Below are 109795 nucleotides of genomic sequence, written 5' to 3'. Positions count from 1 at the left end.
CGGCCTGGTGGAAAGATCGATCACCGCCGGTGACCTTCGAGGGGCGACACTCACCGCATCGCCGAAAGCTGTGAAGCTCCTCGCCGAATACGACGCGGCGAGCTCCCGAGTACTCGCGGACGCACTGGACGAACTGAGTCGACACAACCGCGAAGCCATCGCGGCAGCTCTGCCGGCCTTGGCGGAAATCACGAGCATCCTCTCCCGCCGCAGCTCCTGATTCTCGGCGGTGCGCCCGCACCCATGCAGTCCACTCGATGTGCCATTGACCCCCGAGAAGGCCACCGAATGTCACATTGAGTACCGGGATGTCGTGCTAATGCTCCCTGTTTCGATCAGCGACGCGTGTTGATGTCGAGGACAAGCCGAGGAGTGCGCATCTGACCGACTGTCGACCACCAGCGGTGTGCGGGATACGACAGTCGAACCACGAAGTAGTTGACGAATTCGACAACGGCGAACAGCCACACGACGAGCAGTGCGACGCCAATTCCGGCGCTCGACGGGAACCATACGACGACACCGATGAGCCCAACCGCCAACAGTGGGACGTTTGCGACTCGACATACGCGATAGAACGCGCGAATGACCGGTGGCATCGGGTTGAGTTCGACCCAGGATCGCGCCATCAACCAGTAGATTCCCGCCTGCACGAGGACGGCGAGCAACGGGGTGAGAGCAGACCACATGGCCAGTGAGTCCTTTCTGCCGTCGAGCCGTGGTTCTGCCATGGTGAGCGCAATCGAAGCAAACACCGCTGAGGCGCATAGCTCACCCAGGCCGAGCGACAGATACCGTCGCCGCAACTCGTTCCGGCGACTACTGGACATCACGCCAGATTAGTCATGAGTTGGCACCGACACCCGCCCCCACAGTCCACTGGATGTGCCATTGACCCCCAAAAAGGCCACTCAATGTCACATTGAGTGACCAGGGCGGGCGGGAAGTCATTGGTTGCGGGCAACCGGGATCCAGAGTTCTCCGGCTCCCGATGACCAGTCGGGGGTGTTCTCGGTGACGGTCAGAATTTCCGGGCCGGGGGTGATGTGGAAGGGGTGGGAGGGGAACCACTCGCTGAATGCGTCGGCCCAGAGTTGTTGTAGTGCTGGGGCGAGTGCGGTGTCGCTGCGTGTTTCGAAGACCGCCCATGTCGATGCGGGGACGCTGAGGGAGTTCAGGTCGGCCGGTATGGGGGCTGTGGTGGCGACGGCGAAGTAGTAGTCGAAGAGACTGCCGTCGGTTCGGTCGGCCTCGAAGCCATCGCTGACGAAGAGGATGTGGGGGAGTTCGGGCAGGTCGGCGTGTCGGCGGAGTTGTTCGCCGAATCCGGTGGGCAAGGTCTGGTGGAACTGGGTCATGGCGGTGTTCTCGCCGTGGAATGTGAGGGGGATTCGCGTCGATTTGCCGATGATGTGGAATGCGGGCAGTTCGGTGATGCGGTAGTCCATGGTGCTCTTTCCTTCGATGGTCAGGTGAAATGCCAGTGGTGGTCTGGAGCGGAGGGTGGTCCCTGGCTTGCGGGCGTGGGATGGTGTGACCCCGTGCATGTCTCGGAATGCGCGAGTGAATGCGTCGCCGCTGTAGCCGTATTTGGTCGCGACGTCGAGCACCCCGACGCCGGCGAGAATGTCTGTGGCTGCCAACGACATTCGTCGTTGTCGGATGTACGCCGACAGTGGGATTCCGGCCAGTGCGGAGAACACGCGTCGAAAGTGATAATCGGACGTGAGGGTGATGCGAGCGAGCTGTGCCGGGTCGATGTCGTGATCGAGGTTGTCCTCGATGTAATCGAGTGCTGCATTCCATCGTTCGAGCATGTGCCGGTGGCCTTTCCTTCGTTCTGGTGACAACGATAGGGAGGCGCAGGCACGGTTGGCTCGACTTTTCGAGCCCGGCTGGGTCGGGTTCAGATGGTGCGCAGATGCCGTCCGCGTCGCCGAGCACGGAGGCGACCGAGTTCGGCCAACGCGGCATGCGATTGTGCGTCGGCCGGGCGATAGACGATCAATCGAAGATCCGGGTCGCCGAGTGGAGTGAGGACGTCGAACGTCACGGTCACCGGGCCGACGAGCGGGTGCCGCATCGGCTTGTCTCCCCGGCTTCGTATCGATACTTCTCGTGATTGCCAGTATCGCGAGAATTCGGCACTGCCGTGTTGGAGTTCGTCGATCAGCAGGGCAAGGTGAGTGTCGTGCGAGTGGTCGACCCACGCGGCACGCAAATCGGCGACGGCACCGCGGACGACGTCGTCGCGTGACTCGTAGAAGCCATCGAATGATGTGTCCAAGAAGCACATTCGGAGGACATTACGACTCTCGGCGGGCCGTTCGTCTATGTCGAGCAGCAGGGCGGCCATGGTTTCGTTGATGGCCAGGATGTCGAGTCTGTAATCGAGGACCATGGCAGGCAGGGGCTCGACGTCGTGTACCAACTGGGCGATTCCGTCGGGAATCTTTCGGTCGGTGGGCCGTTCGGGTGCACGATGCCCCGCCAACGTGAACAGGTAGCCCGTCTGGTCGCCGGACAACTTCAAGGCCCTCGACAGTGACCCCACCACCTGGGCGGACGGTCGGATATCACGGGCCTGCTCGAGCCGCACGAGATAGTCGACGCTGACACCGGCGAGCGCGGCGACCTCCTCGCGCCTGAGTCCGGGGGTCCGGGAGGCCCCGATCCGTGGCGGCAGACCGACGTCGGACGGAACGAGCGCTTCACGTCGAGACCGCAGGAAGGCCGCCAGTTCTCGGCGGGCCATCTCCGGTGGCGTCGTGGTCATTCCACACAGCGTAGGTCAATTCGGACCACTCAGCCTGGTATCGCGCGTCCCAGGATGACCATGACCTTCCCGCTTCTCGACCGGACCGGCACTGTGAGCCGGACGGATCGATCGAGAAGGAGACACACGATGACACGGATGGACGACTATCGACTCCTGGGACGCTCGGGACTGCGCGTGGCACCGTTTTCGTTGGGGGCCATGACATTCGGGGACGCCTGGGGGTGGGGAGCCGACAAGCAGGAGTCGAAACGCATCTTCGACGCTTATCTGGACCTCGGAGGCAACATGATCGATACCGCGAACATCTACACCGACGGTCAATCGGAGCGGTATCTGGGGGAATTTCTCGATGGTCGTCGAGACTCGGTTGTCGTATCGACCAAATATGCGGCGACGCGCGATCCGGCGGACCCGAATGCGGGCGGCGGCGGGAGAAAGAGCCTGCGCGGTTCGGTCGAGGCCAGTTTGCAGAACCTGGGCACCGACTACATCGATCTGATGTACCTGCACGCATGGGACGGTGTGACGCCGAGCGACGAGATCATGGCCGCCCTAGGTGACTTGGTGCAATCGGGAAAAGTTCTCTACCTCGGCATTTCGGATACCCCGGCCTGGGAGGTCGCGCGAATGCAGACCCTTGCGCAGCTACGCGGATGGCCACCGCTGTCCGCACTTCAGGTCGAGTACAGCCTGATCGAGCGCACTACCGAACGCGAGTTGTTACCGATGGCAGCAGATCTGGGTCTCGGTGTGGTTCCGTGGTCACCCCTCGGCGGGGGTGTGTTGACGGGTAAGTACACCGCTGCCGACCTCGAAGGGGCGAGCTCGAATTCACCGGCGGGCAGTCGGCGCGATCACGCGAGGTCGAACCAAACACTGACCGAACGTGGTTTGCGCACAGCCGACGTCGTCGTCGAGGTGGCAGAAGAGTTGGGTGCGACTCCGGCCCAGGTGGCGTTGGCATGGACGCTGCTGCATCCCGCCGTCGTCAGTTCGTTGGTCGGTGTGCGGACGGCAGAACAGTTGCGGCACAACATCGGTGCCCTCGATGTCGTCTTCGACGAGTCGCAGTTGATGCGGCTGCATTCGGTCAGCGCCATCGACATGGGGTTTCCGCACGAATTCCTGGCGCGTCCGATGGTCCGCGGGGTCACGAGCGGGCGGACGTCGGTGCGCCCACGCCCACTGCGGACCTGGTGATCGGACCTGGTGAGCAGTCGAATCAGGACGACGGTGATCGACGATAGGTCAACGGATCACCGTCGTGCACGACCGTGAAACGTGCCTTCTCCAGCACTCGTTGCGACGCGGCATTGCCGCGTGCGACTGTCGCAACCGACGCGAGGTTGCCCACGGTCTCGCGGGCCTGGCCCAGCATCCGTCCTGCGCAGCCGCGTCCCCAGTGCTCTGGATGCACCCAGTAGCCCACCTCGACGTGATCGGCGCGACGGATGAGGCTCAGCAGTCCGACCGGTACCGCGTCTTCGACGCCGATCGACCACATCGGCAGGTCGGGTGTATCGAGGTCCGTCGTCGCCAGTGCGCGGTTGAATCGACCATCGAAACAGGTTCTTGTCCAGGGTTTTCCGTCGCCCACCCACCGCATGACTGTGGCGTCCGAGGCCATCGAGTACAGGAATTCGGCATCCGTGGCGGCTGCCGGCCGTAGCCGGGTCGACGTCACAACCGCCGACCATCGATCGGTCGAGGGTCGGCCAACCGCAGTACGATGCACATGACCTGCAGACGATAGAGGCATCCGGATCCGACCGCCACCGAATACCCAAGGGAGCCCGATGAACCTGGCCGACTACGACGTCTTGAGCTTCGATTGCTATGGAACGTTGATCGATTGGGAGTCGGGGATCGGCGACGTGCTCGGCGCATGGGCTGCGGATGCAGGATCGCCGATGTCCGAAGACGAATTGCTCGCCGCCTATGCCCCCAACGAAGCACAGGCGCAGCAGGATTCACCGTCGATGCTCTATCCCGACATCCTGGCCGACGCATTCGGACGAACAGGCGACGCGCTCGGTATTCCGGTCACCCCGGAATGGTCAGGCAGACTCGCCGGTTCCGTTCCGGACTGGCCGGCCTTTCCGGACTCGGCGGACGCACTGGTATCACTCGCCGAGCACTACAAGCTGGTGATTCTGTCCAACGTGCACCGCGCGGGTTTTGCCGGTAGCAACCGTCGGCTCGGCGTTGAATTCGATGCCATCGTCACAGCCGAGGATGTGCACGCATACAAGCCGGCGGACAACCATTTCGATGCGCTCGACGCGATCCTCGACGACTTCGGTGTGCCCAAATCACGTCTCCTGCACGTGGCACAGAGTCTGTTCCACGATCACGTCCCGGCGCGGCGTCACGGCCTTGCGTCGGTGTGGATCGATCGCAGACACGATCGGCCAGGGTGGGGCGCAACACCGGAGCCGAACGGCGACTACGGTTTTGCGGTGCAGTTCCCGAGCATGGCAGAGTTCGCCGACGCAGCCCGCGGGACGCACGGCAATGCGTAGGTTGAGCACCCTGGTCGGGTTGTGTCTCGGATTGATCGGTTCGCTCGGATACTTGCTGTGGGAGATCAGGCCGCGACGGGTCAACTACGCGTTCGTCGTGGACAGTTCGAGTTACATCCGCTCGTTGGGAATCACCTACACAACGGCGTTCGTTGTCTTCGGCCTACCCATCCTCGGCGCTGTTCTCGGCCTCGTTGTCGGTGTTCTGTTCACCAGAAAGCGACGCTGACGCTGTCGTTTCCGGGCGACTGCCCTACCAGTGCCATGCGTCGCCGCCGACGTTCTCGATGGTTCGTTGCAGGACGCGGATGGTGGTCGCGAAGTCGTCCTGACTGATTCCCTGCATGCGTTCGTCCTGCAGCATTCGTTGAATGTCCACGCCGCGGGCAAATCGTTTCTGACCTTCTGGTGTGAACTTCAGGCGTGAATCGGATTCGATGATCAAACCCTTGTCGGTAGCGGAGCCGATTGCCTCGACGATCGCGGCAGGGGTGTCGTTGTGTCCGATCGTGTCGATCGTCCTCGCTCGATCGGCACCAGCGGGATGCAGTGAAATCTGATGCAGGAGCCACCATTCGGCCTGGGTGATGCCGATGTCGCGGAGCGCTCCGCGTGTTCGAGCGCGGACGGCCTCCCCGGCGCGGACGGTCCAGAAGCCGATGGGTTGCTTCTCGGGTGGTTGCATGGGGCGCTGTGTCGTCATGCATCGAACGGTAGAACCTGAACAATGCTCAAGGTCAAGAGACCGACTGGCCGGTAGAGTCTCGCGCGTGGACAGACCATCCGGCAAAGAGCTCGTCGCAGTGCTCGGGGGCGTCGGCGCGGCCACAGGGGCTGCGGCCGCAGTGGTGTGGCACGTTGCGATCACCGAACCGCCGGACACTCCTGGGACGGCACATCTGCGACCGAGCTGGTTCCCCGTGTCGCTGTACCTCGTTGCCGCCGGAGTGGCTCTGGCTCTGGTGGTGGCGTGGTTTCTCGTCGATTCCGGAATGCGCGTCGTCAGAGACCGTCAGTACAGTTCCGCCCACCTGTTCACGTTGCTGATCGTCGTCGGTGCCGCGCTGGGAGCGGGCAGCGCCTTCGCGTGGACCCACTGGCCGCCGCAGCGGTCGGAGGCGGACACCGCGGCTCCATTGCTCCCCACGTTGATGTTCGTGGACTCGGGTGACGAGCCAACGACTCCAGCATCCGACTACGGCTGGACTTCGATGGACATTCACACTGCAGACACGTACTTCTCGGACACGTATGTATCGGACCTGTACAGCACCGATACGTCGTACATCTCTCGCGGTGAGCCGGAGTCGACCTTCACCCCGATCATCGGCAGTCCGTGGACGGTGTTTCCCGTCGGCGGTGTTGTCCTTGCAGCGGTTGCAGCATGGACGTTGTCGCTGAGGGATTTTCGGTTGACTGCGGTGTCGCGATCGGACCCGGATGCGCTCTAGCGAGCCCTACTCGTCCGTGCGCAGTTCGTCGACCAACGTGAACAGCCTGCCCAGGTAGTCGCTGTGAAAGACCTCGGTGGCGCGGATCTTTGCGTTTCCGTCGAGTCCGAACTGAAGGTTGACGAGTTCGACTCCGATGGCGACGCGTCGAGCATCGAGGGTCTCGAGTTCGGCGGCGAGAGCATCGACCTTGGCCAGCGGAGACAGTTCGTCGGTCATATCGGAATCGTAGAGGTCAGCCGACGGCTGCGAGGAACTCGCTGTAGAACAATCCGAGCCCCAGCGCCGACGCGATGGCCGCGAACAGCCACAGTCGGATGATGACCGTTGTTTCCGCCCAGCCACCCAACTCGAAGTGATGGTGGATCGGTGCCATCCGGAACGGCCGCTTGCCGGTGGACTTGAAGGACGCGACCTGGATGACCACCGACGCGCTCTCGGCGACGAAAAGGGCTCCGAAGACAACCGCGATCAGCTCGGTCTTGCTGACGACGGACAGGCCGGCGAGCAGACCACCGAGTGCCAGGGAGCCGGTGTCGCCCATGAAGATCTTGGCCGGTGCCGCGTTCCACCACAGGAATCCGATGCACGCTCCCGCGGCCGCCGCGCACACGACAGCGAGGTCGAGGGGATCACGCACTTGGTAGCACCCGGCCACCGAATTGGTGGCGCACGATTGCCGGTACTGCCAGAACGTCATCACCGTGTAGGCGCCGAGGACGAGGGTCATCGAGCCCGCCGCCAACCCGTCGAGCCCGTCGGTGAGGTTGACGGCATTGGACCAGGCAACGACGAGAAACACACAGAACAGCACGAAGACGATCGGAGCCATCGTGAAGAACGTCGACTGACGCACCAGTGACAGTTCGACGTTGCCCGGCGTCAGCCCGTTGCCGTTGCGAAACTGCAGAGCCAGAACCGCGAAGATCACCGCGGCACTGATCTGCCCGACGTATTTTCCGGTGGCTTTGAGGCCGAGGCTTCGCTTCATCCGGAGCTTGATGTAGTCGTCGAGGAAACCGACGATGCCGAGGGCGGTCGCGAGACCGAGGATCAACAGCGCCGATGCCGACGGCCCGTCGCCTCCCATCGCCACGAGGTGGGAACCGAGGTAACCGGCCCACAGACCCACGATGATCGCGACGCCGCCCATCGTCGGCGTTCCTCGCTTGGCTTGGTGGCTCGCCGGGCCTTCGACGCGAATCTCCTGGCCGAAGCCCTGCCGGGTGAACAGCGCGATGAGAAATGGCGTCAACAGAATCGAGACCGCCAATGCGATTCCACCGGCGACGAGAATGTTGATCATGCGTTGAAGCCCACTCTTCCTCTGTGCTGCGGTTGCCCACCGGGTGCTACCGAGCACCGCGGGATACTGTGCCAAACGAATCGGCAAAAGTCGCATTGCGTGACGAAGGTGTTACTCACAGTTGATACGTACCGGGAGACACACCGACCAGTTCGGTGAACTCGCGGGTGAAATGCGCCTGGTCGAACCATCCGTACCGCGCGGCCAGTTCCGCCAGCGACCCGCTGTATCCGTTGTCGAGATCACTGAGGGCGTCGTGAATCCGATATCGGCCCAGAACCCACTTGGGCGTCGCACCGACATAACGCTCGAACAACCGCTGTAGCCGACGAGTCCCGATGCCACATCTGTCCTCCACCTGGCCGACGCGTATCAGCGTCCGATCACCGAGCATCGTGCCGATGACATCCAAGACGATCTCGTACTCCGGCTCGACATCGTGGGCGTAGGGCTCGAGAACCGCGTCGACGACGGTTCGGCAGTGGTCGGCATCGTGCTGTGAGTCCAGTCGCGTCAACGCGGCGACGGTCTCCAGCCGGAACGGGGTGGGCGGAGCTACTGGGACGTCTCGCAGAGTTCGGGCCACGGTTCCGGTGAAGCTCGCGTAGCCGCCGGGTCGGAACTTGACGCCGAACACCCACCCGGAATCGGCGAGTTCGACGTCGAACCGTCGGGTCAGCACTCCGGTCACGACCACCGGCTCGGTGACGCCGGCGCGGGTCCAGCCGTGCTCGACGCTGAGCGTGCATGCCGGGTGGGGCAGGGTCGAGCTGCGATACGAGATGCCCGACGGCAGATCCCACCGAAGTTGCCAGTAGTTCTCGACCCACGGTTCCAACGACGCCGCACACGGCAGCCGGACCAGGTCGACATACTGCGCCAGCTGATCCGGCCGCAGGACACCGGCGTGGGTGGCTGTCGCATTTTTCCTATCCGGCACGGGCGTCAGTGTAGGAGTCTGGTCCGACACCTTCGAGAAACGATCGACGCTGTCGAGGAGAAACACCATGAACGATGCACCCGTGGCAACCCTGAAGATGGTCACGCTGGACTGCGGAGATCCCGAGGCCAGCGCGACGTTCTGGTCTGCGCTACTCGGCTGGACCGTCGTCCACGCGGAGAAGGATTACGCGATGCTGCAGGGGCCCTCCAGCGCGCTCGGATTCGGACGCGTGGAGAATTATCAGCGGCCGGAGTGGCCGAACACGAAGGGCAGCAAACAGTTTCACTTCGATCTCGCGGTCGACGATCTGGATGCGGCCGCGAAAGCCGCAGTGCAGTTGGGGGCAACTGTGCCCGACGAGCAACCGGGTGAGACCTGGCGTGTGCTGTTGGATCCGGCCGGGCATCCGTTCTGCCTGACAAATGCCGCGAACTGGGGCTGACGTGGCTACCCTTGTCCGGGTGAAACCACGTCTGGCAGGAATCGAAATCGTCGTCGCCGATATGGCAGTTGCATTGGCGTTCTACCGCGTTCTGGGACTGGACATTCCGGCCGAGGCCGATGCCGAGCAACATGTGGAGGTCGACCTCGGTGGGGTTCGGTTGTTGTTCGACCTACCCTCGACGATCACCTCGTTCGATCCGACGTGGACCGCGCCCAGCGGAGGCCACCGCGTCGCGCTGGCATTCGACTGCGGCACGGCCGCCGGAGTCGATGCCGCGTGGGCCGCAGTGACCGACGCGGGGTACACAGGGCACCTGCAGCCGTGGGATGCGTTCTGGGGGCAGCGTTATGCCGTCGTGCACGATCCCGACGGCACCACCGTCGATCTGTACGCGAACGTGTGACCGGTCAGCTCACCGGAGCGATGATCTGAATCAGGTTGCCGCAGGTGTCGTCGAACACGGCGGTGATCACCGGGCCCATCTCGGTGGGCTCCTGAGTGAACCTGACACCCAGTCCGACAAGCCGATCGTGTTCGGCTGCAACGTCTTCGACGGCGAACTGGGTGAACGGAATGCCGTCGGTGAACAGTGCCGTCTTGAACGGGCCGGTTGCCGGATGGCCGCTGGGCTCGAGCAGTAGCTCGGTGCCCTCCGGCTCCTGAGGAGATACGACCGTGAGCCAGCGATCTGTTCCGCCCATGGGAATGTCGTGCTTGACCACGAAGCCCAGTACGTCGGTGTAGAACGCCAGTGCCTTGTCTTGATCGTCGACGAACACACTGGTGATGTTGATTCTCATTGCGGCCCCTCGCCTGTGGGCCCGCCGGTCAGTTCGACGGCGACGTCGAGGTGGCCGAGATGGCGGGCGTATTCCTGCAGTACATGAAAGCAGATCCAGATCAGGGTGGGCTGTTCTTCGGTGAATCGTCCACCCAGGGTGGCCACGTCGTCCATGCGATGAGACCGCAGCACCTGCTCGGTCAGTCGAGCGCCGTCGTCGAGGCGCGCGAGCAATGCCGCCGCCGGCACGTCGGTCGGCACATGCCAGGATCCGTCCTTCTTGTCCCCCCACGGATCGTCGACGGCGCGCCCGAGGAACCCCCAGACGAACCAGCGCTGTTCCATGTACACAAGATGGATGAGCATCTCGAGGGGAGTCCACTGCGACGGCACAGCCGACGTGGCCAGCGCGTCGTCACTCAACGCGGCGATCCGCCGGGCGAGCTCACCGCGGTAGAAGCGGAGGTACTCGACGAACAGGTCGGCGGGATCGGACAAGGAGGACTCGGGCTCCGGGAACGTCGTCAGCTGTGCCATGGGTCCTTCGTATCGGGTGGTGGGCTGCGTGTCCATTCTGTGGATGCGAAATCGGGATGAGGGCCGCGATCGAGAATTGTGGACACTCAGCTCACTGCTCGCGCTCCGTCGGTGCGGCAGACTCAGCCGAACAACAGCAGCGCGGCCAGGGTGAGCATCATGATTCCGATACCGAGATCGAGGACCCGCCACGCCGTCGGCCGCGCGAACAGGGGCCTGAGCACGCGCGATCCGTATCCGAGAGCGGTGAACCAGAGCACGCTGCCCAGCACGGCACCGAGGGCGAACCACCACCGAAGCTCGCCCGGCTGCCGGTTACCGATGGACCCGAGAAATACGACGGTATCGAGGTAGACGTGCGGGTTGAGCCACGTCAACGCGAGACACGTTGCGACAGCGGCGATCAGCGAGCCCCCACCGCCGCCGTCGGTGGTCATCGCCGCTGGGGTGCGGGCGCGGTTCAGCGCCATCACTCCGTAGACGAAGAGGAACAGCGCTCCGAGCACGGTGACGACGCGTAACGCCAGCGGAAACCGGTCCACGAGGACGCCGATGCCCGCCACCCCGGCGACGATCAGCACGGCGTCGGACAGCGCGCACACCGCAACCACCGGGAACACATGGGTGCGTTGCAGGCCCTTGCGCAGGACGAACGCGTTCTGCGCACCGATGGCGACGATAAGGGACAGGCCGACTCCCAATCCGGTCAACGTCGATTGTGCTGCGGCAAGCGAGGTCATGCTGTTCACGCTAGGAGGCGACCAGCATTAGAGCCAGCGAATGTTTTTCACCATCGGTAAGTGTAACTTCATATTGTGGAGATCGAGCAGCTCAGAGCGCTGACAGCAGTAGTCGACGGTGGAACTTTCGAGGCTGCCGCACGTGCATTGCATGTGACCCCGTCGGCAGTAAGCCAGAGAATCAAGTCGCTCGAAGCGTCGTTGGGGCGCACCCTGGTGCAGCGGACGAAACCGGTGGTGGCCACCCAGTCGGGTGCCGCGGTACTACGCCTGGCTCGTCAGATCGATACGCTCACGGATCAGACGAGGGCCGAGCTCAACGACGACGGCGTCTCGGCCCCCATTTCGATTGCCGTCAATGCCGATTCGATGGCGACGTGGGTGCTGCCTGCGCTCGCGCCACTCGCCGGTACGACGACCTTCGATCTGCATCGTCAGGACCAGGACCGCACGGCCCAGCTCCTGCACGACGGAATCGTCTCTGCTGCAATCACATCGGTGTCCGAACCGGTCCGTGGGTGTACCGTCCGATCCCTCGGCGCCATGCGCTACCGGCCGTCGGCAACCGAAAAGTTCATCGAGCGATGGTTCGGTGCCGGCACGACGATCGAGGCACTGAGCACCGCACCGGTGGTGGTGTTCGATGCCGACGACCGATTGCAGGACAACTACTTACGGCACCGAGGCGTCGATTCGCATACTCCGCCCCGTCACCTCGTCCCGGCGTCCTCGGACTACGCCCGGGCGGTGGAACTCGGCTTCGGCTGGGGAATGATCCCGGACCTCCAGGACTGTGACTCGCTGACGTGCTTCGACGCCGACGGCATCGAAGACGTTCAGCTGTACTGGCAGCAGTGGTCGCTGTCGTCGCCTGCACTGCAGCGAGCGGCCGACGCCGTCGCAGCCGCGGCAGCGACCGTGCTGCGGTGAGTCACGCCGGACTGTCGTTCGGAACGATGTCGGGCTGCCCATCGCCGACGGGATCGAGAATCGCCGCCGCGCGGGCACCCCACCGCTCGTGCGCCGATTGACGAGACATGCCGACCGCCTGGCCGATGATCGCCCACGTCGCACCCTGAACGCGCAGCACCACAACGGTTTCGATGCCGTCGAGCCCCGCCGCCAGTTGCACACGAAGACTCAACAGATGCCACGCGAGGCTCCGTCGTGCAGGCAGGTCGGTCGACTGCTCTGCCTCCCATTCCGGTGTGCCCGGCAGTGGGCCGGTGCCGATGATCTCGTCGGCAATGCGACCGGCCTCGGTGGCTGCGGCCGTCACGACCGCCCGTGTTGCCGCAGTGATGTCGGCCTCGGCGGCCAGCTCGATCGGATCCATGATCCACCTCCTGTGTCAGGTTTATCCTGACAGAAGGCTGCGGCTGATGTCAAGGATTACCTGACGCGGTGGGTCAGAGCCGATTCAACACCCGATCGATGGACTCGATTGCCTGTGTCAGTTCGGCTTCGGTGACCGTCAGTGCCGGCCGGAATCGCACTGCCGCGTCGCCGCAGCCCAACGCGAGTACGTGCTCCTCGGTGCGCAACAGTTCGATCACTCGGTCGCGGGTCGTAGCGTCGGGCAGGGAGAAGGCGCACATGAGTCCGCGTCCACGAACCTCGGTGACCATCGCATGTCGAGTTGCCAACTCCTGCAACTGCTTCAGCAGCACTGTTCCGAGTCGGCCGGCGCGTTCGATGAGGTTCTCGGCTTCGACGACCTCCAATATTTTACGCGACCGCACCATGTCGGTGAGGCTGCCACCCCACGTCGAGTTGATTCTGGAGCTGACCGCGAACACGTGGTCGTCGATGTCGTCGACGCGACCGCCCGCCATCACGCCGCAGACCTGGACCTTCTTACCGAAGGCGACCACATCCGGGACGACGTCGAGCTGCTGGAAAGCCCATGCGGTGCCGGTCATTCCGGCTCCGGTCTGCACCTCGTCCATGACGAACAGTGCGTCGAACTCGTGGCAGAGTGCGCGCAGCTTCTGCAGGAAGCGGGGGCGGAAGTGGTGATCCCCGCCCTCGCCCTGGATGGGTTCGATGATGGCGCAGGCGATGTCGTGCGGATTGGCTTCGAAGGCCAGCCGCGCGGCCGTCAACGATGCGTCTTCGAGCTCGTCCATGTTCGCGTCGGATCTGATGAACGGGGACGGAATTCGGGGCCAGTCGAATTTCGGGAAGCGTGCGACCTTGTTCGGGTCGGTGTTGGTGAGGGACATCGTGTACCCGGAGCGCCCGTGGAATGCGTGCTCGAAGTGCATCACCTGCGAGCCCAGGGACGGATCGATGCCCTTGCGCTCGTTCCACCGGGACTTCCAGTCGAATGCCACCTTCAATGCGTTCTCCACTGCCAATGCACCGCCCTCGACGAAGAACAGGTGCGGTAGCCGAGCATCGCCCAGCACCCGGGCGAACGTGTCGACGAAGCGTGCCATCGGCACGGTGTAGATGTCGGAGTTGCTGGGTTTGTTCATCGCCGCCTGCAGCAGGTCGGCCCGGAAATCCGGATCGTCGGTCAGGGCGGGGTGGTTCATACCCAGGGCATTGGACGCGAAGAAGGTGAACAGATCCAGGTAGCGGGTGCCGTCTCGGGCGTCGACCAGGGTGGACCCGGTGGAGGCGTCCAGGTCCAGGACCAGCTCGAAACCGTCGGCCAATAGGTGTTCACCGATCACGCCGCGGGCGGTCGAGGCGTCGATGGGCACTCCGGTGCGCTGTAATACTTGCGTCATGATGACGAACATACGCGTTAATATTCCGTAAGCAAGACATTTAGACAGGAAATAATACGGTTGTAACCTCCGTCGGTAGGCTTATCTCCGACGGTTCGATTCTCTCCACGGAAGGTGTACGCGCATGTCTGCATCCATCACCCACGACGAGCTGAGTGTGCGTACGCGCGCCATTCTCGACCGGCTGGGTGCGACGATCGCGCTCGACGTGCCGGCCGGTCCCGACGCGATCACCGCGAGATCGCCGATCACCGGCGGAAATCTGGCGTCGCTGGCATCGACCTCTGCCGCAGACGTCGACGGTGTCATCGCGGACGCAGCTGCGGCGTTCGTCTCGTGGTCGCAGGTGCCGGCACCGGCGCGGGGTCAGGTGATCCGAGAACTCGGGGAACTGCTGCGTACGCACAAGGAGGACCTCGGCGCCCTGGTCTCCATCGAGGCCGGAAAGATCGTCTCCGAGGGGCTCGGGGAAGTGCAGGAGATGATCGACATCTGCGACTTCGCCGTCGGCCTGTCACGTCAGCTGTACGGCAACACCATTGCCACCGAACGCCCCGGGCATCGCATGATGGAGCAGTGGCATCCGCTCGGTGTCGTCGGCGTCATCACGGCGTTCAATTTCCCTGTCGCGGTGTGGAGTTGGAACACGGCGTTGGCGTTGGTGGCGGGCGACACCGTCATCTGGAAGCCGTCGGAGAAGACCCCGCTGACTGCCGTCGGCGTGCAGGCTCTGTTCGAGCGTGCTGCTGCCGCTGCAGGTGTCGATCCCAAGATCGCTCAGTTGGTGATCGGGGACCGAGCGTCCGGTGAAGCGCTGGTGGATGATTCGCGTGTTGCTCTGGTGTCGGCAACCGGTTCGACCAGGATGGGCAAGGCTGTTGCGCCGCGGGTTGCGCAGCGATTCGGGCGCGTGCTGCTCGAACTCGGCGGCAACAACGCGGCGATCGTGACGCCGTCGGCAGACCTCGATCTCACGACGCGCGGGCTGGTGTTCTCGGCTGCGGGTACGGCCGGTCAGCGGTGCACCTCGCTCCGACGCGTCATCGCGCATTCCTCGGTTGCGGACGAACTGGTGGCCAAGTTGGTCTCGGCGTACGAGACTCTGTCCATCGGATCTCCCTTGGAGAGCGACACTTTGGTGGGACCGCTCATCGACGCGGGCGCGTTCGCCGGCTATCAGAAGGCGCTCGAGGCCGCCAAGTCCGACGGTGGAACGGTGGTGGTCGGCGGTGAGCGCGTGAATGTCGTCGACGAGTATTCGTACTACGTGCAGCCCGCGATCGTGACGATGCTCGCCCAGACCGACATCGTCAGGCACGAGACGTTCGCGCCCATCCTGTACGTGCTCACCTACGACACCCTCGACGAGGCCATAGCCCTGCACAACGATGTGCCGCAGGGACTTTCGTCGTCGATCTTCACTACCGACCTGCGTGAAGCGGAACGTTTTCTGTCGGCTGCGGGATCGGACTGCGGCATCGCGAACGTCAACATCGGTCCCTCCGGTGCCGAGATCGGCGGTGCTTTCGGCGGCGAGAAGGAAACCGGTGGCGGACGCGAATCAGGTTCGGACGCATGGAAGGCCTACATGCGTCGGGCGACGAACACGGTCAACTATTCCAACGAACTGCCCCTGGCGCAGGGAGTGAAATTCGGCTGACGGCATGATCGGCAGTATGAAAGTACTGTCGATGCTCGTGGCCGGCTTCGTTCTCGGCTATGCCATCAGTGACATCGGCCCCATCGAGTCGCTGGTGAACAGCACTGCGGAATTCGGGTCGTTCTGGTCGGTTGTCAACGGGCTCACAGTCGTTGCCGTCGCTGCCTGTGGGACGGCGGTCTCCGCGGCCCGGGCCAGTGCGCCAACTGCGACCATTGTGGCGATGGCAGCGCTGCTCGTCGTGGTGTTCCAGACCGTCGGAATGGTGCCCGGGATGCTCGGGCACTGGGCCGCTGCAGTGGGCACCGGTGTGCTGCTGGGTGCGGCCGCGGTTTTGTCGGGACACCACCGTGGTGCACAGGCCGCCCTGGGTGTCTCGGTTGTGGGCGCCGGGCTGCTGGGTTGTTGGCTCGATGCGCTGTTGCAGGCGAACGACGGTCCCGTCTTCGTCTGGGATGTGGTCGGTGCCGAGGACGATGTGGCGCCCGAGCGCGCGATCGTCATGGTGATCGCTGCAGTGGCCGCGGCAGTCACGTTGTTCCTGGCACGCCATCACGAGGTGGTGCAGCCACCCGAGACCCCGCGGATTCTGCTCGTCGGCCTGTCGCTGCCCGTCGTGGCAAGCGTCCTGAGCTGGATTGCGGCAGATGCCGATACGCGGAGCGTCGAGTGGCTCGTTGCTCTCGTCGGTATGGCGGCTTCCGCGCTGCTGGCGTCGTTCCTACTTCCGGGGCGGGACGGACGGCTGCTGCTGGTGTTGTTCGCAGTGTCGGCGACGGCCCTGGGCACCTCCGGCTTCGCCGCAGGAGATGCCGTTCGGTTGTGCGCGAGCGCAGCACTGTTGGTCGTGGGAGCCGGGATCGGTTACCGGTGGCCGCAGCTGTACATCGGGCTGGGCGGCCTGTTCGTCATCGCTGCTACGAGCCTGACGGAAAACTACGTCGAGATTCCGATCGTCTCGCAGTTCGCTCTGCCGCTCGTTGCGGCCTATGTTCTGGTCTCCGCGCTGGCGACGTCGCCCGGATCTCTGGCGATCTCACTGCCGGCGGTGTTCGTCATGGCGCTGCCCGTGACCGTGGTGTCCGCCGGCTACACACCGTCGTTGTCCATGGATGAATCGGTCATCTCACGCACAAGCGAGCCCGACCACCTGGTGCTGTCGGTGGCCGTGCTCGTGGTTCTTGCTGTGGTGACGGGTGCCGCTGTTCTGCTGGCGCGTCGCTCACCCGTCGTGCGTGGAAACTCGTAGTGGGCTACGAGTTTCCACACACCTACGGGGTCGGTGCGACAGTCGTCGTCGGAGCTGCGGCCTCGGGGGTGACCGGCGTTTCCGTGGCGGGCGCGGTGACGCATACCGGCGGTGCGCCCTCGACGGGTGTCTCGCCCTCGACCGGAGTCGTGCAGGCCGGTTCTGCAGGCTCGGCAGCGGGAGCCGGTGCCGGTGCGGGTGCCGGCACCTCGGCCGCGGGGGCGGGAGCAGGCGCAACGGGGGCGGCCGGCGCAGCGGGGCTGGTGGTGACCGGTGCCGGCGTCGTTGCCGTCGGAGTTGCCGTTGCCGAGGTGGTGGTCTCGGGTGTGGCGGCGATGGCCTGGATTGCTGCGCGGCCTGCTTTCTCCTGTACTTCCTTGGTCTTCACCGGCTCGCCCCGGTTGGCCTGCTCGGCCAGCTGGGTCAGCCAGGCTGCGGCGTACTGGACCGAGGTCAGTGGCTTGCCGTTGGCGGCGTCGGCGTCGCGCCAGTAGTCGAAGTGGTGTCCCGAGCCGGGCCCGAGGGTCAGGCCGTAGGGATCGTTCATGATGACCGGGATCGTGTTCTGGTTGGACGAGATGAACCCGGTGATCTCCTTGAAGATCTTCTGCGGCAGGTACACCATGTCGACCATCTGGCCGGTCTCGATCGGCTCTTCACCGTCGACCTTGGCCGAGACGGGGGTCGTTGCGGTGCCGGGCTTGTAGTTGGGCTCGGACACCTTGATCAGTACGTCGAGGAAGGTCTCGTCGCTCTGCATCCAATTGGGCTGCGACGCAATGTCGTTGAAGGCGTTGACTGCGATGCGTCCCAGTGCCAGAGCCAGGTCGGCTCCGGTGGCCGGGGTGAGGTTCTCGTTCTGCAGCGCATCGGCGTTGACCTGTCGACCGACGTTGGCGGCCAGGTGAATCAGCGACGTGTTGGCGGGCAGTGCGCAGGTCAGGTCACCGTCGGAGCAGAAGGACGCGACGCGTCCGTCGAGTGCGCCGAAGCCGCCCGACGTTCCCGGCAATGCACCCTGTCCGGGGATAGCGTTGTTGCCGTTCTGGTACTTGGTGTCGAAACCGTCCGGGTTACTGAACGGGTTCTCGGCACCGGGGAACGGTCCCTCTCCTGCGACGCGTCCCGCGTCGGCGAAGATGACGACGCCGACGACCTGCGAGGGGTCGATGATGCCGTACTTGCCGTCCTCGGGAACGGCCTGATTGCCGATTTCCATGGCGGTGCGGCGAGCAACGTCTGCGCCTTCGCTGTAGCCGACGATGGCGAAGCGAGTCTTGGGGCAGGACGCGGAGATTTCCTTCATGATGGTCTGCGAGTTGGTGACGCCCGTCTGCACGGCGTTCTCGTAGCTCGCCAGGTCGGCCGGGTACTCGACGTAGACCGCGGCGTAGGAGTCGGGAACCACGTTGCCGTTGTTCGGAGCTCGCACGGCCTGGTCGATCCAGTCGCTCGAGTAGTCACCGGACATCGCTGCGGGGAGGCGGGTGCCGTCGGGCTTGGTCAGCCACTTGACGCCCTCGCGTGGGGTGTCGCCGCGTCCGCCGATGGCGATGCTCACCATGTCGTAGCAGGTCGATGTCGAGACCAGCTCGACGGAGGCCTCGACACTCGTTTCCGACGCAGACCAGGGTGCTGCTACCAGCACTCCGGCACCGAGTGCGCCGATCGCAAACGCGCTGAGCGCGATGCGCACACGCTTCGACTTGCCACCATTCATGTTTTCGATCCCCATCATCCACGCCCGAACCGATCCCGACTGCAATTGCCAGTGGGTTACCCGGCATTTCGTCGCTCGGATGGTTCGCGTTACAAAACGCTTCGTTTACCGTCGTGGACATGTCTTTTCACGACCGAATGACACCGATGGAATTAGCTCTGACCGATGGATCGACCTGCGTCGTGCGTGAGGCGGTGGCGTCGGACCTCGAGTCGATCGTGGCGCTGCTGGCGGACGACCAGTTGGGCGCGACGTGCGAATCCGCCGAGAACATGGACGGATATCGCACCGCTTTCGAGGACATTTCCTTCGATCCACGGAACGTGCTGGTCGTCGTCGTGCACGGTGACGAGGTGGTGGGAACTCTGCAGTCGACGGTCATTCCGGGACTGGCGCGAGGTGGTGCGTTGCGCGCTCAGATCGAAGCCGTACGGGTGGCCGCTACGTGGCGCAGCCGCGGGCTCGGTGGCGCGTTGATCGAGTGGGCGATCGAGGAGGCCACGCGGCGAGGGTGCGCTCTGGTGCAGCTGACGTCCGACTCGCGTCGAGTGGATGCCCACCGGTTCTACACCCGTCTGGGCTTCACTGCCTCACACGTCGGCTTCAAGAAGGCGATCGGCACTACCCACTAGATACCCTGGGGGGGTAGGGTAGGGATGTGAACTCCACACGACAGGAACTCGGCACCCCGACCAAGCTTGTCGGATTCGTCGTCGGCATAGCCCTCGTCTTCTTTCTCGCCCTGTTCGTCGGCCATGCGATCGGACCCGACGCGTCGCCCAGCGAACCGACGCATTCCGACCACGAGTCGCACGACGGAACATCTGCGCTCCATCCGGACTTCCAGCATCAGGGTGTCGTCCGCACGGCCACATTCGTCATCGAGGCAGAAGGGAATCGGGGATGAGTACGGAAACAGAACTGATTCTGGGCGGCATGACCTGTGCGTCGTGCGCCAACCGCATCGAGCGCAAGCTCAACAAGCTCGACGGGGTATCGGCGACGGTCAACTACGCCACCGAGAAGGCGCGCGTCACCAGTGACGGCGTGGCCACCGAGGATCTGATCGCCGCTGTCGAAGCCGCCGGTTACACCGCGAGCCTTCCGGTGGCCGAGCCGGTCGACGCCGACACACCGGTCGATCCGTTGAAGCAGCGTCTGATCGTTTCGGCGGTGCTCAGCATTCCGGTCATCGCGATGGCCATGATTCCGGCTTTTCAGTTCACCAACTGGCAGTGGCTGTCGTTGACTCTCGCCGCGCCGGTCGTCGTTTGGGGAGCGCTGCCGTTCCACCGCGCCGCGTGGACCAACCTGAAGCACGGGACGTCGACGATGGACACCCTCGTGAGCATGGGAACCCTTGCTGCACTGGGCTGGTCGCTGTATGCGCTGTTCTTCGGTACGGCCGGTGAGCCCGGCATGACGCATCCGTTCGAGTTCACGATCGCGCGGATGGACGGGGCGAGCAATATCTATCTCGAGGCGGCTGCGGGTGTCACCACCTTCATCCTGGCCGGCCGGTGGTTCGAGAGCAGGTCCAAGAGGCAGGCCGGTGCGGCGTTGCGCGCACTGATGGACCTCGGTGCCAAGACCGTCGCTGTGCTGAAAGACGATGAGGAACAGCAGATTCCGATCGATCAGCTCGCCGTCGGCGATCTGTTCGTCGTTCGTCCGGGTGAGAAGATCGCCACGGACGGAACCGTCGAGAGTGGATCCTCGGCCGTCGATCGGTCGATGCTGACCGGCGAGTCGGTGCCGGTGGAGGTCGGGGCCGGCGACGCGGTGACCGGAGCGACGGTGAACGTCGGTGGTCGAATCACCTTGCGCGCCAGCAGAGTCGGTGCAGACACCCAGCTCGCGCAGATGGCGAAGGTGGTGGAAGATGCGCAGACCGGCAAGGCTCAGGCCCAGCGTCTGGCCGATCGCATCTCGGGAATCTTCGTGCCGATCGTCATCGCCATCTCGGTGGCAACGCTCGGATTCTGGCTCGGCACCGGCAATTCGGTGGCCGCTGCCTTCACGGCGGCGGTCGCCGTCCTGATCATCGCGTGCCCCTGCGCACTCGGGCTGGCCACCCCCACAGCACTGATGGTCGGCACCGGTCGGGCGGCGCAGCTGGGGATTCTGATCAAGGGCCCCGAAATGCTCGAATCGACCCGCCGCATCGATACCGTCGTGCTGGACAAGACCGGCACCGTCACCACCGGTGAGATGACACTGCATTCGGTGCACGTGGCCGACGGTGAGGACGAGGACGTGGTCCGTGCCGTGGCGGCAGCGTTGGAATCGGGTTCGGAGCATCCCATCGCCCGGGCCATCGCAGGTTCGACCCAGTCCACGGCTGTCGAGGAGTTCGCCAGCCTCGAGGGTCTCGGTGTCCAGGGCGTTGTCGAGGGTCGCGCCGCGGTCATCGGCCGTCGCAGCCTGCTGGCCGACTGGTCGATGCCCCTGCCACCGGAACTGGCCGATGCCTTCGACGACGCCGAACGCCAGGGACGCACCGCCGTCGCGATCGGGTGGGACGGGAAGGCCCGCGGGGTTCTGGTGGTCTCCGACTCGGTCAAGCCGACGTCGAAGCAGGCCGTCGCAGAACTGCGCGAGCTGGGCCTGACGCCGGTCATGCTCACCGGCGACAACGAGGCCGCCGCCCGAACGATCGCCGCGGAGGTAGGCATCGAGCAGGTCGTTGCCGGTGTGCTGCCGTCGGGCAAGGTCGCTGCCGTTCGCGAACTGCAGGCCGCAGGCAAGGTCGTGGCGATGGTCGGCGACGGCATCAACGACGCGGCAGCGCTGGCCACCGCCGACCTGGGGCTCGCGATGGGAACCGGAACCGATGTCGCGATCGAGGCGAGCGACCTGACGTTGGTCCGCGGCGACCTACGGGCCGTCGGCGATGCGATCCGGCTCTCGCGTCGCACACTGAGCACCATCAAGGGCAATCTGTTCTGGGCGTTCGCCTACAACGTCGCAGCGATTCCGCTCGCGGCCGCGGGCCTGCTCAACCCGATGCTCGCCGGGGCTGCGATGGCGCTGTCCTCGGTGTTCGTGGTGAGCAACAGCCTGCGGTTGCGCCGCTTCCGCGCCGCGATGTGACTCGTTGGTAGCAGCGAGCGGCCCGCTAGTACAGGATGGAGACATGTCCGATGCACACGATGTCCCCATCCGCGACGAATCGATCCGGCTGGGCCAATTCCTCAAGCTCGCCAACCTGATCGAATCCGGTGCCGAAGCCAAGGGCATCATCGCCGACGGCCTGGTCAGCGTCAACGGGGACGTGGACATCCGCCGCGGACGGCAGTTGCAGCACGGAGATGTCGTGTCGGTCCAGGGTGGGCCAGCTGCCCGCGTGAGCAAGGAAGAGGCACTGTGAAGGTCGGTAAGCGCGGTCTGCCGCGAAACGAAGTTCCCGGCGCATTCGACGTCGGTGCCAAAGCGTACGACCGACTCGTCGGAGCGAACCCCGGTTACCACGAGCACCTCGTCAAGTCCGCGCAGCGCCTCCGCATTCCCGATCTCGGAAGCGGATTGCGCCTGCTCGATATCGGTTGCGGTACGGGTGCGTCCACCGCAGCGCTGCTCGAAGCGGCACCGCACGCCGAGATCGTCGCCGCCGACGCGTCCGCCGAGATGCTCGAGGTCGCCCGGAGCAAGGACTGGCCGTCGAACGTCACGTTCGTGCACTCGCGGGTGGAGGATCTGGCCGTGAACGGAGTCGACGGACCGTTCGACGCCATCCTGGCCGCTTATCTGATCAGGAACGTCGACGACCCCGACACCGAACTCAAATCGCTACTGGCGCTGCTGCGTCCGGGTTCGACGATCGCGTTCCACGAGTATTCGGTGCACGATTCACTGCGTGCTCGCATCTCCTGGAACGTCGTGAGCTGGGGCATCATCATCCCGCTCGGCTGGCTCGCGACGCGAGACGCCACGTTGTACCGGCACCTGTGGCGGAGCGTTGTGACGTTCGACGGCGCATCGGCGTTCATGCGACGGATGCAGCGTGCGGGCTACAGCGGTGTCGCCCGAGAAACGATGACCGGATGGCAGAACGGTGTGGTGCACACATTCCTGGGCTCTCGACCCGCGAAGGAAGAGCGTTGACCGATTCCAAGAAGGTCACCCATGCTGCGGTGCAAGGCTATTCGGACGCAGGTCAGCTGGCCGACGTCCCGCATGTGGTGGTGGTGGGCGGCGGTATCGCGGGGCTGAGCGCCGCGACCGCGTTGGCCGAACGCGGCGTCAAGGTTCATCTGGTCGAACGCGAAAGCTACCTCGGTGGCCGCGTCGGTGGCTGGGACACGACGCTGGAGGACGGCTCGCCCGCGACGATGAGCCGCGGCTTCCACGCGTTCTTCCGGCAGTACTACAACCTGCGAAACCTGCTGCGCCGCACCGACCCAGACCTGGCGCGTCTACGCCCGGTCGACGACTACCCGCTGATCGACGGCGACGGTCGTATCGACGGATTCAAGGGGCTGCCCGAGACGCCACCGCTCAATGCGTTCGCGTTCGTCAAGCGCAGTCCGACGTTCCGGTGGAAGGACCTCACCGACCTCAACGGAATCGCCGCCCTGCCACTCATGACGGTGAGCGTGCCGAAGACCTTCGACGAACTCGACACCACTCCCGCGGCGGAGTTCCTGCGCAACATCAACTTTCCCGAAGCGGCACGCCATCTGGCGTTCGGGGTGTTCTCACGCAGCTTCTTCGCCGACCCGGAGGAGATGTCGGCTGCCGAACTGGCGATGATGTTCCACATCTACTTCCTCGGCTCCTCCGAGGGTTTGATCTTCGATGTCCCCCGCGATCCCTACCCACAGGCACTGTGGAACCCGTTGGGGGAGTACCTCAGCGGTCTCGGTGTCGAGATCAGAACGTCCACTCCGTGTGGCGAGATCACCCGCGGTGGCCTGCGCAAGTTCCGCGTCGACGCCGGCGGAATCATCGACGCCGACGCGGTGGTCCTCGCTACCGACATCGCCGGATTGCAGCGGGTGCTCGAGCAATCCCCCGAGCTCGGGACGCCGGCGTGGCGCAAGCAGATCGGCGCGCTGCAGAACACCCCGCCTTTCATGGTCCACCGCGTGTGGCTGAGCAAGGCGGTGAATGCCGATCGTCCCGCGTTCATCGGCACCGGCGGTATGCCTCCCATCGACAACATCAGTGTGCTCGAGCGGTTCGAGGACGAGGCCGCGGAGTGGGCAGCGAGGACCGGAGGTTCCGTGGTCGAACTGCATGCCTACGCCGCCGAGGAATCCGAGGAGGTCACCCGCGCGCAGCTGATGGCTCGCATGCGCGAGATCTACCCGGAAACCGCTGCGGCAGAGGTGATCGCCGAACGATCCGAATGGCGAGACGACTGCCCGATGTTCGGCCTCGGAGCATTCGCCGAGCGGCCCACCGTGCGCACCCCCGAGCCCTCGCTGGTACTCGCGGGTGACGGCATTCGGATCGATCTGCCCGTTGCTCTCATGGAACGTGCCGCCACCACCGGACTGCAGGCAGCGAACACCCTGTTGGCGGGCTGGGGCGTCACCGGCCACGACATCGAAACCGTGCCCACGAGTGGACGATTCAAGATGTTCGATGCTTTGGAGCGGCTTCGCCGCAGGTGAGTGGTATTTCGTAGCAGGGGTCGAACTTCCACTCACGACAGGAGGTTGCATGCGTCTCGAGGTCGATGATCTGTCGCGGCCGGAGGTCGGTGCGTTGCTCGTCGAGCACCTTGCGGACATGCACGCGACGTCACCGGCAGAGAGTGTTCACGCACTGGATCTGTCGGGTCTGCGCGGGCCGGACATGCGGGTGTGGACGGCGTGGGAGGCCGGGGCACTGCTCGGCATTGCCGCGCTGAAGACACTCACTCCTGAACACGGAGAACTGAAATCGATGCGCACCTCGAGTTTCGCGCGAGGCCGCGGGGTGGCGTCCGGACTGCTCGAGCACGTTCTGACGGAGGCGCGGCGGTCGGGGTTCGAGCGCGTCAGCCTGGAGACGGGTACCCAGGACTACTTCGCCGCAGCTCGACGCCTCTACGAGCGACACGGATTCGTCGCAGTGCCCCCGTTCGGCGACTACGTCGTGGACCCGTCGAGCACGTTCTACTCGTTGGTCCTGTGATGTCTGGCCTCGTGACCAGTTACTCGGTGCGGCAATGACGCAGGCCGGCACCGAATGTCGGTGCCGGCCTTGCGGTCGTTGGGATCACGCAGCGACGGGCTGTCGCGGTACGTGCGGGTAGAGGTCGTCGTCGACCGGCTCTGCTCGCTGCTGATCCAGTAGATCGGCCGCGGCGCATTCACGGATCTCGGTCCCGACCCCGAGAACCGTGCGCCACCATTGGTCACGATCGGGAGATTCCGGCCAGACCACGGTATCCGTTTCCATATGCATCACCCTCCCTGAGTAGTTCGACAGTGCTCGATGTGCTTGTGCGCGTGACGGATCAGGTCGATTGGTGTTCGATGGATCTCTGCTCGCCGGTCAGCTCGGCACGAGCGATGTCGACCTTGCGCGGCTTCGCTCGCTCGGCAAGCGGAATGGTGATCGACAGGACGCCGTTGTCGTACGACGCCGAGATGCCCTCGGTGTCGACGCCGTCACCCAGAGATATCTGTCGACGGAACGTCCCGGCGAACCGTTCCGATGAAATCCACTGCACGCCGGAGCTTTCCGGCACTGTTCGTTGCGCGGTGAGCGTCAATGTGCCGCGATCGACGTCGACGTCGATGGATCCCGGGTCGACGCCGGGAAGGTCGGCACTGAGTACGTAGTGATCGTCGACCTTGTACAGATCCATGGGCATGAATCGCGGTGCGCGGTCCGAACCGGTAGACGCACCCAACAATGCCGAGGTGAGCGAATCGACGTCACGGAACGGATCGAAACGAAGCACAGCAACCACCTCCTGTACCCAGATGCGCTCGCCCCTGTGGCGAGGCGCTCCTCAACTGTGCAACACAAAAATTAGCACTCGAATGCAGCGAGTGCCAAGACCTTTACGGCACATTTTCGGAAGTTTTTTCGCCCCAATAGTGCTGCGGCGCAATGGGGGTGGCGTGCAGCAGTCGGTGTGACGGTCGAACGGCCGCCTCGCTCGAATGCTGCAACCTACACTCGGTCCGATGGTCACCATCGTGCCGTACGTCCCCCGGTATCGGGCCGAGTTGCTCGCGCTGTCGCTTCGCGCGTGGGAACCGGTGTTTCCGCTCGTGCAGGAGGCGGTTCCGTGGTTCGTGTACGACTGCTTCTATCCCCAGGGGTGGCAGGCGCGTCAGTACGACGATCTCGCATCCGTCGTCGACGACGAACCCGAGAGCGTGGACGTGGCCGTGGACGGTGACACGCCGGTCGGCTGGGTCTGTACCCGCCTGCACCCGAACGACGACATGGGTGAGGTGTACGTCCTGGTGGTCGACCCAGCTCAGCAGCGAGCCGGCGTCGGAAGGGCGCTCCTCGATCGGTCTTTCGCGCGAGTGAGATCCGCCGGAATGCGCATGGTAATGGTCGAGACCGGTGACAATCCCGGTCATGCGCCGGCGCGGTCGGTCTACGAGAAGAGTGGTTTCGAGCGGTGGCCTGTCGCCCGGTATTTCAAGGACCTCGCCGACGACTGATGGTTCCGGCGAGTCCGCACCGAATCGCCGATACTGTGCCCTTGCGCTAAGTGTTGTTGCAGAGATACTGTGCCATATGGCTCAGTATTTCGAGGTGCTCGACGACGTGTTCCAGGCGTTGGCCGATCCCACGCGGCGTGCAGTACTGGGCCGACTGGGGTCCGGGCCTGCGACCGTGGGGGAACTGGCCGAACCGTTCGACATGACTCTGCCGTCGTTCATGAAACACATTCATGTACTCGAGCGCAGCGGATGGATTCGCACCCACAAGACCGGACGTGTACGCGCATGCACGATCGAGCGAACCAACCTGGACGCGGCCTCCGCGTGGCTGGAGCAGCAACGGTCCGTGTGGGAATCCAGAACCGACCGCCTCGAACAGTTCGTCACCCGATCCTCGAAAGAGAGTGAACAACAATGACTTCCTTCGATCCCGAACTCGACCTGAGTATCTCCCGCATCATCGCGGCTCCGCGCGAGACGGTGTGGGATGCGTGGGCCGACCCGTCGAAGTTCGAGAAATGGTGGATTCCGGCACCTACTCTGTGCCGAGTCGACGCGTGGGATCTGCAGCCCGGAGGCGCATTCCGAACGCTGATGAGTGAACCCGGAGGAGACTTCGAACCGCACATCGACGGATGCTTCCTCGCCGTCGACCATCAGGAACGCATCGTGTTCACCAACTCCCTCGTCGAAGGTTGGCGACCTGCCCTACAGCTGTTCATGACCGCGGTGATCACGTTCGCCGACCATCCCGACGGGACGCAGTACCGGGCGCACGTGATGCACCGCAACGTAGAAGACCGAAAGATGCACGAGGAGTTGGGCTTCCATGACGGTTGGGGAACCGTCATCGGCCAACTCGCCGCGTTCGTCGAAGGCTAGATCACGCGCGACCCGTCGAGCGCAGTTCGTAACGGCGTTCGGCGTAATCGAGGTCGTCCTTCCACAGACGTGCTGCGGTGAAGTTCATCGCCGGACGCAGCAGTCCCGAGACCTTGCGCGCCATCTGGAAGCCGGGTCGATCCGAGCTCGCGATCGTCGCCTCGATGACCGCCGTCCGCGGGGTGCCGTCGGACGCAGGAGCCAGGGGAGTCGCGTGTGTCTCGACGACGCTTCCCGCCCCCTCACCGTCGAGGATGCGCATGACGATGGTGCGTGGGCCGGGGCAGACGAACTCGGCTCGAACCGGAACACCGATGCCGCGACTGACGCGGAACGTGACATCGACCAGGAAGCGATCGTCCTCCTCGGGCACATCGATGTCGGTGGGCGCGCTCACCACTTTCAACCTCGCGAACGAGTACGGATGGAACCATGCGCCGTGCCACGGATCGAGGCGATTGGCGATGATGTCGTCCGGTTCGCACTTCCCGATCAACGTGACGACACCAGGAATGGACGTCGACGCAGGGGGCCTGATCGGAACCACCGGCACCGGCGTCGGCTCCTCGCCGCCCAGCTCGTCGAGCCGAACCCACACCAGAACACCGTCGTCGAACGCAGGAACCGGCCGCCAGCCAGCCTTACCCTTCGGACTCAACGCCAGCCCATGCCACCGGCACACCAACGCGTCGCACTCGATCTTCGCGGTATCGAGTGCCGCCCCGAGATGCGGACACGCACCCGGACCGATATGCACCTTGCCCGCCGAATCCCGCCACGCAACCAACTCGGTGGTACCGACATAGCGACCGAACGGCTTGTCGGCCTTCACGTCACGACTCGCAGCGAAAACGAACCAATTACCCGACGTCCGAGTCTTCGCACGCTTCAACGCCGACTCGATGACCTGGGGATTCGCACCCTTCCACGTCGGCTCCTGCTTGGCCCACGACTCCGACGGAAGCGGCTGAAGTGGCATCGTCTTCGGCCAGCGTCGTCGTACTGCATCCAGCGCGGTCATTGCTGCTCCCCACATCGAGACATTGTGTTCATTCTCCATTGTCCCCGCCCGGGGGTACTCAATGTGACGTCGAGTGGACTTTTCGGGGGTCAATGTCACATCTAGTGGACCCGGGGTGCCGGTGAACGGGGAGCGGTGCGCGAGGCAGGTGGGTCCAGTGGGGGCCGGCGGTCCGAGCTGCGCCGGCCAACTGATGTCAGCGCCCACAATTCGGCTCGAAACGCGGGATCCCGTGGATGCAGAGAAATAGTGGGCGCTCAGGTCAGTAAGCGAGGTGGCCCGGGTGGCAACGGGCTTGTTGCCGAGTCGGTAGTCCGCGAAGGGGCGATGGCTGTCACCCGTGTTCCCCATCCGATGCACTCAATGTGACATTTGGTGGACTTTTCGGGGGTCAATGTCACATCTAGTGGACTCGGGGTGCCGCGGTTCGGTCAGGCGACGCCGATCCAGCGGAGGGAAGCGGTGGTTGCGGCAGCCGCGATCACGATCACGACGAAGGGTGCTTTGCGCCAAGCGAGGACTCCGGCCACGGTCACGCCGATGGGGGCCGCGAAGCCCGCGAAGTCCTTGCCCACGAGCAGGGTGGAAGTGGCGATGAGGGCCACGAACACGACGGCGACCGAGGTGGACATGACGCGGTCGATGCGGGGCGAGATGGTCATGCGCGAGCGTAGGGCCGGGCCGATGAGGCGGAGAGCGAAGGTGCCGACGACCATGGCGATCAGCGGAATCGTGAGGTTCATGCGGATTCCTTGCGTGCGGCGGGCGTGGTCGACAGCAGTGTGGGGACCACGGCGATCAGCGAGAGGAGCACCGGCAGTCCGCTCGGTAGGAACATCGACGCTGCCAGGGCGATCCCTGCTCCGACGAGTGCGGCATTGCGCGTGCCCCGATCTCGGAGCGCAGGCATGATCAGTCCGAGCAGGATTGCCGGAAATGCGGCGTCGAGTCCGAGCGCGGCGGTATCGGTGATTGCGCCACCACCGAGAGTGCCGATCACCACCCCGATGTTCCAGGTGACGAACAGTCCGATTCCGCACAGCCAGAACGCGGTTCGACGCCGTCCTTCGTCTTCTTCGGCGACGCTGAATGCGACCGCTTCGTCGGTGATCAGGTGGGTGCCGAGCAGTCGCTTCCATGGCGAGACGTTCTCGAAAACGGATCCTATGGAGAATCCGAGCGGTACGAGCCGTGTGTTTGCGAGCAACGCGCTCGCCACGGCGGCGACGGGGTTGCCGCCGACGGCCAGGATGCCGACGAAGATGAATTGGGAGGAGCCCGCGAAGACCACCAGGGACATCACCACCGGTAGCCACACTGGCAGGTCGGCGGCTACGGCGATGGCACCGAACGAGGCCCCGACCAAGGCGTCGGCCAGACAGACCAACGCGATGTCGCGGATGTTGACCCCCTGCAGGGTTCGCCATGTCGAACGCATGGTCGTTATAGTGGACGATGTTAGGCTGTTCGTCAAATCAAACGAACGTACTGATGGAGTGAACGAATGGCGGACGCCGGACCACCGATCGCGGCCATCGCTGCTGCTCTGCAGCAGGAACGACGACGCGTCGGCCTCTCGCTGGCTGAGGTGGCGCGTCGTGCGGGTATCGCTAAATCGACTCTGTCGCAACTGGAATCGGGGACGGGGAACCCGAGTCTGGAAACTCTGTGGGCCCTCAGCGTCACCCTGGACGTGCCGTTCTCCAGGCTGGTCGAGCCCGCGAAGCAGTCGGTCCGCCTGATCCGTGCGGGCGAGGGACCAAGATTTGCGTCGGACCGGGCGGACTACTCCGCGACGCTGCTGGCGTCGTCTCCGCCGAACGCGCGACGAGACATCTATCTGGTCAGCGCGGACGTCGGCGAGCCGAGGCGCTCGGACCCTCATTCGCCCGGTGTGGTCGAGCACGTTGTGCTCAGCGCTGGACGAGCCCTGGTGGGGCCGGTGGGCGAGGCAGTCGAGCTGATGCCCGGCGACTACGTCGCCTACCCCGGCGACGCGCTGCACATCTTCGAGGCGCTGGAGCCGAACACCATGGCGGTGATGATCACCGAACACAGCTGACGTGCGGGGAATAGTCGGCGTACCCACCTCGTTGGACTCTTTCGACGGCGTTCGCTTGGCAAGCCCCGGGCCTCACCCCATTTGTCGCTACGAGCGACCACTCGCCGAGAGGCGTTTGCAGCGGACGTCGTCCTTACTTTTGTCCGTGTAGCGAAGGGGCGAGATTCATGGCAGCCAAGACGTGGTTCATCACCGGCACTTCCAAGGGATTCGGACGCGAGTGGGCTATTGCAGCCCTCGACCGCGGCGATCGAGTCGCAGCCACGGCTCGCAACACGGCGACACTGCACGATCTCGTGGAAAAATACGGCGACGCGATTCTGCCGATCGAGCTGGATGTGAACGACCGCGCTGCCGACTTCGCAGCAGTCGCCCTGGCGCACAAGACCTTCGGATCGCTCGACATCGTCGTCAACAACGCCGGCTACGGCCAGTTCGGGATGATCGAAGAGATCTCCGAGGAGGACGCCCGCGCGCAGATCGAGACCAATGTCTTCGGAGCGCTGTGGGTGACTCAGGCCGCGTTGCCGTTCATGCGTGAGCAGGGCAGCGGCCACATCTTGCAGGTGTCGTCCATCGGCGGAATCTCAGCATTCCCCAATGTCGGTGCGTACCACGCGTCCAAGTGGGCCCTCGAAGGATTCAGTCAGGCCCTGGCGCAGGAGGTCGAGGACTTCGGTATCCATGTGACGCTGATCGAACCGGGTGGTTTCTCCACCGATTGGGCCGGTCCGTCTGCCAAGAAGTCCACCGACATCGCCGCGTACGACCCGATTCGGAAGAAGGCCGCCGAACTGCGGAGTGCAAGGCAGGCGACTCCTGGCGATCCGGTAGCTACGCGTTCGGCGCTGCTCAAGGTCGTCGACGCCGAAAAGCCGCCGCTGCGAGTCTTTTTCGGCGAGGCACCGCTCCAGATCGCGACGACGGACTACGAATCACGCCTGGCGAACTGGCGCGAATGGCAGCCCGTGGCCGTCGAGGCGCACGGAGGCTGATCTACAACCACCCGTTTTCACGTGCGGACTTTGTCGCTTCGAGACGACTGCTTGCGTCCAACTTGGTGATAATGCTCGAGAGGTAGTTGCGCACGGTTCCGGGGCTGAGAAACAAGCGTTCGCCGATCTGCTTGGTGGACAACCCTTGATCGACGAGCCTTAGGACGTCGAGTTCGCGATCACGCAAAGGATTGGGTCCGGCGCGCAGTGCTTCGGCGGCAAGTGCGGGATCGATGACGGTGTGCTTTGAGTGCACAGCTTTGATGCCGGCGAAAAGGTGCACCGCGTCCGTGCTCTTGAGGAGATACCCGTTCGCTCCCGCGGCCAAAGCGTCGTGCACATGCCCGCTGCCGGGTAGGGCAGTCAGCAGCAGGACGGGGGTGCGGTCATTCATTGCTCGAAGGGTGCCCGTGGCCGCGATGCCTGTCATACCGGGCATGTCGATGTCCATCAGGATCAGGTCCGGTCGCAGGCGAGATACGGCACCGCACACCTCGTCGCCTCGGGACACTCGTCCGACCACCTCGATGTCCGGATCGGTGGACAACAACACCTCGAATGCCCCAGCTACGCGCCTGATGCTGGGATTGTCGCCCTTCGTGGGGGATCCACACCCCGTCGACGGGGTGTGCTCGACAATCCCGGGCGTGGATCGAAGGCCCGGCCATCGTAGGCACAGCGCACGCCGCCATCGGTAGGGCTGACCCCCGAATATTGTGTGGTGCGTGCGGCACTGTGCCGCTACGGCGAAACAGATTCAATGACTGCATGATTCGACACGAAATACCTGCAGTCCGGCTTGCCGATGTTCGGAAGGTGCACGGTGAGGGCCATCGTGCAGTCACTGCTCTCGGCGGGGTCTCGATGGACTTTCGGCGGGGTAGTTTCACTGCGATTTTGGGCCCCTCGGGTTCGGGTAAGTCGACGCTGCTGCACTGCGCCGCAGGTCTGGATCGTCCGACCAGTGGCACCGTCACGATTGCGGGCACCGACATCGCCCAGCTCAACGAGAAGGCGCGGACCGAATTACGGCGTCGCCGTCTGGGTTTCGTATTTCAGGCGTTCAATCTTGTGGGTTCACTCACTGCAGCACAAAACGTCGAACTACCAATGCGATTCGCCGGCAATCGTGTCCCGGCGAGTGAAGTGACGGCGGCGCTCACGTCAGTGGGGCTCGAGGATCGCGCGTCGCATCGTCCTGCCGAATTGTCTGGTGGTCAGCAGCAACGTGTGGCATTGGCGCGCGCGCTCATTACCCGGCCGGACGTCCTCTTTGCGGATGAACCGACCGGCGCATTGGACTCCCGCGCGTCGAAAGATGTTCTGTCGCTGATACGTAGGCTCGTCGACGATCACGAGCAGACCATTCTGATGGTCACCCACGACCCACTTGCCGCTTCTTACGCCGACGTAGCGATCTTTCTCGAGGACGGGCTCATAGTCGATTCCTTGGAGATCGAACGGGAGCGACCGGACAATGCCGCCGCGATCGCCGCTCGAATGGCCGGGCTGGACGGATGATGTTGGCATCGGCGAACCTACGCACTCACTGGAGAAGTTTCCTGGCCACCCTGCTGGCTACGACTTTCGGGGTCGCCCTGATGACCGCTACGTTCATCATCTACGACTCCTCACGACCGGTGGTGCAGCCGCGGCTGGAGGGTGCGGCACTACTCGCATTGCCCGCGCAGGCCGTGAACGAGTTCGGCAACACGGCGGACTTCATTCCGTGGAGTGCAGAGGAAGCACGTGGGATCGCCGCCGATCTCGGCGCAGTGCCCGGAGCGGAGGCCGTCGTCACTGATAGGTCTTTCTATGCCCAGCCGTTCATCGACGGCGCACCGGTCGAGGACGAGGGAGCTCAGGACGCCGGACACGGTTGGGCAAGTGCGCAATTGACGCCTTCACGACTGACGTCCGGTGCGGCACCGATGAACCCAGACCAAATTATCGTCTCAGGCTCATTGGGTCTCGCCGTAGGCGACTCGGTCTCGATCAATCTTGCGGCGGGGCTCGAGACGTTCGCAGTGGCGGGAACGCACGACGGGCCGGGCATCTACTTCACGGACGAGCGTGCTGCGCAGTTGTCCCCCGGTGTCCGGGCGATCGGCATCGTACCGAAGCTCGACGCGCGGATCGATGAACTCGTGACAGGGGCGGAAGAACGGGTGGGTGACCGTGGACGGGTTGTGACCGGCACCGATCGCGCGGCCCTGGAACCCGAGTTCGTCTCTCATCGGCGAATTCTGGGCAATCAACTGATCGTCGCGATGGCTACCATCGGCCTGTTCACCACCATCTTCGTTGTGGGATCGACCTTCGCTCTCGCGACATCCGAACGCCGACGGGAGATCGCACTGCTGCGAACCATCGGTGCTGCAACGGGACAAGTGCGACGCTTGGTGCTCGGAGAGGCCGCGCTGATCGGCCTAGTGGGCGGTCTCGTTGGTGCAGGACTCGGCATTGCAGCATCTCCTGTTCTGCGTATGTTGCTGCTGAAACTCGACGTTCAACCACCGGACTTACAGGTTGGGATATCAGCGTGGCCGCTACTGGTGGCGGTGAGCATCGGCATCGCCGTGGCGTTGATCGGTGCCTGGATTCCCGCTCGATCGGCGGCCACAGTGGCTCCGATCGAGGCGCTACTCGACGCCGCCGTCGAACGACGTCCCATGACGACGCTGCGTTGGCTCACCGGCCTTGCCTCGCTCATCGGTGGTCTGGGCGTGACGGTGTCGACAGCAACAGCGGCTACGGACAGCAGAGTGAATACCGCGGTCGCTGCGGCCATGCTGCTGATCCTGGCTGCGGCGCTACTTACGCCGATCTTCGTCGGTCCGATCGCAGGCCTCGTGACATGGCCGTTCACGCGGCGATCACGATCGGCAGCATCGATGTTGATCAGAGCGGAGCTGACCACAGGGACACGCCGTGCGGCCGCGACCGTGGCTCCGGTCATTGCCGCCGTCGGCTTCGCGGTGCTGCTGAGCGGAATGGTGCAGACGATGGCTGTGGCGTATCCGGCCGAGCAGACCGAGCAACTGCGCGGACTGGCAGCCGTGACCCCCGATGGAACCGCTGGCCTGAGCGATCAGGTGGTAGCCGAAACAGCGGCGGGACCGATAGGAACAACTGCCGGACTACCGTCACGCGTATTCGTACCGGGAGCGGACGGCACCGTAACCGTCGTCGACGCCGTCGGCAGCCTCGACGAACGGTACGCCGCATCGGGTCGGGCAGTGCTGGACGAGGCAACAGCGAGTCTGTTCGATGTGCGGGCCGGCGAGGAGATGTCGGTGACCTTTGCAGACGGTCGTTCCGAGAGTGTGGTGGTGTCGCAGGTGCTCCCGCTCGACCCCGCTCGTGGTGCATTGGTGCTGCCCCGCGAACTGGTACGCGATCATGATCCGTCGGCATTGACCGAGGTTGTGTTCGTTCCGCAAGACATGGCGCCGACACAGTTGACCGCAGGTGCGAGGGTCGAAGACGCACACAGTTTCGCGTTGCAGGACTACATGGTCGATGCGCGACTCACCAATTGGCTTGCGGCCGTGCTTATCACGATGGGTGTCGGCTACAGCGGTCTCGCGGTGGCGAACAGCACGGCTATGTCGGCGTACCGACGTAAGGACGATTACGCCGTCCTGAGAGCGTCCGGTGGAACCGACCGGCAACTGCTGACGACAGCCGTGGGCGAAACTGCTGTGATTGTTCTGGTCGGCTCTGCGCTCGGGGTGATGGTCACCGTGCCTCCGCTGTTGGCGATGGCGGTCGGCTTGTCTCAGGTGACCGAAACCGACGTGGGTCTGCAGATGTCGTGGTCGACGGTGCTGTGGGTGGTCTCGGCATGTTGGTCTCTGGCGACGGCCGCAACCGGTTTGGTGACCCGACGGGGACTCCGGGTAAGTACGGAATAGCCGTGGGCGGCCGAGAAGGGTTGTCCGCATTCAGTTATGCGGAATGAGCGCGGTGATGTTCGCAGACGTCTGGGTGTCGGTAGCCTCGGTCTCGTCGAAGTAGCGGCGGAAGAGCATGCGCATCGATTCGATGACGTCGATGTGCTGCTGAAGAATCACGTCGAGAGAACGATCGGTGCCGGTGGCCAGGCGTCCGAATCTGGCTTGCAGATCCTGGGCGGACTTCAAGTCGCCCCATGGAGTGGCTATGTCGATGGAGAGAGCATCGCGTTGCATCCTCCCCAGATGAGCGAGATATGCAACGCAGGCTGCGTCGCACTTCGCGGCCACATCGCCGGGAATGGTGATCGTGCCCGCGTCGGCCTGGGCGTTGAGGCCTTGCCAATGAGCAAGAACGTTCTGCTGGAAATCGGCCATGGGTTAGGTGTCCTTGGGTTCGGTGTAGTTCAGCTGGGGAGTTCGGAACCGAGCGCCGCGATCAACGTGTTCAGCTCGGTGCACGGATCGTATTGCGGTGTATCGACAAGCACGTCCGAGTTGATCGTTGCCATGATCAGTTCTCTACCGGCCGTGTAGGCGACGCCGCAATTCAGTGATTTGCTCACGGAAACCTGCTCGAACTGAGTAGCGGCGTGAGTGCCCACCTGGACAGGGCGCAGTCCATCGAAACGACTGGTGTCGCTGATCCAGTCGATGGTTTGAAACCCCACGAAGATCCGCACGTAGTACTTGCTCGCCGGCGGCCGGTTCTCCCAGCCGCAGATCTTGAATCCGAATTGATCTCTGCCGAACACCCCCGACTCCTTGGTGGCCGTGTTCAATCCCGCCTGCTCGATGGCGTCGTCGGGGATGGTGCATGGATCCCAGGGCGTCGGTGCTGCGACGGCCGTGCTGGTTGTTGCGATGACTTCTGGGACCGCAGTACCATTTTGGCCCGTCGAACATGCGGTGAGCAGGAGCAGACCTACTGCGATTGCCGCCCATCGACTGTTTCGATGCATGTGCACTGTCCTTTCCCAAGACCCCATCTAAGGGTTGGACGCAACGGAGTCGGCGCTGGTTCCGTTCACCTGCTCCGGACTCGAGAGCTCCGGCTCGTAATCGAGCAACTCACGAGAACTTCAAAACCCGACCGGTCGGTCGAACTAGTGAGTCATCCCGCTGACAGATCCGCGTCGATTTGGCATGGTGGACGGATGCAGCGGCGCGTGGGCGAGAGTTGGTCCGCGGGACCGGTCTCAGGGGTAACCCCTGGGTACATATTGAGAATCGAGCACTGCGTCCGAAGCTGGTCTGCACGCTACGCGTGCTTGGCAGCTCCGAGGACGAAAGATTTCGGTCGCCGCGCGCCGCTGCATTTTCTCGCTCGAGACCCGTTGGAGCGATCGACGTGAACGACCGCGAACTGTCTCCGCGCGCCGCCGCAACCCTGGCTCGTTTGGCTGCAGACGCAGAGTGGACGCAATCGGGGCTCGAGGAGGCGTTCTCTCGGTTCATGCCGGCCAAGGCCTCGCGGTTGGCCGATCGAATCATCGACCTGTACCCGAGTCCGCCGTTCGACGAGGCGTCGATATTCGTTCTACTGCGGGATCTTCCGTTGATTACGCAGCCGTCGAAGTCGTCACAGCGATCGCCGATACGTGGCCGTGTCGTACCCTGGCGGTTCGAGGTGCCTCGCTACGAGACGACGGGCCAGCTCGCGCAATCACTGGATCTGACCATTTCCGAAATCGAGTGGTTTGCCGACCTGCAGGGGAGGCTGCGTACTGCGCCGTTCCCGTTGCAGCACTATCGATCTGCTCGTCTCGACAAACGTCAGGGCATTCGACTGCTGGAGGTGCCCAAACCGCGCCTGCGCGAGATTCAGCGAAAGATACTGCACCGCATCCTGGATCGAATTCCGCCACATCCCGCCGCGCACGGTTTTCGTAAAGGGCGCAGCCCCCGCACGTTCGCGACGCCCCACGCCGAGCGTGAGGTGGTGGTCTCGGTCGACTTACGTCGCTTTTTTCCGTCCATCGGGTTCGATCGCGTGGTTGCGATCTTCGAGGCCGTCGGCTACCGCAGAAAGGTCGCGGCCAATCTTGCCGCGCTGTGCACAACGGTCACCCCGGCCGGCGAATTGACGGGCATGGACCGCGCAACGGCGGCAAGGCTTCGCGCCACTCACTTGCCGCAGGGCGCACCGACGTCGCCCGCCTTGGCCAACCTGGCTGCCCGCCAACTCGATATTCGAGTTGCCGGGCTCGCCCGCACCATGGGTGCCCGCTACACCCGCTACGCCGATGACCTGGCGTTCTCCGGTTCGGCCGAGCTCGACGTCTACAAGTTGCTGTGGGTGCTGTCCCAGATTGTGCACGACGAGGGCTTCACGATTCATCCCGACAAAACCCGAGTACGGCGCGCGCATCAACGGCAACAGCTCACGGGGCTGGTGGTCAATGCGTGGCCCGCAGTTCCGCGAGAGGAGTACGACAACCTCCGCGCGTTACTGAACAACTGCATCGGTAGCGGTGCAGCCCAACAGAATCGGGACGATCTGACCGACTTCCGCGCCCATGTGTACGGACGTATCGCGCGGATCGGCGAGACCAGCGAGACACGTCGTCGGAAACTGCTCGAGATGGCAGCCCGGGTCGATTGGGAGGGATCCGGGTAGTCGGACTGGGTACACCGACGTTTTACGAAGGAGCCGCTATGAACGACCTGACCTTCACTATCGGGCACGAGGAACTGGTGATTCGCCAGCGGTGGGAAGTTGTCAGCATCATCAACGACATTCTCGTTGCGGTCTGGTTCATCGTCGGCAGCATCCTCTTCTTTCGGGAGAGCACGACGGTGATCGGTACGTGGTTCTTCCTGCTGGGGAGTATCGAACTGCTCATCCGTCCCGTGATTCGACTGGCGCGACGGGTGCATCTGACACGGATCGGTCGTGCACGAACCGCGTCCGAGAGCGACGACGACTTCTGACCACATCGCCGCACCCTGTTCGCTTTTGTTGACATTTGTTGCTATCTGGTGAATGTTGTGTGCATGGAATCAGGTCTGGTGATGGTGTGATGCTCGCCCATCAACGTCAGCAGAAGATTCTGGACCGGGTGCGGTCCGAGGGAGCCGTCACGGTGGCCGCGTTGGGCACTGCTCTGTCGGTGTCCGACATGACCATTCGACGAGACGTCAATGAACTGGTCGCCCAGGGCCTGGTCGAGCGAGTGCATGGCGGCATCACCGCGCCGAGTTCCGCGAGCGCGTTCGAGCCGGGCTTTCCGGTGAAGTCCGAGCAGAGCCGTGACGCCAAGGCCGCCATTGCCCGCGCCACCGCACGATTGATCCGGCCAGGAACGACCATCGGCATCTCCGGAGGTACGACGACACACGCGCTGGCGCGGGAACTGCTTCGTGTACCCGACATCACCGTGGTGACCAACTCCCTGCCCGTCGCCGACGTCCTTCATGCCGGCGGCAGAGCAGACCACACCGTGTTGCTCACCGGAGGCCAACGCACCCCGTCGTACGCACTCGTCGGCCCGTTGGCGGTCGGCGCGTTGCAGACGCTGCACGTCGACATTCTGTTTCTCGGCACGCATGGAGTGGATATCGATGCGGGCCTCACCTGCCCCAATCTGCTGGAGGCACAGACCAATCAGGCCTTCGTCGCCTCGGCTCGACGCGTCGCGGTCCTCGCTGATCACACCAAGTGGGGTGTTCGCGCCCTCGCAACCACCGCTGCGTTGTCGGAGGTGGATGTGATCGTCACCGATGTCGATGTGCCCGAACGTATTCGCGACGCGCTGACCGACATCGTCCATGACGTGGTCGTCGCAACCGGCCCCGCCGAACCCCGGCCGACCACCCAGGAAGCGAACAGTCGATGACCACGCAGGACACCACCCATCCCATGCGCAAGACCTCGACCACGTTGGCCGACGGTCGAGAATTGATCTATTACGACGACACAGAGCCCTACCTTTCCGGTGGTGCCACCCGGGAGCTCGTGGACTCACGGCCGCTGCCGCCGTCGATGTCGCTCTCGCAGATGAGATTCGACGTTCTCACCGGCGAGTGGATCGTCATGGCTGCCCAGCGAATGGACCGCACGTTCTTGCCTCCCGCCGACCTGTCCCCGTTGGCCCCCAGCCGTCCGGGCCGGCCGGCGACCGAGATTCCGGCCTCGGATTACGACGTCGTGGTGTTCGAGAACCGTTTCCCATCATTGGCGGGAAGTGCTGCAGAACAGACTCTTCCGGATGAGGTCGACGGTGAGCCGCTGTGGCCGCTGTTGTCGGGTACCGGTCGGTGCGAGGTCGTCTGTTTCGCCAGTGATCCCGACGCGTCTTTCGTCTCGCTGGAACTGTCGAGGGTCCGAACGATCATCGACGTGTGGGCAGACCGGACCACGGAGCTCTCGGCGATCGATGGAGTGAAACAGGTGTTCTGCTTCGAGAATCGTGGCAAGGAGATCGGTGTCACCTTGACGCACCCGCACGGCCAAATTTACGCCTACCCCTACCTTCCTCCTCGTACCGATGCTTTGATCAGGCAGTCGCGCAAGCACTTCGAGAACACTGGTCGAGTTCTGTTGGCCGATGTACTCGCCGCCGAATTGCGCTCGGGTCGACGGATAGTCGTGGATGTCGAGCATTGGGTGGCGTACGTCCCCGCGGCGTCACGGTGGCCGCTCGAGGTGCATCTTGCTCCGCGCCGCGACGTCGCAGATCTTGCCGAACTGAACGACGCGGAGCGCGACGAGCTGGCCGGCGTCTACCGCGCATTGCTGCGGGGCGTCGACGCATTCTTCGAGGGCGTGGACGAGGTGCCGTACATCTCGGCGTGGCATCAGGCTCCCGTCGGATCCGATCGAGAGCTGGGACGTCTTCACCTACAGCTGTTCTCGATGATGCGGTCACCGGGCCGGATGAAGTTTCTCGCCGGATCCGAGTCGGCAATGGGCGCATGGATCAACGACACGACTCCCGAGAGAATCGCAGACAGATTGCGTGAGGTGCTGGTGTGAACTGGTTGAGCGTCGTGTCCGAGCAGAGCCTCGCCGACGCTGCTTCGGAGCTGTTCGAGGCCGCGTTCGGCGGTGAACCGGACGGCGTCTGGTTGGCACCGGGGCGAGTCAACCTGATCGGCGAACACATCGACTACGCAGGTGGTCTGGTGCTGCCGTTCGCGCTGCCCTTCGCCACTGCAGTCGCTGTTCGGCGGCGCGAGGATGCCACGATGCGGGCGGTCTCCACGCACACGGACCGGACGTGGACGGGGCAACTCGGTGACATCGGACCGGGGAGTCCGTCGGGATGGGCCGCGTACGTGGCGGGCGTTGCCTGGGCGCTGCAGGATCACGGGATAGGCGGAGTCGATGTTGCCGTGCACTCCTCGGTACCGGTGGGCTCGGGCCTGTCGAGTTCGGCGGCCCTCGAGTGTTCGTTCGCCTTGGCCCTGAGCGATCTGTTCGATCTGAACGTCGATCGAAAGGTGCTGATCGACGCCAGCATTCGGGCCGAGAACGATGTGGCCGGCGCGTCGACCGGGGGAATGGATCAAGCCATCGCGATGCTTTCCGAACGAGGACACGCCCTGCTTCTGGACTGCCTCGACGGGTCGACCCGCCAGATCCCACTGGACGTCGCGTCGTCGGGTGCTCGCATCATGGTGATCGACACCAACGCTCCGCACCGTCTGGTCGACGGCCAGTACGGTGCCCGCCGGGCCGCCCTCGACCGGGCCTACCTGGAGCTGGGTGTGCCGACGCTGCGCGGACTCGACCCCGAGCGGGCGGTATCGGGGCTCGTCGATCAGGCTCTCGTTCCCCGAGTTCGTCACGTCACCAGCGAGATACGACGAGTCGAGCGGGCAGTAGCGTTGCTGGACGGCGGTGACATCGGTACCGAACTCGGCGACCTGATGACGGCGTCGCACGTCTCGCTTCGAGACGACTACGAGGTCAGTTCCCCCGAGCTGGACAGCGCTGTCGATGCTGCGCTGCGAGCCGGGGCATACGGGGCCCGTATGACGGGTGGGGGGTTCGGGGGTTCTGCCATTGCGTTGGTTCCGATAGCTCGGGTCGATGCAGTCGCTGAGGAAATCTATACGAGCGCACAGCAATCCGGGCTACCGGAACCGACTTTTCTATCCGCAGAACCATCGGGGCCCGCGCACCGATTTTGGTGAGTCGATTCAGCTCCGTACCTGAGCGGCCGCGAACGAGGCACCCTGCGTCGTAGAGCCGTTGGTGCCGTAGGTCAGGTGAGCGAAGGTGTTGAAGCCGCCGATCTGGCACACCGGGTCGCCGAAGTTGCAGAAGCTGTTGGTGCGTGAACCGTATGTGCTGCTGGCTGTTTCGATCTTCCTGCCGGTAAGCCCGAATGGGTTGCCGAACACCACAACGGCCTCGATACGGTCGGCGATCGCGGCCGGGATGACGGCACCGGTGAAGCTGCTGGGAGTGCGCAGACCGACTGCGTTGGTCACCACGGTCGCCCCCTGCGAGTAACCGCCGATCACGAATTTCGTCGACGGGCACGATGCCGCAACGGAATTGAGATGAGCCACGAGGTCGCGAGATCCGGGTCCCGCGCTGGCCTGGGTGAAGTCGGCGGCGTAGTTCACGGCGTACGTGCTGACCGAGCGATCCGAGAGTTGCGATTTGACGGTGCTCACAAAAGGAGTACCCGTGATGCCGAGGCCGGGAAGTTCCCCGGTGCCGCGAGCGAACGAGACGTCCACATCCGAACACGGCGCGGCCGACGCCACTCCGGTGGGAAGCGCCACTGCGGTGGCGGAGATAGTAAGTGCAGCAATGGAATAGGCGATCAGGCGTCTCTTCATGGCGAGTCCTTGTGCGTTCGGGGGAGGAGCATCGAAACGAACCATAACCGCTGCGACGTCGCATTCACAGGGTCGTTCAACATTTGATTACAGACGCCCGGTCGGTTATCGAGGCGGGTCCGGGAGGCCGTATCGGGATGTGTCGGGAATTCACTGCCAAGCCTGGTTTCTCAACGCCTGTTGCGCTACGGTGACCGCTGGGGTGCCGTAGACCTGGCGAATGGCCTGGTCCGAATTTTTCGTGACTATCAGGGAGCGCACTCGATCGATGCGACGACCGGCGAAATCGGTTGATCGGTGCGCGCAGAACGGGTCGAGCCACCGCACGGCGCGCGATACTTGACCCTCACACAGTGTGAGACGGCAGTCTCGGAGGGTCATGTTCAGTATCGGAGAGTTCGCATCGATCGGCCGGGTTTCGGTTCGCATGCTTCGGCATTACGACGAGATCGGGCTGTTGACGCCGGCACGGGTGGATCCGTTCACCGGATATCGGTCGTACGACGGTAGACAGTTCGAGGAGTTGGGCCGCATCCTGATGTTCAAGGACCTGGGATTTCGGCTCGACGAGGTGAAGCAGATCGTGCATGCGCAGGTCAGCGCCGACCGATTGCGTCGGATGCTCGTCGCCAAACGTGAAGACGTCGCCCATCGACTCGATCTCGACGCCGCCCGACTGCGTCGGATCGATGCGCGCCTCCGCGCCGTAGAGGGAGAAGATTCGATGATCATTGTGGACACCAAGTCGCTGCCGGCCACCCGCGTCGCCGTCGTCACCGAGAATGCTGCCGGTTACGGGCCACAGAACATCGGCCCGGTGATCGGTCCGATGTACGCCCGGCTCGCGTCGTCTCTGGCACGAGACGGAGTCGAATTCGGACCGTCGTCGATCGCCCTGTACGAGGCCGTCGACGACGGTGACGGCACCGGCATCACGGTGCATGCCGCGTTCGAGATCACCCCCGACGTTGATGCAGGCGAGGACTACGACGTCACCGAGCTACCCGCGATCGACCTCGCGCTGACGACCGTGCACCACGGCTCGATGGCGACGATCGGGGAAACCTGGGAGCAGTTCATGGCCTGGATCGACGCCAACGGTTACGAGCTCTCCGGCATCTGCCGCGAGTACTACCTGGTCTCCGAGCCTGCGCCGCAGGAGAACTGGGTGACGGAGCTGCAGCAGCCGGTCGTCCGGCGTCAGGACGCCTGAGCGAGCTCAACCAGCGCTGTGCACTGGCAGCCGCCGGTGATCTCCTCGCACTCGAGCACCAGGAAGTGGCGAACGTACTCGAGATCCACGCAATCGGGTTCCGTGCATTCCGCACTACCGACTGCGTGGATCACGAGCGTTCCGTGGCAGGTATCGACACTGGCGGACATGGGAACCCTTTCTGTAGTCGTGTACTTCCTTGATATCACCGGCTACCGACAAGTTCGGGAAGCAAAGGGCGTGTTCGACGCCTGAGCTGGGCGAACTCACATGGACCTGCGCGCCGAGGGTAGGGCTGGCCCTACCTCACCTCGTGGGTTCGCAGTGAGGACGCCCCGGCGACTGCCCACTTAGGCTCATCCGCATGAACCAGGCATTACCGATTCCCCTCAATCCGCTCAGAGCGTGGATTTCGCAGCAGTGGTGGTTGGCAATGGCGTCGCTGTTGGCGACGACGTTCGCCGGACTGGGCGGATGGCTGATCGTAGGTCTGCTCCTGCTCGCGGTGTTCGCGTTGCCGTTCGCCCTCAGCGGTGTGCTCGTCTTCGTGTTCACGATCGTGGTCCTTCGTTGGCTGGACATCGCGGCGCGAGCGGGCATCGACCTGACCAGTGGCATCGAGATCACGAAACCGGACACCATCGTCTATCCGACCAGTTGGCGAAAGTTGGTGTGGTGTGTTCGTGACGTCGGGCTGTGGAAGTCGCTCGTCTACTGGATCATTCGTATTCCGATCTCGGCTGCGCTGCTGTTCTTGCTGCCTGCGCTCTTCCTGGCGCTTCCGGTTCTGGCGGCCGCCCCGGTCGCGTGGTTGGTCACCGATCCCGAGGGCACCGGGTTGGAGATAGCCGAACGAGTGGACTTTCCGCTGGTTGCGGTGATCGGAGTGGCAGCTCTGGTAGTCCTGGTTGCAGGCGTTCCGCCACTGACGACCCTGATTGCCAAGCTCGATTGGTGGAGCGCTGCAGCACTTCTCGGGCAGTCGGAGTCGAGCAAGCGGGTGAACGAGCTGACCATGAGCCGTGCTCGCGTCGTCGACGCCGCCGATGCCGAGCGGCGACGCATCGAACGGGACCTGCACGACGGTGCCCAGCAACGGCTGGTCTCGGTGGCAATGTCAGTGGGACAAGCGAAGTCTCGCGCGTCGGCTACGGACGACGTGGTCTTGAAGGGTTTGCTCGACGATGCACATCGGGAGGCGAAGAACGCGATCGGTGAGATCCGAACGTTGACGCGCGGACTGCATCCCCCGATCCTGACCGATCGCGGACTCGACGCAGCGCTGTCGTCGGTCGCGGCGTTGTCGACAGTTCCGGTGACGATCGACATCGACCCGGCCCTCACCGGCGAGCGACGTCTGAACGCCACCGCCGAGTCGACGGTGTACTTCGTGGTGTCCGAGGCCTTGACCAATGTCGGCAAGCACGCCCACGCCGGAAACGTGCAGGTCGATGTCGCTCGCGGCGAGTCCTCCGTCGCCGTCACCGTGGTCGACGACGGTTGCGGCGGTGCGCATTTCGAGCCCGGCGGCGGATTGGCCGGATTGGCCGACAGGCTCAGCGGAATCGACGGAACCCTGACGGTGACTTCGCCGTCGGGCGGCCCGACACGAGTGGAGGTGACCATCCCGTGCGAGTGATCATTGCCGACGACTCGGTACTGCTACGTGAGGGTGTTGCGCGTTTGTTGGTCGACTCCGGTGCCGAGGTGATCGGAAAAGTTGGTGACGCGGCGCAGCTGTTGACGCTGATGTCGTCCACCGAGCCGCTGCCCGACGTCTGCGTCATCGACGTGCGGATGCCTCCGACATTTCTCGACGAGGGTCTGCGAGCGGCACTGGTCATTCGTGAGCGTTGGCCCGATGTCGGAGTACTGGTGCTCTCGCAGTACGTGGAGGAAAGGTATGCGGCAGAACTGATTCGGCAGAGCACGGACGGCGTAGGATATCTGCTGAAGGATCGCGTCGCCGATGTGGACGAATTCTCCGACGCGGTGAAAACGGTCGCCGACGGCGGAACCGTCATCGATCCAGAAGTTGTGCAACAGATTTTGGCGCGCGCACCACGATCGGATCCACTCGACTCGCTGACACCGCGAGAGCGAGATGTGCTGACGGCGATGGCCGAAGGTAAGTCCAATGCCGGCATCGCCTCCACTCTGGTCGTAGGCCAAGCAGCCGTCGAGAAGCACATCGGAAACATCTTCGCCAAACTCGGATTGCTCGGCGACAGTGCGGATCACCGCCGGGTCATGGCAGTCCTACGATACCTGGGAGCTATTCGATGAATCGAATTCCATTGTTGCGCTACACGTTGGCGATCACCACAGCGGCCGTCGTGGTCGGTGCGGCCGGAGCAGGCACCACTGCGGCGATCGCGCTCGGTTTCTCCGTTCCGAAGACTCAGAACTACGACTACTCGGTAGATCACGCGATCGACGGCTCGCAGCTGACTGTGACGACCGGGTTCGCGCACCTGAAGTTCGTGCCCAGTCCCGATGATTCGCTGCATGTTCGAGCGCACGGGATCTACCGAGGGGACGCCCCCACGGTCGACGTCGGTGCGGACGGGTCGAGCGTGGCTGTGGAATGTTCCTACGGCAGGTACAAGACGTGTGACGCCGACGTCGAATTGCAGATACCCGCAGGCCTGACCCTCGCGGTGAACGGTGCGGGCGGTGATGTCGTGCTGTCGGATGTCGGTGCAGACGTATCCGTCTCGACAGCGTCGGGATCGGTGTTCGCTCGTGGATCGGCGGGAGCCATCCGGGTCGACACACGGTTCGGTGACGTGAAGATCAGTGATGCAACTGCGTCCATCGTGGATGTGAGCACGACGTTCGGCGAGATCAGCGTCGAATCGCGTACTGCACCGGAATCGGTCAAGGCGCGCAACGTGATCGGCGACACGACGATCGGGCTTCCGCCCGCCGACTTCTATGCCGTCGACGCGGCATCCGACAAAGGCGACGTCGTCGTCGACGTGATCAACGACCCCAGATCGCCGAAGACGGTCTCCGCCACCAGCGAGGAAGGGCAGATCACGGTGCGGGCACGTCAGTGACTGCGCCGCCACGCACTGAACGACCGGACCGAGGATGTGGTGGGACGCGTCAGCCAGGGCCATGGATGCAATTCGACCGGGGCGATGGCGTCGGCGATGCGAGAGAAGCCGGGAACAGGTGCCCAGGTGGCGGCCAGAGACCGTCCGGAAAGTTCCTCCGATACTCGGCCGCGACGTACCTCCAACGGCCGGGTCGACGCGATCTCGCCGAGAGTCTCGGCGAGAAACACCAGTCGCTTTCCGGACAGCCGCAGCTTGTGGAGGAGCGGTTCGTCGAACACGAAGACGGCGGGTCGCTCGAGATTCGCAGCCATGGCGGGGTCTGTGGTGCCGAGCGATTCGGCGGTCAGCCAGACCTGTTCTGCACCATCACCTTCCATGCTCGCAGGGCCCGCGGGTACCGGTGCCTTGTTGAGATCGGGTCCGTCGACTGCCGGTCCGAGATCATCGTCGGGCCAATTCTCGATGGGGCAGGCGTCTTTCAGCGCGCAGTTGCGGCACAGGGATGGTGCGCGCTTGTTCACCTGCCACCGACTGAAGCCGTACACCTTGCCGCTTCCGGTACCGACCGTCCATTGCCAACCCAGTCGATTGGCCGCCCGTGAGCCGTCGAGCAAGTGGGTGAACATCTCGTCCTCGCCGTCGCGCCATGTCGCGCCGGCACGCACAGCCCATTGGGACGCCAGCCACATGCGTGTTTGGTTGACGAGCCAACCGTCACTGTGCAATTCGCCCACCACCGTGGACATGCAGTTCATCTCGTCGGGCCAGGGTTCGGAAGTCCAATTGTGCGGTCGTGGTTGTTCACGACGAAGGGATCTCCCCAGATCGGTTCCGACGCGGGCATAGAGGTGGCGGGCGTATTCCTGCCACATGAGTTCGTCCCGGTACCGCGTGCGATCGCGCGCCGGGGCGTCCGCTACGGCGTCCCACACCTCACGGAGAGTGAGCAGACCGTGCCGGATGTACGGCGACATTCGACTGGCTCCACGACGATTCGCAGGAAGGACAGTGCTGCGGTCGCGGGCGTAGCCGGTGATGTACAAGCTCGCCAGCGCGGCATCGGCCGCCGATTGTCCGCCGCGAATGCCACCCGGAGCTAGGTCGTCCGGCCGCTCGAGCGTCAGGTCGCCCAGATGCTCGGCAACCCAGGAAACGACGTCGTCGGTGGTGAAGCCGTCGGCGATCGACGGGGGAGCGGGGAGCTGGGACATGCACCCGGACTTCCCCGTCGGCACGAAAGAGAAACGCCGAGATCAGGGACGTGGCAGGCGACGGTGGAGCGGGTTCGACGTCGTCGGGCTAGCCGCCCGCCCTTGCCGTGGGATGGAGGTGACTACCGTCGGTGAGTCGGCGGTGGCCCGCGAGGCGTCGTGTGCCTTCATCGCAGCGCTGTTCCCCCTGCCGAGGGCAGGAGACGAAATTCGGCGTGCAGCGCTCTCGCCGCACTCCGGGCACGTCACCTGGGAGGGGACATCGGCCATGGAGAATCTCTGCTCAACGGGTTCGCAACGCTGTGTGCAGCGAAAGCTGTAGGTGGGCACGCACACGAGGGTAGCGCGAGGTGTCGTGTCAGTGGCGTTCCGGCGCAACGTCATACAACATTTACACGTCATACTGGGCCGAATACACCACGACGGTGCAATGATCGAGGCAGGAGAATCCGCGCAACCGGAGGTGCCTCGTGCCCGAACTGCTGTTTCCGCTCGACTCGACGAAGAGTTTCACCGAACAGGAGATCGTCGGTCACAACCGATGGCATCCCGATATCCCGGCGGCGGTTAGGGTCAAACCCGGCACGTCCTTTCGAGCTCATTGTCGCGAATGGTTCGACGGGGCCATCCGCAACGACGACTCCGCCGAGGACATTCTGAATGCGCCGCTCAACAACGTGCACACGTTGTCCGGGCCGTTCCATATCGAGGGAGCCGAGCCCGGGGACCTGCTGATCGTCGATATCCTCGACGTCGGTCCGATCCCGCAGGAAGATTCGGGCCCACTGGCCGGTCAGGGCTGGGGATACACGGGGATCTTCGCCAAGCAGAACGGCGGCGGATTCCTCACTGATCGATTCCCCGACGCGTACAAGGCGATCTGGGACTTTTCCGGCCAGACCACCACATCTCGCCACGTTCCGCAGGTGAAGTACACCGGCATCACTCATCCCGGCCTGATGGGGACCGCGCCGTCGGCTGCACTGCTGGCCAAGTGGAACGCCCGTGAAGGTGCGCTGATTGCCACGGATCCTCAGCGTGTTCCGCCGCTGGCTTTAGCACCCGAACTCGACGGGGCAATTCTGGGATCGTTGAGCGACGACGAGTTCTCGCGTGTCGCAGGCGAAGCCGCACGTACGGCACCGCCACGAGAGAACGGTGGCAATCAGGACATCAAGAATCTCACCAAGGGCACTCGCGTCTTCTATCCGGTGTTCGTACCAGGGGCGAAGTTGTCGTTCGGCGACTTGCACTTCTCGCAGGGTGACGGCGAGATCACCTTCTGTGGTGCCATCGAAATGGGCGGTTTCATGGACCTGCACGTCGACCTGATCAAGGGCGGCATGGACACGTACGGGGTCAGTGAAAACGCGATCTTCATGCCCGGAAACACCGCACCCCAGTACTCGGAATGGATTGCCTTCTCGGGCATTTCGGTCACCGTCGACGGCGAGCAGAAGTATCTGGACTCCGACCTGTCCTACCAAAACGCCTGCATGCATGCGATCGACTACCTCACCAAATTCGGATACAGCCCCGAGCAGGCGTACCTGCTGCTGGGCTCGGCCCCGATCGAGGGACGCCTGTCCGGAGTGGTCGACATCCCCAACTCCTGTGCCACCGTGTACATCCCCACCGCAATCTTCGATTTCCCGATAGCGCCTTCGGCAAGCGGTCCGTTCCAAATCGACCCGGGAATGGGAGCGCCGAGGGCGCAGTTCTGACGTTGCGTCGGTTGTCGAGATTTGTTGGCGGGGGCTAATCGGTCTCGTCGTAGGCTGCAGTGATGATCTGGTCGACGCGGACCGGCGACGAATCGATATCTGTGAGCGCGAGAAGGTCCGCAACGGCATCCCTGCTGCCCCCGATATAGGCACAGGGGAAGTCGAAGTGCTGCGCTAAACGCCACGCGTGGTCGTTGGGCCAACACAGATTCGGTGACAACCCACCGAGGGTGTCCGTTGCACGTGAGACCGGCCCCCTCAGCAGGAAGTAGTCGTAGCCGGCGATGTTCGTGGTCGGTGCCGAATCGCGAATGTAGTCGAGTGCGGTGTTGCCTTCCCAGACGGCGAACCAGCAGTCATTGGGTGTTGTCGTATTTCGAGTGAGTACTTCGATGGTGGACATCAGCTGAACATGCCAGGCTGCAACGGGTTTCGCCGGCGTTGTACGGTGTGGCATGCCGTTGCGAGCGGGATACGCGATGCGGGCATAGGCGTCGAACACAGTGGGAACCAGCGAGCCCACTGTGTTTGTGGCGACGCCGTCGAGGTTGTAGTCCACCCACTCGGCTTCCGAGACATCCTGTTGCAGATCAGTGTTCGACCACTTCGCGCGTGCGGCGTTCAATGGCTGTACCAGGGTTGTGGACGGTCAGGATCGTCGATGACCGTGTCGACTCGACGGTCGGCAAGAACATCGTTGATTGCTGCTGAACTGGCACCGATGGTGGCGAAGTGGGGATCGATGTCGTTGGCGATGCACCAGGCTCGGTCGGCGGGCCAGACGAACGAGGGGATCGGCAGACCCTCGGGACCAGGGGGATCGAGTGCCTGCTCCCAGCGCAGTAGGTCCAGGGCAGGTCCCCGGAACAAGAATGCTTCCCGTTCCGGGAGGTGGATTCGCGCGGCACCGTGCACCTCGAGACCACCCCACCCCTCCCACACGCAAAAGTAGCAGTCCGCTGGTGTCGTTGTGTGTTTGGCCAGCGTCGCAACGACCATCGCCAATTGGTCTGTCTCCGAACGCTCGTCGTACGGAATGTCGGCCTCGCCCTCACGCTGATCCGCGTGCGTCGGATCCGGGATGAACCGGAGACGCGCGTAGCTCTCGTACCCCAGTGGACCTCTGGTGGCGAGGTCCCACCAATCTCGATCAGCGTGGACGAGCCAGTCGGCGGCAGTGGGATCGCTGGATGGTCGCGCGGTCATGGTGCGCCCTTTCTGGGTCGATACCGGGCTTGCGCTAGTGCGACGTTACCGATCCATGAGGTGGACCGGGACTACCGGAGCTGGCCCTACGAAGTGGTGCCCGTCGTCACCGCGGCCTGAGGCGACAGAGTTGGATAAGAACGTGTGTTCGAAAACTTGTCGGTGGGTCGCGGTAGATTCTGTTCATGCTTTCGGGGGACGGCGGATCAGGGGCGGACGGCATCGAAACGGTGCCGCCTGCCCCCGTCGTGTCCGACCCCGAACTGTCGGTGCTGGTGGACCGTGTCGAGTCCGCGGTCGCCGAGTTGGCGGGGCAGGCGTCGGTGGCATGGTCGAATGCCGACCGGCGTGCGGTGATCCAACGCATGGAAACTGTGTCGCGCTCTGTGGCTGCGTATTCGCACACCTGGCTCAACGAACTGATCGCACAGCACGGCCTCGATGTCTATCCGGGTTCGGTGCCGTGCTCGGTGGCGTGGATGCTGCGGATAACCCCACGAGCGGCCGGGGCGCGGGTGCGTCTGGCCGCGGAGTTGGGTGATCGCACCGCACTGTCCGGCGAAGTGCTGCCTCCGTTGTTGCCGCACACCGCTGCAGCGGTGCGGGCAGGGTTGCTCGATGCCCAGCACGTGCAGATGATCCGCGAATTCTTCAAGCATCTGCCGTCGACTGTGGATCCGCAAACCCGCGATCGCGCCGAACAGCAGTTGGTCGGTCTCGCCTCGACGAGGCGGCCCGACGACTTCGCACCGTTGGTCGCGCATCTGGACTCGATCCTCGATCCCGACGGCGACTTCGACGAGGACGAAGACGAGGACAAGGACGCGAAGCCGAGGCCACGGAAACGGGATGCGTTCTTCTACCTCGGTGAGCAGGGTTCCGACGGGATGTCCGAAGGGAAGTTCTGCGTCGACTCGGAGCTACGGGCCTACCTCGAAGCCCTGTTCTCGAAAGCCGCGAAGCCGGGAGTGAACAACCCTGCCGACCCGACATCGATCGTCCACGAGGATGAGACCACCGGCGACGAGGACGGCGGCGGGGACGGCGGCGGGGACAGGGACGACGGCGAGGACGGCAGTGCGGCTACGCCAAAGCCCGGGCCGATGCCCGACGAGGCAGGATCCGGCGATGCTGGATCGGGTGACGAGTACCTGTGGGATGGGACCGACGGCAACGGTGCCGACTTCTACGGTGACGACGACCGCAGTGGAGACGACCGCAGTGGCGACGGCCGCGGTGAGGGTGAGTGCACCGACAGCAGCGACTGTGGTTGCGGCACAACGCCACACAGCACGCCCAACACCAACGACGATGCCGGCTCCGACAGCACTGCTGAACCCGGCGGCCACGCCGACGCCGACGCATCGGACACCGCTGCTCGTGATGCTGCCGCCGCGCGGGATCTACGCACCCAGAACGAACGCCGTCATGATGCCCTGAAGATGGCGCTCCGGCACACCCTCGCCTCCGGCACCCTCGGCACCCACCGCGGGCTGCCCGTCACCGCCATCGTCACCATGAGTTCGAAAGACCTCGAATCAGGTTGCGGCTACGCCATGACCGCCACCGGATCCCGCGTCTCGATCCGCGACGCCATCCGCATGGCTTCGCACGCCCACCACTACCTCACCATCTTCGACGACAACGGCAGAGCCCTCTACCTCGGCCGATCCAAACGCATCGCCTCCGCCGACCAACGCATCGTCCTCATCGCCCGCGACCGCGGCTGCAGCTTCCCCTCCTGCACCCGACCCGCAACCTGGTGCCAAGCGCACCACCTCGACGACTGGGTCGAGGGCGGACCCACCGACATCGACTCCCTCACCTTCGGATGCGACATGCACCACGCACTCGTCGGCACCGGCCCCGGAAAGTGGGCCACCACCAAAACCACAGCAGGACATCGCTATCCGGGCCGAACCCTGTGGCATCCACCAACAGGGATGGACCCCACACGCCGTGGGCTGATCAATCACGCACACCACCCCGAGGAGGTGCTCTACCCACCCGACCACCACTGCGACAACACCCGCGACACCGGCGACGAAGAACCACGACAACCCGCCTGACGACCCACACAAGCGTCAGGGCACAGCTCTGTCTGTTGTCAGTACATCGCGACCGACCGCACCGGCGTGCGCGAAAAATAGGAGGGCTCCCGAGTCGGCGCCCGCGTACGGTGACCCCATGATGGTTCTCGCCAGCAGGACTGCGGAGTTGTCGCCGCCGGTCTTCTTCGTCTGGAAGGCACTGATGCGCCCAGATGTGCATCCGAAGAATCAAGGGTTCGCCTGGCCGGTGATGTTCGAGGGTGCCGCTCTGCCGCGCATCGTCGAGAGTAGTGAGTTCGACCGCGTGGTGTGGAGCTCGCCGTGGCCGAGTCTTCCCGACATCCTGGTGCAGTTCGATCTGACCGCAGCAACCCGACTGCGCTGGACGCTGTTGGCCCACACACCCGCCCCCAACCCGCAGACGGTTGAATGGCTCCGCGACCAGGTAAGCCATCTGATCAACATCGACCTACGCAATGCGACTGGACACTGAACTCTCAGCTGTTGCCGCCGTTCACCCCATACGGATAGCGCTTCCCGACTGCGAACCACAGGATCGGGCCGACGATGGGCAGGATCAGTGTCACCACTACCCATGCCAGCTTGATGAGCCAGTTGGAGCCTGTGTCACGGACGATCGACACGAGAGCAATGCCGAAGAGAGCCAATGCAATCGCGCCGCCGGCAGAAGTCATGGTCGCACCTTATGCCTGCGTCGTGGCTAGTCTTGCCCTGAGGTGAAAGGAGTCGGAAGACCATGGATGCTGACGGTAACCCGGCTCTGCCGTTATGGTTCGATCTCGCATGGATGGCTGGGATCGTGTTGTGGCTGCTACTCGTCGGTGTCGCATGGGTGTCGATACTTCGGAGCAATCAGGCTCGTCGGGGATCCGCGTTCTGGTGGTGTCTGCTCGTGTTGCTGATGCCCATCTCAGGCGCACTGATATGGTTCGTCGCTCGCCCGCGTAAGCCCGATACAGATCAACGGTTGAGTTCGTAGCGGGCCAGCCACAGTCCCGGCAACACCTCTTGATTCTGGCTGTGCACGAAGCCGAGTGACTCGTACAGCCGTCGCGCCGGCGCATTGTCGCGTCCCGTTGCGACTCGCAGTCGCTGTCCTGCAATTGAATTCAGTATCGACTCGATCAACGCTCGACCGATGCCCTGGCGATGTGCGTGTGGAGCCACCACCAGACGGTCGATCTCGGAACCGGACCACGCAGCGGCACCGAGGATTTCGTCCAGATCACGCGCGACGAGCCAGTGGACCTGTGCTGCACACAGATCGTCCACCGACTCGTGCAGTAGTGGGATGCGGTCATCGCCGATGAGCTCGGCCTCGACAGCGTACGCACTCTTCTGTACGGCCAGGATTTTCTCGGCCGACAACCGATCCGTCGACGGATCGACCTGCGCTATCTCAATACCGGCCACCAGCGGGCTCGGGCAACGTGTCGAGTGCGGCGAGGTGCTCGGAGCTCAACGTGAGCGAGGCGGCACCGGCGTTCTCGTCCAGACGTGAAGTGCGGCGAGTGCCGGGAATCGGCACCACGTGCTCTCCCTGCGACAGCACCCATGCCAGGGCCACCTGCGCAGGCGTCGCACCGAGCTCGTCGGCGATGGCCGCGATGGCGTCGACGATGACGAGGTTCGCATCGAGGTTGTCGTGACTGAAACGCGGCAGTCGAGAGCGGAAATCATCTGCAGCGGGAGCGGTTCCGCGGAAGTTTCCCGTCAGAAACCCTCGGCCCAGCGGCGAGAACGGCACAAAGGCGGCACCGTTGTCCTTCGTCCATGTCAACGAGGTTGCCAGGTGGTCGCGTGTCCACAACGACAACTCCGACTGCACAGCAGATATCGGATGCACCCGCTGAGCCCGATCGAGCTGCTCGACGGTGAACTCCGAAACACCCAGTGCGCGAACCTTTCCGGCCTGCACGGCCTCGGCCATCGCGCCGATGCTGTCTTCGACGTCGACCTCGGGATCGGGACGGTGCAGGTAATACAGATCGATGTGGTCGACGCCCAACCGTCGGAGCGAATCGTCGATGGCAGACCGCAGATGCTCGGGCTTGCCGTTGGGGCCGGAAATGACCGGCTCTCCGGCGTCGCCGATGTGGGAGGTCAATCCGCCCTTGGTTGCGAGCACCACCTCGTCGCGTCGACTGCCGATGGCTGCGCCGACGACTTCCTCGTTGGTGAACGGTCCGTACACATCGGCGGTGTCGATGAAGTTCACACCCAGGTCCAAGGCGTGCCCGATGACGCGATCGGGGGACTCCGTTTGGTCGTCTGCCTTGTATGCCCAGGTCATTCCCATGCAGCCCAAGCCGATGGCACCCACCTCGGGGCCGTCGTTCCAGAGTGTGCGGGCGGGAGTGGAGCCTGCGGAACGACCAAGGGGTGGCCAGAATACTGTGCGTTCGCTCATGTACTCGACCATAGAGAAGTAAAAGCGTTGTCGCTTGGACTCACCGGGCGACTAGCATCGCCGCATGGCACTCCCGCACTCGAAGGTGTATTTCGGCGACAGACTGGTGGACGCGCAGGACGCGACACTCGGAGTCGCGACCTCGGCCGTCCTCTACGGCCTGAGTGTTTACACCGTGTTTCCGGTGCAGGTGGACGGAGATCGGCGCACCGCATTTCGGTTACTCGATCACTACCAGCGACTCGTCGAGTCCTGCAAGATCATCGGTATCGACACGTTCGCGTCACAGTGGAGTTTCGAGCGGTTCGTACAGGCGACACGCGACGTGATCGCCGCCAACGTCCCGACCGACGAGGTGTACGTGCGGGCAACCGTCCACGTCGACGAGTCCATTCCCGGAACACGGGTCCGTGGCCTGCACACGACAGTGTCGATCTTCCTCTATGACGCCAATCCCATTGTGCCGCAAAACGGTATGAGGTTGAAGACCAGTGTGTGGCGTCGCATCCCCGACTATGCGATCCCGTCGCGCGCGAAGGTCAACGGAGCATACGTCAATTCCGTTCTGGCGAAACAGGATGCGATCGACAGCGGTTTCGACGACTGCATTTTCCTCGACATCAACGGACACGTCTGCGAGCTCAGTGCCGCCAACATCTTCCTCGTCCGAAACGGAGTGCTCATCACGCCTGACGTCACCAGCGACATTCTCGATGGCATCAACCGTCGAACCATCCTGACCCTTGCGCGCGAAGAAGGAATGACGGTTCAGGAACGCACCGTCGACCTCACCGAGCTGTACATCGCCGACGAGGTCTTCGTGTGTGGCACGTCGGCCGGGGTTGCCCCGGTATACGAAATCGACGGCCGCGCAATAGGAACCAAGGAAACCGGACCGACGACGCTCACTCTGCGGAAGCGTCACCAGGCTGCACTCACGAGCGACGAAGTGCACGGCTGGGTGAGTGTGCTGTAGCCGCTAGGCGGGGCAGGTCGACTCGAGTCCGGCAATGAGCGCGGCGCTGGCGTACTGGAACAGGGGATCGGTTGCGGGGTCAGGTGCCGCGGAGGTCCACGACAGTGCGACTTGGCGCTCCCCGTCCGGACTCGCGAACGCGAGAGTGCTGTAGCCGAAGCCGTTGCCGCGCTGACCGAATACCAGTTCCCCGGAACCGGGATTGCAGGCATCGCCGCCGAGCAGCAGTCCGAGTCCATACGCGGACGGCGTGAGGACCTGCATCTCGTCGATCAGATTCTGCGGGATGAGCATGCCGTCGAACAGCGCTCTGAAGAAGGTGTTCAGATCGCCGACCGTGGACACCACAGCAGCACCCGAGGACCAGATACTCGCGTCGTATTCGGTGACGTCGGTGTAGATCCCGTTCTCCAGCACGTAGCCGTGCAGTGCATCGCCGGCGATATCGGCGTCGGTGGGGTAAGTGGTGTCGGTCATCTGCAGAGGTTCGAAGATCCTGTCCTGCAACGACTGTCCGACGGGCTTCCCATCGAGATCGGCCACGATCCGCCCGAGTAGAACGTAGTTGGTGTTCGAGTAGCTGAACTCCTGGCCCGGTTCACTTCTCCACGGCATGGCCGATGCCTTCGAGATCAGCTCATCGTCGGAGACGGAATCATCGGCGCGAGAAGCGATCTGCTGCGCCGTATCGAGTCCGGTGAGGTAGTCGGGTATTCCGCTCGTATGGTCGAGCAGTTGTCGGACGGTGACGGACTTGGACAGCAGGCCCGGAAGGAGTTCGTCGACCCGCTGATCGAGCTGTAGTTTTCCCTCGTCGACGAGCTGCAGCACCACCGCCGCGACCATCGACTTGGTGACGCTTGCAATGCGCACCGGATCATCGGCACCCGCCGGCTCGGTGCCATCACGCTCGACGAGTCCTGCCGCTCCCGACCAGGAATCCTCGCCGTCGCGCACCTGCGCGACGGCGGCGATGGACCCTGCATCGACCAGGGCGTCCAGAGCCGCCTGGACGTCGTCGGTCCTGATGCTCCCACTCGACGTCGTCGTAGAGGTCGTCTGCACGGCTGAGGGCTCGTCGGACGACGTGCATCCACTGACCAGCAAGGACGTCGAGACGGTGAGGGCGGCGAGGACTCGGAGCTTGCTCATGGATTCGACACTAACGTCCCGAAACGGACAATTTCAGTGTCAAATGTCAGTGATTCGCGATGCCCGTCACTTCGCGCTCGAATTCAACAGAACCTCGGCCGCAGTCTTTGCTGCAGAGGCGGATTCGGCCAGTTCGGTGATGGCGGCGGTGGTTTGAGCACCCTCGGCGAGCAGAGCGATCTGCAGACCGACGGTCGGCTCGCATCCGTCTTCGACGGCCAAGGCGGTGACGTACTCGATGAAACGTTTCTTGTGCTGATGCGCGGCGTCGGCGACCTCGGGCATGGTTGCGCCCAGTTCGCCGAAGGAGTTGATGAACGCGCACCCGCGAAAGTCGTCCTCTCGGAACCATCGATCCAGGAAGTCGAAGATGGACAACAGCTTTCCGCGCGGCGTGTCGTGTCGGTCCGCCTCGGCGCGGATCCCGTCGTTCCACTGGGCAGTGCGGCCACGGAGGACCTCGGCCACGATGGCCGTCTTGGACGGAAACAGTGTGTACATGCGTTTGAGGGAGATTCCCGCTGCGGTGCGCAGCTCATCCATGCCGACGGCCTGGATGCCGCGCGCATAGAACAGTTCGTCCGCGGCGTTCACCACCTGTGCCCGTCCGATTTCCGTACTGGTCATCGCTTACCCCTTGCAGAGAGAACCAACGTTCTCTACAGTAGTCCACACACGGAGAGAACGACCGTTCTCCCGTTCGATGCTCAGGACGCAGGAAGGCAGGATCATGGCGTACATCAACGTCGGAACCGAGAACTCCACCCCCGTCGAGGTCTACTACGAGGATCACGGCTCAGGCCAGCCGGTCGTGCTCATCCACGGCTACCCGCTCGACGGCAACTCCTGGGAGCGCCAGTCGCGTGCGCTGCTCGATGCCGGCTACCGCGTCATCACGTACGACCGCCGTGGATTCGGGCAGTCGAGCAAGCCCACCGTCGGCTACGACTACGACACCTTCGCTGCAGACCTGGACAAGGTGCTCACCGAGCTCGACCTGAACGACGTCATCCTCGTCGGATTCTCCATGGGCACAGGAGAACTGGCTCGGTATGCCGCGAAGTACGGCACCGATCGCGTCGCCAAGTTCGCGTTTCTCGCCTCGCTCGAGCCGTTCCTGCTACAGACCGACGACAACCCCACCGGCGTTCCGCAGTCGGTGTTCGACGGCATCGAGACCGCAGCGCGCGAGGATCGTTTCACCTGGTTCGAGAACTTCTACAAGGACTTCTACAACCTCGACGAGAACCTCGGCAGCCGCATCAGCGAGGCCACCGTGCGCGCCAGCTGGAACACCGCCACCACCAGCGCGCCCGTCGCGGCCTATGCCGTCGTGCCCACCTGGCTCGAAGACTTTCGCGGAGACGTCGAGAAGGTCCGCGCATCGGGCAAGCCGACGCTGATCCTGCACGGCACGGCCGACAACATCCTGCCGATCGACTCCACCGGCCGCCCGTTCCACGAGGCGTTCCCGGAGGCAACGTACGTCGAGGTCGACGGCGCACCCCACGGGCTGCTGTGGACACACTTCCAGGAAGTGAACGACGCGCTTCTCGCATTCGTGAAGTAGCACCGACGTCGTACAAGACGCAACAGAAAGGGACGGCACCGCGGCCGTCCCTTTCGCGTCGGATCAGACCGCGACCACTCCATCGTGATCGCTGTAGACGATCTCGCCGGGGGTGAAGGTGACGCCGCCGAAGGTCACCGGCACGTTCTTCTCGCCTGATCCCGTCTGCGTGCTCTTGCGTGGGTTCGTCCCCAATGCCTTGACGCCGATGTCGAGGGTGCGCAGAATCGCCGAGTCCCGCACAGCGCCGTTGACGATGACGCCTGCCCAGCCGTTGTCGACACCCCGCCCGGCGATGATGTCGCCGACCAGCGCGGTGTAAATGCTGGCGTCGCCGTCGACCACGAGAACGCCGCCGTTGCCGGGCTCGCTCAACGTCTGCTTGACCAGCAAGTTGTCCTGGAAGCAGCGGATGGTGGTGATGGGTCCGGCGAACTCGGTGTGCTTGCCGAACTGGATGAACTGGGTGTCGCAGCTGCGGATGTCGGGACCGATCTCGTCGGCCAGATCAGCGGTTGCTTTGAATTCCACAGGTGAAGTCATGCGCAGAAGACTAACGTCCGATCGTCAGCCGCGGCCGTGACGTCGCTCGTAGTCGTCCCGGGTGCGGTCGACGCGGGTCTGCGCCTTGGCGTTGATCAACTGGGGATCGAGGCCGTGAATGAGCAACCGGTGCCGCCGATAGACGTTCATCAGCGCTATCGCGAAGTACACCAGCGGAATGAACAGCAACGCCATCATCGCCAGCGACATCCACAGTGGGCCGGGAATCAGCAGGAACAGCAGCAGCAACGGGATGACGGGGACCGTGAATCGGGCCAGGTAGCGCACCTGGGCACCGTTGCCGACGAGGTCGTTTCGGACCCAATCCTGCATCGACGGGGGCAGGACCCGACCGAACGAGTACCCCAAAAATTGCGCAGGACTGGGCTTCGTACGTTCGGTCGTCATCGCGCCATGCTAGTCCTACATCAGTTGGTACAAGTAACCGTTGACTGCGAATATTCTCATATGTGACGATAGCGTCAGTTCGGACCGGGTGGTGTCGACGACAAGGACGTAGACCGTGATCGACCGCAGAACCTTGCTCGGCGCGCTCGGTGCAGCCACGCTCTCGGGCGTCGCCCTGTCCGCAGCGACCGCGTCGGCGTCACCGACGCCTGCCGCCGGGGGAGTAGTGGACGTCCACTCGCACATGGTCCCCGACTTCTACCTGCGCGAAGCACTCGCGTCCGGCATCGTCTTTCCCGACGGCATGCCGAAGTGGCCGTCCTGGTCGGTGACCGAGCATCTGCAGATGATGGACCGGTGTGGGATCGACAGTGCGATCCTGTCCGTGTCGAGCCCTGGGGTGCACTTCGGGGACGACGGTAAGGCTGCCGATCTGGCCCGACGGGTCAATGACTTCGGAGTCGGAGTTGTCCAGGGTCAGCCACGCCTCGGATTCTTTGCGTCGCTGCCCCTTCCGAACGTCGTCGACTCGACGGTCGAGGCCATTCGGGCTCTCGATCAGCTCGGTGCCGACGGGGTCACCGTGATGTCGAACGCCGGCGGCATGTATCTCGGCAACGCCATGCTTACGCCGTTGCTCGCGGCGCTCGATGCACGTTCGGCGGTGGTCTTCGTGCATCCCACCTCACCGCCGAATGCAGCTGCGGTAGAGCTCGGTAGGCCCGCTCCGATGGTCGAATTCCTTTTCGACACAGCACGAACCGTCGTCGACCTGATTCTGCTGGGCGTGGTCGATCGGTTCCCTCGCATCCGTTGGGTGTTCACTCATGGCGGCGGAGTACTGCCGCTGTTGGCGGATCGGGTCGACTTCTTCCGGACGCAGGTCGGTCTCGGTACCCCGTCGACGCCGAATGTATTGCAGCGCATGTGGTTCGACCTCGCCGGTACGCCGGTTCCGAGGCAGTTGCCGGCATTGCTGTCGGCGGTCGGGCCCGATCGTCTGGTGTACGGCAGCGACTACTGCTTCACGCCGATCGCCGCTGTGCAAGAACAACTGCGATCGCTCGACGCGGGAGCCGCGGACGGTGGGCTGGAGAACTGGCGCGCCGTCACATCCGACAATGCCCGCAGTCTGTTGAGTGTCTGATCCGTACGGGAGTTCGATGAAAGCGAAAGCACTACAACCGTTCTCAGAGCACTGGGATTGGCAGATGAATGCCGCCTGCCGCTCGCGTCAGCCCTGAAGAGCAGCGTTCGCCCGGACATCTACGCCCCGGGTCGGAATCCGCACCCCCTGCAGGAGGCGCGGATTCCGAAAAGGGGTGCAGATCGAGACGCGTCAGCCCTGACGAGCGGCGTTCGCGACGATAACGTCGCGAAGGTACTGCGCCAAACCGTCGGCGATATCGTTGTAGTGCTTGGCAAATCGCTCGTCGGCGATGTACATCTCCGCCAGGTTCACCTGCATCTCGTAACCGCAGTCGTAGTACCGCTCGATCGACGCCCGATGACGTTCGGCCAGTACCCCGGCTTCGGGGGAATCCGGCGACACACCCCGCTGCATCGCGGCAGCGAGATTGGCTTCGAGGAGGTCCGTCTCTTCCTTGACGGCCTTCCAATCGTCCTTGGTGAACGACGCCGTCCGCTGCTGAGACTGCTTCCACTCGTCGGTTTCGCCCCAGCGCTGCTCGGCCTCCTCGGCGTATTCCTCGCCGGGCCAGTTGTCGCCGAAGATCTCTCGCTGCTCCTCGGGAGTCAATTGCATACCCATCTTCTTCGCCTCCATCATCTTGTCCACGGCCGCAGCCATTGCGTGCAAGTGATCGATCCGCTCGCCGAGCAGGTCGCGCTGCCGCCGTAGATGCGCCATCGCGTCGACGGCCGGGTCGTCGAGCAACGCTGCAATGACCTCGAGCGGGAACCCGAGCTCGCGGTAGGTCAATACCTGATGCAGCCGTTCGACATCGGCCGATGAATACGTCCGATAGCCCTTGGGAGTTCTCCCCGACGGCACCACCAACGCGATCTCGTCGTAGTGATGCAGCGTTCTGACGCTGACACCCACCAACTTCGAGACCGCGCCGACCTGCATGCCGACCTGGACGTCAACCGAACTGTTCGCGGACGAATCACTCACGAAGGACACTGTGCTGCCTCCCGTGGCGTGAGGGTCAAGACGAAAAAACGATTCGTTGTGGACCTCTAGCGAATCACACGTTCGCAACCCGAGGTCGGCACACCGGCCAGGCGTTGCGCCAACCAATCGTAGGCACCGGGACGGCCGTTGGTCTGGGCCAGTGAATGGTCGCCGGGCACCTCTTCCAGATGTACCGACGCTCCTGCTGCACACCACTGATCCTGCACGGCCTCGGCACCTTCTTTGGGAATGAGGAAGTCCTGCAGGCCCTGGTAGATGTACACCGGCGCGTCCGGCTTCGTCTGGCCCATGCGGTTTTCCTCGACGACGGCCGTGGTGATCGGATGCGCGAAGACGTCCGGGACGTTGGAGAGATTTCGCTGGTCCAACAGCAGTAGTCCGCTGTAGGACAACACATCCACGCATTGATCCTTCTGTGCCAGCGCCAGTCGCTTGCCGTTGTCGTTGGCGAGCTGCCGCATCTCCGGGTACTCCCGGGACAGCCCGATCGTCGCCGCAGTGAACAAGCCCGATCCGATCTGGCCGTTGAGCGACGTCTGCAGAATCTTGTAATCGGTCGGCGGGCCGCCGAACGCGACTCCGGCGATGTTCAGCTCGGGTGCGTACTCGGGGGCCAACTGGGCCGCCCAGCCCGAGGCGATCGCACCGCCGGAATATCCGGTGATGCCGATGGGTGCATCCGCGCTCACGCCTGCAGTCCGGGAGGCACGCAGACCGTCGAGCACGGTGTGCCCCGACACGAGACCGGCCGAATATGCCTGACGCGGCCCCTGATAGTCCGTCATCACCACGGTGTAACCGCGGCCGAGGAGGATCCGGACCTGATCGACCTCTTTGTTGTTGCCCCGCGGGAGGGTGTACGACGGCGCGCATTTGTTGCCGAGTGAATCCGTCGCCTCGTTGTATGCGATGACGGGGCGATCTCCACCCCCGGTCCACGGCGCAGTGGGAGTCAGCACCGTCGTCGCCGCTGCGATGGGACGATTCTTCGAATCGGTGGAGCGGAAGAGCAATTGGACGGACGAGGCCTCGGGCGTCACCGCGACATCGCGTCGAGCGAGGACAGTGCCGGGCACGAGATTCTCGTATCCCGCCGGCGGATCGAACCACGGATCGCCGAGTGACGTGGGGAGATACGCAGCCGGATCGCTCGGTGGAGCAATGAAATCTTGTACCGGATCTGCCTGCGCAGACCCCGCGAATGCCACCATCAGTGCTGCTGCTCCGGCCAGAACTAGTGCCTTGCGCATGGATTCCCCACCCTGTTGCTTCCGAACGCCCCGACGTCGGAGTAGACCACCGCCCATCGTGCCACAGGGCCAGGGAACATCGGCCCTGTGAACTGAGCCGAAGACCAGGTAGGTTGTCTGTTACTCCGAACACTACTCATCAGTAGGGATGCAAAAATGCCTGCTCCGTCCACTGCGACCTTTTCCCGGCTCGCTGATCTCATCGCCATTCCCGACGCGGACTCGCGTCCCACCAAGACGATCACCGAGGTGTTCACCGGTAAGGAGCTGGCGACCATTCCGGTCGGTACGGCTGTAGATGCTCTGGCTGCGATCGCGCGCGTCCGTACCGCTCAGGCGGCCTGGGCCAAGCGCCCGGTCTCCGAGCGCGCAGAGATCTTCCACCGCTACCGCGACCTGGTGCTCGCGCACCGCGACGAGCTCATGGACATGGCGCAGGCCGAGACGGGCAAGTCCCGCGCCGCCGCCCTCGAGGAAGTCCTCGACATCTCGATGACCTCGCGGCACTACGCACGCACGGCGGCCAAGCTGCTGGCCCCGAAGAAGGTCACCGGCATGCTTCCCGTGCTGACCAAGACTCGCGTTCGGTACCAGCCGAAGGGAGTCGTCGGAATCATCTCGCCGTGGAACTACCCGATGACTCTCGCGGTGTCCGACGCCATTCCGGCGCTGCTGGCCGGCAACGGCGTCGTGCTCAAGCCCGACAGCCAGACGCCGTACTGCGCATTGGCCTGCGTCGAGCTGCTCTACAAGGCCGGTCTGCCCCGCGACCTGTTCGCCGTGGTCCCCGGCCCCGGCTCGGTGGTGGGCACCGCGATCGTCGAGAACACCGAATACGTCATGTTCACCGGCTCCACGGCCACCGGTCAGCTCCTGGCCGAGCAGGCGGGGCGTCGACTCATCGGTTTCTCCGCCGAGCTCGGCGGCAAGAACGCCATGATCGTCGCGAAGGGCGCGAACCTGCGGGAAGTATCCGACGCGGCAGTGCGCGCCTGCTTCTCCAACTCCGGTCAGCTCTGCATCTCCATCGAGCGCATCTACGTCGAGAAGTCGATCGCCGCCGAGTTCACCGAGAAGTTCGGCCAGCGGGTACGCAACATGACCGTGGGTGCCGATTACGAGTTCGGCATCGAAATGGGCAGCCTCATCTCCGAGGACCAGATCAAGACGGTCTCGGCGCACGTCGACGACGCCAAGGTCAAGGGCGCGACGGTCGTCGCGGGCGGCAAGGCGCGTCCCGACATCGGCCCGCTGTTCTACGAGCCGACGTTGCTGACGAACGTCACCGAGGACATGGAGTGTGCGGCGACCGAGACCTTCGGGCCGCTGGTGTCGATCTACCCCGTCGCCGACGTCGACGAGGCCATTGCGAAGGCCAACGACACCGACTACGGATTGAACGCAAGTGTCTGGGCCAAGACGAAGGCTCAGGGCGAGGCCATTGCCGCACGTCTGCATGCGGGCACGGTGAACGTCGACGAGGGTTACGCGCCGACGTGGGGCACCACCGGTGCGCCGATGGGCGGAATGGGCGTCTCCGGCATGGGCCGTAGGCACGGAAACGAGGGACTGCTCAAGTACACCGAGCCGCAGACCATCGCGACGACCCGCCTGCTCAATCTCGGTGGACCGCGCGGACTTCCGCCGAAGCTGTGGGCAAAGATCATGCCTCCCTTCGTCAAAGCGCTGAAGTACATACCCGGCCGGTAGTAGTCGGTAGACGGACGAGGAAAGGCCCCGCACTCCCTTTCGGGTGTGCGGGGCCTTTCGCTGTTCTGTGGCAGATCAGTTGACGCTGTGGCCGTTCAGTCCGGCGTTGGCGTAGTGATTGTGGCTGTCGGGAATGTGGTTGTCTCCCAACACCCGAGCCACCTGCTGCTCGCTGAGTCCGAGTCGGCGGAGTCGCTCGCACACTGCATCGAAGTCGAGCATCTTGGCGTCGAGCTCCTGTTGCAGCTCGATCACCTCGGCGCGAATGGCCTCGGCCTCGTCGAGAGCGGTCAACGTGTCCTCGGGCTGGGGCAGCAGCAGCGTGAGCAGTCGATCACGGGCATCGGTGCTCAGTCCATCGAAGGGACGCTGACCCGGCTGAGCCTCGTGGCGACCTTCGTTGCGACGCTCGAAGCGCCGTTCGTTGCCGTACTGCGCTCCGACGTAATCCTGAGTCGCCCCGAAGGACGGGATCTCGGCGAGCTGTTCCCGACGCTCGGGCTGTGCCTGAGCATCAGCGTCGAGATTGTTCTGGTCCAGATCGGTAACGGGTCCCTGCGCCGGTGCCGACGCGATGTCGATCGTCTTGCGCAGCGGGCGATTCGGGATGAAGACCACTGCGATGAGCGTGACGATCGCAACGAAGCCGGCGATCATGAAGATGCGTCCGGTCGCGTCGCCGTATGCGGTGCGGATGACGCTGACGATCGGAGCAGGCAGTGCCGTGAGGTCGAGCGATCCGCCGCCTCCGGCCGAACCGTCCACACCGAGCTGCGCCAGACCGGCTGCCGACTTCTCGGCGACACGGGTTGCCAGCAGCGAACCGAGAACCGAGACGCCGATCGCTCCGCCGAAGGTTCGGAAGAAGGCAACCGTCGACGATGCTGCACCGACGTTCTGCACACTGACCGTGTTCTGCACTGCGAGAACGAGATTCTGCATCAGCATGCCGGTACCGAGACCGACGATGGTGATGAAGATGCCGACCGTCACCAGGCTGGTGGCGTGGTCGATGGTGCCCAGCAGCAGGAATCCGATGACCAGCAAGATGGAGCCGGTGACGATGAACGGCTTCCACTGACCGAACTTGGTGATCAGCTGACCGGAGCCCACGGAGGCGACGAGCATGCCGAACACCAGTGGGATGGAGAGCAATCCAGCTTCGGTGGGGGTGTAGCCGCGAGCAGTCTGGAAGTACTGGCCGAGGAACGTGGTGGCTCCGAAGAGGCCGACGCCGACCGCGATGGACGCGATGATGGCCAGGCCGGTGGTGCGCTCGGTGACGATCTTGAGCGGGATGATCGGCGACTTGTGTCGAGCCTCGACGATGATCGTCAGGACGAGCAGCGCAACTCCGCCGCCGACGAGGTACGCGGTCTCACGAGAGATCCAGGCGTAGTAGTCGGCCTTGCCTGCGAACGAAACCCACACGAGGAGAACGGACACGCCTGCGGTCAGCAGAAGTGCGCCGAGCCAGTCGATGGAGACGTTGTCCTTGCGGACGGTCTTGATGTGCAGCGTCTTCTGCAGCAGGCCGAGGGCGATGACAGCCAACGGGACGCAGACGAAGAAGCACCAGCGCCACCCGAGGGGGCTGTCGACGATGACGCCGCCGAGGATGGGGCCACCGGACATCGACACGGCCATGACGGCACCGGTGTAACCCGAGTAGCGGCCACGATCACGCGGGGAGACGATGGTTCCGATGATGGCGATGACGAGTGCCGTCAGGCCACCCATGCCGATGCCCTGCACCACACGTGCGGCGAGCAGCACCGGAACGTTGTGCGCGAAGCCGGCGATGAGCGAGCCCGCGACGAAGATCAGAATCGAGCTCTGGACCAGGACCTTCTTGTTGAACAGGTCGGCGAGCTTGCCCCAGATGGGCGTCGACGCGGCGTTGGCCAACAGGGCGGTGGTGATGACCCAGGCGTACGCGGTCTGCGAACCCTTCAGGTCACCGATGATGGTCGGCAATGCGGTCGAGACGATGGTGGTGCTCAGCAGCGCGGTGAACAGCGCGGCCAGCAGACCGGTGAGGGCTTCGAGGATCTGGCGATGCGTCATCGCATCGGGATCGGCGACTGCCTGATTCGGCGGATTCTCCGCGGATGTGGTGGTCATGTCTTATCTCGCAATCAATTCAATGCGGGCCACGTCCTGGTGCTGGGCGTGGGCGTCTTCGGTGAACGTGTCGTTGAGCTTGCGGATGGAATCGAGGGCATCGAGAGCCTCGGTTTCACTCCATTCGCTCAACATCTCTGCCAGGCGACGAGCTCGCCTGTCCCAAATCTGTTTCAGTCGAGCCTGGCCTTCGTCCGACACGCAGACCCGGGACGCTCTTCTGTCGTCCGGATCGGGATGCCGATCGATGTAGCCGAGTTCGACGAGGTCCGCGATCTGCCGGCTGAGGGCGGACTGGCTGACGCAGAGCCTGCTGGCGAGGTCGGTCTGTCTGCATTCACCCTCTGTTGCGAGGATGGCCAGAACTCCGGTCAGCGCCTGCGGCAACGGTGAATCCTCGACTCCGGTGGTCACGGCCCGCTTCAGCGTGCGCCCGAAGAGGAATACCTCTTCGACGAGCGATTCCGCTGTCGTGGATTGAACTGCCATGAGTACTCCAACGCTGAGTTCGATTTACTTGCTGTCTGCAACCATATATATACATACATGCGCTAAGCAAACAATATTCCTGTCTGGTGGGTCACAGGGTTGGAGCGAGGTGGGTCCGAGTGGGGGGTCGGCTCCCCTGATCTGGATTCCAGCCTGCGATCGGCGGCACAAATCCGAAACTGGGGAGCCGATCCCGAGCTCAGGGGTGGGCGATACAGTCCGAAGATGGACGTTGTGCGCGCGATGCCCCTGCTCACGGTCACCGATCTCGATGCGGCGCTGGACGCGTATGTCCAGGTCACCGGCATGGAGGTGGTGATGAACCACGGTTGGATCGCCACACTTGCGTCACCGGGGGACAGCACCGCGCAACTGAGTCTGATCACCGTCGACCCCACCGGCCCGGTGAATCCGTCGGCGTCTCTCGAAGTGGACGACGTCGACGCGGCTTACCGCGCCGCGGTGGATGCGAATTTCGAGATCGTGTACGAGATCACCAACGAGGAGTGGGGCGTGCGCCGATTCTTCTTCCGAGACGCGGGCGGCAACGTGGTGAACGTGCTCGCGCACATGTGAGATCAGCTGGGCTGCAGCAGGTTTCCTCGCCACACGCCTCGGACAGTTCGAGTGGCGACAGTGATCCAGGCCGTCACGAGCACGACGTACAGCAGTACGGCAAGGGCACGGACCGCGCCGAAATCGAGGGCATTGCCGATCGCGGTCGCTCCGGTGACGCAGGTGCCGATCGGGAACGTGAACGACCACCACGTCAGTGAAAAGCTCATCTTCCTCCGTGCCGCATGGACGGTCAGCGCAGTGGCCAGTGCGAACATCAGCGCGCCGAATCCGCCCATGATCAGTCCGTAGCCGATCCCGACGACGTGCAGCCCGACGGCGATCGACGATTGTGCCGCGGTGAACACCGTCGCTGCATCGGTGCCCAGCAGATTGGCCGCCGTGACCGACTGGCCGATCAACCCGAGCGTGATCCAGACCGTCGGAGCCGCGTCGACGGACGGCAGACCGCCGTGCAGCAGGCGTCCGTAGATCAACGTCATGGTGAGCATTCCGACGATCAGCGACAGCCCGAACATCGCGTAGCACGCGCACAGCAGCGCCAACCGCCACTGGCCGTCGGGCAGGTGGGGAAGCAACAATGCGCCGGTCGACGCCGAGACCATCGGCGGAACGACGGGCATCAACCACGCCGGCAATGCCGTGACCTGCTCTCGGGGACCGGCCGTAATCATGCGAAACGGCACCGCGACGCTGGTGAGCAGGCCGGTGATCGTGCCGACGACCCAAAGGACTGCGAACAGTGCCGTGGCCGCCGTGGGACCGACGAGGTCTCCGCCGAGCAGGCCGGCCCCGGCACCGACGGTCAGCATGGCCATGGGCGGTGCGCCGTAGAACTGCATCATCACCGGGTGCTGCGCGTAGTCGACTGCGCGTGCGCGGTAACCGATCCAGTGCCGCGCGAAGGCTGCGCCGATCACTACGAGCGCACCCGCAGCGAGTACCCAGACGATGACGGCGAAGACGCGCAACGCAGGAAGGTCGACGGGCAGTGTGGCGGCCGCGGTGGCGACGATGCCGGTTCCCATGACGGCGGCGAACCAGTTGGGGGTGATGTGCTCGACGGTCCGCCTGCGCGTCAGCCGGGGTGCGTACGAGACGGACTCGAGGACGGTCATGACTTCACTGTGCGCGACGCGGCCCGCGTCCGGTAGGCAGCAATTCGCGATCCAGTCATAACTGGAGGTTATGGCTGGATGGACGTCGCTACCGTCAGAAGTTCTGCGGCCGGGCCGCTGGGCTCACGGCCCGATCGCCAGATGGCGCGCAAGTCTCTGTGCAGGGACAGATCGGGGAGCGGCACTCCGATCAGACTGCCCGCCGCCAGCTCCGTCGCGACGGCCAGTGAACTGAGGACGGCACCGCCGATCCCCGCCGCCACAGCGGACTTGATGGCCGTCGTCGACGACACTTCCAGCAGAGGAGTCGTGGGCGGGCCGAAACCTGCTGCAGCAACCGCACTCTCGTACACGGACCTGGTTCCCGACCCGGCTTCGCGGGTGACCAGCGCCGTCTCGACTACCTGCGCGGTCGACGGTGCAGTGTGTGCCCACGGATGTCCGGGTGCCACGACGAGAACCAGTTCGTCGGTTGCGACGGTGCGGTACGTGAGTTCGGCCTGGACACTGGGGTTTTCGATGAACCCCAGGTCTGCGTCTCCGGCGAGCACCGTCGCGGCGACCACAGCCGAATTGCCCGAGCTCAGCGTGGGCACGATCTGGGGCAGCGTCGTGTGCAGTGTGACCAGCCATCTCGGCAGAAGATATTCGGCGACAGTCTGACTGGCCGCGATCTGCAGGTGGCCGATGCGCTCGGCGTGCAGCGTGGCGATCGCCGTCGCCAAGTCCTCGGCCGACCGGACTACCGGCGCTGCCCAACTCGCGACGAGCTCGCCGAACTCGGTCAGCACCGTTCCGCGTGCGCCCCGCTTCAACAACGGCGCTCCGACGCGACGCTCCAGCGCCCGAATGCGAGAACTTGCCGCCGGCTGCGACATGCCGTGGGCGTGTCCGGCACGGCCGATGCTGCCGAGCTCTGCCACCGACAGCAACAGATCGATGCTGGTGAGATCGGCAACGTGAGGGGGAAGCGGCACAGGTCGAGCCTACGGCGACGGGAGTCAGTAGTCGCTGAACAGGTCCAGCTCGGCGTCGGGCTCGGGTAGGTCCTCTGGGTCTCCGGGGTCGTCCGGATCCTCGGGATCGCTACGTTCGTGCAGCACCGAACCCACCAGGGCGGTGACGTCGATGGCCGCGGGATCGGGAATGGGGTGACCCTCGACGAATGCGAGTCGCTCCGCAGACAAATACGCCAGCCGCACCGCCTGCACCACCAGGACGCGTCGCAGACCCTCGGACACCTCACCGCGCTCGCGAGTGACCGCAGCCAATCGGGAGATGGTCTCCGCGCGTCGCGCGATCCGAATGTCGGGGTGCCCGCGCTCTATTCGGGTCTGCTCGGAGATCAGTGACCGCCGCAGTGACGCAGGCAGAGTGATGGGCTCGGAGACCGGCGGGATCTTCTCGTTCAGAATTGCCTTGTGACGCGACCTGTCGATGGCCTCGAGGTACGCCGTGTACTCGTGGGCGTTCAAATCGCGTTCGGCTGCGCGGAATTGTTCTGCGCCGTCGGACTTCTTGAGGTCCTCGTACTGCCAGAGCGGCCAGATCTCGATCTCCGCGACCTCGAACACGTCCAGCACTCGCATCGCGACGGCGTCGGTCCGCTGATTGGTCAGATGCCGCTGCACCCGAACGCTGAGCTTCTCCTTGGTCTGCCCCACGTAGATCGGCTCGCCGTCGTAGTCGTAGAACGCATACACGCCCCACTTGGCCGCCGACCAGACGCGCCCTCGATCGTCCTTCTCGCTCAGCACTTCTCGCAGTGCAGCTCGAAAGGACTGCACATCGTCCGCAGGCAGACTGCTCTTGCGCGGCGCGACCGCCGACGCCCGCAGCGAGGACTTACCGTGACTGGACATGCGCAGCAGTCGCATTCGGCGCGATGGAACCGAGTGTCCCGTTCACCAGGGGCATCAGGTAGTGCTCCGCCAGCCACGCGACCACCGGAACGCACACCGCATCACCGAAACCGAAGAGCGCCTGGTTGTTCCGCAGACCGCCGAGCGTGTAGTCGCCGGCGCCCATCAAGCGGGCGTACTCGAGAGGCGTCATCCAGCGCACCTGCAACCGGCCGTGGCCGATCTTGACCACCGCCTGCTTCGACGACCCGCCGCGCGCAGTACGCAGGCAGCCGGAGATGTCGTCGGGGCGGGCCTCCCACACCGCGACGCCATTGCGGGTACGACGGTAGGCGGTACGGTAACTGACCTTGCGCGCCTTCTTCAGAATCTCGATGCGCTGCAACTGAATCGGGGACAACGAGCGTACGAACGCCTCGGTGCGATCTGCATCCCACCAGCGCTCGTCGCGGTAATCCATTCGCTCGACCAGATCGCCGAGACCACTGGTCAACGGGATCGGCGGGCTGGGCAGCGGAGCCCGATGCGTCGACAGCGTCGAATCGCCGTAGACCGCCTGCAACCAATCCGGACGTAGTTCACTGTTGGGATCGCGGGCATCCTCCGGCGGATGTTGCGCACCGATCAGGAACAGACGAGGACGGGACTGCGGGACGAACCGTCGAGCATCGATGGTGAGGACGTCCACCGAATAGCCGAGTTCGTTGAGCTCACGGACCGCGGCCGCCAGATCGTCGCCCCCATGACTGGTGGCCAGGCCGACGACGTTCTCCAGCGCGACCACCTCGGGACGGCCGTCACCCATTTCGTCCAACACTCGAGTGAAGTGCCGAAATGTCGAGGAGTTCTTGCCCGCGAGACCGGCCCGGCCCCCGGCCAGAGACAAATCCGTGCACGGAAACGACGCCCATGCCAACGACAGACCGTCCGGCAGATCGTCGCCGCGCGTGCCGGCAACATCCCCGAGCTGAAAATGGGCCGCGTCGTCACCGAAGTGTTGGCGATACATGTGGTGCTTGTCGCGCTCGATGTCGTTGGCCCAGCACACCTCGAAACCGGCCTGCTCCAAGCCCATTCGCACCAAACCGATACCGGCGAAGAACTCGGCGACCGTGGGAATCCGATCGCGCGCGGACACCGAGGAACCACCCGGCACCACAGTCAACTTCGGCATGCACTCAGGCTAGTACAGAGCCCCGACAGACTCGCTTGTCTGGTCATTCCGCAGGCTGCACTCCGGCTCTTCCTGGTCATTCCGCAGGCTGCACTCCGGCCTTACGCCGTGGTTGCCAACGCCGCCGCCAATCCGAACGCCACCGCCAGCAGACAGACATGAGCGGCAGCTCGTCCCACCGAGTAGTCCGCCGTGGAGCGGTGCGCAGTGGCGGTCGGCAACCACGTGCGGCGGATCCGAGATGCCACGGCCACCAGGATCACGGTCATCACGACTTTGGCGAGAACGATTCGGCCGTAACCGGTCTCGATCGCAGCAGCCGGGCTCTCCAACTTCAGGACCGCGTCGAATACGCCGGTCACGGCCACCCCGACGACGCACCACAGCGCGATCCGGGAATAGGCCGGCAAAAGCGTCGCCCACGCTGTCTTGGTCCGCAGACTCAGCGCCATCGCGCCCAGCACACCGAGCCACACCGAGGCGCACACCACATGCACGGCAACGGCAATGGACCCGAATGCGAATTGCGACATGTGTCCGGTGATCGGTCGCGCGACCAGGGCCAGCGCCGCCAGCGTGACCACGGGAACCGGGGACCAGGATGCGTCTCGTCGATATCCGAGTACGCCCATGGCGCACAGAACGAGCGCGAGGAGCACCGTCGTCGCGCCGAGTCGACCGACGGAGATCGACGCGACGAAGGCCGCAAATGCACTCGGCGACAGCGCCGTGACTGCTCGGCCCTCGGCCTCGGCTGCGGCCGCTGCCAACAGGACGAACTCGGCCACCGCCCACAGACCCGACAGGAACCCGATCGACCGCCACATCACCAGCGAGTCGAGGGCGGGGCGTCGAGATGCGGAATTACCGTCCAGGACAGCGAGAATTCCGAACCCCAACACCACCGAACCCGACGCGACAGCGATGACGCGGAGCCACGACGACCCGCTGGGAAAGGTGGGGTACGCCAGCGCGAACGCTGCCGCGACCCCCACCACCGCCGAGGCTGCGGCGGCGAGCACGAGCCGAAGGCTCCTCTCGCTCACCGCAGCCACGTCGGATCTACTTCTCGCTCTTCGGCTTACGCTGGTCTTCTGGCTTACGCTGGTCTTTCGGCTTACGCTGGTCTTTTGGCTTACGCAGTGCGAATGCCAACGCTCCGCCGAAGGCGAGGACCGCAATCACGACCAGCACGATAGGTCCGTAGCCGCCGAGGAACCCGTCCTCGGACTCTTCCGAGGTGCCCGACGCATCGGCCGGTGCCCCGGGTGTTCCGGACCCTTCCTGCGTCAGCGTGAACGTGGCCGTGCCGCTTACCGGATGACCGTCTGCCGAGGTGATGCGGTAGGCGAGGGTGTACTCGCCGGCAGGGCCCAGATCACCGACGTCGACGACCACGCTCTGGCCCTCGATGCGAGCATCGCCCTTCGACCAGATGTTGCCGTCGGGGCCGACGACGTTGAGCGTTGCGAACTGCGACTGCGGCACCTCGTTGAAGGTCACCGATGCCGTCGCCGGAGATGCGTCGAGCGAGGAGCCGTCGGCCGGGCTGTACCCGGTGACCTGCGAATGAGCCGAGGCAATCGGAGCCGCGACCAGCAGTGCCAGCAAGGCCACCGCCGATACGACCACCGCTTTGGCGGACACGGTCAGCGCCCTCACGAGCGTCGGCTCCGTACGGTTGCACCGATTCCGAGGCCGGCGCCGACGGCACCGAGAACGAGCCCGGCACCGGCAATCCACCGGGCGGTGGTGTCCGAGGAGGACGTGGACGTCTGCTCGGCTGCGTCCGTCGTCTCGGCGTGGGCTCCGCCGTGCGCGTCACCGCTCGATGCTGCGAGGGTCAGTGTGGGAGCGGGCAACTCGGGCTCGCTGCCGTCCTCGGTCATCGGCTCGTTCCACTGTACGACCTCACCGTCGGTGTAGGTCTGGGTGGCCGGGAACGACACGGTTTCCTGCTCGGGCAGCGGCCCCGCGGAGAGCAGGAACTGCTGGAACTGGCCCGGACCGACCTCGGCACCGGGATTGGCCGTCCAGGTCACCGACACGGCGAGATCGGCGGAGTCCTTCTCGACGGTGGACGTCCACCCCGGAATGGGTTGGGTGCGAGCGGAATTGAGGCCGGGCAAGGTGACCTTGACCGAGTTGGTCGATGCGGTGTCGGACTCGGTGGGGACGCGGAACGTCAGGACCGAGTAGCCGCCCTGCGCGGCGTCGGGCGCGGAGACGACCACATGGGCGGAGGCTGCGCCTGCGCCGATCAGCAGTGCGCCGACGGTGGCACCCGATACGAACAAGGCACGCGGAATGGAACTCTTCATGAGTGTTGGGTCATTTCTGTGCGGAGGTGGAAAGAGGATGTCGGATCAGAGTTACGAGCTGATCGACATCGGAGGCCCACGACGAGAAATGGCCCAGTCCAGGGCAATACCGTGCACCGACGGCATCGCGACGGAGAACCGGACGCGACCGACAGCAGAACCGTCGGGCAGGGGAGTGAGGAGCGCGAGAACGGCACGAACGATCGATGTGATCGGGCCGTAGAGACGTTCGGCTGCGGCGATCAACAGCGCGGCGACCAGCGACGCGGCCGCGTGAAAGCCGATCATCGCGGCACTGGGCAGCAGCGAATGGCTGTGTGACGAGCCCGACATGCCGGCCATGTCGCTCAGGCTCAGTGCGGTATGAGCGAGGAGTTGGCCACCCATCAGGGCGGGCAACAGAACAGTCGAGCGACGCGGAACGGCAGTCATGGCACCGACGCCGAGGCTGACCACGATCAGCAGAGCCAGGCCCGATCCGCTGAGATAGCCGCCGCCCGCCATTCCGTGCGCAGCAACCGCCAGCGCGGCGGTGACCGTACCGACAGCTCCGCCGCGAAGCGGTGCAGCAGAGCCGTCGGTCATCGGATGGTCGGTGAGATCAGCGCACGCCGAGGCGAGCGAGCACGTCCGCTTCGATGCCGTCGAGCTCAGCGGAAATGGCGGCGTGGGCAGTCTTGCGGCGCGCAGGCGGCATCTGCTCGGCGGCGCGCACAGCGGTGGTCAGATCGTCGAGACGCTCGCTGATCGCGGCACCGAAACTCTTGGTCTCCGGATCCGAATGACGCGATCCGATGGTGCTCAGCGACTTCTCGGCACCGGCGATCCGGGCGCTGAGCTTGCCGCCGTGGCCCGAGTACTCGCTCAGCTGATCGGGTGCGACACCCAGCTGCTGCGCCTTACGGTTGTCGAGCTGCCCGCGAACGACGGTGGCAGCGCGGTAGGCAATCGGAGCCAGCACCGGCAGCAGAAGCCGAGCAATACCGAGATACTTACGAATCTGAGCCACGTTCAGCGTGCCGGCCGCAGCCGCCTTCTGCTGCGCCCGCAACGCCGAGACCTGCGCCTTCTCGACATTCTTCTGCGACTTCGCCTCCACCGCGCTGAGCTTGCGCTGCGCCTTGGCGATCGACTTCAGCTGCTTGCGCTCGTTCTTCGCGCCGAGCTTCGCCTCCAGAGTGGCCTTGTGCTTGAGGGCCTTCGCCTCCGCCTTGCGAGTGGCACGACCTTTGCGCTTACGGAACAGACCCATCGACAAGGCTCCTGACATGTGCTGCTAGGCGGTAACGGTGCGTTCCACACAGCCTAATAGGCAGCTGTTCTTCTTCGGCTGTCGGAGGGCTCACCTAATGTCTAGCGGTGTGAACGGTCAACGAGATGCGGCAGCGTCGCACGTACCTGTGCTGCTCGACGCCGGATCGTTGACGCGATGTCGGCACCGGCTCTATCTCGACACCGCCTACGGGGCGCTCCTGCGCGGTGAACCCGAGAATCCCGGGGTGCGGCAACGCCGAGAGGCGGCTCAGGCGCATCGCGAGAACATTCGCGCGCAGTTGGCAGCGGCCGACCCCATGCAGTGGACCGAGATCGACGAGCCCACGGCCCGTGCTGCGGCCGATGCGACCGTCGCGGCCTGCCGCGCAGGCGTCGAACGTATCTGGAATGCAGTTCTGCCACTCGAACGCGATACCGGCCGCCGCGGACGGAGCGAGCTTCTCGTGCGTGACGCGTCGGGCGGCTACATTCCGGTGATCGTCGTCAATCACAAGGTGACCGACCCCGGGCGCGGTGCGCGCACCACGCCGCTCACGCACTGGGCTCCGGCCGTCGACGAGACCCGCAAGGTGCGCAGCCAGCTGCGCGATCAGCTCCGCCTCGCGCACCTGTACCGCATGCTCGCCCACGAGGGCTTGGCCACGGCTACCCCGGTCGGGGGCGCAGTGGGTTATCGCGGAGAGTGCGTGTTGGTACACGACCTGACTGCCGCGCTCGACGAATACGACATTCGCTTCGCGGACCGGCTTGCTGTCGCGAGCGGTGACGCGGTGACCGTTCCCTCGCAGATCAGCGAATGCCGTTCGTGTGCTTGGTGGTTCGACTGCAAGCCGCAGTTGGTGGCGGCCCGCGACGTCTCACTCGTCGCATCGGGATCTCGAGCGGACGTGCTGCGCAGCGCTGGAGTGCGGACGATCGACGAACTGGCGCAATGGACCGGTCCGGCTCCCGAGGAGTGGCCCTTCGGCAACTTCGACGACGCGGTGTCTGCGGCGCTGGCCTGGCGCGCCGACGTGCCGCTTCTGCGTCGATCGGAGACCGTGACGGTCCACCGCGCCGACGTGGAGGTGGACGTCGACATGGAGAGCTATCAGGAGCACGGCGCGTACCTGTGGGGCACGCTCCTCACCGAGGCAGGCGGACCGCCGCCGGAGTATCGCGGCTTCGTCACGTGGGATCCGCTGCCCACCGTCGACGAGGGACGCTCGTTCGCGGTGTTCTGGAACTGGTTGATGGACACGCGAGCCGATGCCGCGGCTCGCGGCAAAACCTTTGCAGCGTATTGCTATTCGAGACAAGCCGAGGACAAGTGGTTACTCGACTCGGCCCGACGCTTCGCCGACGTCCCCGGAGTGCCCACCGAGGCGCAGATACGCGAATTCATCGACAGCGAGCAGTGGGTGGATATCTATCAGGCCGTCAGTGACCAGTTCATCTGCCCGAACGGCAAGGGGCTGAAGAAGATTGCCCCGGTGGCCGGATTCTCCTGGCGCGACGAGGAAGCCGGTGGCGAGGCGTCGATGGGCTGGTACCGCGAGGCTGTCGGATACGACGCCGATCCCGATCACACCCAGCGAGAACGGCTACTCGTCTACAACGAGGACGATGTGCTCGCCACTAAAGTGTTGCGCGAGTGGATGTCCGACCGCGCCGAGCACGAGATCCCGACCGTGGCGGACCTGCGCGCTCGCGTGTGACCCCGCGCCCGAGAAGTCGGGGCCACACGCGAAAGGACTTCTAGCGCGGTGCCATCCGGATCGCGCCGTCCATGCGGATCGTTTCGCCGTTGAGATAGTCGTGCTCGGCGATCATCTGCACCAGCTGGGCGTACTCGCTGGGCTGCGCGAGACGCGACGGGAAGGGCACGGACGCCTCGAGGCCCTGACGGTATTCCTCGGTGACACCGGCGAGCATCGGGGTGTCGACGATGCCGGGGGCGATGGTGTTCACGCGGATGCCGACCTGGGCCAGGTCACGGGCCGCGGTGATGGTCATCGCGTGCACGCCGCCCTTGGAGGCGGTGTAGGCGATCTGGCCGATCTGACCCTCGAATGCGGCGACCGATGCGGTGTTGATGACAACGCCGCGCTGGCCGGCGTCGTCGACGGTGGACTGCGACTGAATGCGGTTGGCGGCCAGCCGCATCACGTTGAACGTGCCGAGCAGGTTGATGGTGATGACCGTGCGGAACAGCTCGAGATCGTGCGGTCCCTTCTTGGACAGGATGCGACCCGCCCAGCCCACGCCTGCACAGTTGACGACGATGCGCAGCGGCACACCGGACTCGACGATGGTGTCCAGCGCCGCCTCGACCTCGGCCTCACTGGTGACGTCGGCGGGAATGAGGGTCACGCCGTCCGGGACACTGTCTCCGGCGCGCTCGATGGACTGCGGCAGATCGAGACCGAACACCGTGACGCCCGCGCCTGCCAGACGTGCTGCGGTTGCTGCTCCGAGGCCCGACGCGCCACCGGTGACGAGCGCTGCTGTTCCTGAAATCTCCACGTCGTACGATCCCCTTCGTTAGCGGTGTCGGGTCGCGGCACAGGCAGCGACCACGCTGTGTTCTGCACCATAACCGGCGGGGGACCTCACCCCACTCCCAGGCACCCCGCTCTCCCGCACCCGACTCTCCCGCATCGAGGGGTCGGTCGGCCTACCGCCCTTCGAGTGACGGTGATACTCCCTACGGATTCGTGAGTCCATGCTCGTCGTCACTTCTGCGGCGAAATGTACGAAGCCCGGTCAGGATTGCGGCCGCAGCAAACAAACAAGTAGCCACCCAGGACCAGATCGAAAACTCACCGTCCTGAGTTCGACTCACGGACACAACGGCCCACAGCAGCGTCAGTGCCGACCAGAAGAAGACCCACCTTGTCCCGATCGGAACATTGATCGCCAACTCCTTGCATCCCGACGGGAGCCCGTGCCCCGTTGACACTGAATCTTGGTCGTTCCATCACATGCAGCCAACGTTATCGCCTCGGTCGGCTGCGACGGGCCTGCCTCGACGAAACCGCATCCGGCCAGGAGTAGTAGGACGGCGGCCGATGATGGTCGGCTCCGGCCCCACACCAGGCAGGACGGAACCTCCCTCCCGTGCCCGCCGATCAGGGCAGAATGCGGCCGGAGTCGTCGTATTCGACTCGCTGAGCGCCGTCACCGAGGTCGTCGAGCAGGATCGTCGCCGCGGCCGGTCTGCCCGGAGGCAGCAAGCGAACCGTCACCGATCCCGTCACGGCACCGTCCAGACTGCTCGACGCCCCCGCCGCGATGTCGTTGCGGACCTTCTCGCTCAATGCTGTGGGGCTTCGGTCGTCGAGCATCGTGACCTCGACGCCGCGGGCGCGAGCCGAGCGTGCCGCCCTGGCCAACTCGGGCAGTACGAGCCCGCGGGCCCGCAGGGTGTCGCGGAGCTCGGCTTCGAGGAGTCGGCACGCCAGGACTTCCTCGTCGGTGAGATCGGGGCCGTCCGCGATGCGCTGCAGGAGCGGACGGGCGAGCGTATCGAGACTGGCCAGGCGGGCGTCACGTTCTTCGAGTACCGCCGCAGCGGCGGCCTGGGCGGCGATGCGGATGGTGGATTGTTCACGGAGCTCGAAGATCGCTGCACCGAGGGGTCGGATGGTGAAGGCGAAGAACGTCGCCATCAACAACGGAGCAATATTGATGGCGCTGAACGACAATCCGAACAGTGCGCCTTGACCCGTCCAGGCTGCCCAACCGACGACGACAGACATGGTGAGCGCGAGTCCGAACCACGCGGCCGGCGTGCGGCCACGGACACACATGAACGTGTAGATCACGACGGACATACCCAGAGGCCAGGACTGCAGACTGCCGGTCAGCGGCACCGGCACCACGGCGAAGACGAACGACGCGGCCACCGGCCCGGACACCGTGAGCAACGCCGTGGACCGTGGGCTCAGTGGATCCCCCGGCGCTCTGAGCAGCAGGATAACCGCGGCCGAGAACACCAGCACCGAGACGAACGGCGGCCACACCGCGGACATACCCTTCAGCGTCGCCGACGCACACACGGCGCACGCGAGGATGTAGAAGCCGGCGACGGCGTACGCGGCCCCCGACTTCATCGACAGCAGGTCGCGAACATCCTCGCCGTTCATCGCGCCCAGCTCAATCGCACAGTGGTTCCGCGGCGGGAGGTGTCGATCTCGGCCGAACCACCGTCGAGCTGACGCATCCGCCCCTCGATGCTGACGGCGACGCCGAGTCGGTGCGGAGGCACCGAGCGTCGATCGAAGCCGATACCGTTGTCTCGCACGATGACTCGCATTGCCGACGGGGCCAGCGAGACCGTCACCGATCTGGTCGACGCCTGAGCGTGAACGACGCTGTTGCGCAGTGCTTCTGCTAGTGCGCCCGCGATCGACCGGACCGCATCGGCAGGGTAGTTCGCCGAGGAATCGGCGGGGTCCTCGCGGACCCTGAAATCGATCGACTCGTCGACTGTCGATGCGGAGGCCCGCATCAGAGCGATCGTGTCGTCGGCGGTGAAATCGTGTGTCGCAGTGTCGGTGTGTAGTCCGTCCAGATGGGCCAATGCCGAACGTGCTTGACGGGCCAGGCTGGCAGTGCGGCCCTGGCGAGCGACCGCCAGCAGTGACGACATGACCTCGTCGTGGATGAGGGCGTCGAACCGTTCCCGTTCGACTTCGCGTGCATTCGCCGCAGCCGCCCGTGCGGCATCGCCGTGGGTGGCGCTGATGGTGGCGTCGAGAATGCGACCGGTACGCAGTGCGGCCAGAGTCGCCGCGACGAACACCGTGCAGAACATCAGCCCGAAGAATATTTCGGCGATGATGTTGCTGCGAGGAAACGGCTCTCGCACAGCTTGATTGATCAGTTGCACGATCACCACCGAGACGGCCGTGTGCACGAATGCCGGGATGGGTCGCCATACGGTCGCGGCCGCGAGTGAGGCCAGGCCGGGGAATGCGGACAGGAACATTCCGCTCCGATCGAAGGTGGTCCCGTCCCAGGCCACCCACCACAGCAGGGCCATGACCGGGAACGCCAACGCTGCGATCGAACCCGCAACCTGGCTGACCCTGATGCTCGGGTGAAAGGTGAAGGCTCCGAACGCGAGACCGGTACCGAACACGACGATCACGGCGGCCGGGGTCCACCACCCGGGGACCGTGACGCTGCTGCGCGCGATGTCGGGAACGAGCAGCAGTAGATACGCCGCGTAGCCGGTACCGACGAACCGGCCGAAGATCCTGATGAGCCGATCGGTCGAACGGTGTGCCGCGTCGCTACCCGTCGCCTGCAGGTTGTCGTTCATTCACCCCTCCGCGAGGAGTGTAAACCAAGGTCAGACGTCTTCGGTGGTGCTGCGCTTCTCCACTTCCTGCGGTGCGTCGCTGCGGGAGCGTCGGACGAACGCAGCGGCGACGACGAGGGCCGAGATCGCCACCACGACTGCGGCCGCCACGTACGGTGCCGACGTACCCGGCATCAGTCCCTCGAAGAACAGGACCGCGCCGAAGACGAAGAACAGAATGGCCGCACCGTACTGAATTATGCGTTCCGGCAAGTGCTTTCCGAGAACGGCACCCAGCACGATAGCGAGGGCGTCGGCGGCGACCATGCCCACCGTCGAGCCGATCCACACTCCGACCCAGTCGTTGTCGGCGGCCAGAGTGACGGTGGCCAGCATCGTCTTGTCGCCCAGTTCGGCGAGGAAGAACGCGGACGCGATGGCCAGGAAGGCCGACTTGGTGACTCGCGACGCCTTGGCACCCTCGTCGTCGGACAACGAATCTCCGCGCAGGGTCCACAGACCGAACACGACGAACGCGAGCCCGCCGACGATCGAGATGGCTTCGGTGGGGATGGACACACCGAGGAAATGGCCGACGGCGACCGAGACCAGATGCACGACGGTCGTGGCCACGGTGATTCCGCCGATGACGACGTACCACTTGTAGCGCAAGGCGAACGTCATGGCCATCAGCTGGGATTTGTCACCCAGCTCGGCCACGAAAATGACAGCGAAACTCAACAGTAGAGCGGACAGCACAGCAGACTCCTCGGTCGTCGAACGGACCGAAGGTCTCGCCCACCGGAAGTACCGGTTCAGGTGCCGGGTCGTGGAAAACGACCAGTATGTCGACACGTTGATTGGGGGCTACTCCCCTTCGCTGCAGACGACTTTAAGTGCCGTTTCTCCAATTGTCCAATGCGCCAATAAGTTTGGGGACCCGAAAAATCGTGTACGGGGAGCGGTCAGGATGCGAGGAGCATCGCCAAAACTGCGGTGTCGGGATCGCTGATCGGATCGAGGCCGACCCGACTGATCATCGACGTCACGGTGCCGTCGGATTCTGCCTCCACCCACGCGGCCCGGTGATCGAGGCCCAGATGCGGAAGACCGGGCAGCAGAACACAACCCGACGCCGCGCCCGCGCACTCCGGCAGAGAGGGCGTCGTCTCCGACGGTGGATGCAGCATCAGCAACGCGGCCGGCTGATGGTCCGAGAACCGCCCGGGAGCCAACGCGAAATCTCCGATCACCGGTCCCTCGGCCAACACCAGGCCGACCGTCCCCGGCTCCGGATCCTCGGGCAGCTCCTCCCGCACCCCGAACACCGTCGACGTCGCCAACAGACCCGGCATCGACGCGACCCGGACGGCCAGCGCCAGGAATTGAGCCCACTCCTTGGTGGTGTCCGGCCAACGACCGGAGATCACGAACCCGCGCAGTAGACCGGCGGCGTGAAAAGGTGAGACACCGATGAGATCTCGATCGTCCATTGCGCATCCCTCCCAGACAGGTACGAGGCAGAAGCCGGGTACACGACGTTGGGTAAGGAGAAGAATGACCCGAAAACGGCTGGCACACAAGATGGGGAGAGTGCCAGCCGAAAACGTAGCCGGCCCACTGCGGCTCGGCAGCCGATACGCTGCTGCGGTGAAAAACAGAGGATCCGCCCGGCGAACCGTCGTCTCGTTGCTGTCCGTTGCGCTATTCCTGAGTGTCGCCGCATGCAGTCGGGAAGAATCGACCCCGGGCGAGACCGGCGGCGAGGTTCGCACCGTGCAGCATGCGTTCGATGAGACGAGTGTTCCCGTCGATCCACAGCGCGTGGCCGTGCTCGACGGCGACCGCACGTTGGAAGCCGTCGTCGCGTTGGGCATCCAACCCGTCGCGGCAGTGAAGCCGCCGCTCACCGGTGACTACGCACCCGTCGTCCGGGATCGGCTCACCACCGAACCGATCGACATCGGATCCGTCGACGCCGACGTCGACATCGAGGCTCTGACGGCCGCCGCACCGGACCTGATCGTCATGCGAACGACGGGTGAGGACAACCGAGCGCTGTACGAGCGGGTCGCCCCGATCGCGCCGACCGTCGTCGTGGAATACACCCCGGCCTCGTGGCAGAACACCTTGCAGCAGCTGGCGGGAATCTTCGATCGGCAGGAGATCGCCGACGGTTTGCTGGCCGACTATCGGCAGGCGGTCGACGAATCCGAGTCACGCTCACCTCGGGAAAACAGCACGTTGACCGTCGCGCGAGTGCGCACCGACTCGTTGCGGTACATGACGCAGGACGGATCGTTTCCTTACGCCGTCCTGGCCGATCTCGGCTACCGCGCGCCCGCACAGCAGGATCGCGGATCCGACGCGGTGCAGACGGTCGACGTCAGCCCGGAACTGATCGACGTGCTGGCGGCCGACGACATCCTTCTGCTCACCGATGCCGGGACGGAGGACGCCGTGGCGCAACTGCGGCAGAACCCGCTCTTCACCGGTCTCGGAGCTCGGGTGACCGAGCTTCCGTCCAAGGATTTTCTCTTCGGCAACGTGCTGACCGCCCAGGCCCTGGTCGAGACCGCGACCGAAATCGGGGGCTGACGTGCCGGCATCCGAACGTTGGGTCGGCTGCGCTGCAGTGGCGCGCGAGAACGACGAATCGCTTCGCGGGACAGCTGCACGGGCACACGGCTGGGTGTTGATCGAGCACCGAGGCCCGTGGGGGCGCGAACCGTGGGGGCCGGACGGGCCGCTGGGTCGAATCGGCACCGAACTCTCGCGTCGCTGCAAGGCCGTCGGGATACGCCCGCAACTGGTGCGAGAAACGCACGGCAGGCGTGAACCCACCGAGACGCGACAGGTGTTTCTCGCGCACTCGGGTCGCCGCGGCCCATGGCTGGAGAAATACACGGTCGACACCGTCGAGCAGATACTCGAACTACCGCTCGAAGCCGCTGCGGCGGGCACCCCACCTGGTATCGGGACTCGCGTCGACCAGCGGCTCTACCTCGTCTGCACGCACGGAAAGAAGGATCCGTGCTGCGCGGTGCTCGGTCGGCCGGTGGCGGCGGCCCTCGCCGGACGCAGCGGGCGGGTATGGGAATCGACGCACCTGGGCGGGGATCGATACGCAGCGGGCATGGTGGCCCTGCCGGACGGCAGCTACTACGGCAACCTCGAACCGACCAACGCGCAGGCCGTCGTGGGCGACCACGATCGCGGGCATCTCACGCTGCGCCACTACCGAGGCCGCTGCACCGACGACACCGTCGCCCAGATCGCCGAACACGCAGTACGAACCGAATACGGGCTCACCGGAATCGACGACGTCCACCCGTCCGATGTCACGTCGTCCGGCGTCGCGTCGGATGTTGTGGTGGTGACGACGTCGGGAAGCGTGCAGGTACACGTGACACCCGATCCCGAGCCCCCGCGCCGAACGACCTGCCGTTCCGAGGACGTCGCGAGACCGGACCACGGCGTCGCAACCATCGGGTCGGTGCCCGCCGCCGGGAGGGCGTGACCTTCGAAATGCGACAGGGCCACCGCGTCGAACGCGGTGGCCCTGTCTGCGATTGCGCGTCGTGCGGCAATCTCGAAACCTACGGGAAGATCAGGCCCGGGGTCTTCGACGTGGCGGCCTCGAAACGAGCCTGGACGTCGGCCCAGTTGACGACGTTCCAGAACGCCTTCACGTAATCGGCCTTGACGTTCTTGTACTGCAGGTAGAACGCGTGCTCCCACATGTCGACCTGCAGCAGCGGAATGATGCCCAGCGGCACGTTGGCCTGCTGATCGTAGAGCTGGAAGGTGAGGAGCTTCTTGCCCAGCGAGTCGTAGCCGAGCACTGCCCAGCCGGAGCCCTGCAGGCCGTTGGCAGCAGCGGTGAACTGTGCGCGGAACTTGTCGAACGAACCGAACTGGTCGTCGATCGCGGCACCGAGTTCGCCTTCGGGCTTGTCGCCACCGTTGGGCGAGAGGTTCTTCCACCAGATGGAGTGGTTGACGTGTCCACCGAGGTGGAACGCGAGGTTCTTCTCCAGCAGGAAGATGCTGCCGTGATCCTCGGCCTCGCGGGCTGCAGCCAGCTTCTCGAGCGCGGTGTTGGCACCGGCGACGTAGGTGGCGTGATGCTTGGAGTGGTGGAGCTCGTTGATCTCGCCCGAGATGTGCGGCTCGAGGGCGGAGTAATCGAAATCAAGGTCGGGCAAGGTGTACTCGGACACGTGGTTCCCTTCTCTAACGACGCCGTGCCCATCGCGTGATGCGGGCACGTTCGTCCTACTGCGGATCTTTCGTAGGGTTCAACCCAATCTCATTCCTACCCCTTGTGCAACCGTTGTAACCGAGATGCTTTTCTCGGAATAAATCCACGTGAACAAGACAGTCGAATTCCTGGGCTGCGAAAACCTGCGATTGTCACGAAATAGTTGCGTAACAGCGCCGAATTGGTCCACACCATGAACGGAACCTAAACTCGAGGGTGTGAAAGGGGACCGTCCGAACCGAAATTCGGTCGACGAGTCCGCCCCCGCACCGGCCGTGACCGCGCCCCGCGTCCAGATGAACGGTGCCGATCTCCTGCGCGTCATCGCCGTCTGCGCCGTCCTCTACTCGCACATCTCGTTCTACCTGCTCGACGACGTCGGCGGCGACTGGTGGATGCTCGACATCGTCAACCTCGTCCTCATCGACGACGTAGGCCTCAACCTCCACCTCTCCTTCGTGGGCGTGAGCATGTTCATGCTGCTCACCGGGTTGCTCATCACCCGATCCGCCATGCGGCAATCGCGTCGGGACTTCATGGTCGCGCGCCTCGCCCGACTCGTGCCCGCCCTCTGGTTCGCCATCGCCCTGGCCGTCGTACTCGTCAAACTCGGCGTCAACGGCATGTTCAGCGGACAACCCGGAATCAGCAACGGAGAGGCCGTACTCAGCTTCTTCCTCGGCGGCTTCTTCCTCCGACCCGAGGTCGCCGTACTGGGCGTCACCTGGACACTCGTCGTACAGATCGTGTTCTACCTCTACTGCGTCGCAATGCGCTCGGCGCTCCGAGCAAGCCCGATCACCGTGCCCCTCATCGGAGCTGCACTCTGCACACTGGTGATCCTCTGGAACCTTTACCTGCCGCAGCCGTACACCATCCCGTTCCTCACCAAAGTCGCCGGAGTACTGCCCACCCTGTTCCTCGGCCAGATCTTCTACCTCGGCTGGGCGAAACTCGTCACCTGGCGCTGGATCGTCATCGGCGTCGTCGCACAAATCGAAGTGATCCGCCTCGCCATCGACGTCCACACCTTCTGGATGGGCGAGACCTACCTGTGGTCACTGCTCGTCGTCACCGGCACCGTGCTGATCCTCGCCCGATACGACGGACCCATCACCCGCTGGCCCATCATCGGCTGGATCGGCACCCGCAGCTACGCCATCTACCTGATCCACACACTTGTGCTCTACCGCATCTACGCAGCCGTGGAACCGCACTTCGGACCCACCGCCGCCGTCCTGGCCTTCTTGACCGGCACCGCCGCACTCGCCGAAATCCTCTACCGCTGGATCGAACTGCCCGCAGCACGACATATCAGCACGCGATACCGACAACTACGCACCCGATCTGCCGCTTGACCCCAGCCCGCTGGGTAGTGACCCCCGCTGGGTAGTCACCCCCGCTGGGTAGTCAATGTGACATTTGGTGGCCTTTTCGGGGGTGAATGTCACGTTGAGTGGACTGGGGTGGCACGACTGCGCTCGATCTCCCGCCGACCCGACATCTGCGGTCGACCGACATCACCCGGGTGTCGGCCTCGCCGGCTACTCGCCCCTGCTGGGTAGTCAATGTGACATTTGGTGGCCTTTTCGGGGGTCAATGTCACGTTGAGTGGACTGGGGCGGATGGGGGGGCGGGGGAGATCAGAGCTGCGGGATGACCTCGGAGGCGACCAGTTCGAGGTGATCGAGATCGGTGAGGTCGAGGGTCTGCAGGTACACGCGAGTCGCGCCGATGGCCCCGAAGCGGCCGATTTTGTCGACCAGTTCGGCGGGACTTCCCGCGGCCCCGTTCTCGCGGAGTTCGGATACGTCGCGGCCGATGGCGGCCGCGCGTCGGGCGATGTCCTCTTCGGTGCGGCCGCAGCACAGGACGAGTGCGTTGGAGTAGACGAGGGAATCGGGGTCACGGTCGGCGGCAGTGCAGGCGGCGCGGACGCGTCCGAACTGCGTTTCGGTGTCGGCCAGCGAGGCGAAGGGGATGTTGAATTCATCCGCGTATTTCGCGGCCAGGGCCGGGGTGCGCTTCTTGCCTCCGCCGCCGATGAGGATGGGTGGACGCGGCGATTGGACGGGCTTGGGGAGGGCGGGGGAATCGGTGACGGGGTAGTGGGTTCCCGGGTGCGAGAACGTCTCGCCGGTCGGTGTTTCCCACAACCCGGTGATGACGGCGAGGGACTCTTCCAGTCGGTCGAAGCGTTCACCGAGCGCCGGGAACGGCAGGCCGTACGCCTTGTGCTCGTCCTCGAACCAGCCGGCACCCAACCCCAGGTCGACGCGGCCACCGCTCATGGCGTCGACCTGCGCGACGCTGATGGCGAGTGGGCCGGGGTAGCGGAATGTGGCGGAGGTGACGAGCGTGCCGAGCCGGATGGTCGACGTCTCACGGGCCAGGCCGGCCAGGGTGATCCACGCGTCGGTGGGGCCGGGCAACCCGTCGCCGCTCATCGCGAGGTAATGGTCGGATCGGAAGAAGGCACCGTAGCCGAATTCCTCCGCGGCTGTGGCGACCCGGAGGAGGTCGTCGTAGGTTGCGCCCTGTTGCGGTTCGGTGAAGACGCGTAGCTCGACCGAGGAGTGAGAAGTCATGTTTGCCAGGGTAATCAGCTTGGATAAACGACCGCAGACAACAGCTGTGTCAAATCACGATCGATCCACAGCCTTCGTTGGTACTCGATACACCGGCAATCAGTTGTGAGGCCGTGACCTGTGGATAGAAACCGGCACGGGCCCCGATTCTGTGCATCAACCTGTGGATATTGTGGATAACTTTGTTGAGCCAAAGTGACGTAGGTCATAGCTGGGGCCATCCATCGTCAGGCGGGCACGAGTGGCAGTCGCGATCGCACCCGTGACAAGATCGAGAGGTGTCTCACCCCGAGCAGTCACCCGCCGTCACCGTAGACCGCCTTCCGGTGCCGTTCCCGGAAGCGGCAGTGCTGCTCGACGTCCGAGAAGACGACGAGTGGCAGGCCGGACATGCACCCGGTGCCGTGCACATCCCGATGGGCGACATTCCGTCCAGAGCAGGCGAAATCGACAACCAGTCCGAGATCTACGTCGTCTGCAAAGCCGGCGGGCGCTCGGCTCGGGTCGTCGAATACCTCAATCGCGTGGGCTACGAGGCCATCAACGTCGAGGGCGGGATGCTCGACTGGCATGCCGCCGGTAGGCCGATCCAGCGCGACGACGATTCGGACGAAGCGAGAATCATCTAGATGTCGGCACCGCAGGGGCGCGCACAGGCGTTCCAGGTCTGCGCCCGCTGCAGCACTCGCTGGGCGGTCGGCGCACGGCCGGGTACGTGGTGCCCCCGCTGCCACGGCGTGCTGCTCTCGCCGGTGTCCGCTCGGGCACCGGCACAGGGCCGCCGCAATTTTCGTTGGATTGCGCGGCCTGCGTCGTCGAAGAACAAGGCCGTCGGTCTCGCCCGGGTCGCGGCACCGACCCCCACTCCGCGTTACGACTCGACGCCCACCTGGGGGCTGCGCGACACCCCACGCGACCCCGCAGCACTCAAGCCCGCCGGGCGCGTCGAGCAGTACGCAGCCAACGCGCAGACGTTCGTCTGGATCACGGCGCTGCTGCTCGGGCTGGCGGCGTTCGCCGAGTTGTTTCGCTACGGAATTCTGCTGTACAACCGCACCCGATTGCTGTCGCCGATCACGCTGGCAATTTCCGATGCGCTGGTCTATTTCGCACAGGTCGGCGCGCTCATCGTCGGTCTGCTCGCGCTGATCACGACGTCCTGCTGGCTGATTCGGCAACGCCGGCTGGCCTACGCATCGGTCGGTGCGACCGAGCCGCGGTCGGTGCGATGGATGCTGCTGCTCTCGATGCTGCCTCTTGTTCGGATCGTCATGCCCGGGGTGTACCTGACGGAGATCGTCCGCCTCCGAGCCGAAGCCGACGGCGACGTCTACCGCCAGCTCACCTTGATCCGGATCTGGTGGGCCGTCTGGGCGACGAGCAACGCGCTGGTCGTCGTGCAGGTGCTGTGGAGTCTGCGCAACACACTGCAAGCCCGCGCCGACGGCGTTCTGCTCGCCGCCGTCGTGGCGCTCGTGGCCGCAGTTTCCGCGGTGCTGACCCTGGCCGTCATGCGCCGACTCGAGGGCCGCACCCTGCGCGGTTCGGCGCTGTCTCGTCCCACCCGCTGGGTCATCGCACCCAGCGTCGAGCGAAAGACCACGCAGTCCGAGGCCACGCAGTCCGAGACCGAGCAGGCCGAGACCGAGACCGAGCCGGCCGACGCAGCTCGTGCGGACTCCGGGGCCGAGAAGGACGACCGGGCGGTGACGGTCTCGTGAGCCCGGACCGACGCGGCCCTTTGGTCGTCGCGCACCGAGGAGCATCTGCGGCGAAGAAGGAACACACGCTCGCCGCCTACGATCTCGCGTTGCGGGAGGGAGCGGACGGCGTCGAATGCGACGTCCGGCTCACGAAGGACGGCCGCATCGTGTGCGTGCACGACCGCCGCGTCGACCGAACCTCGAACGGCACCGGAATCGTCAGCGAGATGACCTTCGACGAGCTCGCCCGGTTGAACTACGGCGATGCTGACGAACCCGCCGAACTTCTGACGCTGCACGACCTGATCGCGCTGATTCTGGATTGGACCAGCAAGCCGGTCAAGCTCTTCATCGAAACCAAGCATCCGGTGCGCTTCGGCTCGCTGATCGAGGCCTCGGTGCTGGCCGAGCTGCACCACTTCGGCATCGGAGCGCCTGCCTCGGCGGATCATTCGCGGGCGGTCATCATGTCTTTCGCGCCCTCGGCCGTGTGGCGAGTGCGCCGCTCGGCACCGATGCTTCCGACGGTCCTCCTCGGCGACAGCTCGCACTATCTGGGCGGCGGAGCAGCGACGACCGTCGGTGCCACCGCGGTCGGTCCGTCGATCCGGGCGTTGCGTGAGCACCCGACGCTCGTCGATCGAGCAGCCGCGTCGGGCCGTGCCAGTTACGTGTGGACGGTCGACGAGAAAGAGGACGTGGACCTGTGCCGCGAACTCGGTGTCGGGTGGATCGCGACCAACCATCCCGGACGAACGCGCGCCTGGCTGGAATCGAAGAACGTGTAGGTTTTCTGGCGTGGGTAAGAGCAAAAGAAACAGCGGACCGAAGCAGGACAGCAACCGGGCGGCCAAGCTCGCGCAGCGTGAGGCCGAGCGCGCCAGCCTCGAGTCGGGGACGACGCGGCCGTTCGAGGGCCTGGCCGCAGAATGCGACCTGGTGGCGCTGCGCGAATTCGTGCCTTCGGCCACCGCCACCGCGCCGATCACGTCCGGCGGCCGCACCGTCACTCTGGCAACGGTATTGCCGGGAGCCGTCGCCGCTCTGGTACGCGAAGAGGCGGGCACTGTAGAAGGATTCGTCGGCCTGCAGGTGCAGTTGCAGTCGAAAGACGTTGCAGCAGATATCAGTAGCGCGTTGGGCTGGGTCGCCGCCGCTCCCGCAGGTGAGTCGCTCGAAGCTTCGAAGGTGGACGAGAACACCCCCGCATTGACCGATGTCCTCGACCCGTCCGCACTCCTCGAGATCACCGTGCATCAGGATTTCAATTGGTGGATCCCGGAAAGTGCCACTCCCGCAGCCGATGTGGCCGCAACCGTGGAGCGCGCGAATCAGGCGATCATGCCCTCGGCGCGGATCGAGGCGGACGGCGTCGTTGCAGCATGGTGGGTCGATGCCGGCGACAAGGCGCACATCCGGTGGGTTCGCCCGGAGAGCGAGGACGACGTCATGCTCGCCCTCGCACGGTTGCACGCTGCCGGAGACCTGAATCTCGGTGAGGGCTCGCGGTACGCAGGCTCGTTCCGTACGCACGGGTTGCTGGTGCCGGTGTTCGATCTCGATCCGGAGATGCATCCCACCGAATGGGCTGCTCCGACAAAGGAATTCGGGGAGAAGCTGAACGAGGCTCTTGCCGTCGACGCCCCGCTCACGGGAGCGCAGCTGCGTTCGCGGGACGGCCTTCGTGGCCGTCAGGTCACCCTGCGCTGAGCAGTCGAGCCCAACCGAGAGGTGCGGCGGCCCGAAAGTTGGTGCACCGAAACGCACGTCGGGTGGCCGTCGGACAAGGGCTGCTTGTCCGACGACCACCCGTATGAGCGCGAGATCTCTCGCGTTACTCGTCGATGCGTGTCGCGTGGAGCGAAATTACAGCGATCCGCCGGCGACGGTGGGTGCGCCTGCATCGGCGACGACGCTGGTGTTCATCTCGCGGGCAACGAACTGCTCGAGGTCGAACAGGTTGTGGCCGGCGCGGTCTGCGATGTTGAGCAAGGTCTTCATGCTGGCAACTTCCTCGACCTGCTCCTTGAGGAACCACTGCATGAACTGCTCGCCGAGGTAGTCGCCCTCTTCGCGGGCGGTGCTCGCCAGAGCGATGATCTGCTCGGTGACCGTCTCCTCCTGTGCCAATGCGAGGGCGATGGCCTCACGCGGGTCGGTGAACACGGACTTCGACGCGTCGACACCGGTCAGTTCGACGGTGATGTCGCGATCGAGGAAGTACTGGACGATCATCATCGCGTGGTTACGCTCTTCGACCGACTGCGCGTAGAAGTGCTTGGCCAGCTGCGGCAGGTCGACATTCGCGAAGTAGACGGCGGTGGCGATGTACTGCTGCGAGGCATTGAACTCGTTGCGGATCTGGTCGCGAAGAAGTGCGTGGAACTTGGTGTGGTTCGTTTCTTTGATGTCTGCGCTCATGGTGAGGACAATATGCCTGGTCAGAGGGCATTGTCATCCAAGTCGAGCCTTATTGAGGCGAACGTAGCCTAATACAGTGAATCCTAAATGTCCCCTCTGAGCAGGGCGTTAGTTACGCGCTTCCGGCCTCTTTGGGTGCGTTGGTGGCGCGGGTCACCGAGCCGAGCTCGCGAGCCACGTACTGCTCGATGTCGAACAGATCCGAACCTGCTCGCCGCACGATGTTGAGCAGGCTCTGCATCGCGGCTACTTCCTCGACCTGTTCGGTGAGGAACCAGTGCATGAATTGCTCCCCGATGTAATCGCCCTCGGCTCTGGCCGCCTGTGCGAGCGCGGTGACCCGATCGGTGACCGCCACCTCCTGCGCCAACGCCAACTCCACCGGTTCGGCGACCGAATCGAACGCGGTCACCACGTCGTCGATGCCCGACGCGTCCACCTCGAGTCGGTTGTCGATGAGGAACCGAATCATCATCATGGCGTGCCGACGCTCTTCGGCCGACTGGGCGTAGAAGCGGTGCGCCAACTGCGGAAGATCGTTGCGGTCGAACCAGATCGCGATCGCGACGTACTGCTGCGAGGCGGTGAACTCGTACCGAACCTGGGCGCGCAGTAGATCGTGAAACGAGGTGGCGGACTCATGCGACGGCAATGTCATGATCCACAACGTACCGGCCGCACGCCCCCGTCAGGGGCCGCCGGTCAGCAGATCTGCCGGAATTTCCCGATCCTGAGCGATGGCGTCGAAGAATGCCGGTGCCCTGGTGTCGTCCCACACGAGGACGTTGCCGACATCGGAGTCCTGGAAGCCGCCGACCGGCACGGTCGTCGTCACCGGCCCACCTCGCATCGCCCAGGCCAACCCGGCCAGGTTCCAGATGTGGTCTCCGTCGTCGACACTCAACGACGACGCGGTATCGGACACCAACGGCCAGAGTTTCAAAGGATTGAGGAAAGTGGAAGCGCTGGTTGCCTTGTCGAGCAGAGCGGACATGAAGGCCCGCTGGTTGTTCATCCGGTCGAGGTCGGCCAATGCGGTCGCGCGGGATCGCACGAAGCCGAGTGCCTCGGAACCGTCGAGATCCTGACAGCCCGCGGGAATGTTGATGCCCGCCAACGGATCGTCGATCGCGTTCTGCACACACACGTTGACCCCGCCGACGGCGTCGACGATTCCGGCGAAACCACCGAAGCCGATCTCGGCGTAGTGATCGATGTGTACACCCGTCGCGCCCTCGACCGTCTGCACCAACAGGGACGGCCCGCCGAATGCGAACGCCGCGTTCAGCTTGTCCTCGCCGTTACCCGGAATCGGCACGTACGAATCGCGGGGCAGGCTGACCATCGTCGTCGCCCCGCCGCCCTCGGGGATGTGGATCATGATGATGGTGTCGGTGCGGCTGGGGCCCACTTCGCCGCCGGTCGCGAGAGATGCTTCCTGCTCCGGCGTCAGGCCGGCTCGTGAATCCGATCCGACGAGAAGCCAATTGGTGCCCGGGGTGTCGCCGATCCTGCCGGGGTACGAGGTCAGGGCGTCGACTCGCGTGAGCGAACTGTCGACGTAGTAGACGATGCCGCCGATGCCCAGAACGAGGACGAGCAGGACGATCAGGAAGCGACGGCCCCAGCGCCGACGCTTGCGCGGCTTCGCAACCTTGGGGGGACGTGAATCGCGTTGTGGCCGAGCTGGTTCCGGTCGTCGTAAGGCGCGCTGCGGAGAAGCCGGTGGCTGCCTGCGCTCGTCGACGTACGGTTCCGGCTGTTGGCGCGGTGCGTACCCGGTGCGCCCGGCCTCGTCCTCGGCAGCGCGGGAGTACTGGCGCGTCGAGTTCGGTGGAATGGAACCGGCAGGGCCGGGTTCGGGTGCCTGCGACCACGCCTGTTGCGGTGGGACCGGGGCACCGTGGCGGGGAGCGGCCGGGCGGCCGTCGCGCCTGATGAATTCGGTGCCCTCGGGTGCGGGCCCCGGACGGCGAGGGGTCCCTCGCTCCGCGGGAGGTTCCGGGTTGTACCGACGGGGGTTCGGAACCGGCGGCGGACCGGGTCGGTACTGACGTGGTGGCGGCGGTGGCTGTCCAGGGGCCCCACCGGCGCGCCGAGGCGGGGGAGGGGGCTGCTGGCCGGGTGGTCGACGCGGTGGCGGCGGCTGGCTCGGCGGCGGGGTACGCCGATTCGGCGCGCCGTGCCGTCCGTAGCGATCGTCGTCGTTCACGAATCGACTGTACCCATCAGGGCAACCACGCCAGGTGTTCGCGCAGCAGGGCGTAACCGACGAACGCGACGATGTCGATGAGTGCGTGCGCGATCAGTAGTGGCCACAGCCTCCCGGTGCGCTGCCAGTATCGGCCGAACACCAGACCCATCAGGAAGTTGCCGACGCCGCCGCCCACCCCCTGATAGAAGTGATAACTCCCGCGCAGCAGCGAGGAGCACAGCAAGGACTTGTTCTCGCTCAAGCCGAGTCGGCGGAGTCGAGAGATCAGGTAGGCGACGACGATGATCTCCTCGGCACCGGAGTTGGCCAGCGCATACAGAATCAGGGCGGGCACTCGCCACCAGTGGTCGTCGAGCGCGCTGGGGACGACGTTCAGATTGAATCCCAGGGCGTTGCCGACCAGGTAGAGCGCGAGACCCGGCAGCCCGATGAGTGCCGCGAGCCCGACGCCGTGGCCGAGATCGATCTTCAGGCGCGGTTTCGCCAGTCCGATCGCACGCGGTGCCAGATCTGCTCGCCACAGCAGGTACAGCCCCAATGCTCCCCACGCGCACAGGCGCAGGATGCTCAGCAGCTGGAACAGCAGGTCGATGACGCTGAAGCTCGATCGCGAGGAGTTCAGGGCGACCGTCTGATCGGACAGCGCTGCGGTCTGCAGGGCATCCTCGACCAGCGAGAGAATGCTGCTCATGCCACTGAGGCCGAACGTCACCAGCAGCACGATCGCGATCTCGACCTTGATGGTCGTGCGTTCGCGAGCATCAGGCGGTGGAGCGGCGCTCTCCGGCGGCGGTGGCGTCAACCAATTCCTGAAGTCGATCACGGCACGAGTGTGCCCTGTTGTGCCTCGCGGCGGCGTCAGCCCCGGGCGCGCAGACCGTTGAGGAACGGGCAACCGGCGAGGACCCGGAGGGCCCGGCTCAGGGAGATCGTGTCGTCGACGGGCGCGGCGAAGCCCAACCGGACGTCGTTGTCGCCGCACTCGCCCTCGATACGCAGACGAATGCCGTAGCGGTCGATGCCCAGCGGACGCACGCGTCCCTGCCGCAGCGACGGTGGGAGGCGTCGGGACAGTTGCGCGAGGAGGTCGGGATGATCGGAGTCGAGGTGCTCGAGCCAGCTCGTTTCCATCTCCCAGAACGGATCGGGCTCGGCTGCCAGCAGCGAGTCGACGTCGACCGGCTCGGCTCCGGTGCTGTCCGCCACCACTGCGGAGCCGACGATCAGACGCACCAGGGAGGTGGTGTGGCCGACGTCGAGCAGTGCCGCGTGGGGATGCTCGGCGGCCACCGCGCCGGCCATCGGGCGCATCAGCGATTCCGGCACCGGGCGCAATTCTCCGCGCAGCCACACCAGTGACCGCACCGGTTCGCGCAATGCGAGAGGTGCGTGATCGGTGAGCTCGACGACGGCAGGAACGCCGGCGCGGGAGGACTGCCACCTGATCGCGTCGTCGAGGGAATCGGTGGGGACCGCCAGAATCATCTCGCCGTTGGGGCGCAGGTGGTGCAGGGACGTCACGACGGGGTCGCTGCCGTCGATCACGAGAGCTGCACCCTCGGCGCGCATGCAGGCGCTGCGTACGCGCTCGGCGGTGGACGGTCCGGTGGTGGTGGTTGCGCCGAGCATGGGCTCCTCCGATGCGATCGGTACAGTTGAATGGCCAGTAGGTGAGGCATACCTAAGTAACGTGCCCCTAAGTTAGCCGGATGTGGCGGGTATCGCAAGGGCAAGCTGGGACTACCGTGAAGACGTGCCGATTCCGTTGACCCTCGGTGTGCCGCACCGACCAGATCCGAACGCGCTCGTCGCCGGACTGCTGCAGCCGTTCTGCGCCGATGCCCCTGCCGTGCAGGCTGCTCCACGCGCCGCCGAGTACGGCCCGCCCGTCGTGCTGGCCTCGACCCTGCTGACGCTGCCGCCCACCGAGAACCTCGGGCGCATCGTCGTGCGACTCGACATCGACCCGGACGAGCTCCGGGCCTCGAGCGCAGGCAACTACGAAGCCGTTCGATTCGAGGTCGACGCGGTCCCCGAGCATCTCGCCGACGCGCTCGGGTTACGGCTGCCCTCGCCCCTCGTCGTCTTCCCGGTGTTCGACGCGATCGACGTGGCCGAGACCGCGGAGACCATCGTTGCCGCTCATCGGACCCCCGGCATCGGTGTCGGCGACACGGCGCGGCGTATCGCCGACGTGCTCGCCGTCGTCTCGCATGCCGATGTCGGTCTGGTCGCCCGCGCCGACACCGGAGACGAGGTGATCGCGATCCTCGCGGCGACGGTGGCATCGCTGCGCGGAGACGACATCGCGTCGGCTCTGGCCGCGCCGAATGTCGACGCTCTGCGCAAGCTCATACCCGAGGCCGCCGAGGCCGTGCGGGAGGTACTGCTGGGGGTCGAGATCGCCGACGCCGTCGCCGCCCGCGCCCGGCTGGTCGACGTCGGTTTGATCGCTTCGGGGACGTCGACAACGTAACCTCGAGACGTGCCTCGCATCGCTTACTTCGGCCCATCGGGAACGTTCACGGAGATGGCGCTGGCGCAATTCGAAACGCTCGGCGCATTCGATGGGGTCGGCCTGAGCGGGGACGTCCAGAGGGTGTCGGCCGCGAGCCCGCCCGCGGCGCTCGAGGCCGTTCGATCCGGTGCCGCCGACGCCGCAGTGGTTCCCATCGAAAGTTCCATCGAGGGGGCCGTGCCGCCGACGCTCGACGCATTGTCCGAAGGACGGCGATTGCAGATCGTCGCCGAGACGGAGATCGAGGTCGCGTTCACCATCGTCGGCGGACCCGGTGTCACTCTCGACTCGGCCCGCACGATCAGCGCGTACCCCATCGCCCTCAGCCAGGTCCGGCAGTGGTTGCAGGCCACGATGCCCGACGCCGTCGTGCAGTCCGCGACCTCGAATGCCGGTGCAGCAGAAGATGTTGCCGCCGGCGTGGTCGACGCCGCCGTCTCGACACGCTTGGCCGGGGAGCGGCTCTCATTGCCGACGTTGGCCGACGGCATCATCGACGTCGAGGGTGCGCGCACCCGCTTCGTGCTGGTGACTCCGCCGCAGCCGGTGCCCGCCCGCACCGGTGCCGACCGCACCTCGGTGGTGCTGAAGCCGCCGAACGACCCGGGTACGCTGCCGGCAGCGTTGGCGGAGTTCGGAATTCGCAACATCGATCTGACGTTCATCGAATCACGCCCTACCCGTTCGCAATTGGGCACCTACATGTTCTTCGTCGATTGCGCCGGGCATGTGGACGATCCCCTCGTCGCCGAGGCGCTGACCGCGTTCCACCGGAAGATGCCACTACGTTTCCTCGGATCATGGCCCACAGCAACGACATCGGGAGGTTCGGTGCCGCAACCGATCGACGAGCACGTGCAGTGGTTGTCCGAAATCCGTTTCGGTCGGGGTGATCTGTGATGGGCAAGCTCATTCTCGTTCGGCACGGGCAGACCGTCTCCAACGTCGCGAAGAAGCTGGACACAGCGCCGCCGGGAGCCGAACTCACCGAGCTGGGTCACCGGCAAGCCGAGGCGTACGCGCAGACACGGTTGGGTAATCCTCCCGCCGTGTTGGTCTCGTCGATTGCTCTGCGCGCCAAGCAGACTGCGGGCTACGTCGAGCGCGGCACCGGAGTGCCCCTCGTCGTGACCGACGGTATCCAGGAGACGTCCGCCGGAGAACTGGAAGATCGAGACGATCCCGAGGCGCACCGACTGTTCACCGAAATCTTCTACCGGTGGCATACCGGAGATCTGGATGCAGCCGCGCCGGGCGGCGAGAGCGGGCGCGCAGTGTTGGCGCGCTACGTCCCGGTGCTCGACGAGCTGCGTGGACAGTACCTGGGTGACGACACCGCCGGAGACGTCGTCGTCGTGAGCCACGGGGCCGCAATTCGACTGGTCGCGGCGGCCCTCACCGGTGTCGACGGCACCTTCGCCGCAGACAACCATCTCGACAACACCCAGACAATCGAGCTGTTGCCGCTACCCGACGGTGGCTGGGCATGCGCCAAGTGGGGCACGTTCCTGCCGCCGTTCGAGGGCAAGGGCAGCGACAAGGCAGACAACCCGATCAGCTGATCGCTGGATTGCCGATCGCTGGGTTCGTGGTCGCTGGGTCCTTGGCCGACGAGATCAGCTCTGTCAGAGCCGCGGTCACCCGGTGATCCGACGCGCCGGTCAACGAGCTCCACGAACGACCGTCCGCGGCGACAGTGGAGGTGGCGACGATTCGTCCGGCGCGGGTGTCGAACAGGGCCACCGGACGCCCGGCCCCGCGCCGAGTCCCGTGCCTGCGGGTCACGGCCGTGATCTCGGTCCTGCCCGCGCACGTGGCCATCGCCGAGGCCAGAGTGAGGGCCCGGTCGTCGGCGATTCCGATGCTACGCAGACGGGAAGCGGTGCCGCCCACGTCGGACGGTGCCGCGTCCAGTGCCTCGGCCAGCAGGTCGGTGGGCGCGTTGATGCTGCCGGGATCGAACGGCGGTGCCGATCCCAGCGACGAGACGAGGTCGCGAGCCGGATCCCCGGCGATGACGCGCAGGGTGACGATGTTCTCTCGCCGTACCGCCGACACCGCGATGGTGTCGTCGGATGCGATGCAGATCCGAGTCACAGGAACGGTGTCGCCCTCGAATTGTCGCGCCGAGACGTACCAGCGGGGTTGTTCCATGACCCGCAGCCAGTGGCGAACGTCCTCGTGGACCGCGGAGCCATCCCACAGCCCTGCCGCCGCGAGGGCCTGACGGCCGCGGTCGACAGCACGGTCGCGGGCTGTCGCGTCGTCGAAGCGTGGAAAGACGTCGAGCACGACGGGTAGTTCGGCAATCGAGAGTTCGTCGACCAGGAAATCCATCTCGTCGACACCGAGTGCGGCACTCGGCAGTGTGTGGCCCACCGGCACGGTTCCCAAGTCGATCACCGGCCGTTCTCACTGATGTTGTCGAGGGCTGGGTCTGCTCCGATGACCGACGGTCCCACCGTGCGGCCGTCGGCGAAATGCTCGAACTGTTTGAGGTATTCCGGGGTGTCGTGTTCGTCGTCGTCCTGCGCCCGTGTGCCCGATACGGGCGCAGCACCGGCACCGGTTCCGCGCTGAGCGAGACCACCCTCGGCTGCGGTCGGTGCGCCGACCGTAGTGGCAGGACTGCTCTGGACTGCACCCGTGAGTGCCGATCCACCGCCGAGGGGACTCGACGCCGAACCGGGCATTCCCAGCCCGCCGCCGATGCTGCCGCTGCTTCCGCCCAGTCCGCCGTATGCCACCGGACGGGTGGACGCCGGCCCGACGGCGAGAGATGCCGAACCACCGGGTGCGAAGGAGTGGCCGATGCCGGATCCGGGTCCACTCGGCGGCGGCGTCGAGACCAGGTTCGATGCCGCGGTGGCCACCGTGGACACGCCTGTTCCGGCGATCGAGGTGGCGGCACTGCCGAGCTGCCCGGCTGCGGCTGCGACGCCTGGGTTCTGCGTCGCGGCCATCAGACCGCCGACCGCAGCCTGAACGGGGGACGTCATCAGCGCACCGTTGGCGAATTTGCCGAGACCACTGCCGGACTCGGACACGATGGCGGGCGCATGATCGAACGTCGTCTTCGCGATCAGGTGCGAGGAGACCAGCTCGAATCCCTCCATGACCATGGCTGCGCGGATGTCGAGCAATCGATCTGCGACCTCGGCTGCCTCGTAACTTCCGTTCAGTGCACCGCCGGTCGACGCAGCCGTCACCTTGGCAGCTTGCACGGCACCGATCTCGACGAGCGACGGCATGGTGGCCAGTGCGACGCCGTAGGAGGTTCCTGCGGCGGGGGCTTCGATCGACAGTGCCGCCGCCTTCAGTGCGGTGGCTCCGGTCCACGTGGCGAACCGGGCGAGGGCTGCCTGCGCGAGGAGGGCCGACTCACCCTCCCAGCCCGCGGTCAGGGCTGTCGTGATCGCGGCGATGCTCACCGAGGCCTCGGTGAAGGCCGCGGCCACCGAACCCCAGGCCCCGCCTGCGACATGTAGAGGCACCGGTCCGGGCCCCAACAGTCGCGTCGAATTTCCTGTCGCAGTTCGTGGTAGCCAGACCACACCTGTCACACCGAGCGTCATTGTCCAGCCCCCATGATGTTCGAGCCCCCGTGTCGTTTTCGAAACCGCTGCCGGTCGATGAGTGCGTCAGATGCCGGCGAGCCCCGGCAGGCCCCCGGCGGTGTCGTCGTCGGTCGCCAGGTAGTCCGCGGCCTGCTTGCGCAGTTCCTCGGCGGCCCGGTGTAGCTCCGAAATGCCTTGTGCTGCAGCAGGGCCGAAGGTATCGGCCGCGGTGGCGAAGAAGCGATCGGTCAAGAGCGACACCTCGTCGGTGCCCGGCGGTAGCGGCCGAACAGGAAGCGCCGTCGCAGTGACGGCGGCCTGCAATCGGGCAGCGACCGCATCGAGTTCCGAGGCAGCGAGCTGCAGAGCCACCGGATCGACTTTGATGACGGTCATGAGCACGCTCCCTGCGATCGACGAACTGGGCTGTCGGTAGGTAGGACGCCGCCGTGCCCGGATCGGTTCCATCGATGCCGGAAAGAATTCAGAGAGACTTCTGCGCCACCGAATCCATCGTCCACAGCGACCCTCGGCGATGGATCGAGGTGCGCGTCAACGGTGCGACGTCGACCCGCCAGAACGAGCTGACCGGTGCCGCCAGCACCAGCACGACCGCGGCCCGGATCACTGCGGGTGCGGTCACGGCCAGCGTGCGGCCCGGCGTCGAACCGACCTCGTCGAGCCACGCCTCGACGCGAGCGAACAACGCGTCCAGAGATTCACCGCCCGGCGGTGTGAATGCCGGGTCGCCGAGCCAGGCCATCGCGTCGGCGTCGGGCAGATCGGTCATCTCGAGACCGGACCACCGGCCGTACGCGACATCGGCCAACGCGGGTTCGATGGCGACGTCGGTGCCGAAGATCTCGGCAGTGGATCGGGACCGCAGCTCCGGGCCGGACACCACGCGGTCCGCACGCGGAAAGTCGGTCACCTCGGCGAGTGCGCGCACACCCGCCTCGTCGAGTGGCTCGTCGGCAGGGAAGCGGCCCGAGCGCATCGCATCGGTTCTGGCGTGGCTCACCAACGTCAGGCGGGTCGCAGGCGCAGTCACCGCGTCATTGTGGCATCGGACGGTGTTCTTCGAGGACAGTGATTGACACGGAGTCGAACGCGGTGCCACAGTGCGCAGGTAAGACGCGATGTACGCAGGTAATCCGGTGAAAATCCGGAACGGTTGCGCCACTGTGATCGACGTCGGGCAGATGTCCGAATTCGAGAGCCAGAAAACTCGTACATCGCATGGCCGTCCCTTCGACTCCGAAGGGACTACGGGACGCACAATCCCAGGAGGACACCCCCATGGCAATACTTCATGCACCCAGCAACACGACGGAATCGGCGGCCCTCGCCGTCATCGTCGCCGCGACGATACTGCTTGCATTCGTTGTGCTCTACCTCGTCGGATTCGACCAGGGCGCGATCTCGCGTAGTGGCATGTACATGCACGAACTGATGCACGACGGCCGCCACCTGCTGGGCCTGCCATGCCACTGACCGGGACATTCGTTCAGTTGCTGGTGCGAGGTCTGCTCGCCGGTCTCGTCGCGGGACTGCTCGCCGGCGGAGTTGCCTTCGTCATCGGTGAGCCGCACGTCGATTCGGCCATCTCCATCGAAGAAGCAGCAGGCGAGGCACACCACGCCGACTCCGATGCGACTGCTGCGCACTCGCACGGAGACGAGGACGCCCTCGTCAGTCGCGACGGGCAACGCGTCGGACTGTTCCTCGCCACCGGACTCGCCGGACTCGCACTCGGCGCGATCTTCGCGTCGGTACTGCACTATGCCCGACGGTTCAGCTCGCTCCCGGGCTCGATCCTCGCGCTCCTCGGAGCCGGGGCCGGATGGCTGGCAATCGAAGCGGTGCCGTTCTTCAAGTACCCGGCAAACCCACCGGCCGTCGGAGACCCGGAGACGATCACCCAGCGCACCTGGCTGTGGTTGGCGTCGGTGATTCTCGGTCTGCTGGCCGTGGGCGCCGCGATCTACGTGGCGAAGGCGGTGGCGTCGCAGTCGTCGGTGGCGGTTCGCGTCGGTGCTCCGACGGTGGCGTTCCTCGTGATCGTCGCTGTGGGCTACGCACTTCTACCGGGTGTGAACGAAGTGGGTTCGGACTTCCCGGCGACCCTGCTGTGGGAATTCCGACTCTCGTCACTGGCCACGCAGGCAACCCTGTGGCTGGCTCTGGGACTGGGATTCGCGTTCCTGACCGACCGCGCGGTGCGGCCGGTTCGTCGAGAGGCTGTCTCGGCTTAACCCTGTTTTGCCCGCCCCCCCAGGTTGGGATCAATGCGCCTTTGTTGCAGTCTGACCGACTGAAACCCGCATTGATCCCAACCGGGGGTGGCATTACGGGGGTGGGGGTGGCGATCGGGGGCGAGTGCGATCAGCCGAATCCCAGTTGATGCAGGCGTTCGTCGTCGATGCCGAAGTGATGGCCGATTTCGTGGGCGACGGTGATGGCGATTTCGCGTCGAGCCTCGTGTTCGTCGTCGACCATGTCGAGGATCGGTTTGCGGTAGATCGTGATGACGTCGGGCAAGTGTCCGCTGTATTCGTAACGTTCGGTCAACGCGATTCCCTCGTACAACCCGAGGATGTCCTCGGTGGGGTGTTCTTCCTCGACGAGGACGACCACGTTGTTCATGAAGTCGGTGAGTTCTCGCGGCAGTGTGTCGAGAGCGTCGGACACCGCTTCCTCGAAGTCGACGCGGGTCATGTGCGTGGGGATGTCAGCCTCCGGTGGTGATCGGAGCAGCACCGGGCAGTGGGGTCGGGAGGGCGCGGCCGTCGGGGGCTGCGGGCGGCGGCACGGGCGCGGCACCGTTGATGAGGATGTCGCCCTTCGCGCTGCCGACGATGGTCGCGAATCCGCCGGAGTCGAGTTCCTTGCCCACCGAGCAGGTCACCTGACGGCTGCCGGCGAGCCAGCTCGAGACGTCGATGGTGTCCCAGAACAACGTCAGAGTTTTGTCCCGCAGCGCGTTCTCCGAGCCGAGGTATCCGTTGACGGCGTCGGTGCAGGTCTTCTCCAGATATGCGTCCTGGTCGCCTTCCGACGGATGCCCGCCGGGGAACTGCTGCGTGAGGTTGATCACCGAGGCCACCTCGAACGCGTGGGGAGTCGAGCATTCCACCGGGTCGGCAGGCACGTTCTGGTTGATTCCGATGCACGTGCCCGTCGGCCACACCTTGGACTGGTCCTCGTCGAGGATCGAGCCGGTCATCTCGAGCAGCGCACCGGTGTTCGACGGCATCTGCACACCGCACCGCAGCGTGCGCTCGCCCTTGGCCCATCCGGCCTGGCTGGGGAACATCAGGCCGACGCCGTAGCGGCCGTTCGGGTCGAACTTGGCACCGACGTAGCCGTCGACGGCGGCGGTGCAGTGCTCGTCGCGCAGTTCACCGAAGCGCAGCGCTCCCGGGTACGGCGCGCCGGGGCCGAATTCGATACCGGGGTAGACGCTCATGTCGATGTCGCGGGCCACCTCGAAGCGGTGGGCGTCGGCGCACGGCACTTCGCTGAGGTCCTGACGATCGGTCTCGGGATCGTCGGTGGGCGTCCACTGCAGGCACACGCCCGGGTCGGCGGCACCGAAGGACTTCGCGGACACCGGGCCTGCGGTGGCGGGGCCACTGGCCGTCGAATGCGTGGTGATCTTCTCGGGAGTCGAGAATCCGCCGGACAGGAACACTGTTGCCCCCGCGGCCAGGACTGCACCGACGGCCACCATGGCGAGGCCGCGTCGAGCAGTGGTGGCCGAGAGAGTTCTCCGACTCTCGCTCGTCGTGGGGTCTGGTTCTGTAGCGGACATCGCCCTCCATCATGCCCGAGTATGTTCGGTCGACATGAGCGACCCAACGGGTGACGACGACCTCAGTGAGCTGGCCGGTCGACTGTTCGCAATGGCACGTACCGGTGACGCCGTCGGTCTGGCGAGTTACGTCGACGCCGGAGTTCCGGTGAATCTGCACAACGAGTCGGGGGACACCCTGCTCATGTTGGCCGCCTATCACGGTCACGCCGATGCGGTACGGGTGCTGGTCGAACGCGGTGCCGATGTGAACAAGGCCAACGACAAGGGTCAGAGCCCACTCGCGGGCGCTGTGTTCAAAGGCGAGGACGAGGTGGTGCGGCTGCTCGTCGACGGCGGAGCCGACCCACACGGCGGCCACCCGTCGGCGATCGACGCAGCCACGATGTTCGGACGCGAGGACTACCTGGGCTTGCTCGGCAAGTAAGGTTTGCTCTCGTGATCGACCTGAAATTGCTTCGCGAGAACCCCGACGCAGTGCGCGCCTCGCAGCGCACCCGAGGCGAGGACCCCGCTCTCGTCGACGCTCTTCTGGACGCCGACGCCTCCCGCCGCGCCGCTGTGTTGGCCGGGGATCAGTTGCGTGCCGAGCAGAAGGCGCTGGGCAAGAAGGTCGGCAAGGCTTCGGCCGAGGACCGTCCCGCGCTGCTGGCCGGGGCATCGGAACTGGCCGCGAAGGTCAAGGCGGCCCAGGCAGCCGAGGCCGAGGCCGACGCAGCTCTCGACACGGCTCACCGGGCGATCTCCAACATCGTCGAGGAGGGAACGCCCGCGGGCGGCGAGGACGACTTCGTGCTGCTCGAGACCGTCGGCGACGTCCCCGAGTTCGACTTCGAGCCCAAGGATCACCTGGAACTCGGCGAGTCGCTGAACCTGATCGACATGGAACGCGGAGCCAAGGTGTCGGGCTCACGCTTCTACTTCATGACCGGCTACGGCGCGTTGCTGCAGCAGGGGCTGCTTCAGCTCGCCGCGCAGAAGGCCGTCAAGAACGGGTTCACCATGATGATCCCGCCGGTTCTCGTGCGGCCGGAGATCATGTCGGGAACCGGCTTCCTCGGAGCACACGCAGACGAGATCTACCGCCTCGAAGCCGACGACCTCTACCTCGTCGGAACCTCCGAAGTTGCTCTCGCCGGCTACCACTCGGGCGAGATCATCGACCTCGCCGACGGCCCCAAGCGCTACGCCGGTTGGTCGTCGTGCTTCCGTCGTGAAGCGGGCAGCTACGGCAAGGACACCCGCGGCATCATCCGCGTCCATCAGTTCGACAAGATCGAGATGTTCTCGTACATCAAGCCCGAGGACGCGGCGGCCGAGCACCGGAAGCTGCTGCAGTACGAGGAGGAAATGCTCGCCGCAGTCGAATTGCCCTACCGCGTCATCGACACCGCAGGCGGAGACCTCGGGTCGTCGGCCGCTCGCAAGTTCGACTGCGAAGCATGGGTCCCCACGCAGCAGGCATACCGCGAGCTCACCTCGACCTCGAACTGCACGACCTTCCAGGCCCGACGCCTCGGCGTGCGATACCGCGACGAGAACGGCAAGCCTCAGACCGCCGCCACCCTCAACGGCACCCTCGCCACCACGCGGTGGATCGTGGCGATCCTCGAAAACCACCAGCAGGCCGACGGCACCGTCCGAGTTCCCGAGGCCCTCGTGCCCTTCGTCGGGACCGATGTCCTGAAGTAATTCAGGATCAGGCGATGTCGCCGATGCAGTAGCCCTCGCCGCCGATCGCCAGCAGGAACGTGCGGTTCTGGTACACCCCCGAGGCGTCGATGATGTCGGCATTGACCTGCGTGTAGACGCCGTTCTGGGCCGTCACGAACACACTGTCGGGATCGAACGAGGTGATGCTCGGCAGAATTGCCGGATTCTCGGCCAGAGGTGGGGCAGTGGGAGACCCGGTGCCGTTCGGATCCCACGTGCCGCGGCTGTCGCACACCAGCGGGTAGCTCTCTTCGACGTCGCCCCGATTGACGGGGATACCGGCGATGCGTCCCAGATAGCGATCGACGGTGTAGACCGCGTCCGTCGCGTCGAAGACCGGCGTCGTGCCGGTGGGATAGACGGTAGGGCAGGCGTAGCCCGACGCGATCTCGCTGCGTTTGATGGCGACCGTTGCCGTGGGTCCGGTCCACGTCACCGCGTACTGACCGTCGACCGCGGGAGCCGCCACCGCCGCGAGGATGGCGCCGGTGTCGAAGTACATCGTCGGAATGTCGGTCGGCGGCACAGTCCAGCACCTCGCGGTGACGACACCTATTCCGCCGCCGGTGAGATCGTTGACGAACGGCCGTAGTGCCGCGGCGGCCGCAGGATTTCCGGGGGCTTCGCCGACGGGCGGACCCGGTGGGATGGGCGGCGGTGCCGGGGTGGTGGTGATCGTCGGTTCAGGGGCGCTCGACCCGGCGGCATTCGCGGACTCGGCGGTGGACTCGGCACTGCCGCTGGACGGGGCTGCGGCCTGATCGGATGGGATCCCGACCGCGGAATCGCAGGCACCGACCAGCGCAATCATCGCTATCAGCGGCAGCGCGGTTCGGCAGACTCGGCTGCGCCGCGGTGAAGCCGCTCTGTTCTTCACGTGAATTCTCTCCCCCGTAGCTTCTCGAACTGCGCACGACCCGACCGCGCTCCTGGCCGGACCTTTCTCCGACCCCGTCCACCGACTACGCTAACCGACTGTGGAACCCGTCTACCGATCAGTCATCGGCATCGCTCGCACAGTGTTCGCGTTCGAGGGCCTGAAGTTCGAGGTCGAGGGCGAGGACCACATCCCTGCTACCGGTGGAGCGGTCATCGCCGTCAACCACACCGGATACATGGATTTCACCTACGCCGGGTTGCCGCCGCGGCGAGTGAAGCGCTACATCCGCTTCATGGCCAAGAAGGAAGTCTTCGACAACAAGATCTCCGGCCCCATCATGCGCGCACTCAAGCACATCCCCGTCGACCGCGGTGCCGGTGCGCAGTCGTACAAGGCGGCCGTCGACAGTCTGCGCAAGGGCGAACTCGTCGGCGTGTATCCCGAAGCCACCATCAGCCGGAGCTTCGAGATCAAGGAATTCAAGTCCGGCGCAGCGCGTATGGCCATCGAGGCCGGCGTCCCCATCATCCCAACGGTCATCTGGGGTGCGCAGCGAGTGTGGACCAAGGGCTACCCGAAGCGACTGGGCCGCACCAACACTCCGATCTCCATTGCCGTCGGTGAACCGATTGCGCCGGTCGGGCCGCCGAACGAACTGACCGACAAGCTGCGGTCGGTCATGCAGAAGATGCTGCTCGAGCTTCAGGAGGGCTACCACCACGAGCCCGGCGCGTACTGGGTTCCGGCCCGACTCGGTGGCAGTGCCCCGACCCTGGAGGAAGCCGACAAGCTCGACGCCCAGGATCTGGCGGCGCGCGCAGCCAAGCGCGTCGAGTAGTCGGCGGGCATGAACCTCCGCGGTGAACGGGTCGTGTTGCGGCCGATCACCGCCGAGGACGTGCCGGAGCTACGCCGAATACTGCACACCCCCGAGGTGCATGCGCGCTGGGGTGACGAGGACGCCGACGAGACCTGGCCGTTCGACAACCCTGAAGAGACCCGCCTGGTTGTCGAATTGGACTCCGCGACAGTCGGTTTGATCCAGTACGGCGAAGAGACCGACCCGATGTACCGGCACGCGTCGATCGACATCTTCCTCGATCCGGCTGTACACGGCCGCGGCGTCGGAAAGGACGCGGTAGGCACGCTGGTGCGCTACCTGACAGTCGGTCTCGGTCATCACCGCCTGGTGATCGATCCCGCCGCCGACAACGCAGTGGCCATAGCCTGTTACAGCGCAGTCGGTTTCGAGCCCGTCGGGATCATGCGCAAGTACGAGAAGGGGCCGGACGGCTGGCACGACAGCCTGCTGATGGACTTGATCGTCGAGTAGCTGACATGTTCGGGATTTCAGGTGTTCACGCGTTCAGGGGGAGAGTCAGCCGGAATCGCGCGCCCGAAGGCCCTGTGAGGCAGACGAGTTCGCCGCCGTGGGCGCGCGCCAGTGTTCGAGCGATCGACAGCCCCAGCCCGACGCCGCCGGACGCTCGGTCACGGGCGGAGTTCAGCCTGACGAGCCGTTCGAAGATGCGCTCACGGTCTGCCTCCGCGACACCCGGTCCTTCGTCGTCCACGGTGATGAATGCGTGGGTGTCCCTGCCGACCGCTACCCGAATCGTGCCGCCGGACGGGGTGAAACGACCGGCATTGTCGAGTACGTTCGACAGAATCTGTTCGATGCGTCCGACGTCCACTCGAACCGGAACCGGTTGCGCCGCATCGACATCGAACCGAATGTCCGGCATCAGCAGCGCTGCTCGCTCCACTGTGCGCCGGGTGATCTCGACGAGATCGATATCGGTTGCATCGAGATCCGACGTGCTCTCCGCACGGACGGAATCGAGCATGTCGCCCACCAAGCGTGACGCCCTGCTCGATTCCCCGACCAGCAACTCGCTCCAGCGCGCGACTCGATCGGGGCGATGCTCGGCGTCGCGCTGCAGCGACTGCGCCAACGCCGAGATCCCGGCGACGGGAGTGCGCAGCTCGTGTGCGGCGTCGGCCAGAAAGCGTCGCATGTCCTCCTCGGCGAGGCGGGCTGCCCGTGCGGCCGAGGCCTCGCGACGCTCGGCGTCCTCGAGGGCGTCGAGCATCTCGTCCACGGCCGAGGCAGTACGGCCGAGGTCGGTGTTCGGTTTGGTGGGAAGCAGACGTCTACCCCTGTCGCCGTTGGTTATTCGGCGCGCGACCGATGTCATCGAGTCCAGCGGGGACAGTGCTCGCCGCACGGCAAAGGTCAGCGCAGCGGCGGCCAGTAGCAGCGTCACGGCACCCGCTACCAGCATGAGGATGCGCAGTTGTCGCCGAACATCGGCGATGGCGGTGGTATCGCCGAGGAGAGACAGCGTCGAACCGTCGGGCAACGGTTCGGTGATCTCGAACGAATCGGACGGGGGCGCAGGAGGATCCGGCGGACCAGGGGGACTCGGAGTTCGCGACTGGCCCGCAGGCGGAGCCGGGGTGGCAGGCCGGATGTCCGGGCCAGGCGGTCCGCTGCCGGGAGCGCCGTACACCGTGCCGTCCGCAGCGGTGACCCGAACTCGGATGGCGTCGCCCTGCAGGGCCTGTACCAGATCCCCGGGCCCGACGCCGCTCTCCACGAGCTCGACAGCCCGAGTTGCCCGGTCCGACAACCGCGCTTCCAGATCACGCCGAAGCTGTTGACCCAGAACGACATCCACCGACGATCCGACAATCACCAGCAGTGCCGCGAACAACACGACGACGGTGGCGACCACCCGCATCCGAAGCGACGGGGTCGGCGTCCGCTTCACTGCGGAGCCCGCAATGCATAACCCAAGCCGCGGACGGTATGAATCAACCGCGGCCCATGCGCTTCCATCTTGCGACGCAACGCACTGATGTGAACTTCCACCAGGTTCCCGTCGTACGCGCCGTAGCCCCAGACCGATTCCAGGATAGAGGTTTTGGAGACAGTACGTCCGCGTTGTGCGACGAGGAACGTGGCCAAGCGGAGCTCCGTTGCCGTCAGATCGAGAACCTGACCTGCCCGAGTGACCA

The 109795-nt window shown here is 64.8% G+C and carries 128 protein-coding genes (2 of these 128 only partly in view); 59 read left to right on the top strand and 69 right to left on the bottom strand.

Annotated elements, in window-relative coordinates; translation table 11 throughout:
* Positions 1-220, top strand: partial view of a MarR family winged helix-turn-helix transcriptional regulator gene (locus CH278_RS05255; protein ID WP_032407772.1) — the final stretch only. The gene continues 224 nt to the left of window position 1, outside the view; 220 of the gene's 444 nt are visible here — the last part of the coding sequence; the start codon falls outside the window, past its left edge; its stop codon occupies positions 218-220.
* Between the two features lie 115 nt (positions 221-335).
* Here the strand turns inward: CH278_RS05255 and CH278_RS05250 are convergent, their stop codons facing one another.
* The 3 genes from CH278_RS05250 to CH278_RS05240 all read right to left on the bottom strand — a co-directional run bounded on the left by CH278_RS05250 (position 336) and on the right by CH278_RS05240 (position 2776).
* Positions 336-731, bottom strand: a complete 396-nt coding sequence (locus tag CH278_RS05250) for a hypothetical protein (protein ID WP_256991931.1) — start codon at positions 729-731, stop codon at positions 336-338.
* Positions 732-947: 216 nt separating this feature from the next.
* Positions 948-1817, bottom strand: coding sequence for an AraC family transcriptional regulator (locus CH278_RS05245; protein ID WP_032400912.1), 870 nt, complete (start codon positions 1815-1817; stop codon positions 948-950).
* Positions 1818-1906: 89 nt separating this feature from the next.
* On the bottom strand, positions 1907-2776 hold the full coding sequence (locus CH278_RS05240; RefSeq protein ID WP_027494947.1) for a helix-turn-helix transcriptional regulator: 870 nt from the start codon (positions 2774-2776) through the stop codon (positions 1907-1909).
* 129 nt (positions 2777-2905) lie between these two features.
* Here CH278_RS05240 and CH278_RS05235 point away from each other — a divergent pair, with 129 nt between their 5' ends.
* Positions 2906-3979 (top strand): aldo/keto reductase, encoded by a 1074-nt coding sequence (locus tag CH278_RS05235; protein WP_094621325.1) that lies wholly within the window; start codon positions 2906-2908, stop codon positions 3977-3979.
* A 22-nt stretch (positions 3980-4001) separates the two neighbouring features.
* Here the strand turns inward: CH278_RS05235 and CH278_RS05230 are convergent, their stop codons facing one another.
* Positions 4002-4463, bottom strand: coding sequence for a GNAT family N-acetyltransferase (locus CH278_RS05230; RefSeq protein WP_052074001.1), 462 nt, complete (start codon positions 4461-4463; stop codon positions 4002-4004).
* A gap of 112 nt (positions 4464-4575) precedes the next feature.
* Here CH278_RS05230 and CH278_RS05225 point away from each other — a divergent pair, with 112 nt between their 5' ends.
* Together CH278_RS05225 and CH278_RS05220 are read left to right on the top strand one after the other, a co-directional pair.
* Complete coding sequence (locus tag CH278_RS05225) at positions 4576-5301, top strand: haloacid dehalogenase type II (RefSeq protein WP_032371436.1); 726 nt, start codon at positions 4576-4578, stop codon at positions 5299-5301.
* Positions 5294-5530, top strand: coding sequence for a hypothetical protein (locus CH278_RS05220; protein ID WP_032371437.1), 237 nt, complete (start codon positions 5294-5296; stop codon positions 5528-5530). The genes CH278_RS05225 and CH278_RS05220 overlap by 8 nt, the downstream gene beginning before the upstream one ends.
* Before the next feature lie 24 nt (positions 5531-5554).
* Here CH278_RS05220 and CH278_RS05215 read toward each other — a convergent pair whose 3' ends face one another.
* Positions 5555-6004, bottom strand: a complete 450-nt coding sequence (locus tag CH278_RS05215) for a MarR family winged helix-turn-helix transcriptional regulator (protein ID WP_094621324.1) — start codon at positions 6002-6004, stop codon at positions 5555-5557.
* Positions 6005-6071: 67 nt separating this feature from the next.
* On the opposite strand from CH278_RS05215, the gene CH278_RS05210 reads away from it, so the two are divergent.
* On the top strand, positions 6072-6752 hold the full coding sequence (locus CH278_RS05210; protein WP_094621323.1) for a hypothetical protein: 681 nt from the start codon (positions 6072-6074) through the stop codon (positions 6750-6752).
* 6 nt (positions 6753-6758) lie between these two features.
* Here the strand turns inward: CH278_RS05210 and CH278_RS05205 are convergent, their stop codons facing one another.
* From CH278_RS05205 to CH278_RS05195, 3 genes are all read right to left on the bottom strand, one after another.
* Complete coding sequence (locus CH278_RS05205; protein WP_027494940.1) at positions 6759-6971, bottom strand: hypothetical protein; 213 nt, start codon at positions 6969-6971, stop codon at positions 6759-6761.
* 16 nt (positions 6972-6987) lie between these two features.
* Positions 6988-8058: a phospho-N-acetylmuramoyl-pentapeptide-transferase gene (gene mraY, locus CH278_RS05200; protein ID WP_027494939.1), complete on the bottom strand. Its 1071-nt coding sequence runs from the start codon at positions 8056-8058 to the stop codon at positions 6988-6990.
* Between the two features lie 115 nt (positions 8059-8173).
* Entirely contained in the window at positions 8174-8998 is an 825-nt protein-coding gene (locus tag CH278_RS05195) for a helix-turn-helix transcriptional regulator (protein WP_230074833.1), read from the bottom strand.
* Between the two features lie 67 nt (positions 8999-9065).
* Between CH278_RS05195 and CH278_RS05190 the strand changes: the two genes are divergently transcribed.
* Both CH278_RS05190 and CH278_RS05185 read left to right on the top strand, forming a co-directional pair.
* Positions 9066-9443: a VOC family protein gene (locus CH278_RS05190; protein WP_032367582.1), complete on the top strand. Its 378-nt coding sequence runs from the start codon at positions 9066-9068 to the stop codon at positions 9441-9443.
* 19 nt (positions 9444-9462) lie between these two features.
* Positions 9463-9849: a VOC family protein gene (locus CH278_RS05185; protein WP_027494936.1), complete on the top strand. Its 387-nt coding sequence runs from the start codon at positions 9463-9465 to the stop codon at positions 9847-9849.
* 4 nt (positions 9850-9853) lie between these two features.
* Here CH278_RS05185 and CH278_RS05180 read toward each other — a convergent pair whose 3' ends face one another.
* From CH278_RS05180 to CH278_RS05170, 3 genes are all read right to left on the bottom strand, one after another.
* A complete protein-coding gene (locus CH278_RS05180) occupies positions 9854-10246 on the bottom strand; it encodes a VOC family protein (protein ID WP_027494935.1) in 393 nt (130 codons plus the stop codon).
* Positions 10243-10800 (bottom strand): DinB family protein, encoded by a 558-nt coding sequence (locus CH278_RS05175; RefSeq protein WP_256993731.1) that lies wholly within the window; start codon positions 10798-10800, stop codon positions 10243-10245. Before CH278_RS05175 ends, CH278_RS05180 begins: the two co-directional genes overlap by 4 nt.
* Positions 10801-10886: 86 nt before the next feature.
* Positions 10887-11504: a LysE/ArgO family amino acid transporter gene (locus CH278_RS05170; RefSeq protein WP_094621348.1), complete on the bottom strand. Its 618-nt coding sequence runs from the start codon at positions 11502-11504 to the stop codon at positions 10887-10889.
* Between the two features lie 72 nt (positions 11505-11576).
* Here CH278_RS05170 and CH278_RS05165 point away from each other — a divergent pair, with 72 nt between their 5' ends.
* The gene (locus CH278_RS05165; RefSeq protein WP_027494932.1) at positions 11577-12434 is read left to right on the top strand and encodes a LysR family transcriptional regulator ArgP; all 858 of its coding nucleotides are present in this window, start codon (positions 11577-11579) and stop codon (positions 12432-12434) included.
* Position 12435: 1 nt separating this feature from the next.
* Here the strand turns inward: CH278_RS05165 and CH278_RS05160 are convergent, their stop codons facing one another.
* Positions 12436-12840 carry a hypothetical protein gene (locus CH278_RS05160; protein ID WP_027494931.1) on the bottom strand — a complete coding sequence of 135 codons (405 nt, stop codon included), beginning with the start codon at positions 12838-12840 and terminating at the stop codon, positions 12436-12438.
* Positions 12841-12913: 73 nt separating this feature from the next.
* On the bottom strand, positions 12914-14209 hold the full coding sequence (lat, locus tag CH278_RS05155; protein ID WP_161631828.1) for an L-lysine 6-transaminase: 1296 nt from the start codon (positions 14207-14209) through the stop codon (positions 12914-12916).
* Positions 14210-14366: 157 nt separating this feature from the next.
* On the opposite strand from lat, the gene amaB reads away from it, so the two are divergent.
* Both amaB and CH278_RS05145 read left to right on the top strand, forming a co-directional pair.
* Positions 14367-15902 carry an L-piperidine-6-carboxylate dehydrogenase gene (amaB, locus tag CH278_RS05150; RefSeq protein ID WP_032367579.1) on the top strand — a complete coding sequence of 512 codons (1536 nt, stop codon included), beginning with the start codon at positions 14367-14369 and terminating at the stop codon, positions 15900-15902.
* A gap of 16 nt (positions 15903-15918) precedes the next feature.
* On the top strand, positions 15919-17151 hold the full coding sequence (locus tag CH278_RS05145) for a hypothetical protein (RefSeq protein ID WP_143536214.1): 1233 nt from the start codon (positions 15919-15921) through the stop codon (positions 17149-17151).
* Positions 17152-17173: 22 nt separating this feature from the next.
* On the opposite strand, the gene CH278_RS05140 is transcribed toward CH278_RS05145, so the two are convergent.
* Complete coding sequence (locus tag CH278_RS05140) at positions 17174-18886, bottom strand: cutinase family protein (RefSeq protein WP_048319074.1); 1713 nt, start codon at positions 18884-18886, stop codon at positions 17174-17176.
* A 104-nt stretch (positions 18887-18990) separates the two neighbouring features.
* Here CH278_RS05140 and CH278_RS05135 point away from each other — a divergent pair, with 104 nt between their 5' ends.
* From CH278_RS05135 to CH278_RS05105, 7 genes are read left to right on the top strand one after another with little or no spacing between them, the layout of a single operon-like run.
* Positions 18991-19503, top strand: a complete 513-nt coding sequence (locus CH278_RS05135) for a GNAT family N-acetyltransferase (protein WP_256991932.1) — start codon at positions 18991-18993, stop codon at positions 19501-19503.
* A gap of 26 nt (positions 19504-19529) precedes the next feature.
* Positions 19530-19778, top strand: coding sequence for a hypothetical protein (locus tag CH278_RS05130; RefSeq protein WP_032392666.1), 249 nt, complete (start codon positions 19530-19532; stop codon positions 19776-19778).
* Complete coding sequence (locus CH278_RS05125) at positions 19775-21964, top strand: heavy metal translocating P-type ATPase (RefSeq protein ID WP_094621321.1); 2190 nt, start codon at positions 19775-19777, stop codon at positions 21962-21964. Before CH278_RS05130 ends, CH278_RS05125 begins: the two co-directional genes overlap by 4 nt.
* Positions 21965-22007: 43 nt before the next feature.
* On the top strand, positions 22008-22241 hold the full coding sequence (locus tag CH278_RS05120) for an RNA-binding S4 domain-containing protein (protein ID WP_027494925.1): 234 nt from the start codon (positions 22008-22010) through the stop codon (positions 22239-22241).
* Positions 22238-22975 carry a class I SAM-dependent methyltransferase gene (locus tag CH278_RS05115; protein WP_032367575.1) on the top strand — a complete coding sequence of 246 codons (738 nt, stop codon included), beginning with the start codon at positions 22238-22240 and terminating at the stop codon, positions 22973-22975. The genes CH278_RS05120 and CH278_RS05115 overlap by 4 nt, the downstream gene beginning before the upstream one ends.
* Complete coding sequence (locus CH278_RS05110) at positions 22972-24489, top strand: NAD(P)/FAD-dependent oxidoreductase (protein ID WP_032407782.1); 1518 nt, start codon at positions 22972-22974, stop codon at positions 24487-24489. The genes CH278_RS05115 and CH278_RS05110 overlap by 4 nt, the downstream gene beginning before the upstream one ends.
* 49 nt (positions 24490-24538) lie before the next feature.
* Positions 24539-24994, top strand: a complete 456-nt coding sequence (locus tag CH278_RS05105; protein WP_094621320.1) for a GNAT family N-acetyltransferase — start codon at positions 24539-24541, stop codon at positions 24992-24994.
* A gap of 84 nt (positions 24995-25078) precedes the next feature.
* Here the strand turns inward: CH278_RS05105 and CH278_RS05100 are convergent, their stop codons facing one another.
* Both CH278_RS05100 and CH278_RS05095 read right to left on the bottom strand, forming a co-directional pair.
* Positions 25079-25261: a hypothetical protein gene (locus CH278_RS05100; RefSeq protein ID WP_032374615.1), complete on the bottom strand. Its 183-nt coding sequence runs from the start codon at positions 25259-25261 to the stop codon at positions 25079-25081.
* Positions 25262-25319: 58 nt separating this feature from the next.
* On the bottom strand, positions 25320-25769 hold the full coding sequence (locus tag CH278_RS05095) for an Hsp20/alpha crystallin family protein (RefSeq protein ID WP_027494920.1): 450 nt from the start codon (positions 25767-25769) through the stop codon (positions 25320-25322).
* A 229-nt stretch (positions 25770-25998) separates the two neighbouring features.
* On the opposite strand from CH278_RS05095, the gene CH278_RS05090 reads away from it, so the two are divergent.
* The 3 genes from CH278_RS05090 to CH278_RS05080 all read left to right on the top strand — a co-directional run bounded on the left by CH278_RS05090 (position 25999) and on the right by CH278_RS05080 (position 27375).
* The gene (locus tag CH278_RS05090; RefSeq protein ID WP_094621346.1) at positions 25999-26490 is read left to right on the top strand and encodes a GNAT family N-acetyltransferase; all 492 of its coding nucleotides are present in this window, start codon (positions 25999-26001) and stop codon (positions 26488-26490) included.
* Between the two features lie 76 nt (positions 26491-26566).
* Positions 26567-26911, top strand: a complete 345-nt coding sequence (locus CH278_RS05085; RefSeq protein ID WP_032385299.1) for an ArsR/SmtB family transcription factor — start codon at positions 26567-26569, stop codon at positions 26909-26911.
* Positions 26908-27375 carry an SRPBCC family protein gene (locus tag CH278_RS05080; RefSeq protein WP_032385300.1) on the top strand — a complete coding sequence of 156 codons (468 nt, stop codon included), beginning with the start codon at positions 26908-26910 and terminating at the stop codon, positions 27373-27375. The genes CH278_RS05085 and CH278_RS05080 overlap by 4 nt, the downstream gene beginning before the upstream one ends.
* A 1-nt stretch (position 27376) precedes the next feature.
* On the opposite strand, the gene CH278_RS05075 is transcribed toward CH278_RS05080, so the two are convergent.
* From CH278_RS05075 to CH278_RS05065, 3 genes are all read right to left on the bottom strand, one after another.
* Entirely contained in the window at positions 27377-28396 is a 1020-nt protein-coding gene (locus CH278_RS05075) for a DUF5914 domain-containing protein (protein ID WP_179274544.1), read from the bottom strand.
* Between the two features lie 431 nt (positions 28397-28827).
* Positions 28828-29139, bottom strand: a complete 312-nt coding sequence (locus CH278_RS05070; RefSeq protein ID WP_094621319.1) for an AzlD domain-containing protein — start codon at positions 29137-29139, stop codon at positions 28828-28830.
* On the bottom strand, positions 29136-29834 hold the full coding sequence (locus CH278_RS05065; protein ID WP_094621318.1) for an AzlC family ABC transporter permease: 699 nt from the start codon (positions 29832-29834) through the stop codon (positions 29136-29138). The genes CH278_RS05070 and CH278_RS05065 overlap by 4 nt, the downstream gene beginning before the upstream one ends.
* 66 nt (positions 29835-29900) lie before the next feature.
* Between CH278_RS05065 and CH278_RS05060 the strand changes: the two genes are divergently transcribed.
* Both CH278_RS05060 and CH278_RS05055 read left to right on the top strand, forming a co-directional pair.
* Positions 29901-30458, top strand: a complete 558-nt coding sequence (locus tag CH278_RS05060) for a helix-turn-helix domain-containing protein (protein WP_032374611.1) — start codon at positions 29901-29903, stop codon at positions 30456-30458.
* Between the two features lie 167 nt (positions 30459-30625).
* Positions 30626-31453: an SDR family oxidoreductase gene (locus CH278_RS05055; protein ID WP_032407786.1), complete on the top strand. Its 828-nt coding sequence runs from the start codon at positions 30626-30628 to the stop codon at positions 31451-31453.
* A gap of 1 nt (position 31454) precedes the next feature.
* Here CH278_RS05055 and CH278_RS05050 read toward each other — a convergent pair whose 3' ends face one another.
* Positions 31455-32006 carry a response regulator gene (locus CH278_RS05050; RefSeq protein ID WP_256991933.1) on the bottom strand — a complete coding sequence of 184 codons (552 nt, stop codon included), beginning with the start codon at positions 32004-32006 and terminating at the stop codon, positions 31455-31457.
* Positions 32007-32221: 215 nt separating this feature from the next.
* Between CH278_RS05050 and CH278_RS05045 the strand changes: the two genes are divergently transcribed.
* Both CH278_RS05045 and CH278_RS05040 read left to right on the top strand, forming a co-directional pair.
* On the top strand, positions 32222-32974 hold the full coding sequence (locus CH278_RS05045) for an ABC transporter ATP-binding protein (protein ID WP_094621316.1): 753 nt from the start codon (positions 32222-32224) through the stop codon (positions 32972-32974).
* Positions 32975-33054: 80 nt separating this feature from the next.
* Positions 33055-35370 (top strand): ABC transporter permease, encoded by a 2316-nt coding sequence (locus tag CH278_RS05040; RefSeq protein WP_256991934.1) that lies wholly within the window; start codon positions 33055-33057, stop codon positions 35368-35370.
* A gap of 30 nt (positions 35371-35400) precedes the next feature.
* On the opposite strand, the gene CH278_RS05035 is transcribed toward CH278_RS05040, so the two are convergent.
* Together CH278_RS05035 and CH278_RS05030 are read right to left on the bottom strand one after the other, a co-directional pair.
* Positions 35401-35787, bottom strand: a complete 387-nt coding sequence (locus CH278_RS05035) for a hypothetical protein (protein ID WP_027494908.1) — start codon at positions 35785-35787, stop codon at positions 35401-35403.
* A gap of 29 nt (positions 35788-35816) precedes the next feature.
* Positions 35817-36371, bottom strand: coding sequence for a DUF3558 domain-containing protein (locus CH278_RS05030; RefSeq protein WP_256991935.1), 555 nt, complete (start codon positions 36369-36371; stop codon positions 35817-35819).
* Positions 36372-36760: 389 nt separating this feature from the next.
* On the opposite strand from CH278_RS05030, the gene CH278_RS05025 reads away from it, so the two are divergent.
* The 5 genes from CH278_RS05025 to galK all read left to right on the top strand — a co-directional run bounded on the left by CH278_RS05025 (position 36761) and on the right by galK (position 41550).
* The gene (locus tag CH278_RS05025; protein ID WP_256991936.1) at positions 36761-38029 is read left to right on the top strand and encodes a reverse transcriptase family protein; all 1269 of its coding nucleotides are present in this window, start codon (positions 36761-36763) and stop codon (positions 38027-38029) included.
* 38 nt (positions 38030-38067) lie between these two features.
* Entirely contained in the window at positions 38068-38343 is a 276-nt protein-coding gene (locus CH278_RS05020; RefSeq protein ID WP_027494905.1) for a YrhK family protein, read from the top strand.
* Between the two features lie 89 nt (positions 38344-38432).
* On the top strand, positions 38433-39248 hold the full coding sequence (locus tag CH278_RS05015) for a DeoR/GlpR family DNA-binding transcription regulator (RefSeq protein ID WP_032367561.1): 816 nt from the start codon (positions 38433-38435) through the stop codon (positions 39246-39248).
* Between the two features lie 23 nt (positions 39249-39271).
* Positions 39272-40387: a galactose-1-phosphate uridylyltransferase gene (gene galT / locus CH278_RS05010; RefSeq protein WP_094621341.1), complete on the top strand. Its 1116-nt coding sequence runs from the start codon at positions 39272-39274 to the stop codon at positions 40385-40387.
* Positions 40384-41550, top strand: a complete 1167-nt coding sequence (galK, locus tag CH278_RS05005) for a galactokinase (protein WP_094621315.1) — start codon at positions 40384-40386, stop codon at positions 41548-41550. The genes galT and galK overlap by 4 nt, the downstream gene beginning before the upstream one ends.
* Before the next feature lie 6 nt (positions 41551-41556).
* Here galK and CH278_RS05000 read toward each other — a convergent pair whose 3' ends face one another.
* Positions 41557-42207 (bottom strand): cutinase family protein, encoded by a 651-nt coding sequence (locus CH278_RS05000; protein ID WP_057473124.1) that lies wholly within the window; start codon positions 42205-42207, stop codon positions 41557-41559.
* Positions 42208-42586: 379 nt separating this feature from the next.
* On the opposite strand from CH278_RS05000, the gene CH278_RS04990 reads away from it, so the two are divergent.
* Positions 42587-43420, top strand: coding sequence for a MerR family transcriptional regulator (locus tag CH278_RS04990; protein WP_032374602.1), 834 nt, complete (start codon positions 42587-42589; stop codon positions 43418-43420).
* Here the strand turns inward: CH278_RS04990 and CH278_RS04985 are convergent.
* The gene (locus CH278_RS04985) at positions 43408-43590 is read right to left on the bottom strand and encodes a hypothetical protein (RefSeq protein ID WP_027494898.1); all 183 of its coding nucleotides are present in this window, start codon (positions 43588-43590) and stop codon (positions 43408-43410) included. The two genes, CH278_RS04990 and CH278_RS04985, sit on opposite strands and share 13 nt — an antisense overlap.
* A 194-nt stretch (positions 43591-43784) precedes the next feature.
* On the opposite strand from CH278_RS04985, the gene CH278_RS27760 reads away from it, so the two are divergent.
* The 3 genes from CH278_RS27760 to CH278_RS04970 are packed head-to-tail and all read left to right on the top strand — an operon-like array spanning position 43785 to position 46482.
* Complete coding sequence (locus CH278_RS27760; protein WP_218828676.1) at positions 43785-45059, top strand: sensor histidine kinase; 1275 nt, start codon at positions 43785-43787, stop codon at positions 45057-45059.
* Positions 45050-45706: a response regulator gene (locus CH278_RS04975; protein WP_027494897.1), complete on the top strand. Its 657-nt coding sequence runs from the start codon at positions 45050-45052 to the stop codon at positions 45704-45706. The genes CH278_RS27760 and CH278_RS04975 overlap by 10 nt, the downstream gene beginning before the upstream one ends.
* Entirely contained in the window at positions 45703-46482 is a 780-nt protein-coding gene (locus CH278_RS04970) for a DUF4097 family beta strand repeat-containing protein (RefSeq protein ID WP_027494896.1), read from the top strand. Before CH278_RS04975 ends, CH278_RS04970 begins: the two co-directional genes overlap by 4 nt.
* Here CH278_RS04970 and CH278_RS04965 read toward each other — a convergent pair.
* The gene (locus CH278_RS04965) at positions 46476-47696 is read right to left on the bottom strand and encodes an FAD-binding domain-containing protein (RefSeq protein WP_094621313.1); all 1221 of its coding nucleotides are present in this window, start codon (positions 47694-47696) and stop codon (positions 46476-46478) included. The two genes, CH278_RS04970 and CH278_RS04965, sit on opposite strands and share 7 nt — an antisense overlap.
* A 42-nt stretch (positions 47697-47738) precedes the next feature.
* Entirely contained in the window at positions 47739-48080 is a 342-nt protein-coding gene (locus tag CH278_RS04960; RefSeq protein WP_080733347.1) for an FmdB family zinc ribbon protein, read from the bottom strand.
* Between the two features lie 86 nt (positions 48081-48166).
* On the opposite strand from CH278_RS04960, the gene fmdA reads away from it, so the two are divergent.
* Complete coding sequence (gene fmdA, locus CH278_RS04955; protein WP_094621312.1) at positions 48167-49420, top strand: formamidase; 1254 nt, start codon at positions 48167-48169, stop codon at positions 49418-49420.
* A gap of 34 nt (positions 49421-49454) precedes the next feature.
* On the opposite strand, the gene CH278_RS04950 is transcribed toward fmdA, so the two are convergent.
* Together CH278_RS04950 and CH278_RS04945 are read right to left on the bottom strand one after the other, a co-directional pair.
* The gene (locus CH278_RS04950) at positions 49455-50045 is read right to left on the bottom strand and encodes a hypothetical protein (RefSeq protein ID WP_094621311.1); all 591 of its coding nucleotides are present in this window, start codon (positions 50043-50045) and stop codon (positions 49455-49457) included.
* Positions 50042-50626, bottom strand: coding sequence for a hypothetical protein (locus CH278_RS04945; protein WP_094621310.1), 585 nt, complete (start codon positions 50624-50626; stop codon positions 50042-50044). The genes CH278_RS04950 and CH278_RS04945 overlap by 4 nt, the downstream gene beginning before the upstream one ends.
* 185 nt (positions 50627-50811) lie before the next feature.
* Between CH278_RS04945 and CH278_RS04940 the strand changes: the two genes are divergently transcribed.
* Together CH278_RS04940 and CH278_RS04935 are read left to right on the top strand one after the other, a co-directional pair.
* Positions 50812-52695, top strand: coding sequence for an HNH endonuclease signature motif containing protein (locus CH278_RS04940; RefSeq protein WP_094621309.1), 1884 nt, complete (start codon positions 50812-50814; stop codon positions 52693-52695).
* 118 nt (positions 52696-52813) lie between these two features.
* Entirely contained in the window at positions 52814-53170 is a 357-nt protein-coding gene (locus tag CH278_RS04935; protein WP_052056619.1) for a hypothetical protein, read from the top strand.
* Between the two features lie 4 nt (positions 53171-53174).
* Here the strand turns inward: CH278_RS04935 and CH278_RS04930 are convergent, their stop codons facing one another.
* Entirely contained in the window at positions 53175-53372 is a 198-nt protein-coding gene (locus CH278_RS04930; RefSeq protein WP_032366706.1) for a PLD nuclease N-terminal domain-containing protein, read from the bottom strand.
* A 62-nt stretch (positions 53373-53434) separates the two neighbouring features.
* Here CH278_RS04930 and CH278_RS28195 point away from each other — a divergent pair, with 62 nt between their 5' ends.
* Complete coding sequence (locus tag CH278_RS28195) at positions 53435-53677, top strand: PLDc N-terminal domain-containing protein (RefSeq protein WP_032366707.1); 243 nt, start codon at positions 53435-53437, stop codon at positions 53675-53677.
* On the opposite strand, the gene CH278_RS04920 is transcribed toward CH278_RS28195, so the two are convergent.
* Together CH278_RS04920 and CH278_RS04915 are read right to left on the bottom strand one after the other, a co-directional pair.
* A complete protein-coding gene (locus tag CH278_RS04920; RefSeq protein WP_052068987.1) occupies positions 53659-54111 on the bottom strand; it encodes a GNAT family N-acetyltransferase in 453 nt (150 codons plus the stop codon). The genes CH278_RS28195 and CH278_RS04920 overlap by 19 nt on opposite strands.
* Positions 54098-55108, bottom strand: coding sequence for an aldo/keto reductase (locus CH278_RS04915; RefSeq protein ID WP_094621338.1), 1011 nt, complete (start codon positions 55106-55108; stop codon positions 54098-54100). The genes CH278_RS04920 and CH278_RS04915 overlap by 14 nt, the downstream gene beginning before the upstream one ends.
* 64 nt (positions 55109-55172) lie before the next feature.
* On the opposite strand from CH278_RS04915, the gene CH278_RS04910 reads away from it, so the two are divergent.
* Complete coding sequence (locus tag CH278_RS04910; protein WP_179274333.1) at positions 55173-56084, top strand: aminotransferase class IV; 912 nt, start codon at positions 55173-55175, stop codon at positions 56082-56084.
* Positions 56085-56087: 3 nt separating this feature from the next.
* Here CH278_RS04910 and CH278_RS04905 read toward each other — a convergent pair whose 3' ends face one another.
* Both CH278_RS04905 and CH278_RS04900 read right to left on the bottom strand, forming a co-directional pair.
* Positions 56088-57236, bottom strand: a complete 1149-nt coding sequence (locus CH278_RS04905) for a serine hydrolase domain-containing protein (protein ID WP_094621308.1) — start codon at positions 57234-57236, stop codon at positions 56088-56090.
* Positions 57237-57302: 66 nt separating this feature from the next.
* Positions 57303-57863: a TetR/AcrR family transcriptional regulator gene (locus CH278_RS04900; protein WP_032366709.1), complete on the bottom strand. Its 561-nt coding sequence runs from the start codon at positions 57861-57863 to the stop codon at positions 57303-57305.
* A 103-nt stretch (positions 57864-57966) separates the two neighbouring features.
* Between CH278_RS04900 and CH278_RS04895 the strand changes: the two genes are divergently transcribed.
* Complete coding sequence (locus tag CH278_RS04895; protein WP_027494883.1) at positions 57967-58806, top strand: alpha/beta fold hydrolase; 840 nt, start codon at positions 57967-57969, stop codon at positions 58804-58806.
* A gap of 63 nt (positions 58807-58869) precedes the next feature.
* On the opposite strand, the gene rraA is transcribed toward CH278_RS04895, so the two are convergent.
* A complete protein-coding gene (gene rraA / locus CH278_RS04890; protein ID WP_032388775.1) occupies positions 58870-59349 on the bottom strand; it encodes a ribonuclease E activity regulator RraA in 480 nt (159 codons plus the stop codon).
* A gap of 24 nt (positions 59350-59373) precedes the next feature.
* On the bottom strand, positions 59374-59757 hold the full coding sequence (locus CH278_RS04885; protein ID WP_032381953.1) for a DUF5313 family protein: 384 nt from the start codon (positions 59755-59757) through the stop codon (positions 59374-59376).
* A 115-nt stretch (positions 59758-59872) separates the two neighbouring features.
* Between CH278_RS04885 and CH278_RS04880 the strand changes: the two genes are divergently transcribed.
* A complete protein-coding gene (locus CH278_RS04880) occupies positions 59873-60904 on the top strand; it encodes an amidohydrolase family protein (protein WP_238325098.1) in 1032 nt (343 codons plus the stop codon).
* A gap of 192 nt (positions 60905-61096) precedes the next feature.
* Here CH278_RS04880 and CH278_RS04875 read toward each other — a convergent pair whose 3' ends face one another.
* The gene (locus tag CH278_RS04875; protein ID WP_032407388.1) at positions 61097-61849 is read right to left on the bottom strand and encodes a MerR family transcriptional regulator; all 753 of its coding nucleotides are present in this window, start codon (positions 61847-61849) and stop codon (positions 61097-61099) included.
* Between the two features lie 110 nt (positions 61850-61959).
* A complete protein-coding gene (locus CH278_RS04870; protein WP_256991758.1) occupies positions 61960-63165 on the bottom strand; it encodes a lipase family protein in 1206 nt (401 codons plus the stop codon).
* Between the two features lie 156 nt (positions 63166-63321).
* On the opposite strand from CH278_RS04870, the gene CH278_RS04865 reads away from it, so the two are divergent.
* Positions 63322-64875, top strand: a complete 1554-nt coding sequence (locus tag CH278_RS04865; protein ID WP_032407178.1) for a succinic semialdehyde dehydrogenase — start codon at positions 63322-63324, stop codon at positions 64873-64875.
* A gap of 75 nt (positions 64876-64950) precedes the next feature.
* Here CH278_RS04865 and CH278_RS04860 read toward each other — a convergent pair whose 3' ends face one another.
* Together CH278_RS04860 and CH278_RS04855 are read right to left on the bottom strand one after the other, a co-directional pair.
* Positions 64951-66999: an MDR family MFS transporter gene (locus CH278_RS04860; RefSeq protein WP_032407179.1), complete on the bottom strand. Its 2049-nt coding sequence runs from the start codon at positions 66997-66999 to the stop codon at positions 64951-64953.
* 3 nt (positions 67000-67002) lie between these two features.
* The gene (locus CH278_RS04855; RefSeq protein ID WP_032366715.1) at positions 67003-67488 is read right to left on the bottom strand and encodes a MarR family winged helix-turn-helix transcriptional regulator; all 486 of its coding nucleotides are present in this window, start codon (positions 67486-67488) and stop codon (positions 67003-67005) included.
* 225 nt (positions 67489-67713) lie between these two features.
* Here CH278_RS04855 and CH278_RS04850 point away from each other — a divergent pair, with 225 nt between their 5' ends.
* On the top strand, positions 67714-68064 hold the full coding sequence (locus CH278_RS04850; protein WP_032371721.1) for a VOC family protein: 351 nt from the start codon (positions 67714-67716) through the stop codon (positions 68062-68064).
* Between the two features lie 2 nt (positions 68065-68066).
* Here CH278_RS04850 and CH278_RS04845 read toward each other — a convergent pair whose 3' ends face one another.
* The 9 genes from CH278_RS04845 to CH278_RS04805 form a co-directional block, all read right to left on the bottom strand.
* Positions 68067-69182, bottom strand: a complete 1116-nt coding sequence (locus tag CH278_RS04845; RefSeq protein WP_052060671.1) for a TDT family transporter — start codon at positions 69180-69182, stop codon at positions 68067-68069.
* 68 nt (positions 69183-69250) lie between these two features.
* Entirely contained in the window at positions 69251-70159 is a 909-nt protein-coding gene (locus CH278_RS04840; RefSeq protein WP_032407180.1) for a LysR family transcriptional regulator, read from the bottom strand.
* A gap of 24 nt (positions 70160-70183) precedes the next feature.
* Positions 70184-71044: a GIY-YIG nuclease family protein gene (locus CH278_RS04835; protein ID WP_052060725.1), complete on the bottom strand. Its 861-nt coding sequence runs from the start codon at positions 71042-71044 to the stop codon at positions 70184-70186.
* On the bottom strand, positions 71028-72218 hold the full coding sequence (locus CH278_RS04830) for a DNA cytosine methyltransferase (RefSeq protein WP_230595297.1): 1191 nt from the start codon (positions 72216-72218) through the stop codon (positions 71028-71030). Before CH278_RS04830 ends, CH278_RS04835 begins: the two co-directional genes overlap by 17 nt.
* 101 nt (positions 72219-72319) lie before the next feature.
* Positions 72320-73264, bottom strand: a complete 945-nt coding sequence (locus CH278_RS04825; protein ID WP_238325099.1) for a copper resistance D family protein — start codon at positions 73262-73264, stop codon at positions 72320-72322.
* A gap of 16 nt (positions 73265-73280) precedes the next feature.
* Positions 73281-73880, bottom strand: coding sequence for a copper resistance CopC family protein (locus tag CH278_RS04820; protein WP_072691977.1), 600 nt, complete (start codon positions 73878-73880; stop codon positions 73281-73283).
* Positions 73877-74539 carry a YcnI family copper-binding membrane protein gene (locus CH278_RS04815; protein ID WP_032366718.1) on the bottom strand — a complete coding sequence of 221 codons (663 nt, stop codon included), beginning with the start codon at positions 74537-74539 and terminating at the stop codon, positions 73877-73879. Before CH278_RS04815 ends, CH278_RS04820 begins: the two co-directional genes overlap by 4 nt.
* A gap of 51 nt (positions 74540-74590) precedes the next feature.
* Positions 74591-75124, bottom strand: a complete 534-nt coding sequence (locus CH278_RS04810; protein WP_032381961.1) for a hypothetical protein — start codon at positions 75122-75124, stop codon at positions 74591-74593.
* A 16-nt stretch (positions 75125-75140) separates the two neighbouring features.
* Positions 75141-75791: a DUF6474 family protein gene (locus CH278_RS04805; RefSeq protein ID WP_027494864.1), complete on the bottom strand. Its 651-nt coding sequence runs from the start codon at positions 75789-75791 to the stop codon at positions 75141-75143.
* Between the two features lie 151 nt (positions 75792-75942).
* Between CH278_RS04805 and CH278_RS04800 the strand changes: the two genes are divergently transcribed.
* Positions 75943-77511: a TM0106 family RecB-like putative nuclease gene (locus tag CH278_RS04800; RefSeq protein ID WP_240934325.1), complete on the top strand. Its 1569-nt coding sequence runs from the start codon at positions 75943-75945 to the stop codon at positions 77509-77511.
* A gap of 40 nt (positions 77512-77551) precedes the next feature.
* Here CH278_RS04800 and CH278_RS04795 read toward each other — a convergent pair whose 3' ends face one another.
* The 5 genes from CH278_RS04795 to CH278_RS04775 all read right to left on the bottom strand — a co-directional run bounded on the left by CH278_RS04795 (position 77552) and on the right by CH278_RS04775 (position 82594).
* Complete coding sequence (locus CH278_RS04795; protein WP_027494862.1) at positions 77552-78319, bottom strand: SDR family NAD(P)-dependent oxidoreductase; 768 nt, start codon at positions 78317-78319, stop codon at positions 77552-77554.
* Between the two features lie 605 nt (positions 78320-78924).
* Complete coding sequence (locus tag CH278_RS04790; protein ID WP_045841519.1) at positions 78925-79941, bottom strand: hypothetical protein; 1017 nt, start codon at positions 79939-79941, stop codon at positions 78925-78927.
* Complete coding sequence (locus CH278_RS28190) at positions 79938-80306, bottom strand: ATP-binding protein (RefSeq protein ID WP_370878758.1); 369 nt, start codon at positions 80304-80306, stop codon at positions 79938-79940. Before CH278_RS28190 ends, CH278_RS04790 begins: the two co-directional genes overlap by 4 nt.
* A gap of 846 nt (positions 80307-81152) precedes the next feature.
* On the bottom strand, positions 81153-81860 hold the full coding sequence (locus tag CH278_RS04780; RefSeq protein ID WP_032371715.1) for a TMEM165/GDT1 family protein: 708 nt from the start codon (positions 81858-81860) through the stop codon (positions 81153-81155).
* 206 nt (positions 81861-82066) lie between these two features.
* On the bottom strand, positions 82067-82594 hold the full coding sequence (locus tag CH278_RS04775) for a hypothetical protein (protein WP_027494858.1): 528 nt from the start codon (positions 82592-82594) through the stop codon (positions 82067-82069).
* A gap of 157 nt (positions 82595-82751) precedes the next feature.
* On the opposite strand from CH278_RS04775, the gene CH278_RS04770 reads away from it, so the two are divergent.
* Together CH278_RS04770 and CH278_RS04765 are read left to right on the top strand one after the other, a co-directional pair.
* The gene (locus tag CH278_RS04770; RefSeq protein ID WP_162182883.1) at positions 82752-83699 is read left to right on the top strand and encodes an ABC transporter substrate-binding protein; all 948 of its coding nucleotides are present in this window, start codon (positions 82752-82754) and stop codon (positions 83697-83699) included.
* A 1-nt stretch (position 83700) separates the two neighbouring features.
* Positions 83701-84621, top strand: a complete 921-nt coding sequence (locus CH278_RS04765) for a sucrase ferredoxin (protein ID WP_094621305.1) — start codon at positions 83701-83703, stop codon at positions 84619-84621.
* A 79-nt stretch (positions 84622-84700) separates the two neighbouring features.
* On the opposite strand, the gene CH278_RS04760 is transcribed toward CH278_RS04765, so the two are convergent.
* Positions 84701-85324 carry a superoxide dismutase gene (locus CH278_RS04760; RefSeq protein WP_019667073.1) on the bottom strand — a complete coding sequence of 208 codons (624 nt, stop codon included), beginning with the start codon at positions 85322-85324 and terminating at the stop codon, positions 84701-84703.
* 337 nt (positions 85325-85661) lie between these two features.
* Here CH278_RS04760 and CH278_RS04755 point away from each other — a divergent pair, with 337 nt between their 5' ends.
* Positions 85662-86723 carry an acyltransferase family protein gene (locus tag CH278_RS04755; protein ID WP_094621336.1) on the top strand — a complete coding sequence of 354 codons (1062 nt, stop codon included), beginning with the start codon at positions 85662-85664 and terminating at the stop codon, positions 86721-86723.
* A 285-nt stretch (positions 86724-87008) separates the two neighbouring features.
* On the opposite strand, the gene CH278_RS04750 is transcribed toward CH278_RS04755, so the two are convergent.
* On the bottom strand, positions 87009-87953 hold the full coding sequence (locus CH278_RS04750; RefSeq protein ID WP_032382012.1) for an LLM class F420-dependent oxidoreductase: 945 nt from the start codon (positions 87951-87953) through the stop codon (positions 87009-87011).
* 278 nt (positions 87954-88231) lie between these two features.
* Here CH278_RS04750 and CH278_RS04745 point away from each other — a divergent pair, with 278 nt between their 5' ends.
* The 4 genes from CH278_RS04745 to CH278_RS04730 are packed head-to-tail and all read left to right on the top strand — an operon-like array spanning position 88232 to position 91366.
* A complete protein-coding gene (locus CH278_RS04745) occupies positions 88232-88582 on the top strand; it encodes a rhodanese-like domain-containing protein (protein ID WP_027494854.1) in 351 nt (116 codons plus the stop codon).
* On the top strand, positions 88583-89674 hold the full coding sequence (locus CH278_RS04740) for a DUF4328 domain-containing protein (protein WP_052060674.1): 1092 nt from the start codon (positions 88583-88585) through the stop codon (positions 89672-89674).
* Positions 89671-90444: a glycerophosphodiester phosphodiesterase gene (locus CH278_RS04735; RefSeq protein WP_032388116.1), complete on the top strand. Its 774-nt coding sequence runs from the start codon at positions 89671-89673 to the stop codon at positions 90442-90444. Before CH278_RS04740 ends, CH278_RS04735 begins: the two co-directional genes overlap by 4 nt.
* Before the next feature lie 10 nt (positions 90445-90454).
* Entirely contained in the window at positions 90455-91366 is a 912-nt protein-coding gene (locus CH278_RS04730; protein ID WP_032401101.1) for a DUF5926 family protein, read from the top strand.
* A 156-nt stretch (positions 91367-91522) separates the two neighbouring features.
* On the opposite strand, the gene CH278_RS04725 is transcribed toward CH278_RS04730, so the two are convergent.
* The 5 genes from CH278_RS04725 to CH278_RS04705 all read right to left on the bottom strand — a co-directional run bounded on the left by CH278_RS04725 (position 91523) and on the right by CH278_RS04705 (position 95921).
* Positions 91523-92077, bottom strand: a complete 555-nt coding sequence (locus tag CH278_RS04725) for a ferritin (protein ID WP_027494851.1) — start codon at positions 92075-92077, stop codon at positions 91523-91525.
* A gap of 112 nt (positions 92078-92189) precedes the next feature.
* The gene (locus tag CH278_RS04720; RefSeq protein WP_094621304.1) at positions 92190-92735 is read right to left on the bottom strand and encodes a ferritin; all 546 of its coding nucleotides are present in this window, start codon (positions 92733-92735) and stop codon (positions 92190-92192) included.
* A gap of 30 nt (positions 92736-92765) precedes the next feature.
* Positions 92766-94016, bottom strand: coding sequence for an LCP family protein (locus tag CH278_RS04715; protein ID WP_256991761.1), 1251 nt, complete (start codon positions 94014-94016; stop codon positions 92766-92768).
* Between the two features lie 289 nt (positions 94017-94305).
* Positions 94306-95115, bottom strand: a complete 810-nt coding sequence (locus tag CH278_RS04710) for a CPBP family intramembrane glutamic endopeptidase (RefSeq protein ID WP_032385340.1) — start codon at positions 95113-95115, stop codon at positions 94306-94308.
* A gap of 35 nt (positions 95116-95150) precedes the next feature.
* Positions 95151-95921 carry a DUF2470 domain-containing protein gene (locus CH278_RS04705; RefSeq protein ID WP_027494847.1) on the bottom strand — a complete coding sequence of 257 codons (771 nt, stop codon included), beginning with the start codon at positions 95919-95921 and terminating at the stop codon, positions 95151-95153.
* A 124-nt stretch (positions 95922-96045) separates the two neighbouring features.
* Between CH278_RS04705 and CH278_RS04700 the strand changes: the two genes are divergently transcribed.
* Genes CH278_RS04700 through CH278_RS04690 form a run of 3 tightly spaced genes read left to right on the top strand, consistent with a single transcriptional unit; the run spans position 96046 to position 98372 of the window.
* Positions 96046-96768, top strand: coding sequence for a hypothetical protein (locus CH278_RS04700; protein WP_032388112.1), 723 nt, complete (start codon positions 96046-96048; stop codon positions 96766-96768).
* A gap of 9 nt (positions 96769-96777) precedes the next feature.
* Positions 96778-97710, top strand: coding sequence for a prephenate dehydratase (pheA, locus tag CH278_RS04695; protein ID WP_094621303.1), 933 nt, complete (start codon positions 96778-96780; stop codon positions 97708-97710).
* Positions 97707-98372, top strand: a complete 666-nt coding sequence (locus CH278_RS04690; RefSeq protein ID WP_032374193.1) for a histidine phosphatase family protein — start codon at positions 97707-97709, stop codon at positions 98370-98372. Before pheA ends, CH278_RS04690 begins: the two co-directional genes overlap by 4 nt.
* On the opposite strand, the gene CH278_RS04685 is transcribed toward CH278_RS04690, so the two are convergent.
* The 4 genes from CH278_RS04685 to CH278_RS04670 all read right to left on the bottom strand — a co-directional run bounded on the left by CH278_RS04685 (position 98365) and on the right by CH278_RS04670 (position 101418).
* Positions 98365-99213 carry an ESX secretion-associated protein EspG gene (locus CH278_RS04685; RefSeq protein WP_094621302.1) on the bottom strand — a complete coding sequence of 283 codons (849 nt, stop codon included), beginning with the start codon at positions 99211-99213 and terminating at the stop codon, positions 98365-98367. The genes CH278_RS04690 and CH278_RS04685 overlap by 8 nt on opposite strands.
* Entirely contained in the window at positions 99210-100385 is a 1176-nt protein-coding gene (locus tag CH278_RS04680) for a PPE domain-containing protein (RefSeq protein WP_094621301.1), read from the bottom strand. The genes CH278_RS04685 and CH278_RS04680 overlap by 4 nt, the downstream gene beginning before the upstream one ends.
* Positions 100386-100451: 66 nt before the next feature.
* Entirely contained in the window at positions 100452-100763 is a 312-nt protein-coding gene (locus CH278_RS04675) for a PE family protein (protein WP_027494842.1), read from the bottom strand.
* An 88-nt stretch (positions 100764-100851) separates the two neighbouring features.
* Positions 100852-101418 carry a histidine phosphatase family protein gene (locus CH278_RS04670; RefSeq protein WP_228139305.1) on the bottom strand — a complete coding sequence of 189 codons (567 nt, stop codon included), beginning with the start codon at positions 101416-101418 and terminating at the stop codon, positions 100852-100854.
* A gap of 248 nt (positions 101419-101666) precedes the next feature.
* Between CH278_RS04670 and CH278_RS04665 the strand changes: the two genes are divergently transcribed.
* Positions 101667-101861 carry a CbtB domain-containing protein gene (locus CH278_RS04665; RefSeq protein ID WP_027494840.1) on the top strand — a complete coding sequence of 65 codons (195 nt, stop codon included), beginning with the start codon at positions 101667-101669 and terminating at the stop codon, positions 101859-101861.
* The gene (locus CH278_RS04660) at positions 101852-102622 is read left to right on the top strand and encodes a CbtA family protein (protein ID WP_094621300.1); all 771 of its coding nucleotides are present in this window, start codon (positions 101852-101854) and stop codon (positions 102620-102622) included. Before CH278_RS04665 ends, CH278_RS04660 begins: the two co-directional genes overlap by 10 nt.
* Before the next feature lie 130 nt (positions 102623-102752).
* Here the strand turns inward: CH278_RS04660 and CH278_RS04655 are convergent, their stop codons facing one another.
* Together CH278_RS04655 and CH278_RS04650 are read right to left on the bottom strand one after the other, a co-directional pair.
* Positions 102753-103085 (bottom strand): metallopeptidase family protein, encoded by a 333-nt coding sequence (locus CH278_RS04655; protein WP_027494838.1) that lies wholly within the window; start codon positions 103083-103085, stop codon positions 102753-102755.
* Between the two features lie 13 nt (positions 103086-103098).
* Positions 103099-104181 carry a septum formation family protein gene (locus CH278_RS04650; protein ID WP_032371706.1) on the bottom strand — a complete coding sequence of 361 codons (1083 nt, stop codon included), beginning with the start codon at positions 104179-104181 and terminating at the stop codon, positions 103099-103101.
* A 34-nt stretch (positions 104182-104215) separates the two neighbouring features.
* Between CH278_RS04650 and CH278_RS04645 the strand changes: the two genes are divergently transcribed.
* Positions 104216-104608 carry an ankyrin repeat domain-containing protein gene (locus CH278_RS04645; RefSeq protein ID WP_032366735.1) on the top strand — a complete coding sequence of 131 codons (393 nt, stop codon included), beginning with the start codon at positions 104216-104218 and terminating at the stop codon, positions 104606-104608.
* 11 nt (positions 104609-104619) lie between these two features.
* A complete protein-coding gene (serS, locus tag CH278_RS04640) occupies positions 104620-105873 on the top strand; it encodes a serine--tRNA ligase (protein ID WP_094621299.1) in 1254 nt (417 codons plus the stop codon).
* A gap of 7 nt (positions 105874-105880) precedes the next feature.
* Here serS and CH278_RS04635 read toward each other — a convergent pair whose 3' ends face one another.
* The gene (locus CH278_RS04635; protein WP_143536213.1) at positions 105881-106771 is read right to left on the bottom strand and encodes a hypothetical protein; all 891 of its coding nucleotides are present in this window, start codon (positions 106769-106771) and stop codon (positions 105881-105883) included.
* 100 nt (positions 106772-106871) lie between these two features.
* On the opposite strand from CH278_RS04635, the gene CH278_RS04630 reads away from it, so the two are divergent.
* Both CH278_RS04630 and CH278_RS04625 read left to right on the top strand, forming a co-directional pair.
* Entirely contained in the window at positions 106872-107612 is a 741-nt protein-coding gene (locus CH278_RS04630) for a lysophospholipid acyltransferase family protein (RefSeq protein WP_032371702.1), read from the top strand.
* 9 nt (positions 107613-107621) lie between these two features.
* Positions 107622-108107 carry a GNAT family N-acetyltransferase gene (locus CH278_RS04625; RefSeq protein WP_094621297.1) on the top strand — a complete coding sequence of 162 codons (486 nt, stop codon included), beginning with the start codon at positions 107622-107624 and terminating at the stop codon, positions 108105-108107.
* A 25-nt stretch (positions 108108-108132) separates the two neighbouring features.
* Here the strand turns inward: CH278_RS04625 and CH278_RS04620 are convergent, their stop codons facing one another.
* Both CH278_RS04620 and CH278_RS04615 read right to left on the bottom strand, forming a co-directional pair.
* Entirely contained in the window at positions 108133-109548 is a 1416-nt protein-coding gene (locus CH278_RS04620; protein ID WP_256991759.1) for a sensor histidine kinase, read from the bottom strand.
* A protein-coding gene (locus CH278_RS04615) for a response regulator transcription factor (RefSeq protein ID WP_094621295.1) crosses the window boundary here: on the bottom strand, positions 109545-109795 show its end. 433 nt of this gene lie beyond the right edge of the window; only the last 251 of its 684 coding nucleotides appear in the window; its start codon lies off the right edge, out of view; its stop codon occupies positions 109545-109547. Before CH278_RS04615 ends, CH278_RS04620 begins: the two co-directional genes overlap by 4 nt.

Origin of the sequence: Rhodococcus sp. 05-2254-5, assembly GCF_002258575.1 — a bacterium.
Taxonomy (GTDB): Bacteria; Actinomycetota; Actinomycetes; order Mycobacteriales; family Mycobacteriaceae; genus Rhodococcoides; species Rhodococcoides fascians.
Note: the sequence above shows the minus strand (reverse complement) of the source record. Positions and strands in the feature narration are given on the sequence as shown.

Bases quoted from the DNA above. Each gene is read 5' to 3' on its own strand.
- CH278_RS05250 (WP_256991931.1), bottom strand. From the start codon at position 731: ATGGCAGAACCACGGCTCGACGGCAGAAAGGACTCACTGGCCATGTGG.
- CH278_RS05245 (WP_032400912.1), bottom strand. From the start codon at position 1,817: ATGCTCGAACGATGGAATGCAGCACTCGATTACATCGAGGACAACCTC.
- CH278_RS05240 (WP_027494947.1), bottom strand. From the start codon at position 2,776: ATGACCACGACGCCACCGGAGATGGCCCGCCGAGAACTGGCGGCCTTC.
- CH278_RS05235 (WP_094621325.1), top strand. From the start codon at position 2,906: ATGACACGGATGGACGACTATCGACTCCTGGGACGCTCGGGACTGCGC.
- CH278_RS05225 (WP_032371436.1), top strand. From the start codon at position 4,576: ATGAACCTGGCCGACTACGACGTCTTGAGCTTCGATTGCTATGGAACG.
- CH278_RS05220 (WP_032371437.1), top strand. From the start codon at position 5,294: ATGCGTAGGTTGAGCACCCTGGTCGGGTTGTGTCTCGGATTGATCGGT.
- CH278_RS05215 (WP_094621324.1), bottom strand. From the start codon at position 6,004: ATGACGACACAGCGCCCCATGCAACCACCCGAGAAGCAACCCATCGGC.
- CH278_RS05205 (WP_027494940.1), bottom strand. From the start codon at position 6,971: ATGACCGACGAACTGTCTCCGCTGGCCAAGGTCGATGCTCTCGCCGCC.
- mraY (WP_027494939.1), bottom strand. From the start codon at position 8,058: ATGATCAACATTCTCGTCGCCGGTGGAATCGCATTGGCGGTCTCGATT.
- CH278_RS05190 (WP_032367582.1), top strand. From the start codon at position 9,066: ATGAACGATGCACCCGTGGCAACCCTGAAGATGGTCACGCTGGACTGC.
- CH278_RS05180 (WP_027494935.1), bottom strand. From the start codon at position 10,246: ATGAGAATCAACATCACCAGTGTGTTCGTCGACGATCAAGACAAGGCA.
- CH278_RS05175 (WP_256993731.1), bottom strand. From the start codon at position 10,800: ATGGACACGCAGCCCACCACCCGATACGAAGGACCCATGGCACAGCTG.
- CH278_RS05170 (WP_094621348.1), bottom strand. From the start codon at position 11,504: ATGACCTCGCTTGCCGCAGCACAATCGACGTTGACCGGATTGGGAGTC.
- CH278_RS05160 (WP_027494931.1), bottom strand. From the start codon at position 12,840: ATGGATCCGATCGAGCTGGCCGCCGAGGCCGACATCACTGCGGCAACA.
- amaB (WP_032367579.1), top strand. From the start codon at position 14,367: ATGTCTGCATCCATCACCCACGACGAGCTGAGTGTGCGTACGCGCGCC.
- CH278_RS05145 (WP_143536214.1), top strand. From the start codon at position 15,919: ATGAAAGTACTGTCGATGCTCGTGGCCGGCTTCGTTCTCGGCTATGCC.
- CH278_RS05140 (WP_048319074.1), bottom strand. From the start codon at position 18,886: ATGGGGATCGAAAACATGAATGGTGGCAAGTCGAAGCGTGTGCGCATC.
- CH278_RS05135 (WP_256991932.1), top strand. From the start codon at position 18,991: ATGTCTTTTCACGACCGAATGACACCGATGGAATTAGCTCTGACCGAT.
- CH278_RS05125 (WP_094621321.1), top strand. From the start codon at position 19,775: ATGAGTACGGAAACAGAACTGATTCTGGGCGGCATGACCTGTGCGTCG.
- CH278_RS05120 (WP_027494925.1), top strand. From the start codon at position 22,008: ATGTCCGATGCACACGATGTCCCCATCCGCGACGAATCGATCCGGCTG.
- CH278_RS05105 (WP_094621320.1), top strand. From the start codon at position 24,539: ATGCGTCTCGAGGTCGATGATCTGTCGCGGCCGGAGGTCGGTGCGTTG.
- CH278_RS05100 (WP_032374615.1), bottom strand. From the start codon at position 25,261: ATGGAAACGGATACCGTGGTCTGGCCGGAATCTCCCGATCGTGACCAA.
- CH278_RS05090 (WP_094621346.1), top strand. From the start codon at position 25,999: ATGGTCACCATCGTGCCGTACGTCCCCCGGTATCGGGCCGAGTTGCTC.
- CH278_RS05085 (WP_032385299.1), top strand. From the start codon at position 26,567: ATGGCTCAGTATTTCGAGGTGCTCGACGACGTGTTCCAGGCGTTGGCC.
- CH278_RS05080 (WP_032385300.1), top strand. From the start codon at position 26,908: ATGACTTCCTTCGATCCCGAACTCGACCTGAGTATCTCCCGCATCATC.
- CH278_RS05075 (WP_179274544.1), bottom strand. From the start codon at position 28,396: ATGACCGCGCTGGATGCAGTACGACGACGCTGGCCGAAGACGATGCCA.
- CH278_RS05070 (WP_094621319.1), bottom strand. From the start codon at position 29,139: ATGAACCTCACGATTCCGCTGATCGCCATGGTCGTCGGCACCTTCGCT.
- CH278_RS05065 (WP_094621318.1), bottom strand. From the start codon at position 29,834: ATGCGTTCGACATGGCGAACCCTGCAGGGGGTCAACATCCGCGACATC.
- CH278_RS05060 (WP_032374611.1), top strand. From the start codon at position 29,901: ATGGCGGACGCCGGACCACCGATCGCGGCCATCGCTGCTGCTCTGCAG.
- CH278_RS05055 (WP_032407786.1), top strand. From the start codon at position 30,626: ATGGCAGCCAAGACGTGGTTCATCACCGGCACTTCCAAGGGATTCGGA.
- CH278_RS05045 (WP_094621316.1), top strand. From the start codon at position 32,222: ATGATTCGACACGAAATACCTGCAGTCCGGCTTGCCGATGTTCGGAAG.
- CH278_RS05040 (WP_256991934.1), top strand. From the start codon at position 33,055: ATGACCGCTACGTTCATCATCTACGACTCCTCACGACCGGTGGTGCAG.
- CH278_RS05035 (WP_027494908.1), bottom strand. From the start codon at position 35,787: ATGGCCGATTTCCAGCAGAACGTTCTTGCTCATTGGCAAGGCCTCAAC.
- CH278_RS05030 (WP_256991935.1), bottom strand. From the start codon at position 36,371: ATGCATCGAAACAGTCGATGGGCGGCAATCGCAGTAGGTCTGCTCCTG.
- CH278_RS05020 (WP_027494905.1), top strand. From the start codon at position 38,068: ATGAACGACCTGACCTTCACTATCGGGCACGAGGAACTGGTGATTCGC.
- CH278_RS05015 (WP_032367561.1), top strand. From the start codon at position 38,433: ATGCTCGCCCATCAACGTCAGCAGAAGATTCTGGACCGGGTGCGGTCC.
- galT (WP_094621341.1), top strand. From the start codon at position 39,272: ATGCGCAAGACCTCGACCACGTTGGCCGACGGTCGAGAATTGATCTAT.
- CH278_RS05000 (WP_057473124.1), bottom strand. From the start codon at position 42,207: ATGAAGAGACGCCTGATCGCCTATTCCATTGCTGCACTTACTATCTCC.
- CH278_RS04990 (WP_032374602.1), top strand. From the start codon at position 42,587: ATGTTCAGTATCGGAGAGTTCGCATCGATCGGCCGGGTTTCGGTTCGC.
- CH278_RS04985 (WP_027494898.1), bottom strand. From the start codon at position 43,590: ATGTCCGCCAGTGTCGATACCTGCCACGGAACGCTCGTGATCCACGCA.
- CH278_RS27760 (WP_218828676.1), top strand. From the start codon at position 43,785: ATGAACCAGGCATTACCGATTCCCCTCAATCCGCTCAGAGCGTGGATT.
- CH278_RS04970 (WP_027494896.1), top strand. From the start codon at position 45,703: ATGAATCGAATTCCATTGTTGCGCTACACGTTGGCGATCACCACAGCG.
- CH278_RS04965 (WP_094621313.1), bottom strand. From the start codon at position 47,696: ATGTCCCAGCTCCCCGCTCCCCCGTCGATCGCCGACGGCTTCACCACC.
- CH278_RS04960 (WP_080733347.1), bottom strand. From the start codon at position 48,080: ATGACGTTGCGCCGGAACGCCACTGACACGACACCTCGCGCTACCCTC.
- CH278_RS04945 (WP_094621310.1), bottom strand. From the start codon at position 50,626: ATGACCGCGCGACCATCCAGCGATCCCACTGCCGCCGACTGGCTCGTC.
- CH278_RS04940 (WP_094621309.1), top strand. From the start codon at position 50,812: ATGCTTTCGGGGGACGGCGGATCAGGGGCGGACGGCATCGAAACGGTG.
- CH278_RS04935 (WP_052056619.1), top strand. From the start codon at position 52,814: ATGATGGTTCTCGCCAGCAGGACTGCGGAGTTGTCGCCGCCGGTCTTC.
- CH278_RS04930 (WP_032366706.1), bottom strand. From the start codon at position 53,372: ATGACTTCTGCCGGCGGCGCGATTGCATTGGCTCTCTTCGGCATTGCT.
- CH278_RS28195 (WP_032366707.1), top strand. From the start codon at position 53,435: ATGGATGCTGACGGTAACCCGGCTCTGCCGTTATGGTTCGATCTCGCA.
- CH278_RS04915 (WP_094621338.1), bottom strand. From the start codon at position 55,108: ATGAGCGAACGCACAGTATTCTGGCCACCCCTTGGTCGTTCCGCAGGC.
- CH278_RS04910 (WP_179274333.1), top strand. From the start codon at position 55,173: ATGGCACTCCCGCACTCGAAGGTGTATTTCGGCGACAGACTGGTGGAC.
- CH278_RS04905 (WP_094621308.1), bottom strand. From the start codon at position 57,236: ATGAGCAAGCTCCGAGTCCTCGCCGCCCTCACCGTCTCGACGTCCTTG.
- CH278_RS04900 (WP_032366709.1), bottom strand. From the start codon at position 57,863: ATGACCAGTACGGAAATCGGACGGGCACAGGTGGTGAACGCCGCGGAC.
- CH278_RS04895 (WP_027494883.1), top strand. From the start codon at position 57,967: ATGGCGTACATCAACGTCGGAACCGAGAACTCCACCCCCGTCGAGGTC.
- rraA (WP_032388775.1), bottom strand. From the start codon at position 59,349: ATGACTTCACCTGTGGAATTCAAAGCAACCGCTGATCTGGCCGACGAG.
- CH278_RS04885 (WP_032381953.1), bottom strand. From the start codon at position 59,757: ATGACGACCGAACGTACGAAGCCCAGTCCTGCGCAATTTTTGGGGTAC.
- CH278_RS04875 (WP_032407388.1), bottom strand. From the start codon at position 61,849: ATGCAGGTCGGCGCGGTCTCGAAGTTGGTGGGTGTCAGCGTCAGAACG.
- CH278_RS04870 (WP_256991758.1), bottom strand. From the start codon at position 63,165: ATGCGCAAGGCACTAGTTCTGGCCGGAGCAGCAGCACTGATGGTGGCA.
- CH278_RS04865 (WP_032407178.1), top strand. From the start codon at position 63,322: ATGCCTGCTCCGTCCACTGCGACCTTTTCCCGGCTCGCTGATCTCATC.
- CH278_RS04860 (WP_032407179.1), bottom strand. From the start codon at position 66,999: ATGACCACCACATCCGCGGAGAATCCGCCGAATCAGGCAGTCGCCGAT.
- CH278_RS04855 (WP_032366715.1), bottom strand. From the start codon at position 67,488: ATGGCAGTTCAATCCACGACAGCGGAATCGCTCGTCGAAGAGGTATTC.
- CH278_RS04850 (WP_032371721.1), top strand. From the start codon at position 67,714: ATGGACGTTGTGCGCGCGATGCCCCTGCTCACGGTCACCGATCTCGAT.
- CH278_RS04845 (WP_052060671.1), bottom strand. From the start codon at position 69,182: ATGACCGTCCTCGAGTCCGTCTCGTACGCACCCCGGCTGACGCGCAGG.
- CH278_RS04835 (WP_052060725.1), bottom strand. From the start codon at position 71,044: ATGTCCAGTCACGGTAAGTCCTCGCTGCGGGCGTCGGCGGTCGCGCCG.
- CH278_RS04830 (WP_230595297.1), bottom strand. From the start codon at position 72,218: ATGCCGAAGTTGACTGTGGTGCCGGGTGGTTCCTCGGTGTCCGCGCGC.
- CH278_RS04815 (WP_032366718.1), bottom strand. From the start codon at position 74,539: ATGAAGAGTTCCATTCCGCGTGCCTTGTTCGTATCGGGTGCCACCGTC.
- CH278_RS04810 (WP_032381961.1), bottom strand. From the start codon at position 75,124: ATGACCGACGGCTCTGCTGCACCGCTTCGCGGCGGAGCTGTCGGTACG.
- CH278_RS04805 (WP_027494864.1), bottom strand. From the start codon at position 75,791: ATGGGTCTGTTCCGTAAGCGCAAAGGTCGTGCCACTCGCAAGGCGGAG.
- CH278_RS04790 (WP_045841519.1), bottom strand. From the start codon at position 79,941: ATGAACGGCGAGGATGTTCGCGACCTGCTGTCGATGAAGTCGGGGGCC.
- CH278_RS28190 (WP_370878758.1), bottom strand. From the start codon at position 80,306: ATGCGGGCCTCCGCATCGACAGTCGACGAGTCGATCGATTTCAGGGTC.
- CH278_RS04775 (WP_027494858.1), bottom strand. From the start codon at position 82,594: ATGGACGATCGAGATCTCATCGGTGTCTCACCTTTTCACGCCGCCGGT.
- CH278_RS04755 (WP_094621336.1), top strand. From the start codon at position 85,662: ATGAACGGTGCCGATCTCCTGCGCGTCATCGCCGTCTGCGCCGTCCTC.
- CH278_RS04750 (WP_032382012.1), bottom strand. From the start codon at position 87,953: ATGACTTCTCACTCCTCGGTCGAGCTACGCGTCTTCACCGAACCGCAA.
- CH278_RS04740 (WP_052060674.1), top strand. From the start codon at position 88,583: ATGTCGGCACCGCAGGGGCGCGCACAGGCGTTCCAGGTCTGCGCCCGC.
- CH278_RS04725 (WP_027494851.1), bottom strand. From the start codon at position 92,077: ATGAGCGCAGACATCAAAGAAACGAACCACACCAAGTTCCACGCACTT.
- CH278_RS04720 (WP_094621304.1), bottom strand. From the start codon at position 92,735: ATGACATTGCCGTCGCATGAGTCCGCCACCTCGTTTCACGATCTACTG.
- CH278_RS04705 (WP_027494847.1), bottom strand. From the start codon at position 95,921: ATGCTCGGCGCAACCACCACCACCGGACCGTCCACCGCCGAGCGCGTA.
- CH278_RS04680 (WP_094621301.1), bottom strand. From the start codon at position 100,385: ATGACGCTCGGTGTGACAGGTGTGGTCTGGCTACCACGAACTGCGACA.
- CH278_RS04675 (WP_027494842.1), bottom strand. From the start codon at position 100,763: ATGACCGTCATCAAAGTCGATCCGGTGGCTCTGCAGCTCGCTGCCTCG.
- CH278_RS04665 (WP_027494840.1), top strand. From the start codon at position 101,667: ATGGCAATACTTCATGCACCCAGCAACACGACGGAATCGGCGGCCCTC.
- CH278_RS04660 (WP_094621300.1), top strand. From the start codon at position 101,852: ATGCCACTGACCGGGACATTCGTTCAGTTGCTGGTGCGAGGTCTGCTC.
- CH278_RS04655 (WP_027494838.1), bottom strand. From the start codon at position 103,085: ATGACCCGCGTCGACTTCGAGGAAGCGGTGTCCGACGCTCTCGACACA.
- CH278_RS04650 (WP_032371706.1), bottom strand. From the start codon at position 104,181: ATGTCCGCTACAGAACCAGACCCCACGACGAGCGAGAGTCGGAGAACT.
- CH278_RS04645 (WP_032366735.1), top strand. From the start codon at position 104,216: ATGAGCGACCCAACGGGTGACGACGACCTCAGTGAGCTGGCCGGTCGA.
- CH278_RS04625 (WP_094621297.1), top strand. From the start codon at position 107,622: ATGAACCTCCGCGGTGAACGGGTCGTGTTGCGGCCGATCACCGCCGAG.